Raw genomic sequence first — 105,132 nt, 5'->3', positions numbered from 1 at the left:
ACCTAAAAAAGATGACACCTGCACAATACAGACATCATCTTCTTCAAGTTGCCTAGAGCTTTTTTTAAAATGTCCTTTACAAAGGGTACACTTTATCACTAGCTAAGGCTGTTTTCTTTTGTCTTAAATGATAGGCACCGAAATCTTCTATTGTGAATAAGTTAATGTCGATAGGCTTATTTCATCAATCAAGGAGGAAATGGAATGCGTTGGCTTAAAAAAAGTTTACTATTTAGTGTTATTGCTTTATTACTCCTTTCTTTGACAGCGTGTAATAAAACGGAGCTTGAAAAAGTCAAAGTTGGAGAAGTGACGCGCTCAATTTTCTATGCGCCTCAGTATGTAGCACTTGAAAAAGGATACTTCGAGGATGAAGGACTTTCTGTTGAGCTACAAACGATTGCAGGTGGCGATAAGACAATGACGGCGTTACTTTCTGATGGAATTGATATTGCTTTAGTTGGATCGGAAACTTCCATTTACGTGACACTTCAGGGCTCCAACGATCCGATTCAAAATTTTGCCCAGTTAACTCAAACAGATGGCACATTTTTAGTTGCACGTAAAAAAATGGATAATTTTTCGTGGGATCAATTAAAAGGCTCAACATTTTTAGGACAACGCAAAGGTGGTATGCCTCAAATGGCGGGTGAGTATGTATTGAAAAAGCATGACATTGACCCTGCGAAGGACTTAACACTCATTCAAAACATCGATTTTGCTAATATTTCTACAGCTTTTGCTTCTGGAACAGGGGACTTCGTTCAGCTGTTTGAACCAACTGCGAGTGTTTTTGAGAAAGAAGGCAAGGGCTATATTGTTGCTTCATTCGGTGCAGAATCTGGCCATTTACCTTATACATCGTTTATGGCGAAAAGCAGCTATTTGAAGGATAAAGAGAAGACAGTTCAAGGCTTTACAAATGCATTGAAACGATCACAGGATTTTGTGCAAAAAGCAAGTGCTGCAGAAGTAGCGAAAATTATTCAGCCATACTTTGAAAATGTGGATATTGCTTTAATCGAAACAGTAGTGGAGCGTTATAAATCTCAGGGATCCTATGCAACCGATTCTATCTTAGATGAAAAGGAATGGGATAACTTGCAAACGATTATGGAGGAAGCAGGTGAACTTCCTCAACGGGTAGATTATGATCAGCTTGTGAATACAACCTTTGCTAAAAAGGCTGCTGAGTAATATGGAATTTTTACAGCTAGAAAATATTCACCATAGCTATTTCTCAAGTACGCAGGCAAAGGAAGTTTTACGCGAAGTAAATTTGGATATTCGTGAAGGTGAGTTTGTATCCTTCATAGGGCCGAGTGGCTGTGGGAAAACGACGTTATTGTCAATTATAGCGGGCTTATTTTCTCCTACTGAAGGTAAGGTATATATTGATGGTGAGGAAATCTCAGCACAAAGTCAGTCCCTTATTGGGTATATGCTTCAGCAAGATTATTTATTTCCTTGGAAGACGATCGAAGAGAACGTCACAATTGGATTGAAGATCATGGAGCGGAGTAATAAAACACATAAAGTAACCGCAAATGCGCTGTTACAAGAAATTGGTCTACCACATGTAGCAGACTATTATCCAAGAGAGTTATCTGGTGGTATGCGTCAACGTGTAGCACTTGCGAGAACATTGGCAGTGAATCCTAAAATTTTACTCCTAGATGAACCGTTTTCTGCACTTGATTATCAATCCAAATTAAAGCTTGAGGACTTGGTTGTTGAAACGTTAAAGACCTATCAAAAAACAGCGATTCTTGTGACGCATGATATTGGTGAAGCGATTGCGATGAGTGAACGGGTATTTCTCTTCTCCGCCAATCCAGGAACATTGCATAGAATTTTTGAAGTACCTGAAGCTTTACAAAAGCTATCACCTTTTGATGTACGACAGCATCCAGCATATTCAGATGTATTCCAAACTATTTGGAAGGAGCTGGAGAGTCTTGGATAATACATTATTCAAACATTATCAGCAAATGCTAAAAAAGGAAAAACGCTTTGTCCGATTATATCAGCTTATCATTTTATTCATATTTTTCGGAGGGTGGGAGCTTTTATCTAGATTTGGATGGATCGATCGATTAATTTTTAGTTCACCAACACATGTATGGCAAACATTTATTGGTAAAGTAAGTGATGGTTCGTTGACGCTACATGTTGGTGTCACACTGATGGAGACGATTATTGGCTTTATAGCTGGTACATTACTAGGTACATTAATTGCCACCGTCTTATGGTGGTCGCCTTTGATATCAAAGGTACTCGACCCATATTTAGTTATTTTAAATGCGATGCCGAAAGTTGCTCTCGGACCAATTTTGATAGTTGCACTTGGTCCAGGGTATTTTTCGATTATAGCAATGGGTGCATTAATTTCGATTATTATTACGACTATTGTTGTTTATACCGCTTTTAAAGGGGTAGATCCGAATTATAGCAAAGTATTGCAAACTTTTGGTGCATCCAGGTGGCAGATATTTAGGGAAGTTATTTTGCCTGCCTCCTTCCCGACGATTATTTCTACTTTAAAGGTAAACGTAGGATTATCTTGGGTAGGAGTTATTGTTGGTGAATTTTTAGTTGCCTCAAAAGGTCTTGGTTATTTAATTATTTACGGCTTCCAAGTATTTAACTTTAATCTTGTGCTTATGTCACTTCTCATCATTGCCTTTTTTGCGACGATTATGTATCAGTTTGTCGAGTTGATTGAGAAGGCGATTATAAAAAATAATGGATAAACGGTAAAGGAGGTGACCCAATAATTTGAGTCACCTCCTTCAGTCTATTATATAGCGCCATCAACACTGGAGTTAGGACTAAAACTCTTTATCCATTTGCGGTGATGTACGATAAAAACGAAAATTCCCTGTTTCAATTCGTGTTATGGTATTTTCTTTAATACGATCATGGCATGTGCTGCACATGTACGTATGGATCGGTCGGTTGCGTAATTTTTTTGCTAATGGTAAGTCATCATCTAAATTGTTAATGGCATCGCAAATGACGCATTTTACGCGCATTGCATTCCCTCCTATTCAGCACGAATGGCTGATACATTTTTGATAGGGTTTTCTACATTTGAACCGTCTCCAAATAATACATGGACAGGGCCGTCTTCTAGTAATGGCTTGCCATCTTGGCTATATTTTAAAATTAATGTATGTGCTTCTTCAATTGTGAATGGATATTCTTTGCCCTCTTCACATTCAATGACGATTGTTGTCGCTTCAGGTTTAACGACAGCGTTTTTCAAGAAATGACTTAATTCAATCCCGAAAGTGCCTGTTTCCATCCCTTTGCGGTCAAATTTTCTCTCTGATTTTAATGTTGGTGGGAAAGTAGCTCCTTCCATAATCTCACGTGACCAGTGAGCACCTACTTCACGCATATATTTAATATCAGAATCTTCCTCAACTTCTTTTGCGTCGAAGTACGTTTTTAAATCTAATTTACGATCATCGAAAATCCAAACAGTGGGATCTAATGTTAGTTGAAATGAAACTGCGCCCTTAATAGGAATTATTGTTTCCATAAAAGAAATCCTCCTCAAATCTTATATATCCATGAAATAGTATAACGCTAATGGTTAGAGATAATAAAGAAATATAATTTGAATTCTTTATTTTCCAATGAAGACACTTGCATTTTTAACGGCGAAAAGATAAACTTTATTAAGATAGAATCGAAGAAATATCAGATAATGGGGGCGTCCTCATGGATACGAAATCACAAACTTCTTTTCAAGAGAAGGCTTTGGAGCTTTTAGTTGCTGATGCAGATAAAATTGCTCGCCTCATTCGAGTACAAATGGATCATTTAACAATGCCACAATGCCCTTTATATGAAGAAGTATTAGATACACAAATGTTCGGCCTGTCACGTGAAATTGACTTTGCTGCGAAGCTTGGACTCATTGACCGCGAAAAAGGCAAAGAAATTCTCGATTCACTCGAGAAAGAACTTTCTGTACTACATGACGCGTATACAGACAAATAAAAAGAAAAAACTCAAACGCAATTTGCGATTTGAGTTTTTTTTCTAGAACGAGGTTTTCTAATGAAACAATACTTAAAACGTTATACACAAAATTTTGATTATCCACTATTTTTTACGGTCCTATTATTAAGCTTATTTGGTTTAGTGATGATTTATAGTTCAAGTATGATGGTAGCTATTCGAAAGGAATATGGCCCAGATTACTATTATCATAAGCAAGTAATCAATTTAATTGTAGCTTTTCTTGGGTTTTTAGTGACAGCATTTTTCCCATATAAGCATTATGCCAATAAAAATATTATGCTGCTACTTACGGTAGTGCTGGCTGTGCTATTTACTTGGGTAAAAGTAGCTGGTAATGGCGCAGAAGAAGGGATAGGATCTCAGAGTTGGATATATGTCCCTGGTCTTGGGAATTTTCAGCCTTCTGAATATGCGAAACTATTTATAATTTTATATTTTGCTGCTGCCTTTTATCGGAAAGCACAAAAATATACATTTGAAAAGCTACAACCGACAGAAATTTTTTACCCAATATTTATCTGGATTCTTGTTGTTGCAGGGGTAGCATTTGAGACTGATTTAGGGGCTAGCGTTATTCTCTGTGGAATTGCAATATCTGTTGTAGCAGCAAGTGGCATTCCATTTAAAACATTTTGGAAGTTTTTCGGGGTGTTAGGAGCATTTGGTGCTGCTATTATCGGCATTCTTTGGCTGTTTAAAGGAGATTTGTTAACGGGTAATCGTAAAGGCCGTATTCTTTCCTATTTTAATCCATTTGATTATGAATCCGATATGGGTCATCAAGTTGTTAATAGTTATTATGCAATTGGCGGAGGCGGTTTAGAAGGAAGAGGCCTTGGTCAGTCTATTCAAAAATTAGGGTATTTACCTGAACCACAAACCGATTTTATTATGGCGATCATTATGGAAGAACTAGGTATTTGGGGTGTGCTGATCGTCTTAGGTGGTATAGGTTTTATTGTATATAAAGGACTTTCGATTGCATTACGTACGAAAGATCCGCTAGCACGTATGATTGCGGCTGGTATAGCAAGCTGGATTGGTTTTCAAACGTTTATCAATCTTGGGGGTGTAACTGGGTTAATCCCGTTAACCGGTGTAACGCTACCTTTTATTAGCTATGGCGGGACATCTATAATTATTCTATCTTTAGCTATGGGAATATTAATTAATGTTTCTATGTTTGAAAAGGTAGAAAGGAAAAAAACACAATCATAAAGGGGGATATCCATGGAGTCAATCAACAAAATTCTCGTAGCAAATCGAGGAGAAATTGCAATTCGTATTTTCCGTGCATGTACGGAGCTGAATATCCAAACTGTGGCGATTTATTCGCGCGAGGATAGTGGGGCATTTCATCGCTTTAAAGCAGATGAGGCCTATTTAGTGGGAGCTGGCAAGAAACCTATCGAGGCCTATTTAGATATTGAGGGCATTATTACGATCGCCAAAGATGCTGGTGTTGATGCGATTCATCCGGGTTATGGTTTTTTATCGGAAAACGTGGAATTTGCTCGTCGTTGTGAAGAAGAGGGGATTGTCTTTATCGGGCCAACATCCAAGCACCTAGATATGTTTGGGGATAAGGTCAAGGCACGTGAACAAGCAATTGCTGCAGGTATTCCTGTAATTCCTGGTACAGATGGTCCAGTAGCTGATTTAGCAGAGGTAGAGGCTTTTGTTAGCACATATGGATATCCGATTATGATTAAGGCTGCCCTAGGTGGCGGGGGTCGTGGCATGCGCCTTGTGCATACGCAAGAGGAGTTAGCATCCTCCTATGAGCGGGCAAAATCAGAGGCCAAAGCAGCATTCGGCTCTGATGAAGTGTATGTAGAAAAGGCAATTATAAAGCCGAAACATATTGAAGTTCAAATTATTGGTGATAAAGAAGGCAATATCGTGCATTTATATGAGCGTGATTGCTCGATTCAACGCCGCCATCAAAAGGTAGTGGAAATTGCCCCATCGAATTCAATTTCAGAAAATTTAAGAAATCGAATTTGTGATGCAGCGGTTCAATTAATGAAAAATGTCTCGTACATAAATGCAGGGACAGTCGAATTTTTAGTAGCAGATGAAGAATTTTATTTCATTGAGGTTAACCCTCGTATTCAAGTGGAGCACACTATTACCGAAATGATTACAGGTGTGGATATTGTGCATGCTCAAATCAAGGTGGCATCAGGTTATGGTCTGCATAGTGAGGAAATTCATATTCCACAACAAGAAGATATTCCTATGATTGGCTATGCGATTCAAGCGCGTGTTACAACGGAAGACCCTGCCAATGACTTTATGCCAGACACAGGGAAGCTGATGGTATACCGTTCCAGTGGTGGCTTTGGTGTTCGTTTGGATGCCGGCAATGGCTTCCAGGGGGCTGTAGTAACGCCGTACTATGATTCCTTACTGGTGAAAATTTCAACATCAGGGATGACGTTTAAAGAAGCCGCTGCGAAAATGGATCGCAATTTAAAAGAGTTCCGTATTCGTGGAGTAAAAACGAATATCCCGTTTTTAAATAATGTCGTGACGCACGAGAAATTTATAACGGGTGCCTTTGATACAAGCTTTATCGATACAACACCTGAATTATTTAATTTCCCTGTGCGCAAGGACCGTGGGACAAAGCTGTTAAGCTATATTGGTAATGTCACGCTCAATGGTTTCCCAGGAGTGGAGAAGAAGGCAAAGCCTATTTTTGTGCAGCCAAGTATTCCAAAAGTGGATAAATTGATCATCCCACCAGCGGGGACGAAGCAAATTTTAGACACACAAGGGGCAGAGGGACTTGTGAAATGGATTCTGGCGCAAGAGGATGTACTGTTAACGGATACAACTTTCCGAGATGCGCATCAATCCCTGCTTGCGACACGTGTGCGCTCACAGGATATGTTCGAAGTTGCAGATGCCACAGCACGCATGATGCACGATTTCTTCTCACTTGAAATGTGGGGTGGTGCAACATTTGATGTAGCATATCGTTTTTTAAAGGAAGATCCATGGGAGCGCCTTGCGAAACTACGTGAACAAGTACCGAATGTGTTGTTCCAGATGTTACTTCGTGGTGCGAATGCCGTTGGCTACACAAACTACCCAGATAATTTAATTCGTGAGTTCATTGCTGAATCGGCAGCATCAGGTATTGATGTGTTCCGTATTTTCGATAGCTTAAACTGGATAAAAGGTATGGAAGTGGCGATTGATGCTGCACGCCAGTCTGGTAAAATTGCCGAGGCAGCAATCTGTTACACTGGAGATATTTTCGATGAAACACGCGCAAAATATTCTGTGCAATACTACAAGGACATGGCGAAGGAACTTGAGGCAACGGGTGCTCATATTTTAGCGATTAAAGATATGGCTGGATTATTAAAGCCAGAAGCTGCGTATCGTTTAATTTCCGAGTTAAAAGAGACGACAAGTCTGCCAATTCACTTGCATACGCATGATACAAGTGGCAACGGAATTTATTTATACGCGAAAGCGATTGAGGCTGGCGTAGATATTATTGATACGGCACTCGGCTCGATGGCAGGTTTAACGTCACAGCCAAGCGCGAACTCCTTGTACTATGCGATGAAGGGCAGTAAGCGTGCGGTGCGTGCCGATATTGACGCACTGGAAATGTTATCGTATTACTGGGAAGATGTTCGTAAATACTATAAGGATTTCGAAAGTGGCATGATCAGTCCACATTCTGAAATTTATGTCCATGAGATGCCAGGTGGTCAATACAGTAACCTACAGCAGCAAGCGAAAGCAGTAGGCCTTGGGGACAGATGGGAGGATGTGAAGCACATGTATTCCCGCGTTAACCTTCTATTTGGTGATATTGTAAAAGTAACTCCATCTTCGAAAGTAGTAGGGGATATGGCGTTATTTATGGTGCAAAACGAATTGGATGAAAACTCCGTGCTGACAAGAGGTCAAACAATCGACTTCCCAGATTCTGTGATTGAGTTTTTCCAAGGGTATTTAGGACAACCACATGGTGGCTTCCCAGAGGCACTTCAAAAAGTTGTGTTAAAGGATCGTGAAGCGATTACAGTACGTCCTGGTGAACTATTGGAGCCTGTGAATTTTGAGCAACTGGAGGCTGTACTAGAGGACAAATTAAATCGTCCTGTAACGAACAAAGATGTACTTGCCTATGCCCTTTATCCGAAAGTATTTGAGGAGTATGCGAAAACAGTGAACTCCTTTGGCAATATTTCGGTTTTAGATACACCAACATTCCTTTATGGACTAAAGCTTGGCGAAGAAATCGAAGTAGAAATCGAAAAAGGAAAAACGCTCATCATTAAACTTGTATCCATCGGTGAACCACAACATGACGGTACGCGCGTCATGTACTTTGAGCTAAACGGTCAATCACGAGAGCTAGTGATTCAGGATATGACTGTCGAAGTAGACGGCAGCTTAGCGTTAAAGGCAGATCCAAGCAATCCAAACCAAATTGGAGCTACAATGCCAGGTACGGTCTTAAAGGTAGTCGTATCGAAAGGAAGCTCTGTGAAACGTGGAGATCACTTGCTAATTACGGAAGCGATGAAAATGGAAACAACCGTCCAAGCACCAAAAGACGGCATCGTGAAGGAAGTATACGCAAGTGCGGGTGACGCTATTTCAACAGGTGATTTGTTAATTGAAATTGAATAGATAGAAGTGAAGGTTATTAGTTGGCTTTTATAGCATACTAGTAACCTTCTTTAAATTTTGAGCAGAAAGGGGGTGTCTCAAATGACTTTGAGATACCCCCTTTTTCTACTATTATTTATTTTTTTCATTATAATTGCTACGTGCAACTAGCATTACCATGTAGCAAAGCAAACCAAATAAAATTGAAATAAATAATGAATGCATTAATGCGACAGTTAAATTCAATCTAGTTAGGACTACTAACATACCAGCAATCACTTGTAAAATTACTATAATAAAAGCAATAATCCAACCATAATAAACAACACGTTGGTTTTTGTAATTTTTCACAGCGTGCCAAGTTATGTATGCAATCCAAACGAAAAAGATAAGAACAGCTATGCGATGCCCCATTTGCACCCATTCATACATATTATTTGGAGATGCTAATGGTGTTTCGTTGTAGCAAAATGGCCAATCAGGGCATATTAAGCTAGAATCTGTATGGCGTACAAGCGCCCCTGTATAAACAACTAAATAAGAATAAATTGTGACAGCAATTGTATGCCAACGTAACTTTTTACCAATAAATACGTTATCGGCATCAAATTTCCGATCTACTTCAAATACAATCATAGAAAGAAGAAGAACAGCAGCAAAGGAAATTAGAGAAATCCCAAAGTGGAGTGCTAATATGAAATCACCTTGTCCCCACAATACTTGAGCTGCCCCAATAAGAGCCTGTGCAATTAAGAAAAACATCGCTAAGAAGCCTAATAATTTTACTTCGCGAATATGACCGAGTTTACGCCATGTCCAAATTGTTAACATAAGAATTGAAATAGATACAACTCCAGTTACAAGACGATGTGAAAATTCAATTAAGACTTGTGGTGTAATCTCTTTCGGGATAAGAGAACCATTACAATCAGGCCAGTTTCGACCACAGCCTAAGCCACTATCAGTTTTGGTAACAAGTGCTCCACCTAGTAAAATAAGGAGCATTCCTACTGTAGCAGCAACAGCAAACCACTTCATATACCTGTTGTGTTGCATAAAATGAGTCACCTACTTTATCTATCAACATTACATGAAAGTAATGTTTCTGCTACTAGATAATATCGAAAATACAGTTAAAAAACAACTTGTAAAGAGTAGGGAGTATTAGATGTCGATTCCATTTCACAAATTGTTCATAATTTCGTGCTTTAACCTTCACAATTCATTTTAGAAAATGTTTTACTATAGATATGTTGATTTTAATTATATTTCTAGACAAAGCTAATTTTTACAACTTCATCTAAATTTCACTTAATGTCTAGAAATCAATCGCAAATTTCGCTATAGTATTTGTTAGCGGAATATGCTTACAAAAATGAAAGGAGAGGTATCATGTCAAACGGTCGTGCATTGTCGGCTACTAGAAATACTGGACCAGAATCAACATCTGTTGTAAAAGATTTCTTAGCACTGATAAAAATTGGAATCGTTAATTCGAATCTTGTCACAACATTTACTGGGATGTGGCTGGCATTTCAATTTACTAGTAGACACTTCTTGCAAGAACTTGATGTCATATTATTCACCATGTTGGGTGCTGCATTCATTATAGGTGGCTCAGGCGCAATGAATAACTTCATTGATCAGGATATAGACCCAATCATGAAAAGAACGAAAGCAAGACCGACAGTAACGGGTAGATTTAAGCCGAATTTTGTATTGACCATTGCCCTCTCATTTTTAATTGTAGGTGAAATTTTGTTATTTGCTGCGTCGTTTGCGGCAGCCATGTGGGGACTAGTAGGAATATTTGCTTATGTCGTTCTGTATTCAATGTGGTCAAAGAGGAAGCATGTTAGTAACACGATAGTAGGAAGTATTTCAGGAGCAATTCCACCAGTTATTGGATTTGCAGCTGTTGAGCCTTCATTAGGTTCAGGAGCACTTGCTTTATTCCTTATCATGTTTGCATGGCAACCACCGCATTTTTATGCGCTTGCTATGAAACGTACTGAAGAATATCGTGCAGCTAATATACCAATGCTACCTGTAGTAAAAGGATTTAAACGAACGAAATTCTCTATGTTATTCTGGATTCTTTTATTATTACCGCTACCTTTCCTTTTACCAGAGCTTGGGGTTGGCTTCTTAATTCTTGCCACTGCATTGAACTTGGGCTGGTTGATTCTAGCTTTTAAAGGCTTTAACACAAAAGATGATATGAAATGGGCAAATAAAATGTTTATCTATTCTTTGAATCATATGACCATACTATTTGTATCCATCATAATATTTGCGTTGTTTAGCTAAATTTAGGAATTCTTTCTTTTCCTAAAGAATTCATATAGACAGAACTAATGTCCTAGGTACACATGAAAATACAACAAAGAAAGAGGGGTTTAATTAAGCTATGATGAAAGGGCTTAAAAAATGGAGTCTTTTTTCACTTCTAGCAGTGATGATGGTTTTCCTTTCTGGTTGTGGTGAAGATTATCTTTCTACACTGAAACCAGCTGGTCAAGTTGGTAAAGAACAATACAACATATTACTGTTAGCTACTGGAATTATGACGTTCGTTGTAGTAGTAGTATCCGTTATCTATTTACTTGCATTCTTAAAATTCCGCCGCTCAAAAGTTGGCGAAAATGTTATTCCTAAGCAAGTAGAAGGAAGTCACACTCTTGAAGTAATTTGGACAGTTATTCCAATTATTTTATTATTAATCTTAGCTGTACCAGTTGTTACGGCTACTTATAAATTTGCAGATGTTGCTGCGATGGACGAAGTAGATGAAAATGGTAACAAAACAGCACTTACAGTAAATGTAACTGCAAAATTATATTGGTGGGAATTTGAATACCCTAACCAAGGTATTGTAACTTCTCAAGAATTAGTTGTACCATCAGGTCAAAAAGTTTACTTTAACTTAAAAGCTGCCGATGTTAAGCACTCATTCTGGATTCCAGCTGTAGGCGGTAAAATGGATACGAACGTAGATAACTTAAACAAATTCTACTTAGAATTCGATCAAGAATCAAAAGACCTTAAAGACGGCGTATTCTATGGTAAATGTGCTGAGTTATGTGGTCCTTCACACGCATTAATGGACTTCAAAGTTAAAGTATTAAGCCAAGACGCATTTGATACATGGGTAGCTTCAATGAAAGCAACAGAAGGAAAAATGGCTGACAAAGCTTCAACAGACCTTGGTGAAGCAACATTTGCTAATAGTTGCTTAGGATGTCATGCGGTTTCTGGTACAGGCGTAAGTGGTGCACCAGGTCCAAACTTAGCTGCATTTGGTGACCGTAATCGTGTTGCTGGTATCTTAGAACATAATGAAGAAAACCTAAAAGCTTGGATTAAGAACCCTGAACAATTCAAACCAGGTAACTTAATGACAGGTAAATATGGTGAACTTACTGACGAAGAAATTCAAGCTCTAGCAACTTATATCATGGGCTTATCTGTTGAGAAATAATTTTTAGTTTTAGGTAACAAACTTTGAGGGAGGTAAAAGTTGTGAGCTCATACACACAGAAAAAGGGCTTTGGAGCAACTGTCTGGGATTACATTACAACTGTTGACCATAAAAAGTTAGCAGTCATGTATTTATTAGCCGGAACATTGTTCTTTGCTATCGCTGGTTTTGAAGCGTTATTAATGCGTATTCAGTTAATGAAACCAAATAACGATTTCGTATCAGCTGGTTTTTTCAATGAATTATTAACAATGCACGGAACGACGATGTTATTCCTAGCTGCGACTCCATTACTATTCGCATTTATGAACATGCTTGTACCATTACAAATTGGTGCACGTGACGTAGCATTCCCGTTCCTTAACTCTTTAGGGTTCTGGTTATTCTTCCTAGGTGCAGTATTCCTTCACCTGTCATTCTTTATGGGTGGCGCACCTGATGCGGGCTGGACTTCTTATGCATCATTATCTTTATATTCTCCAGGGCATGGTATTGACTTCTATGTTCTTGGTTTACAAATTTCAGGGGCAGGTACATTAATTTCAGGTCTTAACTTTATCGTTACGATCATTACAATGCGTGCTCCAGGTATGACATTCATGCGTATGCCATTATTCACTTGGACTTCGCTTGTATCAAGTGCATTAATTTTATTCGCATTCCCTCCACTAACAATTGGTTTATTAATGATGTTATTTGACCGTATGTTTGGCGGTAACTTCTTTGACCATACTATGGGTGGTAACACAATTATTTGGGAACACTTATTCTGGATCTTCGGACACCCAGAGGTTTATATCTTAGTATTACCGGCATTCGGTTTATTCTCTGAGATTATTCCAGCGTTCTCTCGTAAACGTTTATTCGGATACTCTTCAATGGTATTCGCAACGATTTTAATCGGTTTCTTAGGGTTCATGGTTTGGGCTCACCACATGTTTACAGTTGGTCTTGGGCCAACAGCAAACGCAATCTTCGCAGTTGCAACAATGGCAATTGCTGTACCAACAGGTATGAAAGTATTCAACTGGATCTTAACTATTTGGGGCGGATCAATTAAAGTTACAACACCAATGCTTTATGCACTTGGTTTCATTCCGTCATTCGTTGCGGGTGGTGTTACAGGGGTAATGCAAGCATCTGCACCTATTGACTACCAACTACACGATTCTTACTTTATCGTTGCTCACTTCCACTACGTAATCGTAGGTGGTATCGTAACAGCTTTATTCGGTTCAGCGCATTTCTACTGGCCAATTTTCTTCAACCGTATGTTAAACGAAACGCTTGGAAAAATTACTTTCTGGGTATTCTTTATCGGATTCCATTTAACGTTCTTCGTTCAACATTTCTTAGGTTTAATGGGTATGCCACGTCGCGTATTCACTTACATGGAAGGTCAAGGTTGGGATCAGTTCAACTTTATTTCTACAATCGGTGCATTTATGATGGGTGTAGGGGTTATCTTAATGGTAATCAACTGCTTAATGTCAATCAAAGGCAAACCAGCAGGTCGCGACCCATGGGGCGATGGACGTACATTAGAATGGTCAATTCCACAACCAATTCCATTCTATAACTTCCGTCAAACACCACTTGTACGTGGTTTAGATCCATGGTGGATTGAAAAACAAGAAGGAAATACAGAAGCTACATTTGCTGAGCCGCTAGGTGATATTCATATGCCAAATAACTCAGCGATCCCATTCGTTATTTCTATAGGTATGTTTATCGCAGCATTCGGTGCTCTTTATAATCCAGATCCAGATAAACCATGGTCAATCTATATTTTAATTGGTGGTCTTGCAATTACATTTGGTGCTATGATTGTCCGTTCTATTAAGGACGACCACGGTTTCCACTTACACAAAGAAGAAATTCTTGAAATTGAAGAACATCTTTATGGCAAAGGAGGAAATAAATAATGGATTTCAATACTAAATTTACTCCTCATACTTGGCCAGATCATCCTGAACAGGCTACGATGGAAGGAAAAAATAAAGTCGTTGGTTTCTGGATTTTCCTTGCCTGTGAAGTTGTACTTTTCGCAAGTTTATTCGCTACTTACTTAGCGCTTAAGAACAAAGGGCCAGCTGGCATGGAGTTCACAACACAAGGTTTATTTGAATTACCTTTAGCATTTGCAATGACGATGTTACTTTTAACATCTTCTCTAACTTCAGTTTATGCAATTTATCATATGCGTAACTTTAACTTTAAAGGTATGCAAACATGGTTAGCGATTACATTAGTATTAGGTCTTGGATTCTTAGGTCTTGAAATCTATGAGTTCCAACATTATGTACACCTTGGTTTCACATTTAACCAATCTGCATTCGCAACAGCATTCTATTCGTTAGTTGGTACACATGGTTTCCACGTAACTTTAGGACTTGTGTGGATTGCAACGTTAATGATGCGTAATGCTAAACGTGGTCTTAACTTATACAATGCACCTAAATTCTTCGTAGCTGCTTTATATTGGCACTTTATCGACGTAGTTTGGGTATTTATCTTTACAGTAGTATACTTGATGGGAGTGATCGGATAATATGTCATCACACGATACACCTATAGTTGCTAAGTCTCAGGCACAATACGAACATGATCGTCATCATAATGCCGTTCATATGCGTAAACAAGTTATCAACTTTGCGATTATGATTTTCTTTACGTTTATCGCATTCGCTGTAGTTGCAGCTGATTTTTCTAAATACTTAATATTACCGCTTATTTTATTGCTTGCTGGTGTTCAAGTTGTTCTTCAACTTTACGCTTTCATGCACTTAGAAGACAAAAAAACACACTTCGGTGGTGTAATTGGCTTCTTTATGTGGATGGGTATATTAATCGCATTTACATTCTTCTTAGCATTTTTAACAGTTGTTTGGTGGTAATCACCAAAGATGCACGTTCTCTACTTTCAGTAGGAACGTGCTTTTCTTTTTCTATTGTGTCATTTAAATTAGGGTCCATTGAAATAGCTTGGCAATTTTATCGGAACAGTTCATGGATTATCGCCCAACTTTTGAGTTTTATCGATAAACTTTCACATTGTATCGTCCAACTTCTAATTTTTATCGACATCCAACTTCCGACCAACATGTTGTGTGAACAACAGTAAACTATAGACAGTATTTTGTTCACCTTTCGTTCATTGCAGTATCGCTGTAAGCGTTCTATAATAGGAGTACTGAAGTTTAAAGGAGTGCGTTCTGTATGCCACTTAGTATATTTGGTTTCCAAGCTTTATGGAGCCCATATTTAATAGGGGTTCTTGTTTTCATAACAATCATCTATTTTTTAGTCACAACAAAGTGGCGTAAGGATTTTAAAGTAAGTGAGCCTCTGAAAAAAGGAGAGGCAATTTATTTTGTACTAGCAATGGTAACGATTTATATTATTAAAGGATCTCCAATAGATATCATGGCGCATATTATGTTTACGATGCATATGGTGCAAATGGCTTTACTTTTGTTACTTGTACCGATTTTCTTAATTAAGGGGATTCCTTGGTGGGTGTGGAAAGTTGCGATTGAAGCGCCAGTAGTTAGATCACTATTTAAAGTATTTACATTACCTGTAGTTGCCGTATTCATGTTTATTGGTCTATTTTCTTTCTATCATTTACCTGATGTATTAGATTACATTAAATTAAATGAAACATTACATGGTACATATACATTTGTATTATTTGTTTCTGCTGTTTTAATGTACTGGCCATTGATTCAAAAGATACCAAATAAGCCACAAATGAAGCCTTTGTATAAGTTAGGCTATATAATTGCTAACGCGGTATTAATTACCCCTGCATGTGCATTAATTATTTTCGCACCAGACGCGATGTATGAAACATATACAAATGGTGAGGCTTGGCTAAAAGCAATGGAACTTTGTGTACCAGCTTCTACATTATCTGGTTTGTCTTTATCAGGACCAGAGCTTTTTACAAATATGGCGCCTGTTGAGGATCAACAATTAGGTGGCGTTCTAATGAAGATATTGCAAGAGTTGATTTTCGGTGTTTTACTTGGGGCTATCTTTACAAAATGGTATCGTTCAGAGCAAAAGAATCCTGATCAAATTACGGCGGATGCATTAAAAGCGCATCAAATGAAATTGGAAAGTCAACAGCAACATTAATTGTAAAATAGAAATTTAATTTGAATAAGGGGTTTTGTAAATGGAATTGCAAATTTTGCCTACTATAAGTACATCATTCATCGTTATTAGTGCTGTACTTGTAGCTATTGGATGGGGCTTAATTATAAAAAGAAAAGTAGAGGCTCATAAAAAAGTAATGCTTGCTGCAGGTATTGCCGCGCTAATCTTCTTTATCATTTATGCTTCACGTACAGTCTTTATAGGCAACACAGCATTTGGTGGTGGAGAAGATTTAAAACCATATTATACTTTCTTCTTAATTTTCCATATTACTCTTGCGACAGTGGGAGCGGTATTTGGTATTGTCAGCATCATCTCTGGTTTAAAAACTAATCTTAAGCTTCATCGTCGTATTGGACCGATTACAAGTATTATTTGGTTCTTCGTAGCTATTACCGGAGTTTTAGTATACATGTTACTGTATGTAATATTTGAACCAGGTGAAACAACATCTGTTATAAAAGCAATTCTAGGCTTTTAAATAAAAATCTCCCTCCTTATTTTCGAGAAGGTGGGAGATTTTTTATGGATGTTTGATTAAATAGAGAAATGACAACGACAATGAGTAAAGGGCCAATTAAAATACCTAGAAACCCAAATATTTTAAACCCAATAAACATGGCAATAAAAGTTGTAAGTGAAGAAAGGCCGATCTTATTTCCGATAACTCTAGGCTCAATCATTCGTCGAACTAAAAATAGTACGATAGTTAGGATGACTAGGACGACAGCAAGGACATATTCTCCTGTAAAGACTTTGTATATTGCCCAAGGTAAAAGTAACATAAATGAGTCTAGAAAAGGAATGACATCTAAAACGACTAATAAAAGTGCTAATATAAGTGGGAATGGTGTTTTAAGTAAAAAAAAGGATCCAAAAGCTATGACAAAAATGCAAATTCCAACAAAAAATTGAGCTTTAATAAAACCAAATAAAGCAAGTTTCACACGCTGTCCGATAAATAGTATTTTTTGATGGTGGTGAAAGGAAATAGGCGCTAATATCCTTCTGTTGATATTTGGTAGTTCTAAAAGAAGCGTATATAACACAATCCAATAAACAAAAATGTCAAACAAACGTGTAGGTATATACGTGAGTAAAGAGGACCAAACATTCACGTTTGTTAACGAAAGTGCAAAAGTCTCAATTGAAGACAGTGCTCGGGCAATCATAAGTTGAATTTGAATAACAAGATCTAATGGTAAATGATAGGTGTAATTGGAAAGCTTGGATTGCATTTGAATCCATAGTGCTGAAAGTTGATTGAGGTACTCTGGAATATGAATGATAAATGTTGAAAATTGTTTCCAACTTATAAATATTACAAGAAAACATAATAGTAATGTCATACTTAAAAAGAATATAAAAAAAATGGATACTATAATTTTACGTTTTTTCCGGAATCGTTTACTGATTCGTATTATGACAGGCTCTAATAATAATGCAGTTACGTAGGCAAGGAGTATTGGTAATGATAAAGATATAAACCAGAGAGTGACAAATCCGATAGCTATAACAATTATAGGGTGGCGAAAAAAGGGCCGTTTGAAGAATTCTAACATTTATCTCACCTACATCATGTAAAAGATATAGTTAGTATGAGGAGAAATAATATTTTTACTCAAAATAAAAAAGACTGGACCACCAGTCTTTTCAGATATAGTTATTACACTACACACTCTTGTCAATTCTGTCCTGTCACCGTCTGACAGATAAAATTATAAAATGATTCCAATGTTAAATCGACATGCATGCTCCGTGATATAACTATCTAAAATTACGCTTGAATTTTAAAAGCATCTAAGTCTAATTTAACTTTTGTTAAGATTTCTTCGCATTTTTTTACAAGATGTGCTGGGTAAACTTCATCATCGCCATATTCAACACCATGTGGATAGTAGTATTTACCAAGCGCTGGTTTCATTAATGTTAGGATTGCGTCGTGTGCACCAACATCACCTGATTTTGCATATGTGAATACACGTAGGTAATAGCGACCTTCACGAGTATCGAAACGCTTATCAAATGTCATACGTTCGTAGTCCCAGCCGCCATCACATTCTAAACCATTTTTTTTCATGACGCTTACAATAAGTTCTTGATCAGCTGTTAAATTTTCAAGGTTAGTATTTTCAAAATACATCTATAATCCTCCTTTAGGTTCTCGTACATAGTATACGCTCATTTTTATAATAGAGCATATTCGACATTGTTGCAATGACAACATTGTGTCAACCCAATTACAATTGATATAATTACTTACAATAATGGTGATGAAAAGGAGTCATGTATGAAAGCTTTATTTCGCATTTTTATGGCATGTGCTGCTATTGCGTTGATCGGCTTTATGTTTTTTAATACACCGCGGGAAAATGAGCCACTTGAAGGACCGAATGCTAAATCTAATATTATTCCAAAAACGGAATTAAAACAGCCTGAAGTAGGGGCAATGACACGACCACAAAGTGGTATGTCAACATTGATCGGTCAAGGGGTACAAGCAGTTTTGAAACAATATGGTGAACCTGCACGAAAGGAACCATCGCCTTTTGGATATGAATGGTGGATCTATAATGCAAGTGCTTCTACATTTTTTATGGTGGGCGTTCAAAATAATATTGTAACACAAGTTTACATAGCTGGTGAAGATTTAGATGCTTCTCCTTTTAAGGTTGGTCAGATGCGTGATGAAATTTATCGAATGACACTTATTGATTATGAAGTAGCTGCGAATGTAGATGAAAATATTTTCGTTTTCTCGATGAGTGAAGAAGATATGCAGACACGATTGCTTGTGAAATTCGATGGGCTTTTTGCACAACTTTATATAGATAGAGAAACGAGTGAGCTTCAAGGGATACGCTTTACAGATAGTGAGACACTCGTTCTTCATCAACCTTATGATATGACTTATCAAGGTGAGCTCGTTATACAAACTCCACCCTCCTCCTTTTTACAACAGGAAATCAATGTAGCGAGTGCTGCACAGCTTGACGATTTGATAAATGTAGCAAGGGCTCATCATGATCTACCTCCATTAGTTATTGATAAGTCAATAGAAGAGGTAGCAAAAATGCATAGTGAAGATATGAAAGTTCAAAATTTTCTAGGTCATGAATCGCCCACAAATGGAGATTTAAAAAAGAGGCTAGAAACACAAGGCATCGAATATAGTGAGGCGAATGAGAATCTTGCAACTGCTTACTTTGATGCTATTGAAGCTATGCATGGTTGGCTCAACTCTCCAGAGCATCGAAAAGTTATTTTGAATGCTAGTTATTCGAAAGTCGGATCGGGTGTTTTTGTAAATTATTATACGCAAGTATTTATAGAACCTTCTCCTCAGACACTGGACAGTGAGAATAAAGACTCTGAGGAACCAGTATATACGGAACCAGTAGATGTATCACAATAAAGAAACTGAGGATTAGCTTGGCAAAATCAAGCTTGTCTTCAGTTTTTTTTCATGTTTTAATGACCGAATTCTCAACCATCAGTATGCGAAATAAAATGAGCAGGATAGTAGACCACTGTAACACAGAGCATCTACATTTTTCGTCACACCATTACAAATGCCGTCATATGATAGAGAACTGAAAGGGGGAATGAGAGTTGCAATTATCTGAGTTATTGAAAGACTGGCCATGTAGCGTAACTGGAGGATCCATTCGCACTAATATTACGGGCGTTGAGGACTATGCGCAGGCGGTAAAACCTGGAGATATTTTTATTGTACGAAAGGGGAAGAAAACATCAGGAAGTCGCTTTGTAAAAGAAGCCTTAGCTCGAGGTGCTGTTGCCATTGTATCAGAGGAGAGTATTTCATTACCTAATATGGATCAAAATATTCCTTTTGTTTGGGTTCCGAATACATCCTTATTTTTATCGTATGCGAGTGCGAAGCTTGCGGCTTTTCCGGCAGAAGCATTAACCGTAATTGCAATTACAGGGACAAATGGTAAAACAACAGTAAGCCATTTTGTGAGCCAATTGTTAAGGGCATTACATAAAAATGTAGCCGTTATTGGAACTGTGGGATTTTTCATCAATGGACAGAAACAACAAACAGCATATGAGCAATTAACGACTTTGCAGGCAAAAGAGTTGCATCCGATTTTAAAAAATTGTGTGCGAAATGGTGTTACACATGTTGTTTTGGAAGCCTCATCGATGGGATTACAGCAACATAGACTTGATCATTGCGATATTGATTGTGGTGTATTTTTAAATTTATCAGAAGACCATTTAGAAGATCATGGAGGATTGGATGCATATAAGCGTGCGAAAAAAAGGTTAGCAGACTTATCAAAAAAGCTAGTGTTAAATGGAGACGATAATTTCTGCCGTTCTGTCGGTATATACGATAAGAAAAAATCTTGCTCATTTGGCTTTGATAATCATAATGATTTACATATCCAGATAGTCAGTGAATCAATTGGAAAAACGGTACTTTGTTTACAAACATCATCGAGTGAGCATATTGTCGAAATTCCTTTTATCGGCAAATATCATGTGCAAAATGCAGTAGCTGCATTAATGGCTGTATGGCGACTAGGAATCTCCATAGATGAAATAGCAGAGCATATGTGGTCATTAAAGTTGCCAGAAGGAAGACTTGAGAAAATAGACAATCCATTGGGCCTTGATGTATATGTAGATTACGCGCATACTGCCGAAGCATTACAGGCCGTTTTACAAACTTTTGATCACTCAAAAACCCTATACCTTGTCTTTAGCTGTGGGGGAAATCGAGATAAGGCAAAACGTTTTGCGATGGGGGCAGTTGCTAGTAAGTATGCGGATGTCATTTTTTTAACTACCGATAATCCACGTGATGAAGATCCTATCTTAATTAATGAGAGTATTATTGCAGGCTTTACTGAGCAGCAATATTATGAAATCTATCTAGATCGAAGGGTTGCTATTCATAAGGCATTGGCCAAGGCAGAAAAAGGTGATATTGTACTTGTTGCCGGAAAAGGGCATGAACAGACCCAACAAATCAAGAATCAAAAATTCCCTTTTTCCGATCAACAATGTATTTTAGATTATTTTCTAAATCTTATGACTGAGGACGGCGTTGAATGACAAAGAAAGAGCCAGTAGCTATAGCAAGTTTTCGTCCAGTCTCATCCTCGATATCACATTCCATCACAAGTGTTTGACGTCCTTTATGTACGAAACGTCCACGAGCGATTAGTTCTTTGTTGGTTGTTGTAGCAATAAAAGAGACATTAATATTTGTTGTGACAACATTATAGCCTTCTGGTACCGAACGCGACGCAAGTCCTCCCATTGCTGCATCCGCAATTGTTGCTATAATCCCTCCGTGTGGGACTTTAATGGTATTATGGATAACCGGTGTAATTGGAATACGAACCTCACTGACATCGGGCTCAAATTTACCCACCATATGTAAGGTAGCATTAATATAACGTCGATGAATACCACGTTGTTTATCGCGTAGTCCAGATAATAGATGTAGTAGAACTTCCTCATCTTCAGCTGTACTGTCCTGTAAAATATCTGCAAGTAATTCTTCTATTTGTCCTTTGGATGATGTTGCCAATTAGAAAACTCCTTTATTTAAAATATCAATAATGTAAAATTACCACAAAATCTGTTATGATGGGAAAGAGATTGGGGGAATTAAAAATGATGATGACCTCTGACTGGGTAATCGTTTTAGATGAGGCCGATGCGCTTTGTAAGATGATCCTTTCCTCTGAGACTGCGAAAGTGCTACAACAAGCGTATGACGCTGTTTATGGCGATGCCCAATTGGTTGAAGCTATTTACGCATTTAATCGCATGAAAGAGCAGTACGAAGATGTACAACGTTTCGGAAAATATCATCCGGACTATCATACAATTATGAAATCGATTCGTCAGCAAAAGCGCGCGCTCGATTTAAATGAAAAGGTTTCGGCATTAAAAATTGCTGAAAACGATTTTCAAGATTTACTTGATGAGATAAGCCTACTTATTGGTAAAACTGTTTCAGAAGCTGTAAAAGTTCCTGTAAGTAATCCGTTCTTTTCATCCGGTTCTTCCTGTGGTGGTGGATGTGGCTCAGGTGGTTCTTGTTCATGTTCTGCATAAAAAGAAGGGGTGTCAGCGACACTTCTTCTATTTTTTTATCCGCATAAAAGAGGTAATTTATCTTTATTCAGCCAATGTTTACTGTGCGACAGTAACAGATGTTTTTTGTATCGAAAGCATAGCGACAGCGGCAAATGTTTTATGCGCGAAAGCATAGTGACAGCGGCAAATACGGAAGACTCCCACCTCTGCAGGAAGTGACGGTTTTAGGTTAACTTCCTACAAATAGTACAATTCAAAATCCGGACGCAATTACGCCAAGGCGAAATTGATTATGAAAAAATGTATAGTAATTGAATAAGCAATGTTGAAATTTAAGGAGGACAAACAGATGAAAATTTATCGAATTGCCGTGATACCTGGGGATGGAATTGGTAAAGAAGTTGTACCAGCAGCGATAGAAGTTCTTAATAAAGCCGCTGAATTAGACGGTAGCTTTCAATTTGAGTGGACAACATTTCCGTGGGGTTGTGACTATTATTTAGAGACGGGGAAAATGATGCCTGATGATGGAATTGAAATATTGAAAGGGTACGATCAAATTTTCTTAGGTTCGGTTGGTATGCCTAATTTAGTTCCTGATCACGTTTCGTTATGGGGGCTACTTATTAAAATTCGCCGTGAGATGAAGCAATCTATCAATGTACGTCCAGCAAAGCTACTCCAAGGATTAACTTCACCTTTACGTAACCCGAATGGCTTTGATTTTGTTGTTGTGCGTGAAAACTCAGAAGGAGAATATGCTGAGAGTGGCGGGAGAATACATAGTGGACAGGATGAAGTTGCCATCCAAAATGCTATTTTTACAAGAAAGGGTACAGAACGTGCAATGCGATATGCATTTGAAATGGCGAAAACTCGCCGTCAGCATGTTACAAGTGCTACAAAATCCAATGGAATTACTTACAGTATGCCTTTTTGGGATGAAGTATTTGCACAAGTAGGTAAAGATTACGACAACATAGGACAAGTATCTAATCATATCGATGCGTTAGCTGCCTTTTTAGTGATTAAACCAGAAAACTTTGATGTCATCGTTGCATCAAATCTATTTGGTGATATATTAACAGATTTAGGTGGTGCTATTATGGGTAGCATCGGAATTGCTCCAGCAGCAAATTTAAATATTGAACGACAATATCCATCCATGTTTGAACCAGTTCATGGCTCTGCTCCAGATATTGCAGGAAAAGGGATTGCAAATCCGCTTGGACAAATTTGGACAGGGAAAATGATGCTTGATTTCTTAGGTTACCATGAGCTTGGCACAAGAGTGCTAGCGGCGATTGAAGCAACATTAGCACAAGGCATTAAACCAGCAGATTTGGGAGGCACCGCGACATTGCGTGATGTCACAGATGTAGTACTGCAGCATTTACAATAATTGATCAAAGGCTAGACATAAAAGGTAAGGGCATTTTGTATATAGCCCTTACCTTTTAATATGAAAGAAAACTATACTCTTATTCTTGCGTTTGTAGTAATTCTACAGCAATATCAGGTCGATCAGTGATAATCCCTTTTGCACCATTGCGAATCAATTTATTCATTGTTGCCTCGTCATTAATTGTCCAATAGTGAACAGGAATATTTAAATTTTTTAAAAACTGGATAAACTTCGGTGAATCCAATGTAATAACACCTGATTTTGGTGGTATTTGGAATACATCTACTTTTGGGTGATATAAATGTCCAAATTGGCTTGAGAAAGAAGCGAATGCTTTGCGAACATCTGATTCACCTGCACCTAGCGCTACTTGATTTTGAGCATATAAATTAAAACGATCTATCTGCTCTCCGTAAAAGCTTGTGACAACTACTCGGTTCTCTACCCCAAGTTCTTCTATTAAACGCCATAGCTTAGAAGGCATTAAGCTTCCTTCATACGTATCTGGTGCATCCTTAATATCAATATTTACCAACATATTTGGATAAGTTTCTAATAGTTCACGTAATGTTACAACGTCTAATTTTTCGTTCCGATAAGGAAATTCTCCATCAGCATTTTCAAATTGATAGCCGTGATTTAATGCATTTATTTCTGCTAAAGTCATATCTGCAACAAGACCGAAGCCATCTGTCGTACGATCAACAGTATCATCATGGAAAACGATAATTTCTTCATCTTTGGTTAAGCGAATGTCTATTTCAAAGCCATCTACGCCTAATTGCGCGGCTTTTTCAAACGCAGGCATTGTATGCTCAGGTGCTATATGCGCACCGCCGCGATGTGCGAGAATAATTGGGTGATCAAATTGTAATGCTTGTTTACCTTCACGTTGTTGAGGTTTAGAAATAGCTTTACTACCTGCCCAAGCAGCTGCACTTGCCGCTGCGATTGCAAGTGCAATCTTCGTTTTTTTACCCATATTCGTCCTCCTTAACAATTAAAAAGATATAAAGTGAAACTTCAACCAGTGGGGGTTTTCTTCATCTACCACTGATTGTTATAGAGGAACACAAGCTAAGTACTCCTCATCCTATGGAAACGCTTGTGTGACCAACATCGTGTTGGCCTCAATCGAGCTTTTACGGGTGATCTCCCACTTATATTTTTACTTCACATAAATCTTGAAGTAGGAGTCTTGTACCTGACGCTTCGCTTTCGGTACAGATAAATTACTACCCGTTTATGCGGGATAAAAGGTTCTGGCGAATTCACTTTTGAATTTGAATCAACGAGCAAACAAAATCAGAGAAGTTCTGACTATGGACGTCTAAACTAATAATTCTATTAACTTGCATAAGTGAATGTAAAACTCTTAATCAACGTTGTATGCTTTTCCATTATAACGGAAAAATGAGCGTTCTGTCAGCTAAACTCTGTTGCTATCATTTTCCGGTCTATGGTATTCTTTTATGTAAGAAATGAGGGAGTATTATATGAACGAACGACAAGGGCTAATCGTTTACGTCCATCAATTAAAACATGCGAAGTCTCTTCGAAAATATGGTCACGTTCTTTATATTTCTCGTAGGCAAAAATACGTCGTGCTTTATTGCGATCGAGAAGAAATAGAGATGATGACAACAAAACTACAACGCCTTCCATTTGTGAAAGACGTTGTGGAGTCTTATCGTCCCTTCGTTAAAACTGAGTATGAAAATGCAAAACCAGATAAAGCGAAGGAATATGACTACAAAGCGGGTCTATAGCATTATGTTAATGCTGGGATATAGTGATGAAGCCTCATTATTCCGATTAAGTATTGATAAAATAGTTTTGATTCCGAAAATATAGATGAGTGCTTTATTTCTACAACAACCGCTTTTCGACCTAGTTGTTCTATACTTTCTTCAAACATTTTTTGTCGTTTTGAAGGCTGTTCTTCATTAAAGGGGATGCCTTCTCGACAAATGTAAATCGGCATAAATTTACTTTCGCCGACCGGCTTTAAAGCGACTGCTAAAGAGGCAACATTTTTTTCTTCTTTTGTGGAAGTTAGTATAAAGGCTTGATGGAAGCGGTCTTGATTGGTTCTCACTAATTCAAGTAGCTCATAGACATCACCATAGCCTTCACCTAGTTCTATAAATTGTTGTGGCATTAATTTGCACATCCTTTCCAATACACATAGTATCATGCTGTGGGAGGTCAAGCACATGAAATTTGCAATCAGTTTTTTTTCCATACTAGCATTAATCATTACGGGAACTATATTTTTCCAATATCATGCCTATTCATCTGACTTAGAAACAGGCAATGGCGAGTTCCATTACTCACAAGAGATAGAAATTGTCTATCGCGAAAATAGCTTGGATATTCGACAGCATTTTAAAAATTTACCTAACCAAAAGGTGAAAATTAAATGGCCAGAAAATGCGATAAACCCAAGTTGCTTTATTGAAAACGAAAAAAGCTGTGATCGTTTATCAGATGAAGTTTCCTACTTTGCAAAAGGAGAGACTAAATCTCAATCTGTTTCATACATAGTTCCTATTGAGGGTGGCTTAAAAGATAAAATGCTCATCCAGAATGTCTTCGCCACATTACAAAATGGTGAAGCCTCGTATTCAGTTGTACATATTTCAACAGATAATAAAATTGTTGGTCAATGGATAACTGGCTTACCTTTAATTGGTCAGCAACAACTATCACTTGTTAACTATACAATGTTTAGTGGGTATGGTACAGTGCGTGATATCTATTGGCAAAAGGGTAATCTAAAGGTACAACAACAAACACCTGTGTTATCAATTTATTCACAGGGAGCTATTTCAAAAGATTTTTTAACTTCATTGGAAAATTTACAGTTTATAAATAACCAACACATTGCTATTATTCAAGAAAAGAATCCAATAAAAGAACATGATGATCGACTACTATTTTTACCAACACTAACTGCACAGGCTGTTGAGCAGGAAGTTATACTATCACAAATAAAGTCACAATATAAGTTTGAAGATTCTCCAACATGGTTGCCAGAAGTAGTGGCTTCCTATTTAGTGAATGGTTCTATAGGCTCGGAGAAAACAAAGGAAATCGTGAAGACATTAAAAGAGTATATGACATCTAACCAAAAATCAGCATGGCAGGAAGCTATGGATAAGCTTGGGGAAGAGCCAATTTCACCAACAACAATGGACGAGCTTTTAACAGAGGTATTAGGTGCAAAAACGTCTTACTTTAAATTAAATGCTGCCCAAGAAAATGGTACGTATCCACTATTATTTGAAGATGGGCGAAGTGTTTATGTAAATGATACTTTGAAAAAAGATGTCGATGCTATTCTCTATCAAGGACAAGTACTATATACTGCGGATACATTATTGCCATATCTAGGTTATACTGCTGGTGAAGGTAAAAATGGATATTACGTAAATGGTGATAATCGCACGTTCCGATTCCCGAAAGAACCAGGATTCTACGTATTTAATCAACGTAGATACTCCACTATTTCACAACCGATTGTTAAAATTGCCAATCATTATTACATTGAAGAAGCTTGGCTACAACGATTATTTTTAGTAGAATTACAAAAAAGTGATGGTCGTATTCAAGTCTTAACACAAGGACAAGAATAATTTTTTTGCAGCGGAGGGTTTCTTTCGCTGCAAAAAACTTTTATATGGAAACAGAAAGTACGGTGATTTGCATAGATGAGAGTTGTAGCAGGAGAACGAAAAGGAATGCCATTAAAGGCGATTGCAGGGAACACAACGAGACCTACAACAGATAAAGTAAAGGAATCCATTTTTAATATTATTGGTCCATTTTTTGATGGGGGTATAGCGCTTGACTTATTTGCAGGAAGTGGTGGCTTAGGCATCGAATCTTTAAGCAGAGGAGCTGAGCGCGCTGTATTTATCGAAAAGGATGCAAAGGCATTCCAAGTGCTCCAGGAAAACATTAAAAAATGTCGCTATGAGGAGTGTACTGAGCTCTTTCGTATAGATGCAAAGCGTGCTGTGAAAGCGCTATTAAAACGTGATATTACGTTTAAATTAGTGTTTTTAGACCCACCGTATCATCTCAAAGAATATTATGACTTAGTGCAGGTGCTAGTTGATAATGATAAAGTTCAACAAAATGGCATCATTTTATGTGAGCATGCAAAAGAGGTAGAATTACCACAGAGTTTTGGGGACTTTGTATTAAAAAGACAAGAAACATATGGCGGAACGATTATATCGGTTTATCTTCATTCAGTGGGTGTCTAGACACCTACTGAATAGAGGAACTTAGGTTAAGAACTTCACATCTTGTGAAAACGCCTGAGTGACCAGCAACACATGTTTACTGTAGCGAAAGCGAAGCGTCAGCTACAATTACGTCAAGGCAAAATTGATCATTGTGCAGAGGAAGAGGGAGAATAAGTTGTCAGAGAAAATTGCTGTAGTTCCTGGAAGTTTTGATCCTGTGACATTTGGCCATTTAGACATTATTAAACGTGCGGCAGATGTATTTGACACAGTTTATGTAGCGGTTTTAAATAATTCATCAAAGCAACCATTATTTTCAGTAGAAGAGCGTATAGCTTTAATGGCTGAGGTTACGAAAGCATTGCCTAATGTACGCATAGAAAGTTCATCTGGACTTCTGATAGATTATGCTAAAGAAAAAAAAGCAAAGGCGATTGTCCGAGGTTTACGCGCTGTTTCAGACTTTGAATATGAAATGCAAATTACTTCGATGAACCGTTTTCTTGATGAAACGATTGAAACGTTTTTCATCATGACAAAAAATCAATACTCGTTCTTAAGCTCAAGCATTGTTAAAGAGGTAGCGAAATACGGTGGTAATGTCGTCGAACTTGTTCCTACTTGTGTAGTAGGAGCCTTAAAAGAAAAGTATGGATTTACTAAATAATTTACAAAGAGGATGTCTTATTTTAAGGCATCCTCTTTAATTGCATTTTGGATTTTTTTGGTCAACGATGATTATGTTATTTTAAGAAAAAAAGAGCATAAATAGTCGGTACAATGATTATGCTAAGTAGGCGGAATTTTATATATGGTCGAACGGAAAGCTTGGCCGATTTCGCAATAACAAAAATTTGCAAATGGATGCTAATACTTTGCATTGTGAGCAACATGACAACGAGTAATGGTAGAAGTGAAAGATTGGGAAAGGCTGTGACGGTCATTTTAAGACCATTTGTAACTTCGAGAATAGCGGCTATGGATAGCTCAGCTGTATGAGGGAGTTTAGGTATCAATTTATCTAAGCCCTGTTGTACGATCGTCTGGATGGTAGTGAAAAATATGATTGTAGTTCCCACTAATAGTATTGTCGGTGCTGTTTCTTTTATGCTTTCTGAGAAAGGTGCGGCATACAAAGGTGTATTGTGGATAGAAATGCTAGGTGGATCAGTTTTACGAAATAAAAAATAACCAGTAATTAAACAACAAATATTAAAACTATGTAGTAAACATAAAAATATCCATCCGAACGTATTACTGTGTAATAAATCAAGGCTTACAAAACCCAATACAAAAAGCGGACTGGGTGCATGACATACAGCCAGTAAAAAGTTTGCTTCTTTTGGATGTAATTGCCCACTGTTTTTTAAGTAAACAATTGTTGTTGCCCCAGTTGGATACCCCCCAAGTGCACTAATGATATAGGCTTGTACGTATAAAGAAGCTCTTTTGGTTTTTGTTCGCATAGGTGCCGTTAAACGTAACAACCATTGCGTTAAAATAAGATAAGGCAATAAATAAGGGAATAGCGCATCCATAAAAAGGGTTAAACCTAAATCGGTTCCATGATGTGCTGTTTGTGGGAATAATAAGAGTAATAGAATAAGAACTATGCAGAGCGCTATTTGAATTGTCGCATACATGTTATCAACTCGTTTCAACTTTTTGTCATTCACATAGGCAAATGCTAAAATCAATATATGTAAGAAAGGCAAAAACATGAACGTATGGTTTTGCGAGCGTCCTAGGAGGTGTTATTGAATGAAGAAAAAAATAAGTATTTATGCAGTGTTATTAGTCGTTATTTGTTTTTTAATGTTATACCGACTAGACGCTTATATTATGAAGCCCGGAAGTGCATATGATGTCAGTAAATTTGTTACCGTCGAAAACAATCATACAGAAGATAAAGGATCCATGAGTTTAATGACGGTAGCAATGCAACAAGCAACGCCTTTTTCATATCTATGGGCAAAAACTCAAAAATATCAGAAAATAATGGATATTACCCAAGTTCGAAATCCGTTGGAAGATGAAGAAGAATATAATGTTCGACAGATTAAACTAATGTCCGATTCCCAATTCAATGCAAAGTATGTAGCATTTGGGAGAGCGGGTCTTAAAACAACGATTCACTTCAACGGTGTTTTTATATTAAATGTCCTGGATGGCGGTGCTTCAGAGGGACTATTAAAAGCTGGTGATGAAATCATTGAAGTAGATGGGCAAAAAATTGGTAACCAACAGATGCTTGTCGATTTGTTACAGACAAAACAGCTTGGAGACAAGGCGACAATTAAATTTATACGGAATCAAAAAGAACAAGAAGTAACGATTACATTAAAGGAAATTCCTAGGGAGGAAGAAAAAAGAGCTGGTTTAGGTATCTCGTATGCTGAAAGTAAATCGATTGAAACAAATCCGAACGTGTCAATGGAAACAGAAGATATTGGTGGTCCGTCTGCAGGGCTTATGTTTACACTAGAGATTTTAGATCAACTACTCGAAGAAGATTTAACAAAAGGTTATGCTGTTGCGGGTACGGGAGAAATGCTGATTGATGGCTCAGTTGGAAGAATTGGTGGTATTGACTATAAAGTCATTGCTGCTGATCGAGATGGCATGGAAATCTTCTTTGCGCCAGATGATGAAATTTCTTCGGAAATGAAAGCAAAATATTCTGATCTGGAGTCTAACTATGTAACTGCAGTAAAAACTGCGAAAGAAATTGGTACGAAAATGAAAATAGTTCCTGTTAAAACTGTTGATGATGCAATTGAATATTTAAAACAGTTACAGCCAAAATAACAAAGATGCCAGAAGTGTTCACTTCTGGCATCCTTTTCGTGATTTTATACTACTTAAAAACGAATCGGTGGTGTTTGATAATCTCTTGGAAGACTTAACATCTTTGTTCCTTGTTCTATGCTTGAATTGTAAACTTCTGCCACATGAATATCTATTGCGAGCATAACGTCATCCGTCGCTGCAACACGACTGACTAAAGGTAAAGTGATGTCTTTTTTATACTTTCCTAGAAAGGCTTGTCCTTTAGTGCTCATACCAAGTAAGCGAATATAAGATGGAGCATCGAAGCTGTGTAATTGTTCCTTTGTAAATCCGGTATAAATATGTGTGAGCATACGCTGAAGACGTGTCCACGTATAGCGTTTAGATTTAATTTTTTCCATAAAGCTGCTAAATGAATGACTTGTTTTTGCAGCCTTAATAAGGGCATTCTCAATGCCTTCCGTTACTTCAGCGTAACGAGGGAGTTCGCTAGGCGTATGACGAATAAGTGTAAACTGTAAGAATGGCCAAAACGTTTCCCAACTTGCAAAGTTATGATTTTTTCCGTACCAATCAGCTAAATTATCAAATGATGCTTTGGGAAGAACATCATGTACACTTTGTAGTTCGCTGGTTGATGCTAAGGCCTTGCGAATACCTGTGGCACTAGCAATGGACGCGCCTTCTTGCAATGGATCGTGGTATCCTGCCGCAATACGAGGGATCGTTAAAGGCTTTATATTACTACCTAATGTCATGGCAGCCTCAATATAATGAAAACCAAGTATATTATTTGGTTGTGCCAAGTCAATGTATGTAGCAGGAAACTTTTGAGAAAGCTGTTCATAGGCATAATGTAGACTTTTAGGATAGCTTACGCCTGTTTTGAGGCTTTCTTTAATCAGATTGTCATATTCAGTGCGATGATTGTTAATGAGCTGGAACGTATTCATAAAGGGTTTAATAGAACCATCTTCACTCCCAAAGGCAAAAGAATCACAGCCAATTGCAGAAAGTAAGAAAATCGCTCCTTTTGCGAAATCAGTTGCTGGTGCTGTACTAAAGACATAGGGTAGCTCGATAACAATATCAACTCCTCCTGAGAGAGCCATTTTTGTGCGTGTCCATTTATCGACCATGGCCGGTTCACCACGCTGCAAAAATGTTCCGCTCATTACAGCGATAACAATATCTGCCTGTGCTACTTTTTTTGCCTGTTCCAAATGATAGGCATGTCCATTATGAAAAGGATTGTATTCTACAACTACTCCGACTGCTTTCATTATTAAGCCCCCTTTTATTCAGTAATCATTTGCTTTGCGTTCATAGTAAGCTTTGGAGTCTAGCGCTTATTAAACGTTTTGAAGCAAATACGCAATTCTTAGTATATAATTATAGGTGGGTTTTAAAGGGGTGACAAGAAATTATCTTGACATCTATTTTTACACATTATATAATCAACAGTGTTGTCTCGAGGTGATTAAACGAATGAAATGGTCAATTCATCAATTATCTAAATACCGCCAAAACGGGATGCCAATCGATGCCTATGTCCAATTGGACGAGGTGATGGAGCGAAACCAGGATATTCGAGCAATTTCGCCCATTCATGTAAAAGGGCTATGTACTTTCGGTGCATCGCAAATGACATGTCAGTTAACTGTGACTGCAACGTTAACACTTCCATGTGCACGCACGTGGGAAGATGTTGTGTTTCCTATCAATGTTGAGACAGTTGAAATATTCAGCTGGATTGACGAAGAAAAACGAGGGGAAGATGACGGTGACATTCACTATATTGATGGTGAGGTAATCGACATGAAGCCAGTGATCGAGGAGTTAGTACTTCTTGAGGTACCTTTGCAAGTGTTCAAAGAGAATACTGAAGGACAGGTGCAGGGTGGTAAAAATTGGTCTTACGCAACGGATGAAGACGTTGAACTACACAAAAAAGCTGACGAACAAAAAGTGGATCCAAGACTAGCTGAATTAGCTAAGTATTTTGATCAAACAGACGAATAGACGATCTGTAAGGAGGTGCCATCAATGGCTGTACCATTTAGAAGAACTTCTAAAACTGCAAAAAGAAAGCGTCGTACGCATTTCAAACTATCTGTACCTGGTATGGTAGCTTGCCCAAACTGTGGTGAAGCGAAATTATCACACCGTGTTTGCAAAGCTTGCGGACAATACAAAGGTAAAGAAGTAGTAAGCAAATAATACAGTGTTTGCTCACTTAGAAGGCTAGTAGAGAGACCATGGCTCTTTACTAGCCTTTTTCTTGACTCGAAAAGACCGAATCTTTCGCTAATAATGAAAAGATATATAGTGCTATAATAATTGTGTGATACAATTTATCCAACGGGACAAAGGGGGAAATAGTATGGCTTATACAATTGACAACAAAGAAGGTATCATGACATTTACCATTAATCGGGAAGAAAAGCGAAATGCTGTTAATGATGAGGTTATGGATGGCCTTCAAGAAGTAATTACATATATTCAAAATCATGATGATGTGCGTTTTTTAGTTGTGACAGGTGCTGGGGATAAATCATTTTGCTCAGGAGGAGATTTATCTGAGTTCCATTCGCTTGAAACTGAGGATGAGGCGTTCGGAATGCTAAGTAAGATGGGCGAAATATTATATGACCTTGCAACACTACCTGTGCCAACGATTGCCTTGATAAATGGAACTGCTGTTGGTGGAGGTTGTGAGATTGCAACGGCCTGTGATTTTCGTCTGGTGGCCAGTCATGCAAAGTGTGGTTTTATACAAGGGACATTAGCAATTACGAGCGGCTGGGGAGGCGGCACATACCTATTTGAACGAGGCTTACGCCATGATCGTGCAATGAAGATGCTAGTCGATGCGAAGCCCTACTCAGCGGAACTACTATATGAAATTGGGTGGGCTATGCGTGTTTTTGAAGGCTCAAAAGAAGAAGCGTTGAATGATTTTATAGAAAATATGCGTAAAATTCATCCTTCAGTTCATAAAGCTTATAAAGAAATCGAGCTTCGTAAATGGCGTGAACGTAATATGTATGAGCGAGTTATGGAGGAAGTGCGAACATGTGCTAAATTGTGGGAAAGTGAAGCTCATCACGAGGCGGTTAATAATTTCCTAACAAAGAAGAACAATAAATAATGTATAACGGCAGTGATTATAGCAAAACATAATCGCTGTCTTTTTTAATTCGATGATTCTATTTTGCTTGCTACTGCATATAGTAGTAAAAAATGCGAGGGTGATAGATTATGGAATTGAAAAAAAGAAAAGATCAATGGACAAAGGAAGACGATGAAAGATTAGCAGAAATTGTGTTGCATAATGTGCAAAATGGCAAAACACAGCTAGAAGCTTTTGAGTTAGCTGCTATTGAACTAGGCCGTACAAAACAAGCCTGTGGTTTCCGGTGGAATAAAACGTTGCGGGGGCAATATAGTCAGTCATTACTAGCTGTGCGAAATCAACCGCAACAATCGATGCGAAGCCATTTAAAATTGGCATTAACAAGTTTTGATGAATTAACAGAGGCTTATCAAAGTCTTGAAATTAGGCACCGTGAATTACAAAATGAGCATGATAAACTAGTGAAATGGTTGCAACAAGGCTATTCTTTAATGAAAGATTAAAATGAGAAAATCATCGTAAATGAGAAAAGTGCTGAAGAGTAAGCTTACTTAGAAAAAATATAAACTAGAATGAAAACATAATCTGGTAAAATAAACGATATCTTATCGTAAACGATCAGTCAATCCTGTATAATAGAAGAACCTGGATAGGAGGTGCCTTAGAAATTTTTTCTAAGGCACCTCCTTCTGTAAAGTGAGCAAAATAAAACATGTGCTTTTTGTATAGAACTATTATTAAAAGGACGTTTTCTCCTATTGAGAAGACTCTTTGTAATGTGGGAGGTGTCAAAGTGATATGAATGTAGCAGTTATTGGTGCTGGTGCTGTTGGTCAATTAACGGCCAGTTTTTTAGCTGAGTCTGGTATGTTTGTGACGTTGGTTGCAAGAAGACAAGAGCAGGTAGATGAACTTAATGAAAAATATTTAACAAGAATGAATGTTGATGGAACAAAAACAGTTCAAAGGGTAGCCTCTACAACACAATTAAAGGAGCTACCACAACAAGATTTAATAGTGGTTGCGGTTAAATATGGTCAATTACAAGAGTTATACGAACAGCTGTCAGCGTTATCAAGCCAAGTACCGTTGCTGTTTATGCAAAACGGCTTAGCTCATTTTGATGAAGCGCTACGATTGCCACAAAAAACTATTGCCTTTTGCTCTGTGGCGTTTGGCGCTCAAATGATAGATCAGTCAACGGTTCAACATAGAGGTGTTGGGGTTTGTAAAATTGCGATAGAACGAGGGCGTAGTGATGTATTCAACAAGTTGCTACTACTAGAAAATACTTTGTATCCAGTTGAATTGGTAGATAATGCACAACAAATGCTATTTGGAAAAGCTGTATTCAATAGCTTGATTAATCCGTTAACGGCTGTTTTGCAAGTGAAGAATGGGGAGTTAGTAACAAATAAGCAAGCGTTTTTGTTAATGCAAACTATCTATCGAGAGTTAACAGATGCTTTTAGAGGCATAGAACAATCTATACCATTTTCAGAGGTGATAGTTTTATGTGAAAAAACAGCGGAAAACACATCTTCAATGCTAGCGGATCGGATGCAGGGGAAAAAAAGTGAAATTGAGACGATTGTTGGGGTAATTCTAGAAAAAGCTTTAGCAAATGGTCATAATTTGCCTACTTTGCGTACTTTATATCACCAAGTACTTGCGATAGAAGAGAGTGGTGAAAAACGTTGAAAGATATTTTACATATTATAATTAGTATCATTATTTTTTGTCCAATCCTCCTTTTTGCGATTGTCTATGTGATAGGTCGAAAGGTTAAAATTCGCGGCACTCATGCTTTTGGGGCTGCATCGGATGTCACGACAGTGTGCTTGTTTTTTTCAGTACCGCTCGCGATTGGTGTGCTTTGGAGTGTTAATGTTGGAGCGATTTTGGTAATTCTAGCGCTAATGATGGCAATGATTTTTACATATATCGATTGGCGAACGAAAAAAGAAATTGAAGTGAAACCCCTACTTATAAAAATTTGGCGCTTTCAATTTTTAATTTTAAGTGCGGCCTATATTGTTATTTGTATAGTTGGAGTCATTCAATCCGTTTTAGAATATTTACTAGTTGTCTAAGCATTTTCTTTTCATGTTGAAGCCATAAGCGTTAAAATAATAGCATTAAAAATGTTTCTATATAATTAACCCTATATAAGAAATGGGATGGATAAAAAACCATTTACTTTGCTAACGCAATAAATGTCTAGAAAATACTGTTCTCTTAATGGGGTACGGGTTTTCTACATATTTGTTGGGAATTGTCATTATGAATAAACGTTCTAAGGATAACACGCATAGTATTAATTGAACTTATCTTAATTCAATTGCTTATTAAGGGTGAAAAGATGATTTAGTGAGTAGAGGAGTTTTTGTTAAATGAAACTGGAGTCAATCCAAGTACCCATAAAAAATCGTGTGCTAGCAGATTATTGGTCGCCAAATGCTGCCATCCATGAGTTTTTTGAATATGAATATAACGATAGATCTTTTGAAAAACGAGTGAAATATTTAGAGCAGCATGCCAAAGACCAAAAAGAATTAACGGCAATCATCCGCCAATTTATGGAGCCGCTTGGTATATCAAAAAAAGCGAATGAGCATTTACAACAACTAGAGCAAGGAGCTGTTGTGGTTGTTGGTGGGCAACAAGCAGGTATTTTGACAGGTCCTCTTTACTCGGTGCATAAGGCAATTTCGGTCATTACATTAGCAAAAGAGCAAAGTGTAAAGCTTCAAAGACCAGTTGTTCCTATTTTTTGGATTGCTGGGGAAGACCATGATTTAGAGGAAATTAACCATACGTTCACTGTGCATGGTGTAGATGTTAAAAAACGCGCTTATGGGGAGCGTTCAAGACGCAAAACAATGGCTTCTGCAACAACTATAAACAAAGAATCCATGGCGCAATTAATTCATACCATTGCGAAAGATATGGGTGAAACAGAATTCACTGAAATGCTTATTAAACAATTAGTAGATACTCTTAATAAGAGTGAAACATTTACAGACTTCTTTGCACAACTTATAAACCAATTGTTCAAAGATGAAGGTTTATTGCTCATTGATGCAGCGGATTTTGAATTCCGTCAATATGAGAGCAGCAACTTTGCTCGTATCATTCATCATAATGAAGAAATTGCTAGAGTAGTAACAGAGAAGGAAGAGCAGCTAGAACATGCAGGTTACGGCTCGCCTATAGTAGCAACAAAGGAAGCGGCCAATCTATTTTTTGTAGAAGATGGAGAACGTCATCTTTTAGAAAGAAAGAATCAGCAATTTGTTAATTTAGCAGCGAATATAAAGCTATCGCACGAAGAACTTTTGGGAATTGCTAATAAGAATCCAGAGCAATTGAGTAATAATGTTGTCACACGTCCTTTAATGCAGGAAATGACATTGCCAGTGTTAGCGTTTGTTGGTGGTCCAGGGGAGCTTGCATATTGGGCTACATTGAAGGATGCCTTTTCAGTGCTAGGTCTGCAAATGCCAATTTTTGCTCCGCGTCTTCATATTACGATTGCCACACGTCAAGTAGAACAATTATTACGTGAGTATCATTTGAATGTTGCTGATGTGTGGAATGGAAAAGCATTAGAGCTTAAGGAGCAGTTTATTACAGAAGTACAGGACACTGAAGCGACGCGTCAAATTCAAATAATGCAACAAATGCTTTTAGAAAAATATGATGAGCTTCAATGTTATTTTGGGGAGCAACAATTATCACTAGATAAAATACTTGTGAAAAATAAAGAAAATCATCTAAAGCAATTTGAGTATTTACAGCAAAAGATTGAACAAACTGTACTTAACAAACATGAAACGACTATCCGGAAATTTATGACTCTTCAAAATGAGCTATATCCAAATGAGGGATTCCAGGAAAGAACTTATAATCCTTATCAATATTTCAATGAGTTTGGACCTATGTTAGTTACCGAAATGCTCAAGCAAAATTACAGTATTGGAAATCACCACTATATACTTTATATGTAATTTCTAACAATTATATCTTTGTACCTAAATAAGATTATGAAACAATGTGGATTTGATGAACATTGTCGATTTTAATAGTAAATAAAGAGCTATCCAGCTAAGGGTAGCTCTTTATTTATGTCATTTAGCATAGAGTGAATAATTTGTTGAAGGTCTAAACACACATTCAGTGTTTAAAAGTCAAGTTTTTTTTAAAAAAAGTGGAGGAAAGTGGGGGGATGTGGTACATTATTTAATAAAGTGGGGTGACTAGCATGTTCATGGGAGAATATCAACACTCTGTTGATGCGAAAGGACGATTAATCGTGCCCGCGAAATTTCGTGAAGCCTTAGGTGAAACGTTTGTTGTAACACGCGGACTTGATAATTGTTTATTTGGCTATCCTATGGATGAATGGCGAAAACTCGAAGAAAAATTAAAGGGCTTACCGATGACCAAAAAAGATACACGTGCATTTGCAAGGTTTTTCTTTTCTGGGGCGACGGAAGTAGAGATAGACAAGCAGGGTCGCATTAATATTCCTTCAACGCTAATGCTACATGCACATCTTGAGAAAGAATGTGTAGTGCTAGGAGTCTCGAATCGAATTGAGATATGGGCGAAAGAAGCTTGGGAGGCTTACTTTAGTGAGTCTGAACAATCCTTTAATGAAATTGCAGAAAATATGATTGGCTTTGATTTTTAACTTTTGTTGAGACGTTTTAACTTCTTTCAGCAGAAGTCTCCCACCTCTATAGGTGATGAGATGAATGTGGTTTTAGGTCACTTTTCAGCGGGTGTCCAAACACCTGCTGAAAGAAGTTAAAGCCTCCGGCGGATGTCACGGAATCGGGAAGGAGTTCTTTGTGCAAGCACAAAGCCGATTCCGGACGCAATTATGCCGAGGCATAATTGATCGTTAGTTGAATGAAGTTAAGGCCTGAAGGGAGCGAGTGGTATGTTCGATCATACAACCGTGTTATTAAAAGAAACTGTTGATGGGTTGAACATCGATCCTGATGGTGTTTATGTGGACTGTACGCTAGGTGGAGCAGGACACAGTGAGTATTTAGTACAACAATTATCTGATAAAGGTCGTTTAATTTGCTTCGACCAAGATACGACAGCTATTAACAATGCGAAAATTCGATTAGCACCATATATCGAGCGTGTGACATTCGTCCATTCGAATTTCCGTTATTTGAAAGAAGAGTTATTAGCTCTTGGTATCGAGCAAGTTGATGGTATTTTATATGATCTAGGTGTGTCTTCACCGCAGTTAGATACGCCAGAACGAGGTTTTAGTTATCATCATGACGCACCTCTAGATATGCGCATGGACCAAACGGCACCGCTTACGGCATTTCATGTTGTAAATGAATGGGCATATGAAGATTTAGTGCGTATATTTTTCCGTTATGGAGAAGAAAAATTTTCGAAGCAAGTTGCTCGTAAAATCGAAGAGGCGCGTAAGGTGGCGCCGATTGAAACTACCAGCCAACTAGTAGAACTTATTAAAGAGGGTATTCCAGCAGCGGCTCGCCGAAAAGGTGGACATCCTGCGAAGCGCATATTCCAAGCAATACGAATTGCTGTAAACGATGAGCTAGGCGCGGCAGAAGATTCTTTAGTCGATGCGATTGATATGATAAACGTTGGTGGACGCATTAGTGTCATTACGTTCCACTCATTGGAAGACCGATTATGCAAGACTATTTTTAAGGAAGCGTCATCATTACCGGAGTTACCACCAAATCTACCTGTAATTCCTGATGACATGAAGCCAACTTTAAAGCTTATCACGAGAAAGCCTATTGTTCCTTCTGATGAAGAATTGGCAATTAACAATCGTGCGCGTTCAGCAAAGCTTAGAGTGGTGGAGAAAATTAACGACAAAGGGCGTGAGTAAATGGCAGCAGTTCGTGTAAGGCAGCACCAACATCAACAAGTGCAACAACCGATAACACCACCTAGTCCACAACCCACTATCATACGTCGTAAAAAAACGAACCAGAAGTTTGAAAAGACAATGCTAATCGTTTTTGTTGGCATTATTGCTGTATTAGGAGTACTAGTGTTAAATAAACAAGCAGCAATTCAAACAACAAGTATGGACATTCAAAAAATCGAAATTGAAGCAGACGAGATTGCGAAACAGAATGTTGACTTGACAGTTCGTGTAAGTGAACTTTCTACATACGAAAATATATGGAAAAAAGCGAAAGAACTCGGTTTAACTCAAAATGAGAAAAATGTAAAGGTAGTGCCGGGAGAATGAAAAAAAAGAGATTTCGATTCCAATGGGGAGCCTTTCTATTATTAGTTTTTTATGGAGGGCTCTTTTTTCTATTATTCACAAGAATGGTGACATTACAGGCTACAGGGGAAGTTGAAGGACAGGAACTTGCAGCGAGAGCAGCTGCAAAGTATAGCAAAGAAAGCGCAATAACAGCGAATCGTGGGAAAATTTATGATCGAAATGGACAAGTAATTGCGGAGGATACACTTAGCTATCGATTAATCGCAGTTGTCAGCGAAAAGGCCACGACGGATAAAGATAATCCGCGACATGTTGTAGATCCGGAAAAAACGGCAAAAATTTTAGCAGAAAATATTCCTGGTATGAACGACGAAGAAGCGATTTATAAGCGATTAACAAAGCTAAAAGATAATGGCGAAAAGCCTTATCAAGTTGAGTTTGGCAATGCAGGTCGTGGAATTAGTCATGAAACCATGAGTAACATCAAGGACATGAAACTACCGGGGATTCTTTTTGTGAGTGATTTAAAACGCTACTATCCAAACGGTATTTTCGCCTCGCACTTAATTGGCTTCGCAGTGAAAGAGGAAAATCAGGATGGCTCGGTCACGACAAAAGGGAAAATGGGGCTTGAGCTTACCTATAACAAAGAGTTAACTGGAAAAAACGGTAAGATTGAATATGAGACAGATGCTTTCAGTTATCTATTGCCGAATAGTGAAAAAATGGTGACACCCGCTAAAAATGGCGATGACATTTATTTAACAATTGATAAAACTATTCAAAGCTTTTTAGAGGAAGCAATGTCTAAAGTTGAAATGGAATACAATCCTGAATCCATGACAGCTATAGTGGCAGATCCGAAAACCGGAAAAATACTAGCAATGTCCCAGCGCCCTACATTCAATCCTGATACACGTGAAGGCACAAATATGAAGTGGTTGAATGAGGTTATTGAAGAAACGATTGAACCAGGCTCGACATTGAAAACGTTCACGCTCGCATCAGCGATTGATACAGATACTTGGCCACCAAATGCAACGTATATGTCAGGTAAATATAGAGTTCTTGATCGTGAAATTAGAGACCATAATAATGGGAGAGGTTGGGGTCCGATTACCTATTTACAAGGATTCCAACGTTCTTCCAACACGGCAATGGCACACTTATTAAATCTTATTGGTGAAGATGTCTTTTATGATTATTTAGATAGATTTGGTTTTGGCAAGAAGACAGGCATTGATTTACCGAATGAGGCATCGGGTACACTTTTATCGCAATATCCAATTCAACGTGTTACAACAACATTCGGTCAAGGTTCTACAGTAACGCCAATTCAGCTTATTCAGGCTATGACAGCAATAGCGAATGATGGGAAGATGATGCAACCTTATGTTATCGATCGAATTGTTGATCCATCGACAGGAAGAACTATTCAAAATCATAAGCCGATTGAAAAGGGACAGCCAGTTTCAGCCGACACAGCGAAGCAAGTAAGGGAAATCCTTGCATCTACTTTAACAGCTGAGCATGGTACGGCGAAAGACTTTATCCTTGATGAATATGAAGTTGCAGGGAAAACGGGTACTGCCCAAATACCGAAAGCAAGTGGTGGTTATCTTGCAAACGAGTACCTGTATTCATTCCTAGGAATGGCTCCAGCAGATAACCCAAAGCTTATTATGTATGTTTCAGTGAAAAAGCCAAAATTAAAAAATGAGCTTGGCTCTGTCCCAGTTTCAAAAGTGTTTAAGCCGGTAATGATAAATAGTTTAAAACATTTAAACATTAACCCTGAAGAAGTACAGCAAGTTGACCATACAACAATTCAAGATTACACAGGTAAAAATGCTGAAGCAATTCAAGTTGAACTCGCAAATGATGGTCTACAGCCAGTTATTGTGGGCAGTGGCGGTAAAATTATTGACCAATATCCAAAAGGTCCTCAAAAACTTGTTAAAGGTAACTTTGTGTTTTTAAAGACTGAAGGTGATATCACACTGCCAAACTTCACAGACTGGTCATTGCGTAATGTCCTTGTTTTCAAGTCGATGGCAAATTTAGAAATTGAAGTTGTTGGAGAAGGCTTTGCAACTAGTCAAAGTGTATCGGCAGGTACTGTCATTTCGGATAGTTCACCGATAGTCGTGAAATTGAAAACTCCTGCAGAAAGCTTTATGAAAGACGTTGAAACAGCATCTGAGGGTGAAATTGAACATACAGATGATTAATAGACACTGAATAGAAGTCCACTTTATTTCATACGTTGTAAAAAACAAGGTGTGATGTCGAATGAAGTGGATTTCTATCCATTCCAAAAAGCGTTTACGTATATTATACGTATTATTTATGTGTGTAGCTGCTGCTATTGTCATTAGAATTTTCTTCTTACAGGTACTGGATCAAAAAGAACTAACAAAGAAAGCCGAAGAAAACTGGGATCGGGAAATTCCATTTGCAAATGAGCGAGGGCATATTACGGACCGTGATGGAAAAAGTATTGTCACCAATAAACTTGCACCAACTTTATATTTCATGCCTTCTCAAAGTAAGGATATTGAAGGTGCAGCAGCCAAAATTGCCCAAGTGCTTGAAGTAGATGAAAAGGTTATTTTTGAAAAAATAAATAAAAAAGGGAAGGAATTTTTGGTGAAAATCGCACCTGAAGGAAAGAATATCCCCTATGAAAAGGCAGTGCAATTACAAGGCATGCAGATTGAGGGATTATATAGTGGTGTCGATTATTCAAGGGATTATCCATATGGTACCTTACTATCACGTTTTTTAGGTTTTACAGGCTATGATGCACAAGGTTTAGCGGGAATAGAATATGAATATGATAAGCTTTTACAGGCCAATTCCTCGGCGATCCGGCTCTTTACAGATGCGAAAGGTAATAATTTACCAAACGTAGCAAGCTCATGGAAAGCTGGTGAAGATGGCGCAACAATAGAGCTAACGATTGATGTGGATGTACAACAGGTCGTTGAACGTGAATTATCTCAGGCTATGGATCGTTATGAAGCTGACCAAGCGTTAGCCATTGCTATGAATCCAAATAATGGAGAAATTTTAGCGTTAGCATCGTATCCAACCTTTAATCCATCGGAATATCAATTAGTAGAGCCAGCTATCTATAACCGAAATTTACCGGTTTGGATGACATATGAACCAGGATCGACGTTTAAAATTATAACGCTTAGTGCAGCATTAGAAGAAAATTTAGTGGATTTAGAACATGATACTTTTTATGATCCAGGCTATTCGATGGTTGCGGGAGCTAGACTGCGTTGCTGGAAACGTGAGGGCCATGGACATGAAACCTTCCTTGAAGTTGTAGAAAATTCTTGTAACCCTGGCTTCATAGAATTAGGACAGCGACTGGGTAATGAAAGATTACTACAATATATTAAAGATTTTGGTTTTGGTAAAAAGACAGGATCTAACATCGCAGGCGAAGCTTCAGGGATTTTATTTTCAAAGGAAGCCTTTGGGCCTGTTGAGCAAGCAACAACTTCCTTCGGCCAGGGGGTAGCCGTAACACCAATTCAACAAGTGCAAGCAGTAGCCGCAGCAATAAATGGGGGCAAGCTTTATACGCCTTATGTTGTGAAGAAGATTTTCAATCCGAATACTGGAGAAGTTATAAAAGAGACTGAACCGGAAGTGAAAAATCAGGTTATTCGTGAGGAAACATCTGCAAAGGTCCGGGGTGCATTGGAATCAGTTGTAGCAAAGGGCTCTGGTCGACAAGCCTATCGAGATGGATTACGTATTGGAGGGAAAACTGGTACTGCGCAAAAGGTAGAGGACGGTCGTTATAAAAGTGGCGAATATATCGTATCTTTTATTGGCTTTGCTCCTGCGGATAACCCACAAATTGTCGTTTATGTAGCAGTTGATAACCCGAAAAAGACTACGCAGTTTGGTGGTGTGGTAGCAGCTCCAATTGTTGGTCAAATTATTGAAGATGCTGCACCTTTTGTTGGCATTGAAAAATCGAAGGACCAGCTTGAAAAAGATTACCGTTGGGGTGATCCAATCACTGTAAAGGTACCAAGTTTTATTGGTCAAACAAAGGATGATATTGCCAAGCAACATTATCCATTCCGTATTGTATGGCATGGAGAAGGGACTAAAATTGGCAACCAATTGCCTGAAGTGGATAGTGTTATCAAACAAGATGGCACCATTCATCTATATTTAGAGAACTAATATAACTTTACCTTTAAAAAATGGGAAAGAACCACTATTATTATGAAGGGTAGTAATAAATAAATGAAAGTTTGTGCTTTTTTCTTGAAGAAGAAAGTGAAACAAGATTTAAAGGAGATTTTTCAATGAAACTCGCAACAACGCTTACCATTTTAGCTCTTGCTTTTATAGTAACAGTTATCCTGGCACCAATTAGTATTCCACTTCTTCGCCGATTAAAGTTCGGTCAAAGTATTCGTGAAGAAGGACCTAAATCACATATGAAAAAAGCTGGTACGCCAACAATGGGCGGCATTATTTTCTTAATTGCTATTATCCTCACTACTGTTGGTGTAGGTAGCTTTTTAGATTTATTTACAGCACAAACCGTCGTACTGCTATTAGTGTTAGCAGGGTTTGGGTTAATCGGCTTATTAGATGATGGTTTAAAAGTCGTTTTTAAACGTAATCTTGGATTAACATCACTTCAAAAGCTGATTGGTCAAATTGTCATTGCCGTCCTGGCATATTTCTTACTACATGTAGGGTCATTTGATACAACACTTGCTATACCATTTACAGACTGGACAATTGATCTTGGCATTTTCTATGTTGCCTTTTTAATTTTTTGGTTAGTAGGATTCTCGAATGCAGTGAATTTAACAGATGGTTTAGACGGCCTTGTGGCAGGTACTGCTTCCATTGCCTTTGCGGCATTTGGTGTTATTGCTTTATTCCAAGATCAGGCTGATATCGCCCTATTCACATTTGCGGTAACAGGTGCATTACTAGGATTTTTACTTTTTAATGCGAATCCTGCAAAGGTATTTATGGGGGATACTGGCTCTTTAGCGCTAGGTGGAGCTTTAGCCATGGTGTCTGTTTTAGTTAAAGAAGAATTTTTACTGTTATTAGTCGGATTAGTGTTTGTGATTGAAACATTATCGGTTATTTTACAAGTAGGTAGCTTTAAGCTTCGTAAAAAACGTATCTTTAAAATGAGTCCAATCCATCATCATTTCGAATTATCAGGTTGGTCAGAATGGAAAGTAGTACTTGTCTTTTGGTCAACCGCTTTAGCAGTAGCATTGATTGCAGTCATATCGGAGGCGTTCTAATGAGAAACTATACAGATTTACAACATAAAAAAGTGCTTGTTTTAGGTCTAGCTAAAAGCGGTGTGGCAGCAGCAGAAATTTTACATGAGCTTGGCGCCTTCGTGACGGTCAATGATTCAAAACCATTTGATGAAAGTCCAGATGCACAAGGTCTATTGCAAAAGGGGATAACGGTTATTTGTGGTCGTCACCCTGAGGATCTATTGGATGAAGGCTTTGAATTAGTTGTAAAAAATCCAGGGATTCCTTATAGCAACAAAATAGTTGCAGATGCAATAAGTCGTGAGATACCAGTTTGGACAGAAATTGAACTTGCTTATTTAATTAGCGAAGCACCATTTGTTGGTATTACAGGTTCAAATGGTAAAACAACAACGACAACAATAATTTTTGATATGTTGAATAACGGAGGCAAAAAACCGTTAATTGCAGGGAATATCGGAACAGTTGCATGTGGTGTTGCAAGGGAAGCACATAAGGATAATGTAATTGTAACGGAATTATCCTCTTTCCAATTGATGGGGACAAAAACATTTAAGCCAAAAATCGCTATTTTAACTAATCTTTATGACGCACATCTTGATTATCACGGGACTTTTGACAACTATGCGGAGGCCAAATTCGGGGTCACGCGTAATCAGGATGAGAGCGATTATTTTATCTATAATGCAGATCAGCCAATTGTTGTTGGATATGCAACAAAATCTAAGGCTATAAAGGTTCCATTTAGCTCGAAAGGTCGTACAGAAGAAGGAATTAGTGCGGATGACACGACAATTTACTGGCAAGGTGAGCCGTATATGGAGCGAGTAAATATCGCCTTGCCTGGTAAGCATAACTTAGAAAATATTTTAGCAGCTGTAGCGGCTTGCATTTTAATTGGCTGTGATAAAGCGAAAATGGAAGAGGTTTTAGCTAAGTTTGGAGGAGTTCGTCACCGTACTCAGTTTGTACGAGAATGGAACGGACGAAAGATTTACAATGACTCCAAAGCGACAAACTGTTTAGCAACAAAAAGTGCGTTAGATGCATTCCAGGCACCTGTTATTTTACTTGCAGGCGGCTTAGATCGCGGACATTCGTTTGAAGAATTACGCCCTTGTATGAGCCACGTCAAAGGTGTTGTTGCTTTTGGAGAAACAGGCCTACGCTTTGTAGAATTTGCAAAATCGTGTGGTGTACAGCAAACAGTCATTGCTCAAAATGTAGAGGACGCTGTACATTATGCAGCACCGATGTCGGCTGAAGGAGATGTTATTCTACTATCGCCTGCATGTGCAAGCTGGGATCAATATGACAGCTTTGAAATAAGAGGCGACGTTTTTATTGATGCTGTAAAGAAGCTGTAACGAGCCTGTAACTATTTTAGAATATACTTGACTTGGAAGGATGGCATTACTGAGAGGGAAAGAAAGCTATTTATTGCTCGTCACAACATTGATGCTATCAATAATCGGCATTATTTTCGTCTATTCTGCAGGTACCTATTGGAGTGCCGTTCATTATAGTGGAAAAATGCCGTTTTATATGAAGCAAAGTATGTACTTTGTAGTAGCCATTGTAGTGTTTTTAATCACTATTCGATTAAATATTTTGAGAGAGCAGTCCTTTTGGAAAATGGCCTATATATTTTCGTTGATCTTACTAGTCCTTGTACTTATACCAGGAATTGGATTAGTACGAAATGGTTCTCAAAGCTGGATTGGTGTAGGTCCATTAACCATCCAGCCTGCAGAGTTAACGAAAATTACAGTCATTGGGTATTTGAGTCATATATTAGCGCAACATAAAACGGGTACGCCGGTTGTTAATTGGCGGCATGGATTGGTTTTGTTAATTCCTGTTGTCCTTATTATGTTGCAGCCTGATTTTGGTTCGGTATTTATTCTCGTTGTTTCTGTGTTTTTATTGTTTTTTGTGGCAGGGTATCCTTTAAAACTTTATGCCATGTTTATGGTAGCTGGGATTGCTGGATTAGTTGGTTTGATTGTCACAGCGCCATATCGGCTAAAGAGAATAGAGGCATTTATTGATCCGTGGGTCGATCCTTTAGGTAGTGGCTTTCAGGCAGTTCAATCACTAATGGCTATTGGTCCTGCGGGTATCTTCGGGCATGGGTTTGGACAAAGTAGGCAAAAGTTTTTATACTTACCTGAACCACAAAATGACTTTATTTATGCAATTATTCTTGAAGAGGTTGGATTGCTTGGTGGCCTCGTTATTTTGGCCCTTTTTGTACTAACAATTTATGCAGGCTATAAATTCGCGGTACAGGCTAAAACAAGAACATCTTATTACGCGATAATTGGACTTGTAACAATGTTGACCGTGCAAGCATTTCTAAATATAGCAGTAGTTATTGGTTTAGTTCCTGTAACGGGTGTAACATTACCTTTTATCAGCTACGGAGGGACATCTTTAGTAACAATGTGGTTGATAATAGGCATTATTTATCAATTAGCGAAATAAATATAAAGGAGGAGTACTTTTTGGAGAAAGTAATTGATATAGAAGATCGCATCCCTACGCTAAAAAAGCGACGAAAAAAGCGTACAAATCGGAAATTTATAGTGCTAATATTACTTTTCTTTTGCGTGTTAGCAGTACTCCTTTATTTTCAATCTCCTTACAGTAAAATCAATAAAATTACAATCAAGGGAGCTTGGTTAGCAGATGAACAATATTATTCACAGGCTAGTACTCTTGCACCTGGAAAGTCGATGTGGGGTTTTAAAGTAAAAGATATAGAGGCGTTATTACTGAAGGATAAATGGGTAAAAGAAGCGCATGTTAAACGTAATTGGCTTCGTGGGGTAACTATAGATATTAAAGAATGGAAAAAAGTTGCGTATTTAGCTGGTGACGGTACTTATTATCCATTGCTTGAGAACGGTAAACGATTTGAGCAGGCTGGGGATGCCATTCCCATGGATGCACCTGTTTTTATCGGCATAACTGGCGAAAAGACAATTAAGAAGCTTGTGGTGCAATTAGCAAAATTAAAGCCAGAAGTATTAGCTTTAATTTCTCAAGTTAATACAAACAGTAATGACACTAATCCTAATGCGGTCAAACTCTATATGAATGATGGCTATGAAGTACGTGCTGTTATTCAATCTTTAGCTGAAAAGTTAAATTACTACCCTTCAATAGTGGCCCAGATTAGTAATTTAGAAAAGGGTATTATTGATTTAGAGGTCGGCTCGTATTATCGTCCTTTCAATGATGAGTACAACCAAATAAGTATTGACTTAGAAAATGCAAATGGAGAAACGGCCAACCAGGAAGTGAATAAAGATGAACAACAAGGGAATGAATAGCAAAGGAAATTTCTTTTCAAGGAAGCAATTTCAGTTACTTATTGTTTGCGTGACAATGGGATTTATCGTTGGCTATTCTTACAACCAAGCAAAAGATAACCGAGATGCAAGTTCGATTAATTCAAAGCTTTTTGAGCAAGAGGATTCATATCGTGAGGAGTTAATCGCACAGCAAGAACGTAATAAAGAGCTTTCTGAAGAGGCAAATGCTTTACAAGAAAAAATTCGTAAGTATGAAAAATCATTTGTTGCGGGTGAAAAGAATTATAAAAATCTTGTTGAAGAAGCAGAGGATTTACGTTTGTTATTGGGTGATATAAATGCAGAAGGAAAAGGGATTCGGCTAACCCTGCAAGATGGTGATTACGATCCGAAATCTGCTAATCCTAATGAATATATCGTGCATGAAAGTCATGTTTTTAAATTGCTCAATGAGCTTAAAATTTCTGGCGCACAAGCAATTGCTATTAATGGACAACGGGTCTTGGCGAATTCCTATATTCGTTGTAATGGACCAGTCATTACTATTGATGGCAAGCAACACCCAGCTCCATTTGTCATCGAGGCCGTTGGGAATTCAACAACATTGGCGGCTTCCTTAAATTTAAATGGTGGCGTAGTGGATCAATTACTAAATGACAATATTGTCGTGTCATTAGAAGAAAATCAAAAACTAACAATGCCAAGTGTAAAAGTCGAGAGTTAAACGATTTCATTTTTACATCTATCCTCCAGTTAAGTGATAGATTTTAATCTGTGGGGCTTACGATACGTCTAGGAGGGGCTATTTTGAAAAAAAATATGTACACCCGAATAACGATCGTGCTATTTATTATCGGTTTGATGATAGCGGTACAATACAATACCATACAACAACCAGCTGAGCGAGATACACGAGATATTTGGGCCATAAGAGAGGAATTAGCAGAGGAAAAGCAAAGACATTCCACATTATTAGCAGAAATTCGCTCACTTAATGAAGTAGTGGATCGCTATGAGCAATCTGAAAAAGCAAGTTTACAATCAGCATTAAATGAAACATTAAATCGTTTAAAGTTACAGGCAGGGCTAACGGAAGTCACAGGACCAGGTGTTGTACTTCGTGTTGAGCCAGCGCCTGAATTAGTAGAAATGGGGTATGAAATCCAAGAAATTTCACCTGATTTACTAACCCAATTACTGAATACCCTGTTTAAAAACAATGCAGCTAGTGTTTCGATTGATGGAAATCGCGTTGTACATACGACAGCCATTCGGGACATAAATGGAAAAACCACAGTGAATAGTGTACCACTGTCCTCGCCACCTTTTGAAATTTATGTTGGGACAAGCTCTTTTAAGGAAGCTCAAAAAATGTACAATTCGTTACAAGCTTCAACATTTATCGATTCCTTTTATTTAGATAACTTTAATCTAGTAATAGAAGAGCCGATTGAACAGTTAACAATCCCAGCATTTGATCAGCAGTTGACAAATGATTATTTAACAGAGGTGAAAAAAGGAGAATAATATATGTGGCTACCATTTTTAGGTTTGATATTTGGACTTGCCCTAGGCTTGTTAACAAATATACAAATACCCTCTATTTATGAAAATTATCTGTCAATAGCTGTTTTAGCAGCCTTAGATACATTATTTGGCGGTATTCGCGCTCAATTACAGCAAGTATATGACGATAAAGTATTTGTATCAGGATTCTTTTTTAATATAATTCTTGCAGCAGGTTTGGCCTTTTTAGGAGTGTATTTAGGAATAGATTTGTATCTAGCGGCCATTTTCGCTTTTGGAGTACGTTTATTCCAAAATATAGCAATAATTAGGCGTATTTTACTAACTCGGTTAGATGAAAAACGTCACAAGAAGAAAAAAACTTCCATAGAATGAGAGAAAAATTGACCAAAATACTCGATTTGCTTAGACATTATGCCAAATTTACAATAGAATGAAAATAAGAGCATTTTTCAAGGAGGTGCAGCGGATTGAATCAGCAAGATTTATATATTTCTCTTGATATAGGATCATCCTCTATCAAGGTATTAATAGGTGAAATGAGTGACGGTCAATTACATGTAATTGGGGTCGGAAATGTAAAATCGAATGGGGTTCGAAAAGGTGCAATTGTTGATATTGATGCAACAGTTCAATCTATTCGAAAAGCAATAGAACAAGCCGAGCGAATGACAGGATATCAAATTAATGAAGTCGTTTTAGGAGTTCCAGCTAACCAGACGATGTTACAACTAGTTAAAGGTGTTGTCGCTGTAAATAGTGATAATAGAGAAATTACAGATGATGATTTAGACAGAGTGGTAGAATCTGCACAGGTCATGTCAATACCTCCTGAACGTGAATTAGTTAACATCATTCCAAGACAATTTATTGTGGATAACTTAGACGAAATTAAAGATCCTCGTGGTATGATTGGTATCCGTCTAGAGATGGATGCCACAATGATTACAACTTCCAAGACACTTTTACACAATGTTCTTCGCTGTGTTGAACGTGCGGGTCTAAGTATTCGAGAAATATATTTGCAACCGTTAGCAGCAGGTTTTTTTGCCCTAACAGAGGATGAGAAAAACCAGGGTACTGCCTTTATTGATTTAGGGGGCGGTTCAACTACTATCACAGTGTTTGAAGAGGGACTGTTGACACATACGGGTGTAATTCCAATTGGTGGCGATCATATCACAAAAGATATATCGATAGTCTTAAAAACTCCAACAGAACAAGCTGAACAAATTAAACACCAATTTGGACATGCCTATTATGACGACGCATCAGATGATGAGTTGTTTGAAGTACCGATTGTAGGCACAGATTCAACAGATCAGTATAGTCAGCGTTTTATCTCTGAAATTATTGGTGCTCGCTTGGAAGAGTTATTTGAATTAGTGATTGACGAGTTAGCGCGTCTAGGTGTTCGTGATTTACCGGGCGGTGTTGTTTTAACAGGTGGCGTTGCAAAGCTTGAAGGTATTGCACAACTGGCACGTCAAATTCTGCAAACGCGTGTTAGAATATATACACCCGATTATATTGGCGTCAGAGAGCCTTCGTATACGACGGCAGTTGGACTTATTCGTTACGCCTATTTAGAAGATGATTTTTACGGAAAAAGTACAAATACGCAGCCTATTGAATATGCGGTTGTAGGTTCTCCAGCAGCCACACCTAAGAAGCAAGAATATGCCGCACCTTCAGAATCAAAAGGAAGCGTAATCGGGAGAGCAAAAAAATTATTTGATAAGTTTTTTGATTAACTTCTTTCAGCAAATGTCCTTTGTACCGAAAGCATAGCGACAGGTACAGAAGTCTCCCACCTCTATAGGTGGTGAGAGATGAATGCGGATTTAAGCTACTTTTCAGCAGATGTCCAAACACCTGCTGAAAGAAGTTAATGCCTCCGGCGGATGTCACGGAATCGGAAAGGAGTTCTTTGTGCCAGCACAAAGCCGATTCCGGACGCAATTATACCGAGGCATAATTGATCTTGAATGCGTAATGAATGATACAGAGTCGAGTTACCGTGGGAGGAAAAAGAAATGTTAGAATTTGATACAAGTATTGATCAACTTGCAGTAATAAAAGTCATTGGTGTTGGTGGTGGCGGTAACAACGCTGTCAATCGAATGATAGAACATGGTGTACAAGGTGTTGACTTTATCGCAGTAAACACAGATGCACAGGCACTAAATTTATCTAAAGCAGAAGCAAAGCTACAAATTGGTACAAAACTAACTCGTGGTTTAGGAGCAGGAGCAAACCCGGAGGTAGGGAAAAAAGCCGCAGAAGAGAGCCGTGAACAATTAGAAGAGGTTCTACGTGGTGCAGATATGGTATTCGTTACAGCTGGAATGGGTGGAGGAACTGGTACTGGTGCAGCGCCAGTAATCGCTCAAATTGCACGCGATTTGGGAGCCCTTACAGTCGGTGTTGTAACACGTCCATTTACGTTTGAAGGTCGTAAACGACAAACTCAAGCTATCGGTGGTATTGGTGGTATGAAGGAGTCTGTAGATACTTTAATCGTTATTCCTAACGACAAGCTACTACAAATTGTCGATAAATCTACGCCAATGCTTGAGGCATTCCGTGAAGCCGACAATGTTTTACGTCAAGGTGTACAAGGTATTTCGGATTTAATTGCCACGCCAGGTCTTATTAACTTAGACTTTGCAGACGTAAAAACAATTATGTCTAATAAAGGTTCAGCGTTAATGGGTATTGGTATTGCAACAGGTGAAAACCGTGCTGCAGAAGCAGCTAAAAAAGCAATTTCAAGTCCTTTACTTGAATCATCAATTGATGGCGCTAAGGGAGTCTTGATGAATATTACAGGTGGCTCGAACCTTAGCTTATTTGAAGTACAAGAAGCGGCAGATATCGTAGCTTCAGCATCAGATGAAGAGGTAAATATGATTTTCGGTTCTGTTATTAACGAAAATCTAAAAGATGAAATAATTGTGACAGTGATTGCCACTGGTTTCTCAGAAGAAGTTCTACAGCAACAACGTAGTACTACAAGACCAACGTTAAATTCAAATAAACAAGCTACACAGCAACAGCAAGCTCCAATTCGTGAACAACGTCAAGATGTATATGTACAGCAAGAGCAACCACGTCAAAATCAACAAAATTATGCGCAGGATGACATGCTTGAGGTACCAGCATTTTTACGTAACCGTAAAAATCGTGGATAAATGAAAGAATCTAACTTCTAAAAAGCTCGTATTTTACATATGTAAAATACGAGCTTTTTTTCTTTATATAGCAAGTATTTTTATAGTGAAAATGAAGTGCAAATGAGGCGACACGCCAATTAGATAGAGGTAATTGGTATTTGAACGTAAAAATTAATTATGTTCGAACGTGTAAGGAAAAGATGTATTTTGTCAAAACATTTTAAGGAAATGATGCGATTGTTTGACAATATTTGTGAGTGTAACATGCTAACTTTGTAAGTAGGAGGCGGCTGTTATGTATGGAGAATGGCTGGTGCTCATTAATACGCTTTTTAATCTAGCGATCCTCACGTTTACGGCAAAAATAACAGGGGTTATTGTAAAGAACACGAGATTATTAATGAGTTCTATTTGTAGTAGTTTTGTAGCTGTAATAGGTGGTCAAATGCTGTTGACAACGTTGCTGAGCTTTATCTTACTAATTGGTATTGCTTTTCGCTTCAAGCTTCGAAGCTTTCAAAAGCAAGGACCAATCGTTTTGACTGCAACAATTGTTGTCGGTGGATTGTTAACAGCGTTACAACCGTACTTAAAAAATCTTTCTGTCGTCCATTTTATAATTATTTGCTTACTTTTAGCTGTTGGTAATCTTGTTGCTTTTTATAAGCAATGGGGATTTGTAAAGCTAGAGCGTCTAAGTGGTCAGTTTGTTTTTGATACGATGTTAAAAATTTTTGATGTAAAGATTCCACTCTCTGCATTTGTGGATACTGGTAATCAAGCTATCGAGCCTCTATCAGGAAAACCTGTTCACTTTGTCTCTTATGCAGCTTTACGACCACATTTACCTGCAGCATTTTGTAAATCATTATTAGAATGGCAAGAAACTGATCCGTACAATGTATCAATGTTTTCAGAAGATTATCAGCGTTATATTCGATTCATTCATGTCAATACAGTACAGCAGCAGTCAGTTGTACTAGGTTTTCGCTTTGATGAGTGGCAAATAAAAGGGGAGCACTCACAAGTGAAAACGAATGAATATATTGTTTTAACCAAAAAGGCTAAAAATTTTCCACATAGCACAGCAGCAATTTTACATTTTTCAGCGCTTTCAAATAACTCATAGAGGGGGAGAACTATTGCTTCTTAGGCTACTTGCTAGCTTGAAAAAATTTTGGAGTAAGTTTCGGAGTCGTGAAACGTACTATATAGGGGGAAATGATTCATTGCCAGTGCCATTAAGTCGAGAAGAAGAAGTTACAGTCATTGCATCCTTTATGAATGGTGATTTACGAGCTAGAGATACACTAATTGAACGTAATTTACGTCTTGTTGTTTATATTGCTAGACGTTTTGATAATACGGGTACGCCGATTGAGGACTTAATTAGTATTGGCTCTATCGGTTTAATTAAGGCAATTGAAACGTTCAATACAGATAAAAATATAAAGCTTGCAACATACGCATCACGTTGTATTGAAAATGAAATTTTGATGCATTTACGTAAAACAAGCCGAATGAAGGGTGAAGTTTCATTGGATGAGCCATTAAATTCTGATGCGGATGGAAACGAGTTGCTATTGTCTGATATTTTAGGCACTGAAGAGCATATTATTTTAGACAATGTAGAGAAGAAGATTGAGCGTCAACATATGTTTCATGCCATTAATTTACTAGGTGCGCGTGAAAGATATATTATGGAATGTCGTTTCGGCCTCAATGGCAAAATTGAAATGACTCAAAAAGAAGTTGCCGATCATTTAGGAATTTCACAATCATATATTTCACGATTAGAGAAGAAAATTATTCAAGATTTACGTGAAAACTTGAATCAGCCAATATCTTAGAGAGGGAAATTTATCCTACCTAAAATTGGTCGTAGCTTTGGTGCATATTCTCGTTTCTCTCGGACAAACTGATGTCACGGTTTAGTCAGAGAATAACATCCGGAGGAATCGAATATGCGAACTAAAGTAGATCTTTGCGGCTTAGATACATCGACTTTGCCAATTTTAAAGCACGAGGAAATGAAGGAGCTCTTCATCCGTTTACAAGCTGGAGAAACTGAAGTTAGGGAAGAGCTTGTAATGTGCAATTTAAGGTTAGTGCTCAGTATTGTCGGTAGATTTGCCTACAGGGGTGAACAGGCAGATGATTTATTTCAAGTAGGCTGTATTGGCCTTATGAAAGCCATTGATCATTTTGACTTGAAGCATAATGTGCGATTTTCAACATATGCTGTTCCAATGATCATTGGAGAAATTCGTCGCCATCTGCGTGATCATCATGCGTTACGTGTTTCTCGTTCTCTTAGAGATATTGCATATAAGGCGATGCAGGCAAAAGAGCAATGGATAACCGATAATTTGCGAGAACCAACGATTGAAGAAATTGCTGAAATGATTGACATGAAAAAGGAAGATGTTCTTTTTGCTTTAGATGCCATTCAAGACCCAGTTTCATTACAAGAGCCTATTTATTCAGACGGTGGAGACGCTGTTTATATGATGGACCAATTACGTGATGATGATGTATCAGAGGATCAATGGGTTGCCTACGTGTCGGTAAAGGAAAGTTTGCAAAAGCTCGATGAACGTCAACAAATGATTGTTGCAAAGCGTTTTTATTATGGTGAAACACAAACTGAAATTGCGAAAGAATTAGGAATTTCTCAAGCGCAAATTTCACGACTAGAAAAAAATGCGATAGAAACAATGCAGAAAGATTATAAGTAAAAGACAATGCGCATCCGAACTCTGGGGTGCGCATTTTATTTATTAAACAAAATGCAGGTGATTTCCGTTCCGACTGGTCACTATAAAGTAAAAGGATTAACACACAGTTTGTGCAGGAATCCTTTTTCGCTTATTAGAAGGTGGATGTCGATAAAATTCAGAAGATAGGTGATAAAACGTAAAAGTTTATCGATAAAAATTAAAAGTTCGGCGATAATTCTTGAAAGTGTTCCGATAAAACTAAAAAGTTGGATGTCATTTTGTTAAAACGTATATCATATGAATTTGTTTATTTCCGTTCCGATTGGGCGCCCCTTGGGGAATGGAAAGCGACCCCTCCTTTTGCCAAAAAGCCATACTTAATTTAATATGACATAGCGCTACAACATCGACAAAGATTCCTTGATCATTTCATGTTCATTTAAACAATAATAAACACATAAATATAAAGGGAGGGAAAACATAGTTTGTTGAGATAAAAACGATGTTGAGAGTAATTGATTTAGGAGGGATAAAATGCGTTTCTCGATGTTGCAACAAAAAGAAGTAATTGAAGCAGGCAATGGACGTTTTTTAGGATTTGTGGTAGATGCAGAGGTTTCAAAAGAAACAGGCTATGTAACAGCCTTTATGATTGCAGAACCACGTAAATACCTGGGACTTTTTCGGGGAGAAGATTCTATAAGGAAAGTGTATATGAAAGATGTACTTGTAGTGGGAAAGGATGTCATCTTAGTTAAAGCATTATCCTAAATGGTGAAATTATTTTCAATCGAAAAAGCCAAGCTATTGGAAATAGATGAATGATGCAAATGTACTTTCACATAGGTCAGGCTATTCATTGATAATTCAAGCATAGCTTGTTACAATAAAGGAAACTATTGTTGTAAAGTTGGGAAAAACAGTGACTAAAATCTTAACAAATTTAAACAAAATTAATGATCTAATACATGTAGCAAAAAAACGTGCAAATCGTGAAACAGAGAGAGTTCAAATTATTGCAGTAACAAAAGAGGTTTCAGTAGAAAGAACGCAAGAAGCAATTGATGCAGGACTTATTCATTTAGGAGAAAATCGACCTGAGGGATTAAATCGCAAAATTGAAGCGATTCAAGCTAATGTACATTGGCATTATATAGGATCTTTACAAACACGTAAGGTAAAGCAGGTCATTAACAACATAGATTATTTACATTCATTGGATCGTCTGAGCTTAGCAGAAGAAATTGAAAAAAGAGCAGACAAACCTGTAAAATGCTTTGTACAAGTTAATGTATCAGGGGAAGAATCGAAACATGGTTTATCGTTTGAAGAAGCCCTTCCTTTTATTGAATCATTAAAAAATTTTACGAAAATTGAAGTTGTTGGTTTAATGACAATGGCACCAAATACAGATGACGATGCTATTATTCGCTCTGTTTTTAAGCAATTAAAACAATGTCAACAGCAAATAGCCGAGCAAGGATTCGCACACGCACCTTGTACCGAGGTATCAATGGGCATGTCTAATGACTTTGAAATTGCGGTAGAGGAAGGGGCTACATTTGTACGAGTCGGAACGGCTCTTGTTGGAAATGAAAGAGGGGAACAGGATGAGCATGAAAAATAAAATTAAAAACTTCTTTTATCTAGAGGAAGAATTAGAAGAAGAAATCACGCAAGCTCCTATTCAACAGCAACAACCCGTACAACATCAGCAACCGATTCAGTCAGTGAAGCCTAAAAAAAGTATCAAAGAACGAAAAGCTCAGGTTCATGAAATAGTTCCACAGAGTAATGCTTCAAATAATATAGTAAGTTTACAGGCAGCTATGAATTCTAAAGGTGCAAAAGTTGTATTAGTGGAACCTAGAGTTTATGCTGAAGCACAAGATATCGCTGAGCATTTAAAAAACAAACGTGCAACAATCGTTAATTTACAGCGTATAGAACGAGAGCAAGGTGTGCGCATTATTGATTTTTTAAGTGGCACAGTTTATGCACTTGGCGGTGACATACAAAGAATCGGTAAAGACATTTTCCTATGTACACCTGAAAATGTAGAAGTGTCTGGCGAAATTTCAAATTTTATTTTAGACGATAATTAATAGCGAGGATTGTAATTTATATGATGTTATATTCTATTTTGTACTTTGTTGATAAAGCATTTAATATATACTCATTTATGTTAATCGGATATATATTAATGTCATGGGTGCCTGCTGCACAAAATTCAACAATTGGTCGAATACTTGAAAAGGCGTGTGAACCATATTTAGGTATTTTCAGGAAATTCATTCCGCCCCTTGGTATGATTGATATTTCACCAATTGTGGCAATATTTGTGCTTAATATTATAAAAAATGGGCTTTTTATTGTTATTCAATATATATACAATATGTTAGGTTAACAAAAATCCTCACGAATGGTGAGGGTTTTTTATTTATTTGGGAATACTACATACAAACCTTGAACGAATTGAGAAAGCTATGCATTGTGCTTGTAGAAACAAAAGTGATGGATAGAACTGACAAAACACCGGATAGAAGAGTCGAAGTGGATAGGATCAACGAAATGAAGGATAAAAGAACCGAAGTGACTAATAGAAGAGTCAAAACGATGAATAAATAAGTCGTAAAAATAACAATAAAATAGAATTAGTAGATAATAGAGGGTGAGAGTATTATGGAGCATTTAATTCAGCATTTTAGGAAAGATGAACAGCCTTTTATTGAACAGGTTGTGAGTTTGCAGCGTGAGGTGGAGGATCGATATGCTCCAAAGCTTACTGATTTTCTAGATCCTCGACAGCGATTTATTGTGACATCCATTATTGGACAGTATGACACATTAAAAACAGTTAGTGCCGGGCTCTTTGATAAAGCAGAAAGACAACGTATGCTAATCTATCCAACATATTACGAACCAGTTGAAGAGGATTTTCAGCTTACGGTTTTTACGATTCAATACCCTGCAAAATTTGTACAATTACAGCATCCAGATGTTCTTGGAGCATTATTATCTTTAGGACTGAATCGTGGCAAATTTGGCGATATTCGTGTAAATGAATACCAAATACAGTTTGTTGTAGCTAATGAGGTTTCAGAATATGTACGTTTACATTTAACAGGTATCGGCAAGGTAAAAGTGCATGTAGAATCAATAAAAGAGAAGGAGCCCCTTCTTGAAAATGAGGAAGAATGGCTGGAAGAGTTTCATACTGTTTCCTCTATGCGTTTAGATGTTGTCATTGCCACCGTTTTAAAAATGTCTCGTCAAAAGGCGCAGGCATTAATTACGGGTAAAAAAGTCCGTGTCAATTGGACTGAGAGAGATACAGTTGCATTTGAATTACAAGAAGGAGATATAGTATCAGTACGCGGAAGCGGTCGAGTAAAAATTAGTATGACTGAAGGACGGACGAAAAAAGATAAAATTCGATTGCAAGTCGGTCGATTGGCCCAAAAAAGCTGAAAATCAAGTAATTTTCATTAATTTTTACTGCTAAGTTGTCGGAACAATTGTATAATAGGAAATACGAATGTACATGTAAAGGAGAGAAGGATCGTATGCCATTATCACCTATTGATATACATAATAAGGAGTTTACAAAATCCTTCAGGGGTTATGCTGAAGATGAAGTAAATGAATTTTTAGATCAAATTATTAAAGACTATGAAATTTTACTGCGTGAAAAAAAGGATGTCGACAAACAACTAGAAATGGCTTTAGAACAAGCGAGACATTTTAACTCCTTAGAGGAAACGTTACAAAAATCGATTGTTGTAGCTCAAGAGGCAGCTGATGAAGTGCGAAGAAATTCGCAAAAAGAGGCAAAGCTTATTGTAAAGGAAGCAGAAAAGAATGCTGATCGTATTGTCAATGAGGCTTTAACGAAAGCTCGTAAAGTAACAATTGAAATTGATGAGCTAAAGAAACAATCAAAGGTATTCCGAAATCGTTTTAAAATGCTTGTTGAGGCACAACTTGATTTACTGAATGCAGATGACTGGGATCATTTGCTGCAATATGATATTGATCTTACTGAAATTCAATCGTCTGTTGATGAAGCACAGGAATCCGATCAAGTTTAACTTCTTTCAGCTAGTGTTAGGTACACCTACTGAAATAGAGGAACTCAGGCTAAGAACTTCACTTCCTGTGAAAAATACCTGAGTGACCAACAACATGTTGTTGTTGCCGCTTCGCTTTCGTACAGACAAAAACATGTTGCTGTCGCTACGCTTTCGTACAGAGCCGAATCATAATGGATATGCTCATTTTTGTAGTAGTGTAGATCGTTAATAAGTGAAGCTTGACGTGATTGTTTGATTTTCATATACTAATGGAATAGTAATTATTTTGAACAGATATGCATACAGGCAGAGATGAAGACAGTATTTGTTAGGCGTAGTAAAGCGATTTGGGGATAGTGTGAGCCCAAACAAGCAAATAACAATGAATATCACTTCTGAGCTAAATAACTGAAAGAAGTAAGTTATTTCGTGATGCACGACGTTAACGTGCTTAAAGTGGTAGTACAATTTTGTACTACAATTAGGGTGGTACCGCGAGTATAAGCTTCTCGTCCCTTTGAGGGATAGAGAGGCTTTTTTTATTTGCTTAAATTAGCATTTCAGAATAAGAAACTTTGTCTTCTAAGTGTTCATTGTTAAAATGTTTCAGATTTGCTAATAACTGTCTTATGTGAATGAGCGCCTTAGTGCATTTGTTCTTTGTTTGTAAAAATTAAGGAGGAATTGAAAAATGGTCGAATATAAAGATACTTTATTAATGCCAAAAACAGATTTCCCAATGCGTGGAAATTTACCGGCAAATGAACCGAAGATGCAAGAAAAATGGGATGAAATGGACATTAACAAATTACAGATGGAGCGCACTGAAGGACGTCCAGAATATGTGCTACACGATGGTCCTCCTTATGCAAATGGTGATATCCATATCGGTCATGCTTTAAATAAAGTGTTGAAAGATATGATTACACGTCATCGCTCTATGTCTGGCTACCATGTAAACTACATTCCCGGCTGGGATACACATGGTTTACCAATCGAGCAAGCACTTACAAACAAAGGTGTAAAGCGCAAAGAAATGTCTGTTGCTGATTTCCGTAAATTATGTGAAGAGTATGCTTACGAACAAATTGACAATCAACGCACACAATTCCGCCGTTTAGGTGTTCGTGGTGATTGGGAAAATCCATATATTACATTAAAACCAGCATTTGAAGCACGCCAAATTGAAGTATTCGGTAAGATGGCGGAAAAAGGCTATATTTATAAAGGCTTAAAACCAGTATACTGGTCTCCATCATCTGAATCAGCGCTTGCAGAAGCTGAAATTGAATATAAAGATATAAAATCTCCTTCTATTTATGTAAGCTTTGCAATCAAGGATGCTAAAGGTGTAGTACCAGCAGATGCTAAATTTATCATTTGGACAACGACACCTTGGACTATTCCAGCGAACTTAGGGATTTCAGTAAACCCTGAATTTACCTATGTTGTTGTAGCAGTTACAGATAAAAAATTCATCATTGCGAAAGAATTATTAGAAACAGTTGCTAGCGTACTTGAGTGGGAAACATATGAAGTTGTACAGGAAGTAAAAGGTGACGCATTAGATCGTATTGTTGCACAGCATCCATTCTATGACCGTGAATCTCTTGTGATGGTTGGAGAACACGTAACGGCTGAAGCGGGTACTGGTTGTGTTCATACTGCGCCTGGTCACGGGGAAGATGACTATTATATTAGTAAGCAATATGATTTACCAATTCTTAGCCCAGTTGATAATAGTGGTTGCTATACTGATGAAGCACCTGGTTTTGAAGGTGTATTCTACAATGATGCAAACAAATTAATCACAGAAAAATTAAAAGAAGTAGGCGCATTAGAAAAGCTTAACTTCTTTACACACTCTTATCCACATGACTGGCGTACGAAAAAACCAGTTATTTATCGTGCAACACCACAATGGTTTGCGTCAATAGATGCATTCCGTGAAGAGTTATTAGAGGCTGTAAAATCAACAACATTTACACCTGCTTGGGGTGAAACACGCCTTTATAATATGATTCGTGACCGTGGAGACTGGGTAATTTCACGTCAGCGAGCATGGGGTGTTCCAATTCCAATTTTCTATGCTGAAAATGGAGAGCCAATTATTACGCAAGAAACAATCGCCAATATCTCTGCATTATTCCGTGAGCATGGATCAAATATTTGGTTCCAAAAAACTGCAAAAGAATTATTACCTGAAGGTTTCACACATCCCGGTAGCCCGAACGGTGAGTTTACAAAAGAAAATGATATTATGGACGTTTGGTTCGACTCAGGCTCTTCACACCAAGGTGTGTTAGTAGAACGTGGTATGAAATATCCAGCTGATTTATATTTAGAGGGCTCTGACCAACATCGTGGATGGTTTAACTCATCATTAATTACTTCGGTAGCTATTAATGGCTATGCACCATATAAAGGACTATTAACGCATGGTTTCGTTTTAGATGGTGAAGGTCGTAAAATGAGTAAGTCATTAGGGAATGTAATAATCCCTAAAAAAGTGATGGATCAATACGGTGCAGATATTCTTCGTTTATGGGTTGCTTCTGTCGATTATACAGGCGACGTTCGTATCTCAATGGATATGTTAAAGCAAGTATCCGAAGTTTATCGCAAAATCCGTAACACATTCCGTTTCTTACATGGTAATGTAGCTGATTTCGATCCGTCGAAAGATCGTGTAGCATATACAGAGCTTCGTGAAATGGATCAATACGTTTATATGCGCCTACAAGATGTCTTAAAAACTGTAAGTGCTGCATATGATCGTTATGATTTTGCAGCTGTTTATCATACGGTGAATAACTTTGTTGCAGTAGAATTATCTTCATTCTATTTAGATATTGCAAAAGATGTAGTATACATCGAAGGTAATGACAATAAAGATCGTCGTGCGATGCAAACAGTTATTTATGATACATTGATGACATTAGTAAAAGTGATGACACCAATTATCCCTCATACAACTGACGAAATGTGGTCTTACTTACAAGCACAAGGTCTTGTAGAAGAGGAATCTGTACAATTAACAGACTTCCCAGAGGTAGATGAACAGGAAAACTTCGAAAGTCTACGTGCTAAATGGGTAAAAATTATTGATGTTCGTGATGATATTTTAAAAGCATTAGAAGAAGCTCGTAATGCAAAAACAATTGGTAAATCGCTTGAAGCTAAAGTGACAGTTTATGCGAAAGAGGATGTGGCAGCATTATTGAATGATGCAAGCATTGACTTCGCACAACTTTCAATTGTTTCTACTTTTGAAGTAGCACCAATAGAAGCTGCACCTACTGATGCATTAGCTCTTGAACATGCATCGATTGTTGTAGAGAAAGCAACAGGTGAAAAATGTGAGCGTTGCTGGTCAATTTCTGAAACAGTCGGCACAAATGAAGCACATCCAACAGTGTGCGCGCGTTGTGCAGAGGTTGTAGAAAAATATTACGTTTAATATAAACTAAAAATCTATATTATACCGAGGCATAATTGATCATATCAATAACCTCATGTAAACAAGCAAACACCCTTAAGCTATTTCTATTACTTATGAAGTGATAGGAATAGCTTTTTTTGTTCTATAAAAATGGAAAGTGGCAGATAGGACGATCAGAGTGATGGATAGAACTGACAAAGTGACGGATAGGAAAGGCCGAAGTGAAAGAAGAGCTGAAGTGAAGGAAAGAAAGAAGAGAGACGGATAGAAGAGTGAAATTGACGGATAGAACTGACAAAGTGATGGAAAGAAAGGCGAAAGCGACGGAAAGCAGAGCCGAAGTGAAGGAAAGAAAGAATAGCGATGGATAGAAGAGCGAAAGTGACGGATAGAACGGTCAGAGAGATGGATAGAAAGATAAAAACGATGGAAAGCAGAGCCGAAGTGAAGAAAAAAAGAAGAGAGACGGATAGAAGAGTGAAAGTGACGGATAGAACTGACAAAGTGATGGAAAGAAAGGCGAAAGCGACGGAAAGCAGAGCCGAAGTGAAGGAAAGAAAGAATAGCGATGGATAGAAGAGCGAAAGTGACGGATAGAACGGTCAGAGTGATGGATAGAAAGACAAAAACGATGGAAGGCAGAGCTGAAGTGAAGGAAAAAAGAAGAGAGACGGATAGAAGAGTGAAATTGACGGATAGAACTGACAAAGTGATGGAAAGAAAGGCGAAAGCGACGGAAAGAATAGCCAAAGCAGCGGATATCTCAGTGAACGCCCTTAGTAAAGCCCGAGTCGTAACGAAAATCAACCTCACATAATGGTGATGACTTATATTTTCATGCTATATTAGTTATTCTGAGATGGGCTGTTATGGTAGAATAGGTTAGATGTTGAGCGAACGGAGGAATGTCTGTGTATAAATATTATGGATTGGCCGCATTCGTGATTCTTTTAGATCAATGGACAAAATGGCTAATTGTAAAAAATATGGAGTTACGTGAACGGATTTCTGTATGGGATCCATGGTTTGGGATATTGTCTCATCGAAATAAGGGAGCAGCATGGGGTATGCTAGAAGGACAGATGTGGTTATTTAGCATTGTCACAATAGGTGTTATTTGTGCCATCCTTTATTTTTATCATAAAGAAGCCAAGGGTAAACCTATTTTTCAAGTAGGCTTAATGCTTTTATTAGGCGGAGCTGTCGGTAATTTTATTGATCGTTTATTTAGAGGCGAAGTGGTTGATTTTGTGAATGTACTAATTCCAGTCATTAATTATGATTTCCCAATCTTTAATATCGCAGATGCAGCTTTAACGATTGCGGTAGTCGTATTAATGATTGGTTTAATCGTTGAAGATAAAAAAGAAAAGAGACAGGTGAAACAATGACGCAAGTATCATATACAATGGAAGAACAGCAACAGGGAGAGCGCATTGACAAGGCACTTTCTAACGTGCAATCAGAATGGTCGCGCACACAAATTGGGAATTGGATTACTGAGGGTATTGTCAAAGTAAATGGCGAATCTGTAAAGGCAAAGTATAAAGTTAAAGTCGGCGATATTGTAGAAATTGATGTCCCAGAAGCAGAGCCATTAGATGTTATTGCTGAAAAATTAGACATTGATATTGTCTACGAAGATGCAGATGTTCTTGTGGTGAATAAACCAAAGGGTATGGTTGTACATCCAGCGCCTGGACATATGACAGGTACTCTTGTAAACGGCTTAATGTATCATTGTAATGATTTATCAGGCATTAATGGCGTTATGCGTCCGGGAATTGTCCATCGTATTGATAAAGATACTTCAGGATTATTAATGGTCGCTAAAAATGATGTGGCCCATGAATCATTAGTGAATCAGCTAGTCAATAAAACGGTAACACGTAAGTATACTGCACTTGTGCATGGACATATTGCTCATGATAAAGGAACAATTGATGCTCCTATTGGTCGAGACCAAAAAGATCGTCAAAAACAAGCGGTTGTCGACAACGGTAAACATGCAGTAACCCACTTCCAAGTTATCGAACGCTTTGGCGATTATACACTAGTGGAATGTCGTTTAGAAACAGGACGAACTCATCAGATTCGTGTGCATATGAATTATATCGGCTATCCACTCGTTGGTGATCCAAAATATGGGCCAAAGAAGACATTAGAATTTGGTGGACAAGTACTGCACGCAGGTATTTTAGGCTTCGATCATCCTACATCAGGTGAATATTTAGAGTTTGAGGCACCACTTCCTGCTGATTACGAACAATTATTAAATGATTTAAGAAATAGGCATTGACGTTTAGTAAAAGAAGGTCTATACTAACGAAAGTGAATGAACTACTAAACAAAATATTCACCTTTAATGGCAGTCCAGAGAGGCTGAGAAGGTACATGTGATAGTGTTGCAAAAATTTGTGCTGCAAATTTTTCAACATGCTTTTTAAACACGTATTCAACCCTCTCAGGCTATTCGCCTCGAGAGGTTTTTTTATGGACACATGACCAACAATAGATAAAGAGAGGAGGAGGAAACTTACATGACGCAAAATGAACTATTAGACGGCCCGTCTATGGCAAGGGCATTGACACGCATTGCCCATGAGATTATCGAACGTAATAAAGGAATCGACGAATGTATTTTAGTTGGCATTAAAACAAGAGGTGCTTTTCTTGCAAAACGCTTGGCAGAAAGAATTGAAAAAATTGAAGGTAAACCAATTCGTACTGGGGAGCTTGATATTACCCTTTATCGGGATGATTTATCGACAAAACATGAAAATGAACAAGCGCACGTTGAGCAAGTAGATATTGATTATGTTGTTGCTAATCAAAAGATCATTCTAGTTGATGATGTCTTATATACAGGGCGTACAGTACGCGCAGCGCTAGATGCGATCATGGATTTAGGACGACCTGCTCAAATTCAACTTGCAGTTCTTATCGACAGAGGTCATAGAGAGCTTCCAATAAGAGCTGATTATGTTGGTAAAAATGTTCCGACATCTGGAGTAGAGCGTATTGTCGTGAATTTACAAGAGGTAGACGGAGAAGATTACGTCATTATTTTTAAAGAAGACTAACTATAAAGTGAGGAAACAATATGTCAAATGCTGTATTAGATATTAAGGATAAACCGACCCCAGTCCAACTGGTGACATTAAGTTTCCAACATATGTTTGCCATGTTTGGGTCAACAATTTTAGTCCCGCAGTTGGTAGGACTGAGCCCAGCTATCGCCCTTTTAACGAGTGGAATTGCAACCTTATTCTTCTTACTGATTACGAAGTTTCAAGTGCCAGCATATTTAGGGTCATCCTTTGCATTTATTGCCCCAATTATCCTTGCGACAAAAACTGGCGGCGTAGGAAGTGCAATGATTGGTGCTATGGCAGTCGGGATTACATATGGTATTGTATCCCTTGTCATTTGGAAAAGTGGCTATAAGTGGATCATGAAAATTTTGCCGCCGATTGTAGTAGGTCCTGTTATCATGGTAATTGGTCTTGGATTATCAGGCACAGCGGTTAATATGGCGATGAATGTAGACGGTGAGTATAGCTTTTTACACTTCTCAGCAGCGTTAGTAACATTATTTACAGCGATTATTTTCACGATTTTCTTTAGAGGGATTTTAAGTACAATGCCAATCTTAATTGGCTTAATTGTTGGGTATGTATATTCAATGATCATCGGTATCGTTGATTATTCACCAATTGCTAAAGCAGATTTCTTTGCACTCCCTGACTTCTTAATACCAGGTGTTCACTATGACTTTGAAATTACAACAAAACTACTACTGACAATGGTGCCAATCGTTATCGTAACCATCTCAGAACATATTGGTCACCAATTAGTTTTAGGTAAAGTTGTCAATCGAGATTATATTAAAGAACCGGGTTTACATCGTTCTCTATTAGGGGATGGACTTGGAACATTCATCAGTGCATTGATTGGTGGTCCACCGAAAACAACTTACGGTGAAAACATCGGCGTTCTTGCTATCACTCGTGTTTACAGTGTGTATGTAATTGCAGGTGCAGCAGTTGTAGCAGTATTACTTTCATTCTTCGGGAAAGCAATGGCAGTTATTGCAACGATTCCAACATCTGTACTTGGTGGGGTTTCTATCTTACTCTTCGGTATCATTGCCGCTAGTGGATTAAGAATGCTAGTTGATAATCATATCGACTTCGGAAATAGTCGTAACTTAGTGATTGCCTCTGTTATCTTAGTAATCGGCATTGGTGGCGCGAAGTTTGTAATTTCTGAATCACTAAGTATCGAAGGTATGGCATTAGCAGCGATTATCGGTGTTCTTTTAAACGCCATCCTACCAGGTAAAAAAGAAGCGGATATACCAGTATCATATAAACAAAATGAAAATTCATAGTAGTACCTTTTAATGAATTGTCCAGAGAGGCAAAAAAAGGGAAGTCGTGGACAGGTTAAGCGTAGGAATGTACCCTGCTTTAGTTTGTCACGCCTCCTTATGCCTCGTTGATGACATCAGCGGGGCTTTTTTATCGCAATTACGCCTTGGCGTAATTGATTTAAGAGAACGTCATACATAGACGTTCATGACACACAACTCAATGGAGGTCACATGATGAAGAACTTATTATCGATGGAACATTTAACAACAGAAGAAATCAACCACATCCTAGATCGTGCTCAAGCTTTTGAAAATGGTGAAGCATCATCGTTATCTCAAACTTACAACATTGCAAACTTATTTTTTGAACCAAGTACCCGGACAAAAACGAGCTTTGAAATGGCCGAGCGCAAAATTGGCTGTAACGTTATCCCATTTGATGCTGGTTTTTCGAGTGTTACAAAAGGGGAAACAATGTACGATACTGTTAAAACGTTAGAGATGATAGGCATGGATGCAGTTGTCATTCGAGCAACTGAAGATGAATATTACAATGAGCTTCTGGAAGGCATAAATGTTGCAATCATTAACGCTGGTGATGGGGCAGGCCAACATCCATCACAATCATTACTGGATCTTTATACAATCAAAAAAGAGTTTGGTTCATTTGAGGGGTTGAATGTGACAATCGCTGGAGATATATCTCATAGCCGTGTAGCAAAATCGAATGCGTCCGCATTACAACGCCTTGGGGCAAATGTTCATTTCCTTTGTCCAGAAGAGTGGGGAGGCGGTTTCGAAGCACATCATTCTTGGGATGATTTAATCGAAATAAGCGATGTTATTATGTTACTTCGTGTACAACATGAACGTCATAAGGTTAATAAAAGCTTCTCAAAAGAGAGCTATCATACAGAGTACGGTTTAACGATTGAACGTGAAAAACAAATGAAGGAAAGAGCGATTATCATGCATCCAGCACCGGTCAATCGTGATGTAGAAATTGCTTCAGAGCTAGTAGAGTGCGAGCGTTCTCGAATTTTCGAGCAGGTTCGAAATGGTGTATATACACGCATGGCAATTGTCGAAACAATTTTAAAGGGGAGAGAATAACATGACAAAGGTTCTTCAAAATGTACAAATGTTAAATGAACAAGGCGAGCTACAAATTGTAAATATCGCTATGGCAGAAGGCAAAATTACTGCAATCGGACAAGATGTAACTGTAGCAGACGCTGAAATTATTGAAGGAAATGGTTTTGTTGTTGCACCAGGCTTTGTCGATGTCCACACTCATTTACGTGAGCCAGGCTTTGAACATAAAGAAACAATTGCTACTGGTTCAGCTTCAGCAGCAAAAGGCGGCTTCACAACAATTTGTGCGATGCCAAATACAAAACCAGTACCAGATTCTGTAGAAAACATGCAGTTGATTAATGGTCTTATTAAAGAAAGTGCAGCTATTCGAGTGCTTCCATACGGATCACTTACAAAGGACATTTCAGGTGAAGTTCGTACAAATATTGAAGAATTAAAAGCACATGGAGCTGTTGCATTTTCAGATGATGGTGTTGGTATCCAGCTTGCGTCAACAATGTATGAACAAATGAAGGATGCAGCACAGCATGATATGGTAGTTGTGGCGCACTGTGAAGATAACTCATTAATTTACGATGGTGTCATGCATGAAGGAAAGCGTAATAAAGAGCTTGGCCTACCAGGAATTCCATCGATTTGTGAATCTGTTCAAATTGCGCGTGATGTGCTACTAGCAGAAGCAGCTGGCGCACGCTATCACGTTTGTCATGTTTCAACTAAGGAATCTGTACGTGCAGTACGAGATGCTAAAGCGGCAGGCATTCGAGTAACTGCTGAAGTTTGTCCGCATCATTTATTACTTGAAGAAATGGATATTCCATCAGATGATGCAAACTGGAAAATGAACCCGCCATTACGCGGTGCAGATGATAAAGACTCTCTACATGCAGCGCTTCTTGATGGCACGATCGACTGTATCGCTACAGATCATGCACCACATACAGTGGAAGAAAAATGTTGTGGCATGGTTGGAGCACCGTTTGGCATTGTAGGTTTTGAAACAGCATTCCCACTACTATACACTCAGTTCGTAGAAACAGGGAAATGGACGTTAAAACAGTTGATTGACTGGATGTCAGTAAAGGCAGCACAAATTTTTGATCTACCATATGGCACATTAGAAGTTGGATCTTCTGCAGATATGATTTTAATAGATTTAAATAAAGAACAAACAATTGATGCAGAGGGCTTTGTATCAAAAGGGCGCAATACACCATTCAATGGTTGGGTTGCAAAAGGATGGCCAGTCCTTACAATTTTCGAAGGCAATATCGTATACCAGGAGGCAGAGTAATGAAAAAACGTTTACTTATTTTAGAAGATGGCACAGTATTTACAGGTACAGCGTTCGGTAGCGAGCGAGCTTCACAAGGTGAGGTTGTATTCACAACAGGGATGACAGGTTATCAGGAAACAATTTCAGACCCTTCATTCTACGGACAAATCGTAACGTTAACTTATCCTTTAATTGGTAATTATGGTATTAACCGTGATGATTTTGAATCGATCACACCAGCTATTCGTGGATTTGTAGTTCGTGAATTAGCAAAAACACCTTCAAACTTCCGCTGTGACTTAACAGTTGATGAGTACTTAACATCAAAGGATATCCCAGGGATTGAAGGAATCGATACACGAAAATTAACTCGTATTATTCGCAGCAAAGGGTCAGTAAAGGCTATTTTAACAGCGGCTGATGAAGAAGTGGATGTGGATGAAATCGTAGCAAAATTACAGGCAACACCAGCGATTACTCACCATGTACGTGAGGTAACGCCGAAAGCAGCTTACCCATCACCAGGTCGTGGCAAACGTGTAGTTTTAATTGACTATGGTATGAAACACGGTATTCTTCGTGAGTTAAACAAACGTGATTGTGATGTGCTTGTTGTACCTTACAATACGCCAGCAGAGGAAATTTTAGCGTGGCATCCAGATGGAATCATGCTTTCAAACGGTCCAGGTAACCCTGAAGATGTACAAGAAGGTATTGAAACAGTTCGTAATTTAATCGGACAAGTGCCGATGTTCGGTATTTGCTTAGGCCACCAAATTTTCTCTTTAGCAAGTGGTGCACGAAGCTTCAAATTACCATTCGGTCACCGCGGTGGAAACCATCCAGTAAAAGATTTACGTACTGGCCGTACTGATTTAACATCTCAAAATCACGGCTATGCAATCGATATCGATTCATTAAAAGATACAGATTTAGAATTAACACATATCGCATTAAATGATGGTACTTGTGAAGGTGTGCGTCACAAGAAATATCCAATCTTCACAGTGCAATATCACCCAGAAGCATCACCAGGACCAGAGGATTCAAATCACTTATTTGATGAATTTATCGAAATGATGGAAGTAGAAGCAGGGAAGGGGAAACAACATGCCTAAACGTACAGATATTGAAACTATTTTAGTAATCGGATCAGGTCCAATCGTGATCGGACAAGCAGCAGAATTTGACTACGCAGGAACACAAGCTTGTCTTTCATTAAAAGAAGAAGGCTATCGCGTTATCTTAATTAACTCAAACCCTGCGACAATTATGACAGATACAGAAATTGCCGACAAAGTATATATTGAGCCAATTACACTTGAGTTCGTATCACGAATTTTACGTAAAGAGCGTCCAGATGCCATCCTACCAACACTTGGTGGTCAAACGGGTCTGAATATGGCGATTGAATTAGATAAATCAGGAATTCTAGATGAACTTAGTATTGAAATTCTTGGTACAAAATTAGAGGCTATCCATAAAGCAGAAGACCGTGATTTATTCCGTAATTTAATGTATGAGCTAGGGGCACCAGTACCCGAATCAGATATTATCCATAACTTAGACGAAGCGAAAAACTTTGTAGCGAAAATTGGCTACCCAGTAATCGTTCGCCCTGCCTTCACACTTGGTGGTACAGGCGGCGGTATTTGCTACAACGATCAAGATCTGGAAGAGATTGTGACATCTGGTCTAAAATATTCTCCAGTAACACAATGCTTACTAGAAAAATCAATTGCGGGTTATAAAGAAATCGAATATGAAGTAATGCGTGATGCGGCAGACAACGCAATCGTTGTATGTAACATGGAAAACGTTGACCCTGTTGGTATTCATACAGGTGACTCCATCGTAGTAGCACCTACGCAAACACTTTCAGATCGTGAAAACCAAATGCTACGTAATATCTCTTTAGATATTATCCGTGCACTAAAAATTGAAGGCGGCTGTAACGTACAATTAGCCCTTGACCCATACAGCTTTAATTATTATGTGATTGAAGTAAACCCTCGTGTATCACGTTCATCAGCGTTAGCGTCAAAAGCAACAGGCTATCCAATTGCAAAGCTAGCAGCAAAAATTGCAGTCGGTTTAACGTTAGATGAAATTAAAAACCCGGTAACAGGCTCTACGTATGCTTGTTTCGAGCCAGCTCTAGACTACATCGTAGCAAAAATTCCACGCTGGCCATTCGATAAATTCGAATCAGCAAAGCGTAATCTTGGTACACAAATGAAAGCGACTGGTGAGGTAATGGCACTTGGTCGTACGTTTGAGGAAGCTATGCTAAAAGCGGTGCGCTCTCTTGAAACAGGTCAAGTTCACTTAGAGCTTAAACATGCAGAAGAAAACTCTGATTCTTGGATTGAAAAACGTATTCGTAAAGCAGGTGACGAGCGACTATTCTTCATCGGTGAAGCACTGCGTCGTGGTGTGACAATCGAACAAATCCATGAGTGGTCTGAAATCGACTTATTCTTCTTAAATAAATTCAAAAACATCGTAGATATGGAGCAAACACTTGCTGACAATAAAAACGATAAAGACGTATTACGTACAGCAAAACGTCTAGGCTTTGCGGATAAGAAAATTGCAGAGCTTTGGGAAACAACACCAGAAGAAGTTTACGCATATCGTAAAGAACATGGCATTATCCCAGTATATAAAATGGTTGATACATGTGCAGCAGAGTTTGAATCTGAAACACCTTACTTCTATGGAACGTATGAGGAAGAAAACGAATCCATTAAATCAGACAAGCCATCAGTTGTTGTACTTGGCTCAGGTCCAATCCGTATTGGTCAAGGAGTAGAATTCGACTACGCTACAGTACACTCAGTATGGGCAATTCAAGAAGCTGGTTACGAAGCAATTATCATTAATTCAAATCCAGAAACAGTATCAACTGACTTCTCGATTTCAGATAAATTATACTTCGAGCCATTAACGATTGAGGATGTTATGCATATTATCGACCTGGAGCAACCAATCGGTGTGGTTGTTCAATTCGGTGGTCAAACAGCCATTAACCTTGCTGATAAATTAGAGGCAAATGGCGTGAAAATTTTAGGTACATCCCTTGAAGATATCGACCGTGCAGAAAACCGAGACAAATTTGAGCAAGCATTGCGTGATATGGACATTCCACAGCCACAAGGTGAAACAGCTATCTCAACAGAGGAAGCAATTGCTATAGGTGAACGTCTAGGCTTCCCTGTGTTAGTTCGTCCGTCATATGTACTAGGTGGACGTGCGATGGAAATAGTCTACAACCAAGAAGAATTACAACACTATATGGAAAATGCTGTAGAAGCATCTCCTGATCATCCAGTATTAGTTGACCGCTACTTAACTGGTCAAGAAATCGAAGTAGATGCAATTTGTGATGGTGAAAATGTTTTAATTCCAGGTATCATGGAGCATATCGAGCGTGCAGGTGTTCACTCTGGTGACTCCATCTCTGTATATCCACCACAAAAATTAACTCAAGTTCAAAAAGATACTTTAGTGGATTATACAACTCGCCTTGCAAAAGGTCTTGGAATCATAGGCTTAATGAACATCCAATATGTTATTTCACAAGGTGAAGTGTATGTCATCGAGGTTAACCCACGTTCATCTCGTACAGTACCGTTCTTAAGTAAAATTACAAACATCCCAATGGCGAATATTGCAACAAAAGCGATTCTTGGTAAATCAATCATCGAACAAGGCTATCCAACAGGTTTAGCAGCTGAACAAAAAGGTGTGTTCGTAAAAGTACCAGTGTTCTCATTCGCTAAATTACGCCGTGTAGACATCACTTTAGGACCTGAAATGAAATCAACAGGTGAAGTAATGGGGAAAGATGCAACATTAGAAAAAGCACTTTACAAAGGCTTAGTTGCAGCAGGTATGGAAATTCGCACAGAAGGGACAGTATTGTTTACTGTGTCCGATAAAGATAAAGAGGAAGCAATTGCACTTGCAAAACGCTTCTCAACAGTAGGTTATCGTATTGTCGCTACTGAAGGTACAGCCAAAGCGTTTGAAGCAGCAGGCGTACGCACAGATGTGGTTGGCAAAATCGGTGCAAAAGGTCAAACATTAATCGATTTAATACAAAACGGGGAAGCGCAGCTTGTTGTCAACACTTTAACGAAAGGTAAGCAACCGGCACGTGATGGCTTCAGAATCCGTCGTGAGTCTGTAGAAAACGGCGTACCTTGCTTAACTTCATTAGACACAGCAGAAGCGATGGTCCGAGTTATTGAATCAATGACATTCACAGCAGAACAAATGCCAAAAGCGGAGGTAGTACACTAATATGATTCGTCAAGAGAAAATGACGGTCGTCTCTCAAAAGCAAATTGCGACAAACATTTTCGAATTGACACTTCGTGGTGAACTGGTTCAGGATATGACTCCTGGCCAGTTTGTCCATGTAAAGGTGTCAGATTCATTGGAGCCGCTTTTACGTCGACCAATAAGTATTGCAAATATAGATAAAGACAATAACGAGTTTACGATGATTTATCGTGCGGAGGGTCGCGGAACAAAAGTTTTAGCGACGAATCGTGAAGGACAGCTTGTCAATGTACTCGGTCCAATTGGAAATGGATTCCCTGTAGACGCTGTAAAAGAGGGAGGTACAGCTCTTTTAGTTGGCGGAGGAATCGGTGTACCACCGTTACATGAGCTATCGAAGCAATTGAAGGCACGTGGTGTTAAAACAATTCATGTGCTAGGCTTTCAATCAGAAGATGTATGCTTTTATGAGGAACAATTCAATGCCCTTGGAGAGACGCATTATGTAACAGTTGACGGCTCTAAAGGGACAAAGGGCTTTGTCACGAATGTTTTAGAGTCACGAGCACCTGAATTCGATGTCTTTTATTCTTGCGGTCCGCTACCAATGTTAAAAGCACTTGAAGGCTTTTATCCAGACAAAGAAGGGTATTTATCATTTGAAGAGCGTATGGGCTGCGGTATCGGCGCTTGCTTTGCTTGTGTATGTAAAACAACGGATCAAGTAGCAAAAGACTATGTCAAAGTATGCTCTGACGGTCCAGTTTTCCCGAAAGGTACGGTGGCATTATGAGTCGATTAACTATCCAATTACCAGGCCTAGATTTAAAAAATCCAATAATGCCAGCTTCCGGCTGCTTTGGCTTTGGTCGTGAATATGCCCAGCTTTATGATTTATCAAAGCTTGGCGCTATAATGATTAAAGCTACGACTGTCGAAACGCGTCCTGGCAATCCAACGCCACGTGTAGCTGAAACAGCAGCAGGGATGTTGAATGCAATTGGCTTACAGAATCCCGGCATTGAAAAAGTAATGAATGAAGAATTGAAGTTTCTAGAAGCGTATGATGTGCCAATCATTGCAAATGTTGCTGGTACGGAAACAGAAGATTACGTGGAAGTAGCACGACGTATTTCAACTTCACCAAATGTTAAAGCATTAGAGCTTAACATTTCTTGCCCGAACGTCAAGTGTGGTGGTATTCAATTTGGTACAGATCCTGCAACAGCACGCGAGCTAGTGAAAGCTGTCAAAGCCGTTTCTGAAGTCCCTGTATACGTAAAGCTATCTCCTAACGTAACGAATATCGTAGAAATTGCACAAGCTGTTGAAGCGGGCGGTGCAGATGGCATTACAATGATTAATACACTAATCGGTATGCGTTTAGACGAGCGTACAGGTAAGCCAGTGATTGCCAATGGTACAGGTGGCCTGTCTGGACCTGCTGTAAAGCCCGTTGCAATTCGTATGGTCTATGAGGTATATAAGGCAGTCAATATTCCGATTATTGGGATGGGCGGCGTGACAGAAGCGCAAGACGTTATCGATTTTATGTCCGCTGGTGCATCTGCCGTTGCTGTTGGGACAGCAAACTTTGTAGATCACTTCGTTTGTCCAAATATTATTGATGAATTGCCAGCAAAGCTCGATAAATTAGGAGTAAAACATATTTCAGAAATTATCGGAAGGAGCCATCGTTCATGAATACAAAACCGATACTTGCCCTAGATTTTCCTGGAGAAGCAGAAGTTTTTAGTTTTCTAAAGCATTTTAATGAGCCTCTTTTCGTGAAAATTGGTATGGAATTATATATGCAGGAAGGGCCAGACATTGTACGTAAGGTAAAGGATCTAGGCCATGATATTTTCCTTGATTTAAAGCTACATGATATTCCTAATACAGTTGGCTCTGCCATGAAGGGCTTAGCAAAATTAGGTGTAGATTTAGTCAATGTACATGCGGCGGGTGGCCGTCCGATGATGGAGGCAGCACTTGAGGGGCTTGAAGCAGGTACACCAGCAGGACGTGAACGTGCGGCATTAATTGCCGTAACACAGCTAACATCTACAACAGAAGAACAAATGCAGGCAGAGCAAAAAATTACTTTATCTTTACAAGAGTCTGTATTACATTATGCAAGCTTAACAAAACAAGCTGGCTTAAATGGTGTTGTTTGCTCCGTACATGAGGCAAAGGCTATTGCAGAATTGTGCGGTGAAGAGTTCTTACGCGTGACGCCTGGTATTCGTTTAGCAGGTGGTGACGCACACGATCAGAAACGCATTGCAACACCAGACGGCGCAAAACGTGATGGTTCGTCGTTAATCGTCGTTGGACGTGCCGTTACAGGTGCACAAGATCCAGTAGCAGCATATAAAATCGTAAGTGAATTATGGGAGGCATAAATTATGACATTACAAAATGAAATCGCACACGCTATGTTAAAGGTAGGCGCAGTAGAATTAAATCCAACAGACCTATTCACATGGGCTTCAGGCATTAAATCCCCAATCTACTGTGATACACGTCTGACAATTTCTGACCCTGTAATTCGTAAGCAATTAGCAAATGGTCTAGCATCTGTTATTAAAGAACACTTTGGTTCAACAGAAATCGTAGCAGGAACAGCAACAGCTGGCATTCCACATGCGGCTTGGGTAAGTGATATTTTAGAATTACCGATGGTTTATGTACGCTCTAAAGCAAAAGAGCATGGTCGTGGCAACCAAATAGAAGGAAAATACACAGCAGGTCAAAAAGTCGTTGTAGTAGAAGACATTGTTTCTACAGGCGGCTCATCCATTACAGCGGTAGAAGCCTTACGTGCAGCAGGCTGTGAAGTTTTAGGTGTTGTTTGTGTCTACACATACAACCTCCCACGTGCTGAGCAAGCATTTGATGAGGCAGGTATTAACTATGTATCGCTAACAAACTTTGATTTTTTAATTGAAGCAGCTAACGAATCTGGTGCTATTAAAGAGGCAGATATTCCATTCCTTAAAGAGTGGCATGCTAAATTAAAGGCTGGAGAGCTATAATTTCTAAAGATGGGGCTGGGACATAACTAAATGGTTCCTTCATAAAGCAGAGTAATCTCTAAATTAACAAAACAAAATAAATAGAAAAACCGAACTATTTCGAAACACTTCATAAGCGTTTTATTGGATAGTTCGGTTTTTTTTTGTTGGCTGAAACTCTTTTGTCCCAGCCTCATCTTTTTCAAAATTGAACACTAAAACCTTTGAAATTATGAATTCCTGTTCCGAATTTTATAAGATCCTCAGACCTCAACAGTTCAACTGCTTTTTTTATTCCTAATCAATTATGACTTGGCATAATTGCGTCCGGAATCGGCTTTGTGCTTGCACAAAGAACTCCTTCCTGATTCCGTGACATCCGCCGGAGGCTTTTAACTTCTTTCAGCGGGTGTCCAAACGCCTGCTGAAAGAAGTTAAAATAGAGGGATCGAGCCCTAAGGTATTATGAGATCCGTAAACTTTGGAAACGTTAGGTACATTAGCAATTTTCTCTAATGAATTTACTAAATCTACTGGATTAGTTGTAGGGAAAAAAGCGTAAATAGGAGTTTTATCGTAAAGTAAATCACCAGTAAATAAATACCCCGTTTTCTCATCAAAAATAGCAATATGCCCTGGTGAATGGCCAGGTGTATGCAATATAGTCAATTTTCTATTCCCAATATCAATAATATCTCCATCTTCTAAAACACCTGAAGGCTGCCCTTGAAAAGGTAGATATGTTTCAGGATTAAATGTATTGGGAGTGGGGATCGTTATATCACGGCTAACATCTTTTCTTATCTGTTCAATGGATAATTTTTTTATGCCATTTATCAACCAATCAGCCTCTTCTTTATGAACATAAATGTGTTCAAATTGCCCATGGCTACCAATATGATCCCAATGAACATGAGTAGTGAGGACGGTAATAGGTAAAGATGTTAGTTGATTACAGATTCTTTTTATATTATCGATACCTAAACCAGTATCAATGAGAGCGGATCTATCTTTCCCAATAAGTAAAAATGAGTGAACTTTTTCCCAATGTCCATATTCGCTTATTGCATACGTTTCTTCATTGATTTCTTCTACAGTAAACCAAGAATCTTTAATAGTAATCATTTAAATACTCTCCTTTTAAATTAATAGTAATCTATTTTAATAGACTTTTATTCGATTATTTAGCATATTTTAAATTTATTTCCACATATACTATATTGAAAGCGAATTATTTTTTAGAAAAAACATATTAAATGTAATTAAGAGGTACGTAAACAGTTAGGAAAAACGAAATAAAAAAATTGCTTTTTCAGTGTAGCAATAATGATTTTTTATTTTTAACACTTTAAACGGAAAAACTATTTGTTAAAAATAATAATAAAAAAATTTAAATATATTTATATGAATAAGAATTAATAATAAATAACCATTTTATAGAATTAATCAGTTTGTGAATATTATATTCGAATAATAAAAATAAAGGGGTGTATTTAGAGAGTAAAAAAAGAAGCAAACAATTAAGTAAAGAAAAATTCATGTTTATAAGATTGTTTAGTTAAGATGTATGGAGTTGATTTATTCATACTCTTGTAATTTTTTGAAAAAATCACTTGATTTAATGGGTTATATCCGGATAAAATAATATCACGATTAATTTTCAGATAATTCCAACGATGTTTTATCTATCTGGAAAAATAAAAAGTGTTAAAGATATGTAAAAATATAATATGGAGATATAAATGGGAATTGCTAATGAGAAATAATTCTGAAATAACTTTTAAAGCTAAGTATAATTATTTTTCAGAATATTGAATATGGGAGGGGATTGTTTGAATACAGCAAATGACTTATTAACCATTAGAAATTTGACTACAAGTTTTCGCATAAAAGAAACTTACCACGCAGCTGTAGATGATGTCTCACTTTCGCTTAAAAAGAATGAAGTATTAGCAATCGTTGGGGAATCGGGTTGTGGTAAAAGTACATTAGCAACTACCATTGTGGGCCTGTACAATACTGTAAACACAAAAGTTGCAGGTAAAATCCTTTATAATAATCAAAATTTAACGCAACTTAATGACGAGCAATTTAATAGGTTGCGTGGCAATCATTTTGGTTTTATTTTTCAAGATCCCCTTTCAGCTCTTAATCCATTAATGCGTATTGGAGAACAGATTGCAGAGGGGCTAATTTATCATACAAAGCTCTCCAAGCAGCAACGCGAGGAGAGAGTATTAGAGTTATTGAATCAAGTAGGCATCGTTAAACCAGAGCGTGTGGCAAGACAATTTCCACATCAATTGTCCGGAGGGATGCGCCAGCGTGTCGTGATTGCTATTGCATTGTCGTGTAAACCATCTATTTTAATTGCGGATGAACCGACAACGGCTTTAGATGTTACTATCCAAGCTCAAATACTTGACCTTTTAAAAGCACTACAGTCAGAAACAGAAACAGGTATTATCTTAATTACCCATGATTTAGGCGTTGTGGCAGAAATGGCTGATCGAGTGGCAGTTATGTATGCAGGTGAAGTAGTAGAAGAAGCACCTGTTCAGGAATTATTTAATAATGCTAAGCATCCTTATACTCGTTCTTTATTGAATTCTATTCCACAAACGCATAGTGAAAATGAAAGACTTGAAGTTATTCAAGGTATGGTGCCATCGCTGATGAATTTACCTAGAGAAGGCTGCAGATTTTCAGCGCGAATACCGTGGATAGATGCATCTGCACATGAAAGAAAACCACAATTGCATGAGATTGCACCAGGACATTTTGTTAGATGTACCTGCTGGAAACACTTTCATTTGGAAGGTGAAGAAGGAGGCGGGGCTGTATGAGTTTTATGCAAATTAATGATTTAAATGTTCATTACCCAATTCGAGGGGGCTTTTTTAATACAGTAATCGATAAGGTATATGCGGTTGATGGTGTCACAATGGAGTTTGAAAAAGGGAAAACATACAGTTTAGTAGGAGAATCAGGTTCTGGAAAATCGACAACAGGGAAGGCGATTATTGGTTTAGAAAAAATCACTTCAGGTCAAATTTTCTATGAAGGTGAGAATGTTACAAACCAGCGCAGAAATCGTTATTCAACTTATAACAAAGATATTCAAATGATTTTTCAAGATGTTCATTCAAGTATGAATCCTAGAAAACGTATATTAGACATTTTAGCAGAGCCTATTCGCAATTTTATGAAGCTTAGTGATCAAGAGGAACGTAAGCGCATTAAAGAGTTACTAGCGATAGTAGGTATGTCTGAAGATGTGTTATTAAAGTATCCACATGAATTTTCAGGTGGTCAAAAGCAACGTCTTGGAATCGCGCGTGCCGTTGCTTGTAATCCCAAAATGATTATTGCTGATGAACCTGTATCTGCACTGGATTTATCTGTACAAGCTCAGGTGCTAAATTTTATGAAAGACATTCAGAGTGAATTTGGACTTAGTTACTTATTTATTTCACATGACCTTGGTGTCGTGAAGCATATGTGTGATCACATAGCTATCATGTACAAAGGACGCTTTGTTGAAACAGGCACTCGACATGATATATACATGAAACCACAACATATTTATACAAAGCGCTTGTTATCAGCTATTCCAAATATTGAGCCAGAAACACGTTTAGAGCGTAAAATAGTACGTCAAAATGTCGAGGCCCATTATCAAAAAGAACAGTATAAATATTATGACGAGCATGGAAAAGTATACCCATTAAAATCCATTTCGGACACGCATGAAGTAGCGATGTCTGACATAGAAAGGGAGGGTATATAAAATGTGGAAAACAATTGTTAGACGTATATTACTGATGATTCCTCAGTTATTTGTATTAAGTCTGTTTATCTTCATATTGGCAAAACAAATGCCAGGAGATCCATTTACGGGGCTTATTACACCAGAGACAGATCCTGCAAGGATTGAGGAACTTCGTATAAAAGCAGGTTTTTATGACCCTTGGTATGTTCAATATTACCACTGGATTACAAACGCTTTTCAAGGTGATTTCGGACGAAGCTATACATATAAAATTGCTGTGTCCACACTTATTGGTGAGCGCGGATTAAATACATTCTGGCTTTCATTACTCAGTGCAATACTTGTATATTTGATTGCGATTCCATTAGGGGTGTTGGCAGGACGCTATCAAGAATCCTTTTTAGATAAATCTATCACCCTGTATAGTTTTATAAGTTATGCCATTCCAACTTTCGTATTATCACTAATTTTTGTATTTATTTTTGGCTATAGACTTATGTGGTTTCCAACTAGCGGGACAGTTGATGTAGGAGTTGAACCAGGAACAATGGCTTATTATTGGAGTAAAATCTATCATTTACTATTACCTGCTATTACTTACGGTATTTTAGGTACAACAGCCATTATTCAATATTTGCGCTCAGAAATTATAGATGCAAAAACACAGGATTATGTGAAAACAGCTCGAAGCAAAGGTGTCCCAATGCGAAAAGTCTATACTAGACATATTTTCCGTAATTCCTTACTACCAATCGCAGCTTTTTTAGGGTTTACAATAACGGGTTTATTAGGTGGCTCTATTTTTATTGAAACCATTTTTGGTTTCCCAGGAATGGGTCAGTTGTTTATCAATTCAATCATGAGTCGAGATTATAGTGTTATTACGGCGCTAGTTATGCTTTATGGCTTCTTAACATTATTAGGTAGTCTACTTTCTGATATTATTATGAGCATTGTTGATCCACGTATCCGCATAGACTAACTACTAAAATAATGTTTAAGGAGAGGTGAATTCAAATGGAACAACAGAATAATGAATTAGTCAAATTTGATAGCTCTCCGCCGACGGGAATGCAAGTCGTTTTACGAGAGTTTAAAAAAGATAAAGTAGCCATGATGTCCTTTGTTGGGATAACTTTTCTTATTGTTGTCATTTTAGGTGCTGCAATGTTTTTAAATCAAGAAGAAGTTTTAAAGATTAAACTGTTAGAGCGTTACACTGAGCCTGGTGTAAATGGTTATAGACTTGGAGCAGATGAAGCAGGCCGTGATATGCTTGGGCAACTAGTGATAGGGGCAAAGAATTCGATAGTAATTGCATTTGCCATTACTATCATTACTAGTGTCGCAGGGATAACTCTTGGCATTATCATGGGATATTACGGTGGTTTTGTTGATAATTTGTTTATGCGAATTATTGATTTCTTTATAACATTACCTAATCTAATGATTATTATTGTTTTTGTAACTATAATACCAAAATATGGTGTTATTGAATTAATTTTGATCATAAGTTTATTTCAATGGATGAGCACCGCGCGTTTAGTTCGAAGTAAAGCACTATCGGAGGGGCGGAGAGACTATGTAAGTGCATCTAAAACAATGGGGACTAGTAATTTCGTTATTATGTTTAAAGGAATTTTACCAAATTTAAGTTCTATTTTAATAGTTGAACTAACGTTGAACTTTGCTGGTAATGTTGGTATCGAAACAGGATTGTCCTTTTTAGGCTTTGGTTTACCGCCATCAACTCCGAGCTTGGGGACTCTTGTAAACTATGCTAGAAATCCAATCGTTTTATCAGAAAAATGGTGGGTATGGTTGCCCGCATCAATATTAATTTTAATCTTGATGCTTGGAATAAATTACGTCGGTCAAGCACTTCGTCGTGCAGCTGACGCAAAACAAAGAATAGGATAAAGGGGAGGATTTACTATGAAAAAAAATTGGTTAATACTATCCGTTATTTTGGCAGTGATGTTTGTATTGGCAGCCTGCAATAATACGGATAAAGATACGGCTAAAACGGATGATAGCAACAAAGACAAACCCGCACAAACAGATGATAAAAAAGTGGATACAGATTCACTTCCTATGGATGTAACAAACGAAGGGGATGTTATTAAAGGCGGTACTTTAAGGGTAGGTCTTGTAACAGATACGCCTTTCAAAGGGATTTTCTCTTGGGAATTATATGACGATAACTACGATTCAGAAATAATGAAATACACAACAAATAGTCTTTTTGCAACGGATGGAGATTTCCTGATAACTGATAAAGGTATTGGGAAATTAGATGTTGATAAGGACAATAAAAAGGCGAAGATTACTATTCAAGGCGACGTTAAGTGGTCTGACGGTCAACCTTTGACAGCTGACGACTTAATTTATCCATACGAAATTATTGGTCACCCTGATTACGACGGAAAACGCTATGACGACGATTTCAAAAATATTGTTGGTGCAGAAGAATATCATGCTGGAACAGCAGATACAATTTCCGGTATTAAAAAAATTGACGAAAAATCTATTGAAATTACGTTCAAGAAAGTGTCACCGGCTATTTTTTCAGGTGGTGATGGACTATGGGGGTATGCAGCGCCGAAGCATCAGATAGAGTCAATCCCAGTTAAAGATGCCCTAATTGCTTCAGATGAAGTTCGTAAAAATCCTGTAACACTTGGACCATTTAAATTTGACAAGATTAAAAATGGAGAGTCTGTTCAGCTTGTAGCAAATGAATACTACTATAAAGGCAAACCAAAGATAGATAAAGTGGTGATCGAGGTTGTTCCTTCAAGTTCAATCGGTGAAGCTATGAAAACGGGAAAATATGATATCGCAACTTCGTTCCCAACGAATCAATATGATAGTTTGAAAGGTCTTTCAAATATAGCGATTCTAGGTCGTCCTGAGTTAGCCTATTCTTATATAGGGTTTAAAGTAGGGAAATACGATAAAGCCAATAGTAAAAATATTTTTAATGAGAAATCAAAAATGAATGATGTAGATTTACGTCAAGCCATTGGCTATGCGATGGATATTGAATCTGTTGGACAAAGATTCTATCAAGGTCTACGTGTAAGAGCAAACTCATTAATTCCACCAGTGTTTGCATCTTACTACGATGGTACGTTAGAGGGTTATCACTATGATCCTGAAAAGGCTAAGGAATTACTAGATAAAGCCGGCTATAAAGATGTAGACGGTGACGGATTCCGTGAAGATAAAGATGGCAAGAAATTCTCTATTCATTTTGCATCAATGGCTGGTTCAGATACAGATGAAGCAATTGTTGAGTACTATCGCCAAAACTGGAAAGATGTTGGATTAAATGTTGAACTGACTACTGGTCGTTTAATTGAATTCAACAGTTTCTATGATAAAGTAGAGGCTGATGATCCAGAAATCGATATGTATATGGCTGCATGGGGAACAGGTACAAATCCGTCTCCAGTAGGTTTATATGGCGAGGGTGCAGAATTTAACATGAGTCGTTTCGTTTCTGCTGATTTAACAAAAATGTTAGAAGACATTGATTCGGAAGATGCAATGGATCCAAAATATCGTGCAAAAGCATTCCGTACATGGCAAGAATATATGAGTAAAACAGCAACGACAATACCAACGTTGTTCCGTACGGAAATCATTCCAGTAAACAAACGTGTGAAAAATTACAATGTTGATTATGCAAATGATACACAAGACAACCTTCAAGATATTGAATTAACAGCAGATGCACCAATAAAATAAGTTAATCACTGAAAAAACAGTCTTTCTTCATATATGGGAAAGACTGTTTTTTATAACTGATTAGAAATAAGCCCATTCATTACTAAAGATAAGCTCCGTCGGAACGAAATCAACCCTAAGTTACTGATAATGAACTTTATTAATTCTAAAAAATCCACCCATTGGAAAGTTCCAATAGGTGGAAATATAAGTTATTATCTATTAGCAACCCATGTTTTCACAAGATCAGCTGTACCATAAACGTAATGCTGATCGCCAACTTCATGGTATGTTGCGCTATCGTCAACTTCTGTATGCTTGTACGGAATACGTTGACGGCGTTTTTCTGACATTGGGTCAGGAAGTGGAATGGCTGATAATAATGATTTTGTATACGGATGAACAGGATGATTATAAATATCATCTGCTTTACCGATTTCCATAATTTTACCACGGTACATAACAGCAATACGATCACTAATGTATTTTACCATGGATAAGTCATGGGCAATGAAGAGATACGTTAAACCACGTTCTTTTTGTAGCTGTTTTAACAGGTTAACAACTTGTGCTTGAATCGATACGTCAAGTGCTGAAATAGGCTCATCGGCGATGATAAACTTAGGATCTAAGCTTAGTGCACGAGCAATCCCAATACGTTGTCGTTGACCACCAGAGAATTCGTGGGCATAACGGTTTGCGTGCTCTTTATTTAAACCAACAGCCTCAAGCAGTTGATTGATTTTCTCACGACGCTCGTTCTTATTTTTGTAAAGTCCATGAATATCAAAAGCTTCAGCAATGATTTCCCCAGCTGTCATACGAGGGTTTAAAGAAGCGTATGGATCTTGGAAAATCATTTGCATTTGACTGTTAAATTTCTTTAATTCACTTTTAGATTTTTTACCATGAACCTTTTCACCGTCGAAAATGACTTCTCCATCTGTAATGTCATACAGGCGAATAATTGAACGACCAGTCGTTGACTTACCGCAGCCTGATTCGCCTACTAGGCCGAGTGTTTCACCTTCATATACATCGAAGCTAATACCGTCAACAGCTTTAATAGGGTTACTAGGTGAACCGAAATGCTGCTTTAAATTTTTGATTTCAAGAATTTTTTTCGCAACCGTTTTAGTCATTTTCTTGTGCCTCCTTTGCTAAATACCCTTCAATACGTTTAGCAACCGCATCTGGAAGTGGAATTTTCGGTGCATCAGGATGCAACAACCAAGTTTTAGCAAAATGTGTTTCACTAACTTGGAACATCGGTGGTTCTTGTTCATAGTCAATTGCCATTGCGAATTCATTACGAGCCGCAAACGCATCTCCCTTTGGAGGATTAATAAGATCTGGTGGTGAACCAGGAATCGTGCGTAATAACTCATCTGTATCGTTATCTAAGTCTGGCATTGAGCCAAGTAGACCCCATGTATAGGGATGCTTAGGATTATAGAAAATATCATTTACAGTACCATATTCAACGATTTGTCCAGCATACATAACTGCCACTCGGTCAGCAATGTTTGCAACAACACCTAAATCGTGAGTAATGAAAATGATAGATGTTTTCGAATTTTTTTGGATTTCTTTCATTAGTTCTAAAATTTGTGCTTGAATCGTAACGTCTAATGCTGTTGTTGGCTCATCGGCAATTAGAAGCTTTGGATCAGCTGCAAGTGCGATGGCAATAACAACACGTTGGCGCATACCACCTGAAAATTCATGTGGATATTGGTTGTAACGTTTTTCAGGGAAGGGGATACCTACCTGCGTTAAAAGCTCGATTGCACGTTTTTTAGCATCAGCCTTTGATACTTTCTTATGTTGTAAAATAACTTCAGTTATTTGACGTCCGACCTTCATAGTCGGATTTAAGCTTGTCATTGGATCTTGGAAAATCATTGCAATTTCATTTCCACGTACTTTTGACATTTCTTTATCAGATAATGGAACTAAATCACGGCCATTAAATAAAATTTGTCCTGACTCATAAATACCAGGTGGCTGTGGAATTAGTTTCATTAATGCGTTACTCGTAACACTTTTACCAGAACCAGATTCACCAACGATTGCTAGTGTTTCACCTTCTTTTAAGTCAAAGTTTACACCACGAACCGCGTGAACAAGTCCTGCATAAGTTTTAAAGTTTATTTTTAAATCTTTTACTTCTAGAATTGTTTTATTCATTTTACGGCCACCTCCTTATTTACGTAGTTTTGGATCTAGTGCATCACGTAAACCATCACCAACTGCGTTAAACGCAAAGATTGTTAGTGAGATAAATATTGCAGGGAAAATCAAGCGCCATGGAGCACTAGTGAGGGCTCTCATTCCTTCAGTTGCCATCGTACCCCAAGAAGCATGTGGAGCAGGAACCCCAAGACCTAAAAAGCTTAAGAATGCCTCTGTGAAAATGGCTGATGGAATTGTTAAAGTCATTGTTACTAAAATAGCACCTAATGCATTTGGAATTAAATGTTTTAAAATTAAATGTCCAGTGCTTGCACCTAAAGTTCGAGCAGCCAGTACATACTCTTGGTTTTTAATGGATAATACTTCACCACGGACGATACGAGCCATACTAATCCAGCCTGTAATCGAAAGGGCAATAATCATTGGAACTAAACCAGGTTGTAAAACAACTAATAAAACAATTACAACTAATAAGTAAGGTACTGCTGTTAAAACATCGGCAATACGCATCATAATATTATCCACACGACCGCCTGCTAAACCAGAAATACTTCCCCAAAGAACACCTATAACTAAGTCAATAACAGCTGCTGTAATCCCGATAAATAGGGAGATACGAGCGCCAGCCCAAATACGAACGAACATATCACGACCTAAATCATCTGTCCCAAACCAAAAATCAGCAGATGGTGGGCTATTAAAGACACCAAGTTGATCGCTGTCTTTATATTGTGAAAACATTGGTACAAAAATGGCCATTGAAACAATGATTATCAACACGATCAATCCGAAAATTGCCAATTTGTTATGAGAAAAACGGAGCAATACTTCCTTCCAGAAGGAAACGGATTTATCAGCTAATTTATCAGTTGCTTCACTATTTCCACCGACAACTTTAAACATTTCTTTGTCAATTTGTTGCTGCGTCATTGTTTATTCGCTCCCTTCAATTTAATTCGCGGATCAATAAAGGTATATAGAATATCAACAATTAATACCGCAAATAATAGGATAATTGAATAGAACACTGTTGTTCCCATGATTACAGTGTAATCGCGGTTTGTAATACTTTGTACGAAGTGTTTACCCAATCCAGGGATTGCGAAAATATTTTCAACGATGAAGCTACCTGTTACAACAGCTGCAGTTAGTGGCCCAAGGTAAGTCACAACTGGCAGTAGAGCATTACGTAAAGAATGACGGAAGACGATTGTCCATCTCCCAATCCCTTTGGCACGAGCCATTTTTACATAATCACTATTGTTTTGTTCAAGCATACTTGAACGTGTTAATTTTGCTATAAAGCCCATGTGTGAGAAAGCGATTGCAAAGGCTGGTAGTATACTGTAGGCAAAGCCTTTCCAACCACCAACTGGGAATAGCTCTAGCTTATAGGCTAAGAAATACTGCATTAAACCAGCTAAGATAAATGAAGGTACTGAAATAAATATCACCGCAAAGGACGTTGCTAAATAATCCGGGAACTTATTATGATAAAGCGCGGCAACTACGCCTATTAATACACCGAAACCAATTGCTAATAGCATAGCTTCGATACCTAATGTTAAAGAAATTGGGAAACTTTCAGAAATAATATCATTTGTAGAACGCGCTTTATACTTCATTGACTCACCGAAATTAAAAGAGGCCGTATCGATTAAATAATCTTTATATTGAATATACCAAGGGTTATTTAATCCATACGTTTCGTTTAACTTTTCCTCAATTTGAGGAGGGAAATTACGTTCACTTGCAAATGGACTACCTGGAGCAAGACGCATTAAGAAAAACGTAGCCGTTACGATGACGAAAAGCGCGAGAAGTATATACATCAGCCTTTTCAGAATATAATTAATCACATAAAACTCCTCCTTCTATTTGTCAATTTTCAGACAAATAAATGCCTTCGTATTTTAAAAAGAGCTGACTCGCGCTAAAAGTGGCTACGAGGCAGCTCTTCCCTATAGAGCTTAAAAGTTAAAAAATTTAGCTGTGAAAATTATTCCACATCAACATATTTAAGTTTAATGTTTCCTAGAATATCTGGAGACATATTTTTAACTTTCTTATCAGCTACTGAAAGGTTAGTGTAGTAGTAGATTGGTGCAACTGGTAATTCAGAAACTGCAACTTTTTCAGCTTGTTTTAATAAATCTAAACGTTTTGCAGGATCTGCTTCAACAATAGAATCTTTTAAAAGCTTTTTGTATTCTGGATTTTCCCAGCCAGTATCGTTGTTACCATTAGCAGCTGTGTCAAACATTTCTAAGAATGTGTAAGCATCGTTGTAGTCACCAATCCAGCCCATACGACCAATTTGGTAATCTAATTGGTTAAGCTTTTCTAGATAAACTTGCCATTCAGAGTTATCAAGACCTACAGTAATACCAAGGTTTTTGCTCCAGCCTTCTTGGATATACTGAGCAATTGAAGCATGACCTTCACTTGTATTATATGAAAGGTTAAGTTTAATATCTTTTGGATCTGTAATACCAAGTTCTTTCATACCAGCTTCAAGTGCTGCTTTAGCACCCTCAACATCGTTATCTTTGAAGTAACCACGGTCTTGTTCAAAACCTTGAATTGCAATTGGAACCATACCTAAAGCAGGTTTTTGTTCACCTTTAGTAACATTGTCAATTAAACCTTGACGATTAATTGCTAAAGTTAACGCTTTACGAATGTTAGCGTTTCCAGTAATTTTATCAGTAGTATTGAATTTGTACCAGTAAACACCAGCATAGTCAGCGATTTTTAACGAACCATCAGCTTTAAAGCCATCGATTTGATCAAGAGCTACTGTTTGATATGGAGCACCTAAATAATCGATTTCTTTGTTTTTGAACATTGTTGCAGCTGTTGCTTCATTTTCAACCATACCAATATTTACAGTATCTAGGGCTACATTTGCAGCATCCCAATACTCTGGATTTTTCTTTAATACGACTGAATCGCTGTGTTTCCAAGTATCTAAAGTGAATGGACCATTTGTTACATAGTTTTCACCAGCATCTGTGTACCATTCGCTATTAGCTTCAACAACTTTTTGATTTAGTGGTGCATATGTTTTAAATGCAACTAACTCTAAGAAGTAAGCTGTTGGTTGTTCTAAAGTTACTACTAAAGTTTTGTCATCTTCAGCTTTAACCGCTACATCATCAGCAGAACCTTTACCTAGGTTGTAAGCTTCAGCACCTTTAATTGGGTAAAGTAAAGAAGCATACTCTGATAGGTTATCTGCATTTAATGCCCATTTCCAAGCATATTCGAAATCACCAGCTACTACTGGGTCTCCATTTGTCCATTTTGCATCACGTAATTTGAATGTGTAAGTTAATTGATCATCACTTACTTCCCATGATTCAGCCATACCTGCTGCTGGTTTTCCATCTTGATCTAAAACCATTAAACCTTCAAATACGTTTTGAAGAATTGCACCAGAAGTTGTATCTGTTGCAAGTGCTGGATGTAAAGATGGTGGCTCAGAAGTTACAACTACATTCAACTCTTTTGAAGTAGCTGTTGTTGAGCCAGAATCTTTTTTATCGTCTTTTGATTTGTCAGACGAATCTCCGCCGAAGCCACATGCAGCAAGAACTAATGAGAATACTGCAAGCACTGTTAGTAATAAAAACTTTTTGTTTTTATTCATGTAAATCCCCCTTATACAATTTTTAAGCCTTCTGTGAAGCTCTTATTTAATATACCAAAAAAATCATTGTGTACAAAATAAAAAAGATTCAAATTTATGTAGTATTATCTGACATCTAATAGAATAATAATTTTTTTCGATTTATCACATTAAAGAACGAAAGTGCTTCGATGATAAAAATTTGATGTTTTACTGTTCTGAATATCAAAAATAAAATAAAAATAAAGAAATGATTTACTATATAGAAAATTCCTATTTTTTTGATAATATTATTCGTTTTTGAAAAATGATTCCAAAGTCATAGATGTAATACCTTGAGGAATTTATCTAGATTTGTAGAAAATCTTTGTAAAACTAAGTGATTTAGTTTTTTATTTAGGTAATTTTTTGTAATTTTCCATCGTGAAACATGATTATTTTTATCTATTAATGATATATAAGAATCTTGTTTTGTATTTATCTAAGATTATTCATTTTTCGAGAGAGAAAAGAAAAAAGAAAGCAGAGATGTGAAAAAATGTGCATTTTTCGAGAAATCTTTGTATTGAATGAAATGTGGTTTTAGTAGAATAAATTTTTTTGAAATAATTTATAAGCTACTTGCATATACAACGATGTATAAAAAAAATGTTCCTTATATCCTTTATATGTATGAAGAGTTAGGATTATTCCAGACAGTAAAACATAACTGTTATAAGCACTCTTGTTCTGCTGTTTTGTGGAGGAATTCATTTGTCTTACGTAGATGGAAAGGCTCTGCATATAATTATTAAAACATTCTTATTATTGTCTAAGTGCGTTGGACTTTTGGCGTGAATGATAGAAAAAATATGATATAAAGCTTTTCTCTGGGGACTTTAAGGTTAAATGCTTCCATCAATAAAATGAAACTTAAGCAGTGGGGTTCCTTGATCCCCACTGCTTATGGTAGGTACACAAGCTAAGTACTCCGCATCCTGCGGAAACGCTTGTGTGACCAACATCGTGTTGGCCTCAATCGGGTTTTATGGATAAATCAAGCAGTGCATGAAGAATCCACTGCTTCAAGGTTTAAAGCTTAAATTGATTAATTTGTGTTTGTAAATCAAATGATTTTTCACTTAAATCTGTAGCAACTTGGTTTACTTGTTGCATTGTAGTAGCTTGTTCTTCACTAGCCTCAGCAACGATTTGTGTATGGGCTGCACTAGAAGATGCACCACTAGCAATTTCTGCGACAGATGCAGCAACTTGTTCCGCACTAGCAGATATTTCTTCTGAAGTAGCAGAAATATCTTCTATTTGATCTGTCATCGTATTGATAGCTTTTACGATTGCTTCGAAAGCTTGGCCAGCATCCCCGATAATTTTTAAACCATCTGTCACAGAATGTAGACCATCTTCTACAGCTTTTTCGACATTTTGTGTATCTTCTTGGATTTCCTGTGTTAAAGATACGATTTGATTGGCTGATTGCTTGGATTCTTCTGCTAGCTTGCGAACCTCATCGGCTACGACAGCAAAGCCTTTACCATGCTCACCAGCACGTGCAGCCTCAATTGCAGCATTTAGAGCTAACAAATTCGTTTGTTCGGAGATTGCTGTAATGACTGTAGTGATATTGCTTATTTCTTCTGATTGTTTACTCAATTTTTCTACGAGATTGTTAATCATATGGGTAGAATCATAGATTACGTTCATTTGTTGTTGAGCGTCATCAATTGTACTATTACCGTTATTTGCTAACTTGTTTGTTGTAACTGCACTTTCATGAAGTTGTTGAGTTGCCTCTGCTATACGTTGCACACCTACTGCTGTTTCATCCATTGCATGTGCACTCTCAGTGGCAGCAATTGTTGCAGCAGATGCGGCATTTGCTGTTTCGTTAATACGCTGTGTCACCTCATGAGAAGAAGCTGTAATTTCTTCAGTAGAGGCAGATAGCTCTTCAGCTGAAGCTGTTAAATGTTCAGCATTGTCTTGTATATGTGTTAATAAACTTCGTAAGCTACTTTTCATGGTGTTAAAGGCTAAAGAAAGCTGACCGATTTCATCTTTAGATTGATGAGAAATATCTTGATGGAATAATTCACCATCAGCAATGTTATTAGCTGCAATAACTATGGATTTTAATGGACGTGAAATTGCGCGCTGCACATATAACATTAGGAATATCCCAAGAATTAGACCAATGATGATTGCGATAATTGAGATTGTTTGTGAATCAGATACTGCTTGTTTGGACTCTTTTGTGACATTATCAAGTTGATTCTTTTGATAACTGATAATATTTTCGGATACTGCTAATAGTCCCTGGTTAGCTTGTTGAACCTCGCCATTAACTTTTTGTAAAGCTTCTTCTAATTTCCCGGCATCATGAAGTGCTAGTGCTTCATCAGTAGCTATATTAAATGCATCATTGTATGTATTTAGATCCTTTACATAAGAATCCATCTCAGATGAATCAGATTTTTTGGTCATTTCGGCTACATGCTCATCTAGCATTCCTGAATATTTTGTGAAGTTGTCTTTATTAGTAGCTATATCCTCGATAAATATTGCGCGAATGAAAAGACCTTGCATAGCTAGTTCAATTTGAATATTATCAGCTAACTCTACTAGGGCAGCACGATTATCTAGTGCATTTTCTAATTTTTTTTCAATGTTTGTAAACTGCATAAACATAATCAACAATGAAATGATTAAGGTGAGGACTATAATGGAAAAACCAAAACTTAATTTTTTGCCTACAGACATAGAGATACGCCCTTTCTGAAATGCTGTTTTATATTTAAATTTAGCCATTAAGAAAGATGGAAGTCAATAACTGTCGAAATAAACAGTTCAGATGATTCATCAATTTTTTTTAAAGTATTATAATGGGAGAATTGTCTGTAAAAATCGATGAGGAAAAGGGTATTTTCATCGCATTGTAGTACTGATTAATCAAAAAAAGAGGAATACGATACATTTCGTATCGTATTCCGAGCTTTAAGACTGTTTTTTTAACTGTAAAATGACAGTTTCATCTGGATCAATAAATAAAGTCTTTTGTTCAAAGTAAATAACAAAACCAGGTTTCGCACCGTTTGGCTTTTTTACCTGACGTATTTCTGTGTAATCTACTGGGACAGAAGAAGAGTCTCTAGCTTTTGAAAAATAGGCGGCCAAAGTAGCAGCTTCTCGTAATGTTGTGTCGTCTGGTGCACTTGAATGGATGACAACATGTGAGCCAGGAATATCCTTTGTATGCAGCCAAGTATCTGTACGCTTAGCGATTTTAAATGTTAGCATATCATTTTGTTTGTTATTCTTCCCAACAGATATGGCTACACCTGTTGAAGACACATAACGTTCAGGTTCAGGTTTGGCTTGTTTTTTCTTTTTTCGACCATGACGTAATTTTAAATATCCTTGCTCTGCTAATTCTTCACGAATTTCTTCTATATCACCAGGAGCAGCTTGTTGAACCTGCTGGGAAAGCATTTCAAAATACGATATTTCTTCCTTCGTTTTTTCTAGCTGTTCCTGAACCATAATAAGAGCATTTTTTGCTTTTGTGTATTTTGTGTAATAGCTTTGGGCATTTTCTATTGGTGTTTTACGTTCACTTACTGGAATAGTGACTTCCTCTCCGTCTTCACTATAGTAGTTAGTGACCGTTACTTCCTTTACACCTTTTTCAAAGGCGTAAATATTCGCCATTAGTAATTCTCCATATAGTTGAAGCTGATCGAGCCTTGAGGCGCGTTCATAGTCTTTATTTAATTTTTTTGTTTTTAATGTAAGCTTATCGATTTCATTTTGTAGCCAGCGCTCTAAATCTCCTGCCTGCTGTTTAACACGGTCGCGCTCTGCGCGTGCAAAGAATACGCGATCAAGTAGCTCGTGTACATTTGGATAAATTGTTACTTCTCCATGTAAATGCGTTAAAGCGATTGGTGAGAAGTATGTTTTATTATTTGCGATTACATACATCGGCTTTGTTCCACCATTATTAAAGGAAGCAATAAAGCTTCTAAAGCAATCTACACTATCTTTTGTGTTTGTTAATCGGAATAATAATTCCTCTGCATGTAGTGGGGAGAAGCCAACAAATTGTGAAACAACTTCCTTAATCGTTTTTGCTTCCGCGAAATAACTTGTCAGTTGTTCGTCGGTTACTGCAAGAGGGTGCCATTTATTCTGCGCAGGTGGTGCCATATAAGGCTGACCAGGTAACACTGTACGGAAACTATTCACGGAAGGTGGTAAATGTTTTAAGCTATCGACTATTTTTCCCTGCTCCTTATCAATTAACAAAAGGTTACTGTGACGCCCCATAATTTCAGCATGAATTTCCCTTACGATTGGGTCCCCAATTTCATTTTTACTTTCAATTTCTACTATTATAATGCGATCAAAATCGTGCTGTTTAATAGAAGAAATAAAACCGCCCTCTAAATGTTTTCGTAACAGCATACAGAACATAGGGGGTTCTGCTGGATTATCAATAGACTGCTCAGTAAGGTGAACACGTGCGTAAGAAGGATGAATCGAAAAAAGTAATTTATGATTGCTTCCGTTTGCACGAATATGTAGGATAACCTCCTGAGCGTTTGGTTGATGTATTTTCGTAATCCGACCTGTTACTAATTGTTGTAGGTCGGCAGTCATTGAATAAGTAAATAAGCCATCAAATGCCATATGAATTCCTCTTTCCAAAATATAAAGCATCTCGGTACTTTCGTATTTATTTTTTAACAGATGTATTGATTTGCCATTTTTATCCTCTCTTCAATTGATTAGAAGATGCCGATTTCCGTTACGGGCTACTTGCAGGTCACGTCCTGTGACAATGCCTTCTTGACCAACATTATGCTGTTGCTGTCGCTACGCTTTCGCACAGACAAAACCATTTTGTTGCTGTCGCTACGCTTTCGCACAGACAAAACCATTTTGTTGCTGTCGCTACGCTTTCGCACAGACAAAACCATTTTGTAGCTGTCGCTTTGCTTTCGCTACAGTTAAGATCTGTTGCTGCAGCTTCGCTTCCGCGCAAAAAACATCTGTTGGCCTTAGGGTCTCGTCTGTCTCGCTTTCCCGCGGGAATCAAGTAGCCCTTCGCTACAATCTGCTAAAAAATGGACGCTTATAAGCAAAATATCAATAAAAAACCTTTTATTACTCAATAACAAAACAATGTTTTCTAATCAACACACCAGTCTCATCTGTGACGTTAATCTCCAAAGAGTCGCTAAGTCTTCACACTAATCAACCTCAAACATGACAAATGTTTTACAAATGTCATCTCTAACTGTTGATGATGAGTTTTTCATATGTTTATCATAGCATTTTTTAGGTGAATATTAAAATATAGCTTCAATTGTGGTAGAATTAGCTTTTGCGTTATCTTCATTCAGCAAATTTTTTGTGCGAAAGCGAAGCGGTAGCTACATTGTTTATCTGCGCGACAGCTACAATTACGTCAAGGCGAAATTGGTCTAATTTTTTATGGAGAGGCGTCATAAATGACTGAGCTTATGTTATAATAATCCCAGTATGCAAAGAAAGGTGTGACGAACCTTGGTGCGTAGTATGACTGGTTTTGGCAGAGGTGTCACAACAACAAGAGACTTTCAATTAACCGTAGAAATGCGCTCGGTCAACCATCGTTTTTTAGAAATTCACGCAAAATTTCCGAAAGAATGGCTTGAAGCAGAAATTTTTGCAAAGAAACTAATTTCACAAGCTTTGTCACGTGGCAAAATTGATGTGATGGTATATGTTAAGGATTTGGAAAACGTCGAGCAATCTATTGAAATTAATTGGTCATTAATTGAAGCGTATCGAAAGGCAAAAGAACAATTAGCGAGTAAAGTACCACTAGAAGAAAAATGGACGATGCAAGAGCTACTATCGCTTGAACAAGCACTTGTACAGGAAAAACCACAGCTTACACCCGAGGATCTACTAAGTGCTGTTGAAAAAGCAGTTACGCGAGCAATTGAGCAGCTAATTCAAATGCGTGAGCGTGAAGGGCAAGAGTTGCAAGATGTTGTTGTACAATATAAAGAACAGTTAACGGAACAAGTGAATCAGATTCGTTCATTCGCTCCTCTTGCTGTTGAAAAATACCGTACACGATTATTGGAACGAATTGCTGAAGTGGCAGACGGTGCGTTGTTAGAAGATCGCTTACTTGCAGAAGTAGCGATATTTGCGGAACGTGTGGACATCACCGAAGAATTGGATCGATTAGATAGTCACTTTAATCAACTGGAGGAAACATTACAAGAAACAATTTCAGTTGGGCGTAAATTAGACTTTTTAATGCAGGAAATTCATCGTGAGATCAATACGATTGGTTCAAAAAATCAATCAACAGAGGCGGCCGTTGCGGTAGTTCAAGCGAAAACAATTTTAGAAAAGATGCGTGAGCAAGTTCAAAATATTGAATAGTATGCATCTGTTATAAATTAAGGGAGATATAGAGAATAAATGATAAAAGAACGCGGATTATTAATTGTTCTGTCTGGCCCATCTGGTGTAGGTAAAGGGACAGTGCGAAAAGAATTATTTTCTCAGCCGAATACGAATTATGAGTATTCCATCTCGATGACAACACGAAATCCTCGCGAAGGTGAAGTAGATGGTGTAGACTATTTTTTCAAGACACGTGAAGAATTTGAAGCGTTGATTGAACAGGGTGGCTTATTGGAGCACGCTGAATTTGTAGGGAATTACTATGGAACACCGTTAGCTTATGTAAATGAAACACTTGATGCAGGTCGTGATGTGTTTTTAGAAATCGAAGTGCAGGGTGCAGCGCAAATTCGTAAAAAGGCACCAGATGCATTGTTTATTTTCTTAGCTCCACCAAGTTTAACGGAATTAAAGGATCGTTTAGTTGGTCGAGGGACAGAAACAGCAGATGTTATTGCAAAGCGTATTGCAACAGCAAGTGAAGAGCTTGAAATGATGAGCCTATATGATTATGTTGTTGAAAATGATGAAGTGACAAATGCCTGTGATCGAATAAATGCGATTATTAAAGCCGAGCATTGTCGTAGAGAACGTGTTGAAAAAAGATATTTGTCAATGTTGAGAGGAGAATAAACCCATGTTATACCCATCAGTAGATACATTAAAAAAAGAAATCGATTCAAAATACTCTTTAGTAAGTTTAGCATCTAAACGTGCTCGTCAAATGCAAGAGGAACAAGGCACTGAACGTTTACACAAGTATGTTTCTCATAAATACGTAGGAAAAGCACTTGAAGAAGTAGCGGCAGGTGTACTTACGAAGGTATCACAGGATGAGTCAGCTGTGTACGAAGACGAAATCTAACATTGATGTAAAAAGCTTTTGCCAAATTAATGTTAAAGTCTGCAGTGGATTTATGATTATACAGAATGCCAAGAGCTCCCGAGGAATGTTCCTTTGGGAGCTTATCATTTGAAAGGAAGATATTGCACATGAATAAAAATATTTTACTTTGTGTTTCAGGTGGTATAGCGGTTTATAAGGCTGTAGCTCTAGTTAGTAAGCTTTCTCAGGCAGGTGCAAATGTTAAGGTTATCATGACAGCATCAGCAAGGCAATTTGTTAACCCATTGAGCTTTCAAGTGATGTCCAAAAATGATGTTTTTTTCGATACTTTTGACGAAAAGGATTCCAGCGTTATTGCCCATATCGACTTGGCAGACTGGGCAGATTTAGTGTTAGTTGCACCAGCTACTGCAAATGTCATTGGTAAACTGGCAAATGGCATTGCCGACGATATGGTAACGACAACCTTACTTGCAACCACTGCATCTGTTTGGATTGCACCAGCTATGAATGTGCATATGTATGAACATCCTTCGGTAAAGCGGAATTTGGCACGACTAGCATCTGATGGTTATCAATTTATTGAGCCTTCAGAAGGATTTTTGGCGTGTGGCTATGTCGGTAAGGGACGATTAGAGGAACCGGAGAAAATAACGGCAATTGTACAAGAGTTTTTTTCAGAGAAGGCTAGACCACTAGTAGGTAAAACTGTAGTTGTGACAGTAGGAGCGTTTCATATTCCTTTGGACGAGCAGCATGTTATTAGTACACAAGCAAATGGTAGGATTGGCTCGGCATTAGCACAAGAGGCGAAAGAACTTGGGGCAAATGTAATCCTTATAGATGAGAAAGAAGCAAGTGTGCATAAACTTATTGAACAACTTGAAGAATATAAAAACCAATATCCTCATGCATTTTTCATTCATGCAGCAAATACTCCTACGATTGAAGGAGCACCGATATTATCTGTAGAAGAAATGACAGCCGTAACTTTTGGACAAAAGGTTATTGGTGAACCAAAGTTATCTGTTGTATCTGATAAGTGGATTGATTTTAGTGACACGGCAGAAGTAAATGGGCGATTTTGGGATACGACAGATGCCATAAAATTTGCGAAAGAACTTTGGATGCATGTCATACAGGGTGAGGAGCAATGAGTTTTTTGATTGCAGAGGTCATAGTGGATGTATCAACATATCATGTAGATCGTCCATTTGACTATGAAGTGCCGATTGAATGGGTAAATATTATAGAAACGGGCTGTCGAGTAAAAGTACCGTTTGGACCTAGAAATGTTTTAGGTTTTGTAGTCGGATTAAAAAGTGAAACAGATGTACCATCTAACAAATTAAAATCTATTGCACAAATTTTAGATATAGAGCCTGTTTTAACAGAAGAAATGCTGTTTATGGCAAAATGGCTAAAAAATGAAACGATTTGCTATGAAATTGATGCCTTACAGGTCATGCTTCCATCAGCGCTTCGAGCGAAGTATGAAAAAATCATAACACTACAAGTGGAGAAAGAAGCTTTACCAGCAGAGGTCAATGCTATTTTTGGTAAGCGACAACAGGCTAATTTCAAAGAATTTGAGCGTGCTGAATTACTTCCCTTATTAAAGCAGCTTATAACTGATAAAATTGTAAAAATTGAAAATATCGTTAAGCAGCAAGGAAATGTGAAAGAAATACGTATGGTCAAAATTTCAGATAATCAGCAAGATATCGATAAGGCAATGGAAGGTGCAGCGAGAGCAGCCAAACAGCGACTGCTGATTGAATGGATGGCCAGACACCTTGGAGAGGTTCTTTTGCCACAGGAAATCTATGAGGAAACAGGTGTATCTTCTGCAGTATTACAGTCAGTTATTGACAAAGGTGCCGCTCACTTTATTCAAGAAGAGGTGTATCGTGATCCTTTTACTAAGGAAGTTTCCCGTACTCAATCTTTACAATTAACAAATGAGCAACATGATGCTCTGAAGGCTATTACCGGATCGATGGAAGAACAGACTGCGACAACCTTTTTACTACATGGTGTAACGGGAAGTGGTAAAACTGAGATATATTTGCAAGCAATACAAAAGGTCTTAGATGAGGGTAAGGAAGCGATTATGCTAGTACCTGAAATATCATTAACGCCTCAAATGACAGAGCGTTTTCGTAGTCGCTTTGGGGAGATGGTTGCTGTGATGCATAGTGGACTATCCGTTGGTGAGAAGTATGATGAATGGCGTAAAATTCAGCAAGGAAAGGTGAGCGTTGTTGTTGGAGCCCGTTCAGCTATTTTCGCTCCTTTTACAAATATAGGTCTAATTATTTTAGATGAGGAGCATGAATCAACGTATAAGCAAGAAGATTCACCACGCTATCATACAAGAGATGTAGCAATTTGGCGAAGTGAATTTTACAAATGTCCCGTCATTTTAGGTAGTGCAACGCCTGCACTAGAATCATTTGCTAGAGCTAAGAAGGGTGTTTATACTTTGCTATCATTAAAGCAACGGGCTTTGCATCAAGCATTACCAACCGTTTTTATTGCCGATATGCGAGAGGAGCTTCAAAAAGGAAATCGCTCTATGTTTTCTGAGCAGCTTGTTGACGCAATACGTGTAAGGCTTGAGAAAAAAGAACAAATGGTACTGTTTTTAAATCGTCGTGGCTATTCTTCATTTGTGCTTTGTCGTGATTGTGGCACGGTTGTACAATGTCCAAACTGTGACATCTCGTTAACATATCATCGCACAACAGAAAAATTAAAATGTCATTATTGTGGTTACGAGGAGCGGGTTCCACAAACTTGTCCGCAATGTCAAAGTGAACATATCCGCTATTTTGGTACAGGAACGCAAAAAGTAGAGGAAGAAATTTATAAGCTATTTCCTGAAGCGAGGGTACTTCGGATGGATGTGGATACAACAAAGCAAAAAGGTGCACATGAAGAAATTTTACAGGCTTTTGGAGAAGGGCAGGCAGATATTCTACTCGGCACGCAAATGATTGCTAAAGGGCTTGATTTTCCAAATATTACGCTTGTAGGTGTTCTAAGCGCTGATACATCACTCCATCTACCAGATTACCGTGCAGCAGAGCGGACATTTCAGTTATTAACACAGGTAAGTGGTAGGGCTGGTCGTCATGATAAGCATGGTGAGGTTATTATTCAAACGTATACCCCGGAGCATTATGCTATTGAGTTGGCAAAACTACAGGATTACGAGCCATTTTATGAACGTGAAATGTTTTTACGTCGTCGTTCGAGCTATCCACCATATTATTTTGTCGCGCTTGTTCAAATATCTCACGAGGATGTTATGCTGGCGGCAGAGTATGCCAGCCGTGCTGCAGATTGGCTACGAGGAAACTTATCAAATCAAGTTGCCATTATTGGTCCAACTACTGCAAGCATTAGCCGTCTCCAAAATAGATATCGCTATCAATGTTTGATAAAATATAAAATTGAACCAAATCTGATTCCGGTCTTACAGCGCCTTCTTGCGATGTATCGAGCGGAATGGATTAAACAGGGTATATTGATGACGGTAGATTTAGATCCGTCAACTATATAAATCACCGAAAGTTGGGCATGACATTTTCTTAAAGCGTATGTAATGTGATAAAAGGTTTAATGACAACTTAAGGTAATGATATGGAATCCAATTAGACAAGGTAATAAGCCTTAAATATAGAAATGAGGAACAGAAGATGGCAATTAAAAAAGTTGTAGAACATCCAGCAAAGGTACTGTCTACACCGTGTGCAGAAGTATCCGAAATTAATGATGAAATTATTACATTACTAGATGATTTATATGACACAATGGTTGAATATGATGGCGTTGGTATTGCAGCACCACAGATAAATGTAGGCTTACGTGTCGCAATTGTTGAGCTTGGTGAGGAACGAGATATTTTAGAAATGATTAATCCTACTGTTATTGAAACAGATGGAGCTGAAGTAGATATTGAGGGATGCTTAAGCTTTCCAGGATTATACGGTGAAGTTGAACGCCCTGACTATGTAAAAATTGAAGCCTGTGACCGTGAAGGACGCGTTTATGAGCTCGAAGCTGGAGGCTTTGATGCACGTGCAATTTTACATGAAATCGATCATTTAGATGGCGTGCTTTTCGATTCAAAAATTAAACGCATTGTCACAGAAGAAGAACTTGAAGCAATGTATGCTGAAGAGGAGGAATAGCATGACGTCAATAATTTTTATGGGAACACCTGATTTCTCCGCGCCAATTTTGCGTATGCTACACCATGAAGGCTATGATATTAAAGCTGTAGTTACGCAACCAGATCGTCCGGTTGGTCGTAAACGCGTTCTTACACCACCACCTGTAAAGGCCGCAGCTATGGAATTAGGCTTACATGTTATACAACCGGAAAAGCTACGTGGTTCTGAGGAATTACAGCAAATTCTTGATTTACAGCCGGATCTAATTGTAACAGCGGCTTTTGGACAAATTTTGCCGAAAGAATTATTAGATGCACCATCCCTTGGTTGTATTAACGTCCATGCATCACTTTTACCGAAATATCGTGGCGGTGCACCAATTCACCAAGCAATTATTGATGGTGAAAAAGAGACTGGTGTAACCATTATGTATATGGAGGAGAAGCTTGATGCAGGTGATATTATATCTCAGAAGGCTATCCTAATTGAAGAGGAAGATCATACAGGCGGACTTTTTGATAAGCTAAGTGTAGTAGGCTGTGAATTATTAAAAGACACACTTCCTTCTATTATAAATGGAACAAATAATCGTATAGTACAGGATGAAGCACAGGTAACCTTCGCAAGTAATATTTCGCGTGAACAAGAACGTATCGATTGGACAAAGGATGCTACAACTTTATACAATCAAGTGCGTGGCCTTCATCCGTGGCCAGTTGCTTATACAACATTTGAAGATGGAAACTTCAAAATTTGGTGGGCAAAGGTTGGAAACACAAAGCATGATGCTATTCCTGGTACAGTTGTTACGATTTCAAAGGATCATTTTGAAGTTGCAGCTGGAAATGGAACAACACTTGCCCTGTATGATGTACAACCCGCTGGTAAAAAACGCATGACAGCAGAGGAATATTTGCGTGGTACAGGTTCTAAATTACAGATCGGGGACCAGTTTAAATGAGTAAAAAAAGCGTAGTAATTTGGGATGGAAATGTTCGTGATGCTGCACTTTCTATTCTTTTAGCAGTAGATAAAAATCAAGCCTATAGTAATTTGCTTTTAAACGAAACAATAAAGCGGCATAAAATCGAAGCGAAGGATCGCGCGCTGTTAACTGAAATTACGTATGGCACTCTTCAATATAAAATGACACTCGACTACTATTTAGAGCCATTTATTCGTGGTTCAGTGGATCATTGGGTGCGCTGGCTTTTACGTTTATCGTTATATCAAATGCATTATTTAACTCGTATACCACCACATGCAGCGGTAAATGAAGCTGTTGAAATTGCTAAGCGTCGAGGTCACCAAGGCATAGCTTCAATGGTCAACGGTATTTTACGATCTATTTTACGTCAGGGTGTAGCTTCTACTGATGCAATTAAAGATCCAATCGAGCGCCTTGCTATTGAAACAAGCCATCCAGAGTGGTTAGTGCAACGCTTTGTCGATAACTATGGTTTTGATGTAGCAAGTGAAATGTTACATGAAAATAATATACCTCCAGTACAGACAGTCCGTGTAAATACGACAAAAGCGAGCATTGAGGAAGTGATTGCCAACTTAGAATCAGAAGGCTTAACTGCTAACAAGAGCGACTTGATGCCTGAATGTTTACATGTAACAAATGGTCAGCCAGCTCGAACAAGGGCATTCCAAGAGGGGCTAATTACTATTCAAGATGAAAGCTCAATGATTCCAGCAAACGTCTTGCATCCATCTCCAGGCATGCGTGTTTTAGATATGTGTGCGGCACCAGGTGGAAAAACAACACATTTAGCTGAGATTATGAAAAATGAAGGCTCAATTTTAGCGACCGATCTTCACCCACATAAATTAGATTTAATCGACCATAATACAGATCGTCTAGGAATTGATATAGTAGAAACTGCGCCTATTGATGGTCGTAAAGCACCTGATTTTCTACAACCAGAATCATTTGATGCTATTTTAGTCGATGCACCTTGCAGTGGTTTAGGTGTCATGCGCCGCAAGCCAGATATTAAATATACAAAGCGAGAGGAAGATATAGAAAACCTCCAAAAAATACAATTGGCTTTACTAGATGCTGCAACAAAAGTATTGAAAATAAACGGCAAGCTTGTGTACAGTACATGTACAGTCGATAAAAAAGAAAATGAAGGCACCGTAAAAGCCTTTTTAACAGTGCATCCAGAAATGGAAGCGATACAACTAGAATCTTTACCAACAAAATTAGCGGAAAAGCAAGCAAATGGCATGCTTCAAGTCTTTCCACAAGACTTTGGCTGTGACGGTTTCTTCGTTGCCGCCTTTCGTAAAAAAGGAGGATCCAACTAATGGTGGATCAAGAGAAATTTGATGAGCGCATTAACGACTTGGTTGAAGAAGCAGAAGACAAGCCTGTTCGACGAGCAAAAAAGGAAAAACCAAATTTAAAAGAATCGGTATATTCATTACAACCGAAACAGTTAGA

At 37.9% G+C, this 105,132-nt stretch carries 100 protein-coding genes and 1 other annotated feature (1 of these 101 only partly in view); of the genes, 81 read left to right on the top strand and 19 right to left on the bottom strand.

Annotation, left to right across the window (positions count from 1 at the left end):
- Positions 1–204 precede the first annotated feature (204 nt).
- From ACIQXF_RS01725 to ACIQXF_RS01715, 3 genes are read left to right on the top strand one after another with little or no spacing between them, the layout of a single operon-like run.
- A complete protein-coding gene (locus ACIQXF_RS01725) occupies positions 205–1,197 on the top strand; it encodes an ABC transporter substrate-binding protein (protein WP_402778234.1) in 993 nt (330 codons plus the stop codon).
- 1 nt (position 1,198) lies between these two features.
- Entirely contained in the window at positions 1,199–1,966 is a 768-nt protein-coding gene (locus ACIQXF_RS01720) for an ABC transporter ATP-binding protein (RefSeq protein ID WP_402778231.1), read from the top strand.
- Positions 1,959–2,753, top strand: a complete 795-nt coding sequence (locus ACIQXF_RS01715; protein ID WP_402778228.1) for an ABC transporter permease — start codon at positions 1,959–1,961, stop codon at positions 2,751–2,753. The genes ACIQXF_RS01720 and ACIQXF_RS01715 overlap by 8 nt, the downstream gene beginning before the upstream one ends.
- 78 nt (positions 2,754–2,831) lie before the next feature.
- On the opposite strand, the gene ACIQXF_RS01710 is transcribed toward ACIQXF_RS01715, so the two are convergent.
- Positions 2,832–3,035, bottom strand: a complete 204-nt coding sequence (locus ACIQXF_RS01710) for a YlaI family protein (protein WP_402778225.1) — start codon at positions 3,033–3,035, stop codon at positions 2,832–2,834.
- Positions 3,036–3,046: 11 nt separating this feature from the next.
- Entirely contained in the window at positions 3,047–3,547 is a 501-nt protein-coding gene (locus ACIQXF_RS01705; RefSeq protein WP_402778222.1) for a peptidyl-prolyl cis-trans isomerase, read from the bottom strand.
- A gap of 182 nt (positions 3,548–3,729) precedes the next feature.
- Here ACIQXF_RS01705 and ACIQXF_RS01700 point away from each other — a divergent pair, with 182 nt between their 5' ends.
- From ACIQXF_RS01700 to pyc, 3 genes are read left to right on the top strand one after another with little or no spacing between them, the layout of a single operon-like run.
- Positions 3,730–4,011, top strand: a complete 282-nt coding sequence (locus tag ACIQXF_RS01700) for an Fpa/YlaN family protein (protein ID WP_402778219.1) — start codon at positions 3,730–3,732, stop codon at positions 4,009–4,011.
- Positions 4,012–4,071: 60 nt separating this feature from the next.
- On the top strand, positions 4,072–5,253 hold the full coding sequence (locus ACIQXF_RS01695; protein ID WP_402778216.1) for an FtsW/RodA/SpoVE family cell cycle protein: 1,182 nt from the start codon (positions 4,072–4,074) through the stop codon (positions 5,251–5,253).
- Between the two features lie 12 nt (positions 5,254–5,265).
- Complete coding sequence (pyc, locus tag ACIQXF_RS01690) at positions 5,266–8,700, top strand: pyruvate carboxylase (RefSeq protein ID WP_402778213.1); 3,435 nt, start codon at positions 5,266–5,268, stop codon at positions 8,698–8,700.
- A 111-nt stretch (positions 8,701–8,811) separates the two neighbouring features.
- Here pyc and ACIQXF_RS01685 read toward each other — a convergent pair whose 3' ends face one another.
- On the bottom strand, positions 8,812–9,735 hold the full coding sequence (locus ACIQXF_RS01685; protein ID WP_402778210.1) for a COX15/CtaA family protein: 924 nt from the start codon (positions 9,733–9,735) through the stop codon (positions 8,812–8,814).
- A gap of 336 nt (positions 9,736–10,071) precedes the next feature.
- Between ACIQXF_RS01685 and cyoE the strand changes: the two genes are divergently transcribed.
- The 7 genes from cyoE (at position 10,072) to ACIQXF_RS01650 (ending at position 16,805) form a co-directional block, all read left to right on the top strand.
- The gene (cyoE, locus tag ACIQXF_RS01680; protein WP_402778207.1) at positions 10,072–10,989 is read left to right on the top strand and encodes a heme o synthase; all 918 of its coding nucleotides are present in this window, start codon (positions 10,072–10,074) and stop codon (positions 10,987–10,989) included.
- A 100-nt stretch (positions 10,990–11,089) separates the two neighbouring features.
- Positions 11,090–12,160: a cytochrome c oxidase subunit II gene (gene coxB, locus ACIQXF_RS01675; RefSeq protein ID WP_402778205.1), complete on the top strand. Its 1,071-nt coding sequence runs from the start codon at positions 11,090–11,092 to the stop codon at positions 12,158–12,160.
- 41 nt (positions 12,161–12,201) lie between these two features.
- Positions 12,202–14,085 (top strand): cytochrome c oxidase subunit I, encoded by a 1,884-nt coding sequence (gene ctaD, locus ACIQXF_RS01670; protein ID WP_402778202.1) that lies wholly within the window; start codon positions 12,202–12,204, stop codon positions 14,083–14,085.
- Entirely contained in the window at positions 14,085–14,711 is a 627-nt protein-coding gene (locus ACIQXF_RS01665; protein ID WP_402778199.1) for a cytochrome c oxidase subunit 3, read from the top strand. Before ctaD ends, ACIQXF_RS01665 begins: the two co-directional genes overlap by 1 nt.
- 1 nt (position 14,712) lies before the next feature.
- Complete coding sequence (locus ACIQXF_RS01660; RefSeq protein ID WP_402778196.1) at positions 14,713–15,057, top strand: cytochrome C oxidase subunit IV family protein; 345 nt, start codon at positions 14,713–14,715, stop codon at positions 15,055–15,057.
- 322 nt (positions 15,058–15,379) lie between these two features.
- On the top strand, positions 15,380–16,303 hold the full coding sequence (gene ctaG / locus ACIQXF_RS01655; RefSeq protein WP_402778193.1) for a cytochrome c oxidase assembly factor CtaG: 924 nt from the start codon (positions 15,380–15,382) through the stop codon (positions 16,301–16,303).
- Between the two features lie 40 nt (positions 16,304–16,343).
- The gene (locus ACIQXF_RS01650; protein WP_402778190.1) at positions 16,344–16,805 is read left to right on the top strand and encodes a DUF420 domain-containing protein; all 462 of its coding nucleotides are present in this window, start codon (positions 16,344–16,346) and stop codon (positions 16,803–16,805) included.
- A gap of 16 nt (positions 16,806–16,821) precedes the next feature.
- Here ACIQXF_RS01650 and ytvI read toward each other — a convergent pair whose 3' ends face one another.
- Both ytvI and ACIQXF_RS01640 read right to left on the bottom strand, forming a co-directional pair.
- Positions 16,822–17,886: a sporulation integral membrane protein YtvI gene (ytvI, locus tag ACIQXF_RS01645; protein WP_402778187.1), complete on the bottom strand. Its 1,065-nt coding sequence runs from the start codon at positions 17,884–17,886 to the stop codon at positions 16,822–16,824.
- A gap of 215 nt (positions 17,887–18,101) precedes the next feature.
- A complete protein-coding gene (locus tag ACIQXF_RS01640) occupies positions 18,102–18,467 on the bottom strand; it encodes a YugN family protein (RefSeq protein ID WP_402778184.1) in 366 nt (121 codons plus the stop codon).
- Positions 18,468–18,614: 147 nt separating this feature from the next.
- Here ACIQXF_RS01640 and ACIQXF_RS01635 point away from each other — a divergent pair, with 147 nt between their 5' ends.
- Complete coding sequence (locus ACIQXF_RS01635) at positions 18,615–19,739, top strand: CAP domain-containing protein (RefSeq protein WP_402778181.1); 1,125 nt, start codon at positions 18,615–18,617, stop codon at positions 19,737–19,739.
- Positions 19,740–19,936: 197 nt separating this feature from the next.
- Positions 19,937–21,412, top strand: coding sequence for a UDP-N-acetylmuramoyl-L-alanyl-D-glutamate--2,6-diaminopimelate ligase (locus tag ACIQXF_RS01630; protein WP_402778178.1), 1,476 nt, complete (start codon positions 19,937–19,939; stop codon positions 21,410–21,412).
- Here ACIQXF_RS01630 and ACIQXF_RS01625 read toward each other — a convergent pair.
- Positions 21,387–21,893, bottom strand: a complete 507-nt coding sequence (locus tag ACIQXF_RS01625) for a PaaI family thioesterase (RefSeq protein WP_402778175.1) — start codon at positions 21,891–21,893, stop codon at positions 21,387–21,389. The two genes, ACIQXF_RS01630 and ACIQXF_RS01625, sit on opposite strands and share 26 nt — an antisense overlap.
- A gap of 86 nt (positions 21,894–21,979) precedes the next feature.
- Between ACIQXF_RS01625 and ACIQXF_RS01620 the strand changes: the two genes are divergently transcribed.
- Both ACIQXF_RS01620 and ACIQXF_RS01615 read left to right on the top strand, forming a co-directional pair.
- Positions 21,980–22,426, top strand: coding sequence for a YlbF/YmcA family competence regulator (locus ACIQXF_RS01620; RefSeq protein ID WP_402778172.1), 447 nt, complete (start codon positions 21,980–21,982; stop codon positions 22,424–22,426).
- A 331-nt stretch (positions 22,427–22,757) separates the two neighbouring features.
- Positions 22,758–23,810, top strand: coding sequence for a tartrate dehydrogenase (locus ACIQXF_RS01615; RefSeq protein WP_402778169.1), 1,053 nt, complete (start codon positions 22,758–22,760; stop codon positions 23,808–23,810).
- Between the two features lie 79 nt (positions 23,811–23,889).
- Here ACIQXF_RS01615 and ACIQXF_RS01610 read toward each other — a convergent pair whose 3' ends face one another.
- Complete coding sequence (locus tag ACIQXF_RS01610) at positions 23,890–24,795, bottom strand: glycerophosphodiester phosphodiesterase family protein (protein ID WP_402778166.1); 906 nt, start codon at positions 24,793–24,795, stop codon at positions 23,890–23,892.
- Positions 24,796–25,309: 514 nt separating this feature from the next.
- Here ACIQXF_RS01610 and ACIQXF_RS01605 point away from each other — a divergent pair.
- A complete protein-coding gene (locus ACIQXF_RS01605; RefSeq protein WP_402778163.1) occupies positions 25,310–25,582 on the top strand; it encodes a YlbG family protein in 273 nt (90 codons plus the stop codon).
- Positions 25,583–25,584: 2 nt separating this feature from the next.
- Here the strand turns inward: ACIQXF_RS01605 and ACIQXF_RS01600 are convergent, their stop codons facing one another.
- Entirely contained in the window at positions 25,585–25,974 is a 390-nt protein-coding gene (locus ACIQXF_RS01600; RefSeq protein WP_402778160.1) for a DUF7147 family protein, read from the bottom strand.
- A gap of 55 nt (positions 25,975–26,029) precedes the next feature.
- Here ACIQXF_RS01600 and ACIQXF_RS01595 point away from each other — a divergent pair, with 55 nt between their 5' ends.
- The 3 genes from ACIQXF_RS01595 (at position 26,030) to coaD (ending at position 28,736) form a co-directional block, all read left to right on the top strand.
- On the top strand, positions 26,030–27,451 hold the full coding sequence (locus ACIQXF_RS01595) for an RNA polymerase II (protein ID WP_402778157.1): 1,422 nt from the start codon (positions 26,030–26,032) through the stop codon (positions 27,449–27,451).
- Between the two features lie 75 nt (positions 27,452–27,526).
- Entirely contained in the window at positions 27,527–28,087 is a 561-nt protein-coding gene (gene rsmD, locus ACIQXF_RS01590; protein ID WP_402778154.1) for a 16S rRNA (guanine(966)-N(2))-methyltransferase RsmD, read from the top strand.
- A 157-nt stretch (positions 28,088–28,244) separates the two neighbouring features.
- A complete protein-coding gene (coaD, locus tag ACIQXF_RS01585) occupies positions 28,245–28,736 on the top strand; it encodes a pantetheine-phosphate adenylyltransferase (protein ID WP_402778151.1) in 492 nt (163 codons plus the stop codon).
- Positions 28,737–28,812: 76 nt separating this feature from the next.
- On the opposite strand, the gene ACIQXF_RS01580 is transcribed toward coaD, so the two are convergent.
- Entirely contained in the window at positions 28,813–29,712 is a 900-nt protein-coding gene (locus tag ACIQXF_RS01580) for a hypothetical protein (protein ID WP_402778148.1), read from the bottom strand.
- 118 nt (positions 29,713–29,830) lie between these two features.
- On the opposite strand from ACIQXF_RS01580, the gene ACIQXF_RS01575 reads away from it, so the two are divergent.
- Positions 29,831–30,877, top strand: a complete 1,047-nt coding sequence (locus ACIQXF_RS01575; protein ID WP_402778145.1) for a SepM family pheromone-processing serine protease — start codon at positions 29,831–29,833, stop codon at positions 30,875–30,877.
- Between the two features lie 53 nt (positions 30,878–30,930).
- Here the strand turns inward: ACIQXF_RS01575 and ACIQXF_RS01570 are convergent, their stop codons facing one another.
- Positions 30,931–32,142, bottom strand: coding sequence for a nucleotidyltransferase (locus ACIQXF_RS01570; RefSeq protein ID WP_402778142.1), 1,212 nt, complete (start codon positions 32,140–32,142; stop codon positions 30,931–30,933).
- A 205-nt stretch (positions 32,143–32,347) separates the two neighbouring features.
- Between ACIQXF_RS01570 and ACIQXF_RS01565 the strand changes: the two genes are divergently transcribed.
- The 45 genes from ACIQXF_RS01565 (at position 32,348) to pyrE (ending at position 77,874) form a co-directional block, all read left to right on the top strand.
- Entirely contained in the window at positions 32,348–32,881 is a 534-nt protein-coding gene (locus ACIQXF_RS01565; protein WP_402778139.1) for a YceD family protein, read from the top strand.
- Positions 32,882–32,905: 24 nt separating this feature from the next.
- A complete protein-coding gene (gene rpmF / locus ACIQXF_RS01560; protein WP_010858320.1) occupies positions 32,906–33,079 on the top strand; it encodes a 50S ribosomal protein L32 in 174 nt (57 codons plus the stop codon).
- A 163-nt stretch (positions 33,080–33,242) separates the two neighbouring features.
- A complete protein-coding gene (locus ACIQXF_RS01555; protein WP_402778137.1) occupies positions 33,243–34,010 on the top strand; it encodes an enoyl-CoA hydratase/isomerase family protein in 768 nt (255 codons plus the stop codon).
- A gap of 110 nt (positions 34,011–34,120) precedes the next feature.
- Entirely contained in the window at positions 34,121–34,498 is a 378-nt protein-coding gene (locus ACIQXF_RS01550; RefSeq protein WP_402778134.1) for a transcriptional regulator, read from the top strand.
- A gap of 295 nt (positions 34,499–34,793) precedes the next feature.
- On the top strand, positions 34,794–35,696 hold the full coding sequence (locus ACIQXF_RS01545) for a ketopantoate reductase family protein (RefSeq protein ID WP_402778131.1): 903 nt from the start codon (positions 34,794–34,796) through the stop codon (positions 35,694–35,696).
- The gene (locus ACIQXF_RS01540) at positions 35,693–36,088 is read left to right on the top strand and encodes a DUF3397 domain-containing protein (RefSeq protein WP_402778128.1); all 396 of its coding nucleotides are present in this window, start codon (positions 35,693–35,695) and stop codon (positions 36,086–36,088) included. Before ACIQXF_RS01545 ends, ACIQXF_RS01540 begins: the two co-directional genes overlap by 4 nt.
- Before the next feature lie 300 nt (positions 36,089–36,388).
- Positions 36,389–38,005, top strand: coding sequence for a bacillithiol biosynthesis cysteine-adding enzyme BshC (bshC, locus tag ACIQXF_RS01535; RefSeq protein WP_402778125.1), 1,617 nt, complete (start codon positions 36,389–36,391; stop codon positions 38,003–38,005).
- A 254-nt stretch (positions 38,006–38,259) separates the two neighbouring features.
- The gene (mraZ, locus tag ACIQXF_RS01530) at positions 38,260–38,691 is read left to right on the top strand and encodes a division/cell wall cluster transcriptional repressor MraZ (RefSeq protein ID WP_402778122.1); all 432 of its coding nucleotides are present in this window, start codon (positions 38,260–38,262) and stop codon (positions 38,689–38,691) included.
- A 252-nt stretch (positions 38,692–38,943) separates the two neighbouring features.
- On the top strand, positions 38,944–39,894 hold the full coding sequence (gene rsmH / locus ACIQXF_RS01525) for a 16S rRNA (cytosine(1402)-N(4))-methyltransferase RsmH (protein WP_402778119.1): 951 nt from the start codon (positions 38,944–38,946) through the stop codon (positions 39,892–39,894).
- The gene (ftsL2, locus tag ACIQXF_RS01520; protein ID WP_402778116.1) at positions 39,895–40,263 is read left to right on the top strand and encodes a cell division protein FtsL; all 369 of its coding nucleotides are present in this window, start codon (positions 39,895–39,897) and stop codon (positions 40,261–40,263) included. It abuts the gene before it with no gap.
- Positions 40,260–42,476: a penicillin-binding protein gene (locus ACIQXF_RS01515; RefSeq protein ID WP_402778113.1), complete on the top strand. Its 2,217-nt coding sequence runs from the start codon at positions 40,260–40,262 to the stop codon at positions 42,474–42,476. Before ftsL2 ends, ACIQXF_RS01515 begins: the two co-directional genes overlap by 4 nt.
- Positions 42,477–42,537: 61 nt before the next feature.
- Positions 42,538–44,460 carry a stage V sporulation protein D gene (locus ACIQXF_RS01510; RefSeq protein WP_402778110.1) on the top strand — a complete coding sequence of 641 codons (1,923 nt, stop codon included), beginning with the start codon at positions 42,538–42,540 and terminating at the stop codon, positions 44,458–44,460.
- Positions 44,461–44,585: 125 nt separating this feature from the next.
- Positions 44,586–45,557, top strand: a complete 972-nt coding sequence (gene mraY, locus ACIQXF_RS01505; RefSeq protein WP_402778107.1) for a phospho-N-acetylmuramoyl-pentapeptide-transferase — start codon at positions 44,586–44,588, stop codon at positions 45,555–45,557.
- On the top strand, positions 45,557–46,906 hold the full coding sequence (gene murD / locus ACIQXF_RS01500; protein WP_402778104.1) for a UDP-N-acetylmuramoyl-L-alanine--D-glutamate ligase: 1,350 nt from the start codon (positions 45,557–45,559) through the stop codon (positions 46,904–46,906). Before mraY ends, murD begins: the two co-directional genes overlap by 1 nt.
- 40 nt (positions 46,907–46,946) lie before the next feature.
- The gene (locus ACIQXF_RS01495; RefSeq protein WP_402778102.1) at positions 46,947–48,026 is read left to right on the top strand and encodes an FtsW/RodA/SpoVE family cell cycle protein; all 1,080 of its coding nucleotides are present in this window, start codon (positions 46,947–46,949) and stop codon (positions 48,024–48,026) included.
- Between the two features lie 20 nt (positions 48,027–48,046).
- Positions 48,047–48,877 (top strand): cell division protein FtsQ/DivIB, encoded by an 831-nt coding sequence (locus ACIQXF_RS01490; RefSeq protein WP_402778099.1) that lies wholly within the window; start codon positions 48,047–48,049, stop codon positions 48,875–48,877.
- Complete coding sequence (locus tag ACIQXF_RS01485) at positions 48,855–49,583, top strand: DUF881 domain-containing protein (protein WP_402778096.1); 729 nt, start codon at positions 48,855–48,857, stop codon at positions 49,581–49,583. Before ACIQXF_RS01490 ends, ACIQXF_RS01485 begins: the two co-directional genes overlap by 23 nt.
- 83 nt (positions 49,584–49,666) lie before the next feature.
- Positions 49,667–50,386: a DUF881 domain-containing protein gene (locus ACIQXF_RS01480; RefSeq protein ID WP_402778093.1), complete on the top strand. Its 720-nt coding sequence runs from the start codon at positions 49,667–49,669 to the stop codon at positions 50,384–50,386.
- 3 nt (positions 50,387–50,389) lie between these two features.
- Complete coding sequence (locus ACIQXF_RS01475; protein WP_402778091.1) at positions 50,390–50,761, top strand: small basic family protein; 372 nt, start codon at positions 50,390–50,392, stop codon at positions 50,759–50,761.
- Between the two features lie 95 nt (positions 50,762–50,856).
- A complete protein-coding gene (gene ftsA, locus ACIQXF_RS01470; protein WP_402778088.1) occupies positions 50,857–52,140 on the top strand; it encodes a cell division protein FtsA in 1,284 nt (427 codons plus the stop codon).
- Positions 52,141–52,422: 282 nt separating this feature from the next.
- Complete coding sequence (gene ftsZ, locus ACIQXF_RS01465) at positions 52,423–53,580, top strand: cell division protein FtsZ (protein WP_402778085.1); 1,158 nt, start codon at positions 52,423–52,425, stop codon at positions 53,578–53,580.
- A gap of 277 nt (positions 53,581–53,857) precedes the next feature.
- Positions 53,858–54,691 carry a sigma-E processing peptidase SpoIIGA gene (locus ACIQXF_RS01460; RefSeq protein ID WP_402778082.1) on the top strand — a complete coding sequence of 278 codons (834 nt, stop codon included), beginning with the start codon at positions 53,858–53,860 and terminating at the stop codon, positions 54,689–54,691.
- 13 nt (positions 54,692–54,704) lie between these two features.
- A complete protein-coding gene (gene sigE, locus ACIQXF_RS01455) occupies positions 54,705–55,412 on the top strand; it encodes an RNA polymerase sporulation sigma factor SigE (RefSeq protein WP_049668349.1) in 708 nt (235 codons plus the stop codon).
- Positions 55,413–55,526: 114 nt separating this feature from the next.
- Positions 55,527–56,300 (top strand): RNA polymerase sporulation sigma factor SigG, encoded by a 774-nt coding sequence (gene sigG, locus ACIQXF_RS01450; protein ID WP_402778080.1) that lies wholly within the window; start codon positions 55,527–55,529, stop codon positions 56,298–56,300.
- Between the two features lie 516 nt (positions 56,301–56,816).
- The gene (locus ACIQXF_RS01445; protein WP_402778077.1) at positions 56,817–57,053 is read left to right on the top strand and encodes a YlmC/YmxH family sporulation protein; all 237 of its coding nucleotides are present in this window, start codon (positions 56,817–56,819) and stop codon (positions 57,051–57,053) included.
- 151 nt (positions 57,054–57,204) lie between these two features.
- A complete protein-coding gene (locus tag ACIQXF_RS01440; RefSeq protein ID WP_402778274.1) occupies positions 57,205–57,909 on the top strand; it encodes a YggS family pyridoxal phosphate-dependent enzyme in 705 nt (234 codons plus the stop codon).
- Positions 57,893–58,387 carry a cell division protein SepF gene (locus ACIQXF_RS01435; RefSeq protein ID WP_402778074.1) on the top strand — a complete coding sequence of 165 codons (495 nt, stop codon included), beginning with the start codon at positions 57,893–57,895 and terminating at the stop codon, positions 58,385–58,387. Before ACIQXF_RS01440 ends, ACIQXF_RS01435 begins: the two co-directional genes overlap by 17 nt.
- Before the next feature lie 20 nt (positions 58,388–58,407).
- A complete protein-coding gene (locus ACIQXF_RS01430) occupies positions 58,408–58,689 on the top strand; it encodes a YggT family protein (RefSeq protein WP_402778071.1) in 282 nt (93 codons plus the stop codon).
- A 275-nt stretch (positions 58,690–58,964) separates the two neighbouring features.
- Positions 58,965–59,753, top strand: a complete 789-nt coding sequence (locus ACIQXF_RS01425; RefSeq protein ID WP_402778068.1) for a YlmH family RNA-binding protein — start codon at positions 58,965–58,967, stop codon at positions 59,751–59,753.
- 95 nt (positions 59,754–59,848) lie between these two features.
- A complete protein-coding gene (locus ACIQXF_RS01420; protein ID WP_402778065.1) occupies positions 59,849–60,373 on the top strand; it encodes a DivIVA domain-containing protein in 525 nt (174 codons plus the stop codon).
- Between the two features lie 282 nt (positions 60,374–60,655).
- Positions 60,656–60,875: a binding site (T-box leader), on the top strand.
- Between the two features lie 171 nt (positions 60,876–61,046).
- Complete coding sequence (gene ileS / locus ACIQXF_RS01415; protein ID WP_402778062.1) at positions 61,047–63,815, top strand: isoleucine--tRNA ligase; 2,769 nt, start codon at positions 61,047–61,049, stop codon at positions 63,813–63,815.
- A gap of 345 nt (positions 63,816–64,160) precedes the next feature.
- Complete coding sequence (locus ACIQXF_RS01410; protein WP_402778059.1) at positions 64,161–64,373, top strand: hypothetical protein; 213 nt, start codon at positions 64,161–64,163, stop codon at positions 64,371–64,373.
- The gene (locus ACIQXF_RS01405; protein ID WP_402778057.1) at positions 64,366–64,614 is read left to right on the top strand and encodes a hypothetical protein; all 249 of its coding nucleotides are present in this window, start codon (positions 64,366–64,368) and stop codon (positions 64,612–64,614) included. The genes ACIQXF_RS01410 and ACIQXF_RS01405 overlap by 8 nt, the downstream gene beginning before the upstream one ends.
- 94 nt (positions 64,615–64,708) lie before the next feature.
- Entirely contained in the window at positions 64,709–65,188 is a 480-nt protein-coding gene (gene lspA, locus ACIQXF_RS01400; protein ID WP_402778054.1) for a signal peptidase II, read from the top strand.
- Positions 65,185–66,096 (top strand): RluA family pseudouridine synthase, encoded by a 912-nt coding sequence (locus ACIQXF_RS01395; protein ID WP_402778051.1) that lies wholly within the window; start codon positions 65,185–65,187, stop codon positions 66,094–66,096. Before lspA ends, ACIQXF_RS01395 begins: the two co-directional genes overlap by 4 nt.
- A 241-nt stretch (positions 66,097–66,337) precedes the next feature.
- The gene (gene pyrR, locus ACIQXF_RS01390) at positions 66,338–66,880 is read left to right on the top strand and encodes a bifunctional pyr operon transcriptional regulator/uracil phosphoribosyltransferase PyrR (protein ID WP_402778048.1); all 543 of its coding nucleotides are present in this window, start codon (positions 66,338–66,340) and stop codon (positions 66,878–66,880) included.
- A gap of 20 nt (positions 66,881–66,900) precedes the next feature.
- The gene (locus ACIQXF_RS01385) at positions 66,901–68,190 is read left to right on the top strand and encodes a uracil-xanthine permease family protein (RefSeq protein ID WP_402778045.1); all 1,290 of its coding nucleotides are present in this window, start codon (positions 66,901–66,903) and stop codon (positions 68,188–68,190) included.
- 216 nt (positions 68,191–68,406) lie between these two features.
- The gene (locus ACIQXF_RS01380; RefSeq protein WP_402778271.1) at positions 68,407–69,285 is read left to right on the top strand and encodes an aspartate carbamoyltransferase catalytic subunit; all 879 of its coding nucleotides are present in this window, start codon (positions 68,407–68,409) and stop codon (positions 69,283–69,285) included.
- A 1-nt stretch (position 69,286) separates the two neighbouring features.
- Positions 69,287–70,564, top strand: coding sequence for a dihydroorotase (locus tag ACIQXF_RS01375; protein ID WP_402778042.1), 1,278 nt, complete (start codon positions 69,287–69,289; stop codon positions 70,562–70,564).
- Positions 70,564–71,664, top strand: coding sequence for a carbamoyl phosphate synthase small subunit (locus ACIQXF_RS01370; RefSeq protein WP_402778039.1), 1,101 nt, complete (start codon positions 70,564–70,566; stop codon positions 71,662–71,664). The genes ACIQXF_RS01375 and ACIQXF_RS01370 overlap by 1 nt, the downstream gene beginning before the upstream one ends.
- Positions 71,657–74,854, top strand: a complete 3,198-nt coding sequence (gene carB, locus ACIQXF_RS01365; protein ID WP_402778036.1) for a carbamoyl-phosphate synthase large subunit — start codon at positions 71,657–71,659, stop codon at positions 74,852–74,854. Before ACIQXF_RS01370 ends, carB begins: the two co-directional genes overlap by 8 nt.
- Position 74,855: 1 nt before the next feature.
- Positions 74,856–75,629, top strand: a complete 774-nt coding sequence (locus ACIQXF_RS01360; protein ID WP_402778033.1) for a dihydroorotate dehydrogenase electron transfer subunit — start codon at positions 74,856–74,858, stop codon at positions 75,627–75,629.
- Positions 75,626–76,540, top strand: coding sequence for a dihydroorotate dehydrogenase (locus tag ACIQXF_RS01355; RefSeq protein ID WP_402778030.1), 915 nt, complete (start codon positions 75,626–75,628; stop codon positions 76,538–76,540). The genes ACIQXF_RS01360 and ACIQXF_RS01355 overlap by 4 nt, the downstream gene beginning before the upstream one ends.
- Complete coding sequence (gene pyrF, locus ACIQXF_RS01350; RefSeq protein ID WP_402778027.1) at positions 76,537–77,241, top strand: orotidine-5'-phosphate decarboxylase; 705 nt, start codon at positions 76,537–76,539, stop codon at positions 77,239–77,241. Before ACIQXF_RS01355 ends, pyrF begins: the two co-directional genes overlap by 4 nt.
- A gap of 3 nt (positions 77,242–77,244) precedes the next feature.
- Complete coding sequence (pyrE, locus tag ACIQXF_RS01345; RefSeq protein WP_402778024.1) at positions 77,245–77,874, top strand: orotate phosphoribosyltransferase; 630 nt, start codon at positions 77,245–77,247, stop codon at positions 77,872–77,874.
- 381 nt (positions 77,875–78,255) lie between these two features.
- Here pyrE and ACIQXF_RS01340 read toward each other — a convergent pair whose 3' ends face one another.
- Positions 78,256–78,978, bottom strand: a complete 723-nt coding sequence (locus ACIQXF_RS01340; RefSeq protein ID WP_402778022.1) for an MBL fold metallo-hydrolase — start codon at positions 78,976–78,978, stop codon at positions 78,256–78,258.
- Positions 78,979–79,685: 707 nt separating this feature from the next.
- Between ACIQXF_RS01340 and ACIQXF_RS01335 the strand changes: the two genes are divergently transcribed.
- The 5 genes from ACIQXF_RS01335 to ACIQXF_RS01315 are packed head-to-tail and all read left to right on the top strand — an operon-like array spanning position 79,686 to position 85,378.
- A complete protein-coding gene (locus ACIQXF_RS01335; protein WP_402778019.1) occupies positions 79,686–80,699 on the top strand; it encodes an ABC transporter ATP-binding protein in 1,014 nt (337 codons plus the stop codon).
- Positions 80,696–81,643, top strand: coding sequence for an ATP-binding cassette domain-containing protein (locus tag ACIQXF_RS01330; RefSeq protein WP_402778016.1), 948 nt, complete (start codon positions 80,696–80,698; stop codon positions 81,641–81,643). The genes ACIQXF_RS01335 and ACIQXF_RS01330 overlap by 4 nt, the downstream gene beginning before the upstream one ends.
- Position 81,644: 1 nt before the next feature.
- Positions 81,645–82,607, top strand: coding sequence for an oligopeptide ABC transporter permease (gene opp4B / locus ACIQXF_RS01325; RefSeq protein WP_402778013.1), 963 nt, complete (start codon positions 81,645–81,647; stop codon positions 82,605–82,607).
- A gap of 35 nt (positions 82,608–82,642) precedes the next feature.
- Positions 82,643–83,545, top strand: coding sequence for an ABC transporter permease (locus ACIQXF_RS01320; RefSeq protein WP_402778011.1), 903 nt, complete (start codon positions 82,643–82,645; stop codon positions 83,543–83,545).
- A gap of 15 nt (positions 83,546–83,560) precedes the next feature.
- Positions 83,561–85,378: an oligopeptide ABC transporter substrate-binding protein gene (locus ACIQXF_RS01315; RefSeq protein WP_402778009.1), complete on the top strand. Its 1,818-nt coding sequence runs from the start codon at positions 83,561–83,563 to the stop codon at positions 85,376–85,378.
- 194 nt (positions 85,379–85,572) lie between these two features.
- On the opposite strand, the gene ACIQXF_RS01310 is transcribed toward ACIQXF_RS01315, so the two are convergent.
- From ACIQXF_RS01310 to ACIQXF_RS01275, 8 genes are all read right to left on the bottom strand, one after another.
- A complete protein-coding gene (locus ACIQXF_RS01310) occupies positions 85,573–86,499 on the bottom strand; it encodes an ABC transporter ATP-binding protein (RefSeq protein WP_402778006.1) in 927 nt (308 codons plus the stop codon).
- The gene (locus ACIQXF_RS01305; protein WP_402778003.1) at positions 86,492–87,547 is read right to left on the bottom strand and encodes an ABC transporter ATP-binding protein; all 1,056 of its coding nucleotides are present in this window, start codon (positions 87,545–87,547) and stop codon (positions 86,492–86,494) included. The genes ACIQXF_RS01310 and ACIQXF_RS01305 overlap by 8 nt, the downstream gene beginning before the upstream one ends.
- Before the next feature lie 15 nt (positions 87,548–87,562).
- On the bottom strand, positions 87,563–88,483 hold the full coding sequence (locus tag ACIQXF_RS01300; protein WP_402778000.1) for an ABC transporter permease: 921 nt from the start codon (positions 88,481–88,483) through the stop codon (positions 87,563–87,565).
- Positions 88,480–89,412 carry an ABC transporter permease gene (locus tag ACIQXF_RS01295; protein WP_402777997.1) on the bottom strand — a complete coding sequence of 311 codons (933 nt, stop codon included), beginning with the start codon at positions 89,410–89,412 and terminating at the stop codon, positions 88,480–88,482. Before ACIQXF_RS01295 ends, ACIQXF_RS01300 begins: the two co-directional genes overlap by 4 nt.
- A 140-nt stretch (positions 89,413–89,552) precedes the next feature.
- The gene (locus ACIQXF_RS01290) at positions 89,553–91,205 is read right to left on the bottom strand and encodes a peptide ABC transporter substrate-binding protein (protein WP_402777995.1); all 1,653 of its coding nucleotides are present in this window, start codon (positions 91,203–91,205) and stop codon (positions 89,553–89,555) included.
- A 1,050-nt stretch (positions 91,206–92,255) separates the two neighbouring features.
- Complete coding sequence (locus ACIQXF_RS01285) at positions 92,256–93,941, bottom strand: methyl-accepting chemotaxis protein (RefSeq protein ID WP_483869722.1); 1,686 nt, start codon at positions 93,939–93,941, stop codon at positions 92,256–92,258.
- A gap of 234 nt (positions 93,942–94,175) precedes the next feature.
- Positions 94,176–95,870 (bottom strand): Rqc2 family fibronectin-binding protein, encoded by a 1,695-nt coding sequence (locus ACIQXF_RS01280; protein WP_402777989.1) that lies wholly within the window; start codon positions 95,868–95,870, stop codon positions 94,176–94,178.
- Between the two features lie 169 nt (positions 95,871–96,039).
- Positions 96,040–96,225, bottom strand: coding sequence for a hypothetical protein (locus ACIQXF_RS01275; RefSeq protein WP_402777987.1), 186 nt, complete (start codon positions 96,223–96,225; stop codon positions 96,040–96,042).
- Positions 96,226–96,749: 524 nt separating this feature from the next.
- On the opposite strand from ACIQXF_RS01275, the gene ACIQXF_RS01270 reads away from it, so the two are divergent.
- From ACIQXF_RS01270 to rlmN, 9 genes are all read left to right on the top strand, one after another.
- Complete coding sequence (locus ACIQXF_RS01270) at positions 96,750–97,625, top strand: YicC/YloC family endoribonuclease (protein ID WP_402777984.1); 876 nt, start codon at positions 96,750–96,752, stop codon at positions 97,623–97,625.
- A 39-nt stretch (positions 97,626–97,664) separates the two neighbouring features.
- A complete protein-coding gene (gene gmk, locus ACIQXF_RS01265) occupies positions 97,665–98,282 on the top strand; it encodes a guanylate kinase (RefSeq protein WP_132357484.1) in 618 nt (205 codons plus the stop codon).
- 4 nt (positions 98,283–98,286) lie between these two features.
- Positions 98,287–98,514, top strand: coding sequence for a DNA-directed RNA polymerase subunit omega (gene rpoZ / locus ACIQXF_RS01260; protein ID WP_402777981.1), 228 nt, complete (start codon positions 98,287–98,289; stop codon positions 98,512–98,514).
- Between the two features lie 128 nt (positions 98,515–98,642).
- The gene (gene coaBC / locus ACIQXF_RS01255; protein WP_402777978.1) at positions 98,643–99,653 is read left to right on the top strand and encodes a bifunctional phosphopantothenoylcysteine decarboxylase/phosphopantothenate--cysteine ligase CoaBC; all 1,011 of its coding nucleotides are present in this window, start codon (positions 98,643–98,645) and stop codon (positions 99,651–99,653) included.
- Entirely contained in the window at positions 99,650–102,064 is a 2,415-nt protein-coding gene (priA, locus tag ACIQXF_RS01250) for a primosomal protein N' (RefSeq protein ID WP_402777975.1), read from the top strand. Before coaBC ends, priA begins: the two co-directional genes overlap by 4 nt.
- Positions 102,065–102,200: 136 nt before the next feature.
- Positions 102,201–102,695, top strand: a complete 495-nt coding sequence (def, locus tag ACIQXF_RS01245) for a peptide deformylase (protein ID WP_402777972.1) — start codon at positions 102,201–102,203, stop codon at positions 102,693–102,695.
- Between the two features lies 1 nt (position 102,696).
- Positions 102,697–103,638 (top strand): methionyl-tRNA formyltransferase, encoded by a 942-nt coding sequence (gene fmt, locus ACIQXF_RS01240; RefSeq protein WP_402777969.1) that lies wholly within the window; start codon positions 102,697–102,699, stop codon positions 103,636–103,638.
- Entirely contained in the window at positions 103,635–104,996 is a 1,362-nt protein-coding gene (rsmB, locus tag ACIQXF_RS01235; RefSeq protein WP_402777966.1) for a 16S rRNA (cytosine(967)-C(5))-methyltransferase RsmB, read from the top strand. Before fmt ends, rsmB begins: the two co-directional genes overlap by 4 nt.
- On the top strand, positions 104,996–105,132 hold the beginning of the coding sequence (rlmN, locus tag ACIQXF_RS01230; protein WP_402777963.1) for a dual-specificity RNA methyltransferase RlmN. It continues 1,006 nt past the right edge of the window; only the first 137 of its 1,143 coding nucleotides appear in the window; it begins with the start codon at positions 104,996–104,998; its stop codon lies off the right edge, out of view. Before rsmB ends, rlmN begins: the two co-directional genes overlap by 1 nt.

It is taken from the genome of Lysinibacillus sp. NPDC097231, assembly GCF_044761885.1.
Classification (GTDB): domain Bacteria; phylum Bacillota; class Bacilli; order Bacillales_A; family Planococcaceae; genus Lysinibacillus.
This window is presented reverse-complemented; position numbering and strand designations above follow the sequence as displayed.

Coding starts and splice junctions, on each gene's coding strand:
- fmt (WP_402777969.1), top strand. CDS start 102,697: ATGACGTCAATAATTTTTATGGGAACACCTGATTTCTCCGCGCCAATT.
- ACIQXF_RS01705 (WP_402778222.1), bottom strand. CDS start 3,547: ATGGAAACAATAATTCCTATTAAGGGCGCAGTTTCATTTCAACTAACA.
- ACIQXF_RS01615 (WP_402778169.1), top strand. CDS start 22,758: ATGAAAATTTATCGAATTGCCGTGATACCTGGGGATGGAATTGGTAAA.
- pyc (WP_402778213.1), top strand. CDS start 5,266: ATGGAGTCAATCAACAAAATTCTCGTAGCAAATCGAGGAGAAATTGCA.
- ACIQXF_RS01580 (WP_402778148.1), bottom strand. CDS start 29,712: ATGTATGCGACAATTCAAATAGCGCTCTGCATAGTTCTTATTCTATTA.
- ACIQXF_RS01685 (WP_402778210.1), bottom strand. CDS start 9,735: ATGCAACACAACAGGTATATGAAGTGGTTTGCTGTTGCTGCTACAGTA.
- ACIQXF_RS01605 (WP_402778163.1), top strand. CDS start 25,310: ATGAACGAACGACAAGGGCTAATCGTTTACGTCCATCAATTAAAACAT.
- coaBC (WP_402777978.1), top strand. CDS start 98,643: ATGAATAAAAATATTTTACTTTGTGTTTCAGGTGGTATAGCGGTTTAT.
- ACIQXF_RS01565 (WP_402778139.1), top strand. CDS start 32,348: ATGAAATGGTCAATTCATCAATTATCTAAATACCGCCAAAACGGGATG.
- ACIQXF_RS01445 (WP_402778077.1), top strand. CDS start 56,817: ATGCGTTTCTCGATGTTGCAACAAAAAGAAGTAATTGAAGCAGGCAAT.
- ACIQXF_RS01435 (WP_402778074.1), top strand. CDS start 57,893: ATGAGCATGAAAAATAAAATTAAAAACTTCTTTTATCTAGAGGAAGAA.
- carB (WP_402778036.1), top strand. CDS start 71,657: ATGCCTAAACGTACAGATATTGAAACTATTTTAGTAATCGGATCAGGT.
- ACIQXF_RS01395 (WP_402778051.1), top strand. CDS start 65,185: ATGACGCAAGTATCATATACAATGGAAGAACAGCAACAGGGAGAGCGC.
- ACIQXF_RS01495 (WP_402778102.1), top strand. CDS start 46,947: ATGGCATTACTGAGAGGGAAAGAAAGCTATTTATTGCTCGTCACAACA.
- ACIQXF_RS01280 (WP_402777989.1), bottom strand. CDS start 95,870: ATGGCATTTGATGGCTTATTTACTTATTCAATGACTGCCGACCTACAA.
- ACIQXF_RS01360 (WP_402778033.1), top strand. CDS start 74,856: ATGATTCGTCAAGAGAAAATGACGGTCGTCTCTCAAAAGCAAATTGCG.
- ACIQXF_RS01355 (WP_402778030.1), top strand. CDS start 75,626: ATGAGTCGATTAACTATCCAATTACCAGGCCTAGATTTAAAAAATCCA.
- ACIQXF_RS01375 (WP_402778042.1), top strand. CDS start 69,287: ATGACAAAGGTTCTTCAAAATGTACAAATGTTAAATGAACAAGGCGAG.
- pyrE (WP_402778024.1), top strand. CDS start 77,245: ATGACATTACAAAATGAAATCGCACACGCTATGTTAAAGGTAGGCGCA.
- ACIQXF_RS01720 (WP_402778231.1), top strand. CDS start 1,199: ATGGAATTTTTACAGCTAGAAAATATTCACCATAGCTATTTCTCAAGT.
- pyrR (WP_402778048.1), top strand. CDS start 66,338: ATGACGCAAAATGAACTATTAGACGGCCCGTCTATGGCAAGGGCATTG.
- ACIQXF_RS01290 (WP_402777995.1), bottom strand. CDS start 91,205: ATGAATAAAAACAAAAAGTTTTTATTACTAACAGTGCTTGCAGTATTC.
- rsmD (WP_402778154.1), top strand. CDS start 27,527: ATGAGAGTTGTAGCAGGAGAACGAAAAGGAATGCCATTAAAGGCGATT.
- ACIQXF_RS01640 (WP_402778184.1), bottom strand. CDS start 18,467: ATGTATTTTGAAAATACTAACCTTGAAAATTTAACAGCTGATCAAGAA.
- sigG (WP_402778080.1), top strand. CDS start 55,527: ATGCGAACTAAAGTAGATCTTTGCGGCTTAGATACATCGACTTTGCCA.
- rpoZ (WP_402777981.1), top strand. CDS start 98,287: ATGTTATACCCATCAGTAGATACATTAAAAAAAGAAATCGATTCAAAA.
- opp4B (WP_402778013.1), top strand. CDS start 81,645: ATGTGGAAAACAATTGTTAGACGTATATTACTGATGATTCCTCAGTTA.
- ctaG (WP_402778193.1), top strand. CDS start 15,380: ATGCCACTTAGTATATTTGGTTTCCAAGCTTTATGGAGCCCATATTTA.
- ACIQXF_RS01320 (WP_402778011.1), top strand. CDS start 82,643: ATGGAACAACAGAATAATGAATTAGTCAAATTTGATAGCTCTCCGCCG.
- ACIQXF_RS01555 (WP_402778137.1), top strand. CDS start 33,243: ATGGCTTATACAATTGACAACAAAGAAGGTATCATGACATTTACCATT.
- mraZ (WP_402778122.1), top strand. CDS start 38,260: ATGTTCATGGGAGAATATCAACACTCTGTTGATGCGAAAGGACGATTA.
- ACIQXF_RS01600 (WP_402778160.1), bottom strand. CDS start 25,974: ATGCCACAACAATTTATAGAACTAGGTGAAGGCTATGGTGATGTCTAT.
- ACIQXF_RS01425 (WP_402778068.1), top strand. CDS start 58,965: ATGGAGCATTTAATTCAGCATTTTAGGAAAGATGAACAGCCTTTTATT.
- ACIQXF_RS01515 (WP_402778113.1), top strand. CDS start 40,260: ATGAAAAAAAAGAGATTTCGATTCCAATGGGGAGCCTTTCTATTATTA.
- ACIQXF_RS01710 (WP_402778225.1), bottom strand. CDS start 3,035: ATGCGCGTAAAATGCGTCATTTGCGATGCCATTAACAATTTAGATGAT.
- ACIQXF_RS01300 (WP_402778000.1), bottom strand. CDS start 88,483: ATGACGCAGCAACAAATTGACAAAGAAATGTTTAAAGTTGTCGGTGGA.
- ACIQXF_RS01305 (WP_402778003.1), bottom strand. CDS start 87,547: ATGAATAAAACAATTCTAGAAGTAAAAGATTTAAAAATAAACTTTAAA.
- ACIQXF_RS01660 (WP_402778196.1), top strand. CDS start 14,713: ATGTCATCACACGATACACCTATAGTTGCTAAGTCTCAGGCACAATAC.
- ACIQXF_RS01695 (WP_402778216.1), top strand. CDS start 4,072: ATGAAACAATACTTAAAACGTTATACACAAAATTTTGATTATCCACTA.
- ACIQXF_RS01485 (WP_402778096.1), top strand. CDS start 48,855: ATGAACAACAAGGGAATGAATAGCAAAGGAAATTTCTTTTCAAGGAAG.
- ftsZ (WP_402778085.1), top strand. CDS start 52,423: ATGTTAGAATTTGATACAAGTATTGATCAACTTGCAGTAATAAAAGTC.
- ACIQXF_RS01405 (WP_402778057.1), top strand. CDS start 64,366: ATGGATAGAAGAGCGAAAGTGACGGATAGAACGGTCAGAGTGATGGAT.
- rsmH (WP_402778119.1), top strand. CDS start 38,944: ATGTTCGATCATACAACCGTGTTATTAAAAGAAACTGTTGATGGGTTG.
- rpmF (WP_010858320.1), top strand. CDS start 32,906: ATGGCTGTACCATTTAGAAGAACTTCTAAAACTGCAAAAAGAAAGCGT.
- ACIQXF_RS01700 (WP_402778219.1), top strand. CDS start 3,730: ATGGATACGAAATCACAAACTTCTTTTCAAGAGAAGGCTTTGGAGCTT.
- ACIQXF_RS01510 (WP_402778110.1), top strand. CDS start 42,538: ATGAAGTGGATTTCTATCCATTCCAAAAAGCGTTTACGTATATTATAC.
- ACIQXF_RS01620 (WP_402778172.1), top strand. CDS start 21,980: ATGATGATGACCTCTGACTGGGTAATCGTTTTAGATGAGGCCGATGCG.
- ACIQXF_RS01460 (WP_402778082.1), top strand. CDS start 53,858: ATGTATGGAGAATGGCTGGTGCTCATTAATACGCTTTTTAATCTAGCG.
- ileS (WP_402778062.1), top strand. CDS start 61,047: ATGGTCGAATATAAAGATACTTTATTAATGCCAAAAACAGATTTCCCA.
- def (WP_402777972.1), top strand. CDS start 102,201: ATGGCAATTAAAAAAGTTGTAGAACATCCAGCAAAGGTACTGTCTACA.
- ACIQXF_RS01430 (WP_402778071.1), top strand. CDS start 58,408: ATGATGTTATATTCTATTTTGTACTTTGTTGATAAAGCATTTAATATA.
- mraY (WP_402778107.1), top strand. CDS start 44,586: ATGAAACTCGCAACAACGCTTACCATTTTAGCTCTTGCTTTTATAGTA.
- ACIQXF_RS01575 (WP_402778145.1), top strand. CDS start 29,831: ATGAAGAAAAAAATAAGTATTTATGCAGTGTTATTAGTCGTTATTTGT.
- ACIQXF_RS01610 (WP_402778166.1), bottom strand. CDS start 24,795: ATGGGTAAAAAAACGAAGATTGCACTTGCAATCGCAGCGGCAAGTGCA.
- ACIQXF_RS01545 (WP_402778131.1), top strand. CDS start 34,794: ATGAATGTAGCAGTTATTGGTGCTGGTGCTGTTGGTCAATTAACGGCC.
- ACIQXF_RS01315 (WP_402778009.1), top strand. CDS start 83,561: ATGAAAAAAAATTGGTTAATACTATCCGTTATTTTGGCAGTGATGTTT.
- ACIQXF_RS01665 (WP_402778199.1), top strand. CDS start 14,085: ATGGATTTCAATACTAAATTTACTCCTCATACTTGGCCAGATCATCCT.
- ACIQXF_RS01475 (WP_402778091.1), top strand. CDS start 50,390: ATGTGGCTACCATTTTTAGGTTTGATATTTGGACTTGCCCTAGGCTTG.
- ACIQXF_RS01635 (WP_402778181.1), top strand. CDS start 18,615: ATGAAAGCTTTATTTCGCATTTTTATGGCATGTGCTGCTATTGCGTTG.
- ACIQXF_RS01650 (WP_402778190.1), top strand. CDS start 16,344: ATGGAATTGCAAATTTTGCCTACTATAAGTACATCATTCATCGTTATT.
- gmk (WP_132357484.1), top strand. CDS start 97,665: ATGATAAAAGAACGCGGATTATTAATTGTTCTGTCTGGCCCATCTGGT.
- coxB (WP_402778205.1), top strand. CDS start 11,090: ATGATGAAAGGGCTTAAAAAATGGAGTCTTTTTTCACTTCTAGCAGTG.
- cyoE (WP_402778207.1), top strand. CDS start 10,072: ATGTCAAACGGTCGTGCATTGTCGGCTACTAGAAATACTGGACCAGAA.
- murD (WP_402778104.1), top strand. CDS start 45,557: ATGAGAAACTATACAGATTTACAACATAAAAAAGTGCTTGTTTTAGGT.
- ACIQXF_RS01420 (WP_402778065.1), top strand. CDS start 59,849: ATGCCATTATCACCTATTGATATACATAATAAGGAGTTTACAAAATCC.
- ACIQXF_RS01380 (WP_402778271.1), top strand. CDS start 68,407: ATGAAGAACTTATTATCGATGGAACATTTAACAACAGAAGAAATCAAC.
- priA (WP_402777975.1), top strand. CDS start 99,650: ATGAGTTTTTTGATTGCAGAGGTCATAGTGGATGTATCAACATATCAT.
- ACIQXF_RS01310 (WP_402778006.1), bottom strand. CDS start 86,499: ATGACTAAAACGGTTGCGAAAAAAATTCTTGAAATCAAAAATTTAAAG.
- ACIQXF_RS01385 (WP_402778045.1), top strand. CDS start 66,901: ATGTCAAATGCTGTATTAGATATTAAGGATAAACCGACCCCAGTCCAA.
- ACIQXF_RS01725 (WP_402778234.1), top strand. CDS start 205: ATGCGTTGGCTTAAAAAAAGTTTACTATTTAGTGTTATTGCTTTATTA.
- ACIQXF_RS01550 (WP_402778134.1), top strand. CDS start 34,121: ATGGAATTGAAAAAAAGAAAAGATCAATGGACAAAGGAAGACGATGAA.
- ftsL2 (WP_402778116.1), top strand. CDS start 39,895: ATGGCAGCAGTTCGTGTAAGGCAGCACCAACATCAACAAGTGCAACAA.
- ACIQXF_RS01340 (WP_402778022.1), bottom strand. CDS start 78,978: ATGATTACTATTAAAGATTCTTGGTTTACTGTAGAAGAAATCAATGAA.
- ytvI (WP_402778187.1), bottom strand. CDS start 17,886: ATGTTAGAATTCTTCAAACGGCCCTTTTTTCGCCACCCTATAATTGTT.
- rsmB (WP_402777966.1), top strand. CDS start 103,635: ATGAGTAAAAAAAGCGTAGTAATTTGGGATGGAAATGTTCGTGATGCT.
- ACIQXF_RS01285 (WP_483869722.1), bottom strand. CDS start 93,941: ATGTCTGTAGGCAAAAAATTAAGTTTTGGTTTTTCCATTATAGTCCTC.
- ACIQXF_RS01410 (WP_402778059.1), top strand. CDS start 64,161: ATGGATAGAAGAGCGAAAGTGACGGATAGAACGGTCAGAGAGATGGAT.
- ACIQXF_RS01570 (WP_402778142.1), bottom strand. CDS start 32,142: ATGAAAGCAGTCGGAGTAGTTGTAGAATACAATCCTTTTCATAATGGA.
- pyrF (WP_402778027.1), top strand. CDS start 76,537: ATGAATACAAAACCGATACTTGCCCTAGATTTTCCTGGAGAAGCAGAA.
- ACIQXF_RS01595 (WP_402778157.1), top strand. CDS start 26,030: ATGAAATTTGCAATCAGTTTTTTTTCCATACTAGCATTAATCATTACG.
- ACIQXF_RS01330 (WP_402778016.1), top strand. CDS start 80,696: ATGAGTTTTATGCAAATTAATGATTTAAATGTTCATTACCCAATTCGA.
- bshC (WP_402778125.1), top strand. CDS start 36,389: ATGAAACTGGAGTCAATCCAAGTACCCATAAAAAATCGTGTGCTAGCA.
- ACIQXF_RS01370 (WP_402778039.1), top strand. CDS start 70,564: ATGAAAAAACGTTTACTTATTTTAGAAGATGGCACAGTATTTACAGGT.